Genomic DNA, 113,027 nt, shown 5'->3' with positions numbered 1-113,027 from the left:
CGGCGACGCTGCCGATCCGCATCTATTCGGAGGTGCGGCTGGGCGTGAAACCCGAGATCAACGCGATCTGCACGCTGGTGATCGCCCTGATCGCGGTCGTCATTGTCATCGCCTCGCTCGCTTCGAAGCTGTCGAGCTCGCAGGGCGAGAGCGCGGCGCCGCTGTAAACAGGGATACTGGCCGGGATGTTCGCCTATCAGGTGCTGATCCACACGCCGCCCTGGGTTTGGGTGCTGCTGGCCTATCTCGTCTGGCAGGGCGTTCAAGCGCTGCAGCCACGCACGACGCCGATCTGGCGTGCGCTGGTCCTGCCGGTCGTGTTCATCGTTTGGGGGATGTCGAGGATCGGCTTCGGGCTCTCCAAGGCAGTACCTGGCCTCTGGTCGCATGGATGACGGCCGCGCTGGTATTTCTGGGTGTGCTGACGCCACGCCCCTTCGATGTCGATCACACGACGGGCGAAATCATCCGCCCAGGCAGCGCCTTCGCGCTGATCCGCAACCTCGTCGTGTTCTCGCTGCAATATGCGGTCGGCGTGATCTCGGCGATCGATGCGGCCGACCGGGCATTGGCGATCATTGTCGGCCGCGCCGTCTCGGGCGCGATCGCCGGCTATTTCATTGGTTCGGCGATCGCGCTTCTTGTCGCCTATCGCCGGAAGCGCGCGGCGATTGCTTAGGACTTCACCGCACCTGCGGTGAGACCGCCCACCATGTAGCGGCGGAAGGCGTAATAGACCGCGGCCGGCGGCAGCGCGTAGATGAAGCCGGTTGTCATCAGCAGCTCCCAGGGCGAATCGTCTGCGGCTAGGAAGTTGCCGAGCGCGACGGGGAGGGTGATCTCGCGGTCGTTCGAGAGCAGCAGGAATGCGTAGAGATATTCGTTCCAGGCCAGCAGCACCGCATAGGTGCCGATCGCGACCAGCGAGGGCATCATCAGCGGCAAATAGACCAGGCGGAAGATCTGCAGCGTCGTCGCGCCGTCCATCACGGCGGCCTCGTCCAGCTCGACCGGCAGCTTGTCGGACGCCTGCTTCAGCACCCAGATCGCGTAGGGGCTCGCGATCGTCACCATGGCCAGGATCAGCGACCAGTGGTTGTTGAGCAGGCCGTAATTGCCCATGGTGCGGTACATCGGCACGGCGAGGAACGCCGCGGGGATGAAATAGGTGAAGAGCGCGAGGTTCAGCACGGTCCGCCCGCCAGGCACCTTCAACCGCGAGATCGCGAACGCCGCGCAGGTCGCGATGACCAGCGTCAGCACGCCGACGGAGACGGCGATCACCGTCGAATTCCAGAACTGGATGTAGAAGTCGCGCAGGAAGTAGTGCTGCTGCTTGAACACGATCGTGAAATTATGCAGCGTCGGATGGTCCGGCCACAACTTGCCCGAGAACGCGTCGTCCTTCGGGGAGATCGCGAACAGGAACATGTGATAGATCGGGATCATCGTCCACAGGAAGACGGGAATGCCGATCAGCAGCAGCCGCGCTTCGGTCGCGACGTCGCGCCAGGAAAATTCGCTTACGCCGGGGAGCTTCATCGCGACAACCGTTTCATCATGAAATACACGAGCGGCAGGACGAACGGCATCGCGCAGACGATCGATGCCATGGCCAGCGAGAGCTGGTCGAGCCGCAGATAGCGAATGCCGAGCGTCGCCAGCACATGGGTGAGGTCGGCAGGTCCGCCGCCGGTGAGCAGATAGACGCTGTTGAAGTCGCCGAGCGTCCAGATCATCGAGAGCAGGGTGCAGGTGACGTAGAGCGTCTGCATCGACGGCCAGGTGATGTAGCGGAATTTTTGCCACCAGCTCGCACCGTCCACTTCGGCAGCCTCGAACAGGTCGTGCGAGATCGCAAGCCGGCCGGTGATCAGGATCAGCGTCCAGAACGGCAGCGACTTCCAGATGTGCACGCCGATCGCCATGCTGAGCGCCACGGTCGGGTCGTTCAGCCAGTTCGGGCCGTCATCGCCGGTGAAGGAGAAGATGAGGTGGTTGATCACGCCCCATTCGGGATTGAGCATGAAGCGCACCGACAGGATGGTTGGGATCGACGGCACCGCCCAGGGCAGGATGAAGATAACCGAAAGCCATTTGATCCAGGGGCGCTGCACGGCGAAGAAGCCGGACAGGAACAGCGCGATCAGCATCTTGATGTTGATGCCGACGACCAGGAAGATCAGCGTGTTGATCGCGGCCCGCGCGAAGATCGGGTCATGGTAGAGCGCGACGTAGTTTTCCGGCGCGCGCGCCAGCCACAGGCCATAGCAGACGGGATAGACGACGAAAGCAAGGAAAACGAGCAAATAGGGCGCAAGCAGCACGATGCCCCAGACCTGCGCCGGGGTCAGCCGGGACGACAGGGGCGGGCCGGGAAGTGCCTGATCGCCTGAGAGCGTGATCGCCATTCTTTTCGGACTCTTCAAAGAGAAGCCGGCCGCGAAACGCGGCCGGTGTTGTTCTTACACCTCTCTCCGCAGCGCGGGGAGAGCAGCGGACGACTTAACCCGCGACCTGCTTGATGCGGGCGATCATCTCGTCGACGGCCTTCTCGACCGGCACCTTCTCGCTGACCACCCGGTTCATAGCCTTGGCCCAGATGTTCTCGTTGTTCAGGATCGTGAACTTCCAGTTCTTGGTGAAGTCGAACTGACTGGTTCCGCCCTTGAACTGCGTGTAGACGGCCTTGCGGTGCTTGTCAGCCTGCCAGAACGGGCTTTCCTGGCTTTCCTTCGTCACCGGGAACCAGCGGCCGAGTGCGCCCTCGATGTAAGGACGGATGTTCTCTTCCTGGAGCAGGAAGCTGATGAACTGCTTGCCCTCGGCCTTGTTCTTGGCCGCGGTGAAGATCAGCCCGGTCTTGACGTCGGAGCGATATTTAATGGTCGATCCGTCAGGAGCCTTCGGGAAGGACGCCGTGACGATGTCCTGCTCATAGGCCTTCTTGCCGGCGTCGCGCTGCTCCTGGGTAAGGGCCTGGTTCTGCGAGTCTTCGAACCACTTCGCCGCGATCGAGATCGTGAAATTGTGGGTCATCACGATCGTCTTGTTGTGGAACGCGACGTTGTTGTCGGGATCCTTCCAGGTCGTCGAGGACGGCGGCGTGCAGCCCTTGATGTAGGTGTCGGTGTAGTCCTTCATCGCCTTGATCAGGTTCTCGCGAACCTTGGGATCGTCGACCAGCAGCTTGCCGTCGTCGTCGACCAGCTTGACGTGATAGGCGTCCATGAAGGTGTAGAACGACTGGAAGGCGTCGGTGGATTCCACGCCCATCGGCTGACCCACACCGTAAACCCGCTGGCCCGTTGCCTTGCGGATCGCCGGTTGCACCTTGTCGCACCAGAACGTCCAATAGCCGGCCCAGTCGGTCGGAATGTCGGCGAGCTTGAAGCCGGCTTTCTCCAGCATGTCGTTCCAGATCTCGACATGCATGCTCTGCTGCTTCAGCGGGAAGCCGTAATAGGCCTTCTTCTTGGCGACGTCGTTGTAGAGGATCGACGCGTCGAGCGTGTTCTGCGCGAACCGGCCCTTGATCGGGTCCATGATGTCCGTGAGGTCCTCGAGCTTGCCCTCATAGGCCCACTTGCCCTGCGCCTGCACGTCATAAGAGTCGGAATAGGCGACATCGGGCACAGTGCCGGCATCGAGCGCGGCGACCGTCTTCGGAATCATGTCCTGGATCGCGTATTGCGACAATTCGACCTTGATGCCGGTCTTGGCTTCGAATTTCTTGATCGTTTCGATCAGGGCGTCGTCTTCGGAGCGATAGAAGCCCTTGCCCCACCAGACCGTAATCGTCTTCTGCTGCGCAAAGGCGGGTGCAGTGGCAGCAAACAGCCCAACCGCAGCGACCGCCAATGATACTGCGCCAATAACCTTGGATTTCACGTTCTTCTCCCTCAAACGGCCGGTGTTTTTAACCGGTCGTATAAAACACTAGCGCATGGCGGGAGGCCGATCTAGCGCCATCTTGTCAGACCAAGGTCGCGGAATGTCGGGCCGGATGGATGCTTAATTCACGCATCGATCCAATCGCCGCATCAATTCGCCCTAATCAATTCGCGTCGCTCGATGGGCTGCAAATCCTCGGGTCGGACTCTCAGTTCGGACTCTCAGTTCGACTTGGCGCCCTCTTTGGCATTCTCGGCCGTCGGCGATCCGTCCTGGGCCGGGCGCTTGCCGCCCCCGGTGATACGCTGCTTCAGGAGATCGAGGAAGGGAGACGCCGCAGGCGATTGCCGGATCAGGCTTTCGGGATCGGGAAAGACCAGAGGATCGTCCCAGGGACCCTGCACCATGAAGGGCAGTTGAAAGCCGGACGCCGTGTTGAGGCTCGCGACGCCCTTCATGTCGTATTCGCGGGTCGGCACCGAGGCGGTGCCGGTCAGCGTGATCTTCGCCGTGGGCCCTTCGATGCGGATGTCCTCGGCGGTGGCGATCCCATCCGAAAACTTCACCGCGATGGTGAGGCTGTCGTAGGGCGTGGAGCCGCTGCGGAAATTGCCGCCGCCCGACAGCGGTCGCCGTTCCAGGCGCTTGAGGAGTTGCTCGGCATTGAAGCCCGAGATCGCGCCGTTATGCCCCTTGACCGTTGCGCTGCCGTCGAGCGACTGCACGAGGCCGAACGGGCTCGAGCCGGAAGCGAAGAGGGAGACGTTGATGTTGCCGCGGCCGGACAGCTTGTTGAGGCCGAACAGTTCGGATGCGCAGGCCTGGAGGTCGACGTCTGTGAACTGGAATTGCGCCTTGATGTCGGCGACGTTCTCGGCGCGCGCGATGCCGAACGAGCCTTTGGCGATGCCGCCATAGATCTGGGCCTCGCCCACCGAGAGCGCCAGCGTGCCGTTGCGCAAATTGGCGCCGATCGCGGTGCGGCCGAGCTTCGTCGGGCCGACCGTCAGCTTTGCTGCCGAAAGGCGCATGTCGAGGTCGGTGGTCGACAATCCGTTGAGGTCGAACAGCTGCCTGTTCCAATCGCGCGCTCCGCTCGCGAGCAGGCGAAAGGTCGAGATATAGGGCGTGAAGTCGAGCGCGTCGGCGGCGAGGGTTGCTTGCAGCGCCTGGCGACCGTTGTTGGCGTAGGTCATGACGCCTTCGGCGGTGTTGCCGTCGAGCTCGACATTGACGTTGGTGAGCGCGATCGAGGCGCCGACGACGTTGGCGCGCGCCTTCAGCGCGAAGCGGCCGAAGCCGCCGCTTGCTGGCTGCGGCTGTCCGGTCCAGCGCAGCGCGTTGCGCAAGGACGGGCTGTCGATGGTGAGCGTGCCCTCCATCATCGGGCTGGTGCGGTTGGCGACGCTGCCATCGAAGGCGAGCTTGAGCGGCGCGCTCGCGATCCGCGCCTTCAACCCCGAGCGCTCGCCGGAGAGGGCGGCCACGAAATCGGAAAAGCTGATCGTGCCGTCGACGCGTTCGCCGCGCCAGTCGAACTGCCCGGTCGCGGCGAAGGAGCGCGAGATCGACGGCCAGGCCAGCGACAGGTCGATGTCCTCGAGCTTCTCGGTGCCGTGCGTGGCGACGTCCTCGTAATTGAGGACGCCGTCCTGGATCCTGATTTCGGAGAACGAGACCTGGTTTTCGGCGCCGGGCTTCATGGTGCGCGCGATGGTCTGGATGAAGGGTGTCCAGTTGCTCTCGCCGTCCGGCTTCAGGCTGACATGGATGCGCGGTCGCAGCAGCGTCAGGTCGGCGATCTCGAAGCGTTGCAACAGCAACGGCAGCAGCCGCAGATTGGCGGTGAGCACGTCGATATGGAGCGCGGGATCGCTGGCGCCGCCGCCCTTGAGACCGACGTCGTGGAAGGAGATGTAGCTTGCCGGCAGCACCGAAATGTCGATGGCACCCGCGACATTGAGCTCGAGCCCGGTCACGTCGCGGATCTGCGCTTCCACCGCCTTGCGCAGCGCGTCGCGGTTGATGAGCCAGGACGTCGCGATCAGGGCGATCAGCGCCACGCCGAGCAGCGCCACGATCGGCGTCCCGAGGCGCTTCATTCCTTGAGCCATGGTCAATGGCATGTCCTGATCGGGTTGGTTGTTGGAGCCAGAAGGGCGGGTCGGGAAACCTGCGTGCCCACGCCCAACCCCCGCAACTTGATGGGTTTTCTTGTCGCTTTCAAGGCCGCGGACGATTCTGCCCATGGCGTGAGCAGCTTCTATCACCCGGCGGCGGAACGGAGAACCCCCGTATCATTGACGGCTTCGGAGGATTTCGCCTAATAATCGCCGCCAATAAGGCGCGACGCCCGCAAGCCGAAAGTTCAGTCGAAGGTCATTTGCATGAACAAGGTCTATCCCGACGCCAAGTCGGCTCTGTCAGGCATTCTGAAAGACAACATGATGATCATGTCGGGCGGCTTCGGCCTCTGCGGCATCGCCGAGGAGCTGTCGGACGCGATCCGCGAGTCCGGCGTCAAGGGGCTCACCGTTGTCTCCAACAATGCCGGTGTTGACGGCATCGGGCTCAGCCGCCTGCTGGAGACCCGGCAGATCAAGAAGATGATCTCGTCCTATGTCGGCGAGAACAAGCTGTTCGCCCAGCAATTCCTCGCCGGCGAGCTGGAACTCGAATTCAATCCGCAGGGCACGCTGGCCGAGCGCATCCGCGCCGGCGGCGCCGGCATTCCGGCCTTCTACACCAAGACCGGCGTCGGCACGCTGATCGCCGAAGGCAAGGAAGTGAAGGAGTTCGACGGCGAGAAATACCTGATGGAGCGGGGCCTGTTCGCCGACCTCGCCATCGTGCACGCCTGGAAGGGCGACACCGCCGGCAACCTCATCTACCGCAAGACCGCGCGCAACTTTAACCCGATGATGGCGACCGCCGCCAAGATCACGGTGGCCGAGGTCGAGCATCTGGTTCCCGCCGGTGAACTCAATCCCGACCACATCCACACGCCCGGCATCTTCGTGAAGCGCATCGTCGAGGTCGGCACGGCCAAGAAGCGCATCGAATTCCGCAACACCCGCCCGCGGCCTGCGGCTTAAGCGCGAAACAGGAGAACTGATATGGCCTGGACCCGTGAACAAATGGCCGCGCGCGCCGCGAAGGAACTGCGCGACGGCTACTACGTCAATCTCGGCATCGGCATCCCGACGCTGGTCTCGAACTACATCCCCGACGGCATCGACGTCAGCCTGCAGAGCGAGAACGGCATGCTCGGCATGGGACCGTTCCCCTATGAAGACGAGGTGGATGCGGACCTGATCAACGCCGGCAAGCAGACCGTGAGCGAGCTGCCCTCGACGTCCTATTTCTCGAGCGCGGATTCGTTCGGCATGATCCGCGGCGGCCACATGGACCTGTCGATCCTCGGCGCGATGCAGGTGGCCCAGAACGGCGATCTCGCCAACTGGATGATCCCCGGCAAGATGGTCAAGGGCATGGGTGGCGCGATGGACCTCGTCGCCGGCGTCAAGCGCGTCGTCGTGGTGATGGAGCATTCCGCCAAGGACGGCCCGAAGCTGTTGAAGCAGTGCAACCTGCCGCTGACCGGTGAGCGGGTGGTCGACATGGTCGTCACCGATCTCGCCGTCTTCACCATCGACAAGCACGGCGACGGCGGCATGGCCCTGATTGAGCTCGCCGACGGCGTCACGCTCGACGAGGTCAAGTCCAAGACCGAAGCCGAATTCCGCGTCGCGCTGAAGAATACGTAAGCGGGAAACGTCGGGGCGGCTTCAAGCGGGGCCGCTCGGCACATCGGAGAACCGGGTCAGCCACGCGACCGGGCCGATGCTGGCGGCGACGATCAGGAGGGCCGCGAGCGCGCCGTCCTCGAAATTGCCACGGCTTGCGAACTGGTAGATCGACGTCGACAGTGTTTCGACGTTGAGGGGACGCAAGAGCAGCGTTGCCGGGAGCTCCTTCAGGCAGTCGACGAACATGACGATGACGGCGCCGAGCATCGCGGGCCTGAGCAACGGCAGATAGATCTGCCTCAACATGACTGCCTGGCCGGCGCCGACCGTGCGTGCGCTCTCGTCATAGTCGCGCGGAATGCTGTCGAACCCGGCCTTGATCATGCCGACCGGCACGGCAAGAAAACGGATCGTATAGGCGATGACGACGGCCATCCCGGAGCCGACCAGGATCAGCCCGGGCTGCGAACGTCCGATCCAGGCGGCAACCACGCTCATCGCGTTGTCGACCGCCAGGACCGGGGTCAGCAGGCCGAGGGCAATCACGAGGCCCGGCAGCGCGTATCCGGTCTGCGCGACGCTCATCGCCAGATATCGCAGAGGATCGGGCCGAAAGCGGTGCGCAATCGTCGTGGCGAGCGCAAGCATCAGCGCCAGAAGCGTCGCGAGCGCTGCGAAGGCAAACGAATGGAAGGTGTGGCGCCACAGCAGCGGGTCGAAATTCGTAAGCAGTCCGCGACCAAGAGCCTGATGCGCCAGGTAGGACAGCGGCACGACGAAGCCGATCAGCACCGGCAGCGCGCAGACCGCGAACGCGATCCACGCTCTTGCGCCCGAAAGCGGGGTCCGCTGCCTCACATGCGGGCTTTCGGCCGAGAATGCGATGTTGGCGTTGCGACGGCCGTAACGCTCCATCGCGATCAGGCCGGCGACGATCGCAAGCATCAGGCATGCGAGTTGCGCCGCACCGGCAAGGCTGCCGCGGTTGAGCCAGGTGGTGAAGATCGAGACCGTCAGCGTGCGGATGCCGAGATATTCGCTGGCGCCGATGTCGTTGAGCGTTTCCAGCGCGACCAGCGCCACGCCGACCGCAAGCGCCGGCCGCGCCATCGGCAGTGAAACGCGCCAGAAAATGGTCCATCGGCCGGCGCCCAGCGTCTTGGCCGCTTCAGCGAATTCGGCAGACTGAACCTGGAACGTCGCGCGCGCCGCCAGATAGACGTAAGGGTAGAGCACGAGCCCGATCACGAAGATGGCGCCCGGCAGCGAGCGCACGTTTGGCAGATGGCCGAGGGCATCGCCCAGCGGCAGCCAGATCGCCAACGTGCGATGCATCAGGCCGAGCGGTTCGAACAGGTCGGCATAAACGTAAGCCGCAAGATAGGTCGGAATCGCCAGCGGCAGCGGCATCAGCCACAGCAGCATGCCGCGGCCGGGAAAATCGTGGCGCGACATCACCCACGCAGTGCCGGCGCCGATCAGAAGCGTGAGCGCGCCGACCCCGGCGAGCAGGAGTGCGGTATCCAGCAGGGCGGCCGGCAGCACGTAGTTGATCAGATCGTGCCACACATCGCCCGCCGGCTGCAGAGCCAGCGAAACGATCGAGAGCACGGGCGCCGCGACCAGGATCGCAGTTGCGATCGCGATGGCGGTTGCGGCGCGTCCGGCGTGGGCACGACCTTTCGAACGAGGCCGTGCGCCCTTGGCTTCTTCTAATTTTAGGGAAGACGGCCGCCAGAGATCAGTTGTCAAAGCCGACCTTGTCCACCAGCGAGGCCGCAGCCTTGCGATTGGCGGCGATCTTCGCGATCGGCAACGGATCCGGGCCGAGTTTGCCGTAGCCCGCGATGGTCGAGTTGATGGCGACACCGGCGCGAACCGGATATTCGTAGTTCTGGTCGGCATACATCTGCTGCGCCTGCTCGCTGACGAGCCACTCGATCAGCTTGATGCCGTTGGCCTTGTTGGGTGCGTGCTTGGCGAGCAGCACGCCGGAGAGGTTGACGTGGGTGCCGCCGCCTTCGAAGGTCGGCAGGATGACGCGGGTCGCTTCCGCCCATGGCTTCTTGTCGGGATCGTTGTTCATCATCAGCGCCCAATAGTAGGTGTTGCCGATGCCGATGTCGCACTTGCCGGCCGCAACGTCGCGCGCGGCTTCGCGATCGCCGCCGGACGGCTTCTGCGCGAGATTGGCCTTCACGCCGCGCAGCCACTCCTCAGCCTTTGCCTCGCCGTACTTGGCGGTATAAGCCGCGAACAGCGCGTTGTTGTAAATGTGCTGGCCCGAGCGAATGCAGATCTTGCCTTTCCACTTGGGATCGGCGAGCTCCTCATAGGTGATCTTGTCCTGCTTGACGCGATCCTTCGAGGCATAGATCACGCGCGCGCGCATGGAGATGCCGGCCCATTGCCCGTCCGGATCGCGATACTGCGCGGGCACGACCTTGTCGACCGCCTCCGACTTGATCGGCTGGGTGACGCCGGCCTGCACGGCCTCGTCGATACGGCCGATGTCCACCGTCAGCAGCACGTCGGCCGGACTGTTGGCGCCTTCCGCCTTCATGCGCTGCTCCAGACCGGAGCTTGCGGACACGACATTGACCTTGATGCCGGTATCCTTGCTGAAGGCGTCGAACAGCGGCTGGATCAGCTTGGTCTCACGATAGGTATAGACATTGACTTCGCCATTGGCGGCTGCTTCCGACACGAAGGATAGGGTCAGGCTCAACACCGCCGCGGAGGCGGCGAGGACGCGAAGATTGATCATAAGGGCAGCTCCCACGCGGGCGATTGAACGCCCGATTGAGTAGCGCAGCCAATGCCACAACGTCAGCGACGCGATGTCGCGAGAGACATGACTTAGAGCAATTCCAATCTTAGTTTAGACTCATTCTAATTACTAAGCCGAGACGCTGATGGAAAAGCGATGGCCGCCGCTATGATCTCGCTGGCCGCGTCTTGCTCATCCGCTGCGATACGCTGGCCAGCCACGAGGTCTCCTCGCGGACCAGGCGGAAGCCGAGATTGGCGGGCGGCACGCCTTGTGCGCAGCCGCCAGCGCGCGCATCGCGGATGAAATCGGTGACATAGGCGCGGTGCGCGCCTTCCGCGACGCGCACGCCGCAATTCACGGTCGGGCGGATCGGGGTGCCGGCCTCGTCGACCCGCGAGCGGACGAAGCAGGTCGACGTCCACTCCCAGACGTTGCCGGAGACGTCCTCGAGGCCGTGCTCGTTCAGGCCGTATTTGCCGAACGGATAGGCTGTGGTGTCGGAGGAATCGCGCTCGGATTCGCGCTCGTAGCGGCTGATCCAGCGCTTCGACGGATTGCTTGCGTCGACCGGCGCGCCGTCGTCCTTGAAGCGGCTGCCGGCGGCAAATGCCCATTCCTCGTCGCTCGGCAGGCGATAATGCTTGCCGGTCTTGCGCGACAGCCAGCCTGCATAGGCTTCGGCGTCATACCAGCTCACCTGCACCGCGGGGCGATCCGGCGCGATGACGACCTCGCGGCCCAGCGCGCGGCATGCGCCATCCTGCACGCAGAGCTGGAAGTTCGCGGAGGAGACCTGCTGACGCATGATGTGGAGCGGTCTGTTGAACCGCAGCGTCCGTAGCGGCGCTTCGGCCTGCTGCCCGGCGCGCGTGAAATCTCCGGCCTCGCGATACACAGAGCTTCCGGCAGCGATTTCGACGATCGCCGGCTCGCGTGCTTTGTGCGTCGCCATCTCGGAGATGAGAGGTGCAACCGCCAAGGGTCCTGCGAGTCCGGCCGCACAGGCCAGTGCCAATTTCAGCTTGAATGCGATCAGCATGATGATCCCCGAAAGAAAAAGGGGCCGGCTGTCTTGCCGGCCCCTCTCCGTTCGTCAGTTGACCTTGCGACCGGTCTGCAGGGCGCCTTGTGTCTGCGGCGGGATGTCCGCCGGTGCCTTCACCTGGGTCATCAGGTCGTCGTTCCACTTGCCTTCGACCTTGAAGTGCGCGGTGGCACCGAGATTTGCGGCCTCGATCAAGTTGTGCGTGACATAGGCGTAGATGCCGGGCTGCAGGAATTTGTAGAGCGCAGCTCCTGCAGAGCCGCCGCGGATGAACCAGGTCTCGAGATCCGTCTCGGGCGCGTTCGAGAACTTGCCGGTCTCCCAGACATAGTCGCCATGGCCGCCTATCAGATGCGGACGGCTGTCGCGATTGGCCTGCGAATGCACGATCAGCACGTTCTCGCCGACCTTCGCCGTCAGCGCGTTCTTGCCGGTGAGCGCGCCGACCTTGCCGTTGAACACGACGTGCGTGGGGATCAGCTTCTTCATCACCTCTTCGGTCTCGGTGAAGGCTTCGCCCGGCGAGTCGTAGGACTTGAAGTTACCCTTCTCGTCGCGCGGCACATACATGTCCTGCTCGCCGACATAATACACCTTGTCGTATTTCAGCGCGTGGCCCTTGCCGTCGTTCAGCCCCCCGCGCGGCAGCACCATGATCGCGCCGTTCATGCCGGAGACGACGTGCCAGGGGATCATCGGGCCGCCCGGGGCGCAGTGATAGACGAACACGCCGGTCCGCGTCGCCTTCCAGCGCAGCACGACCTGCTCGCCGGGATTGACCAGGGTCAGCTCGCCGCCGCCGAGCGCACCGGTCGCGGAGTGGAAGTCGATATTGTGCGGCATGGTGTTGGTCGCGGGGTTGACCAGCGTCACTTCGACATAGTCGTCCTCATGCACGACCATCATCGGGCCCGGCATCGAGCCGTTGAAGGTCATGGCCTGGAAGGTGGTGCCCTTGTCGTCGATCACGACCTTCTTCTCTTCGATGTTGAGCTTGAACTCGACGATCTTGGGGCCCTGCGTCGTGGCCTGCTCGTGCGCATGCACGAAAGGCGGGGCGACCAGCTCGACCTTCTGCCGCGGCAGCTTCAGATCGCCGGCGGCGAAGGCGGGTGTCGCAAACATCAGCGCGGTCGCAGCGGCGCTGATTAGTGCAGCTCTGCGGGTGAACATCGGAAGCATCCTTCATGTGAAGAGTTTGATGACGGGATGCAGTTTGCTCCGATGGCGGCAAGTTGGTTTGCGCTGCGACAACCTTCTGCCGGATTTGGCTCCGGTGAATTCTTTAAGAGCTGCGCCGGACGATCGGAGGAATCCGATGTCGCGTCATCGAGCGCGCAAGCGCAAATCGCTCGCATGTTCACTCGCATTCGGTGGCCAACGCATGATCGATCAGAGCAGGCGTATTGCCATCCAGACGGTACTCCAGACCGCGAGCGACAAAGCGGCAAAGACGGCCGCCATGATAGCCAGAACGCGCATGAGATAGCCTGCGCCGGTTGCGGGCGCGGCAGGAACAGGGCGGAAATCGTCGAAGCGCGGGATGTGGCCGCGGATGCCGGCGAGCCAGAGAACGAGATCGAGCGCGTACGACGCCATGGCCTATCTCCAGAAGCGATGATCAGACACCATTTTGGGTCACATCCGGTGCGCGGACTTTGAGCGAGCGCAAGGTCGCCGGCCCGGAAGCGGGTAATCTGATGCCATCCGAGATTTGCCGCACCGCGCGGCATCGATTTACGAATGGGTAAGACATGAGATTCGATCTCGCGGCCCGCTACGGCGACGAACGGTTGCCGCGCTACACGAGCTATCCGACCGCACCGCATTTTTCCCCCGCGATCGGTGGGGACACCTACGCCGGGTGGCTCGCCGAACTCCCCGCGGGCGCCAGCGCATCGCTTTATCTGCACGTGCCGTTCTGCCGCGAGATGTGCTGGTATTGCGGCTGCCATACCCAGATCGTCCGCCGCGACGATCTGATCGCGGCCTATCAACGCACGTTGCGCAGCGAGATCGAGCAGGTGGCCGACACCATCGGCCATCGCATGAAGGTCGAGCACATTCATTTCGGCGGCGGCACGCCGACGATCATGGCGCCGGAGGCTTTCGCCGAGTTGATGGCCGTGATGCGTCAGGCGTTCTTCGTGTTGCCGACGGCCGAGATCGCAGTCGAGATCGATCCGCGAACGCTGACCGCCGACATGGTGGAGGCGATGCAGCTCTCGGGCGTCAACCGCGCCAGCCTCGGGGTTCAGAGCTTCGACCCGGTCGTGCAGCGCGCGATCAACCGCGTGCAGAGTTTCGAGCAGACGGCGTCCGTCGTCGACATGCTCCGGCGTGCCGGTATCGCGGGCGTCAATTTCGACCTGATCTACGGGCTGCCGCACCAGACCGTCGCCTCGTGCCTCGACACCGTCCGGCGCGCGCTCGCGCTGGCGCCCGACCGCTTCTCGGTGTTCGGCTATGCCCACGTGCCTGACTTCAAGAAGCACCAGCGCATGATCAACGAGGACGTCCTGCCCGACGGTCCTGCGCGCCACGACCAGGCTTGCGCGATCGCGAATGCGCTGAAGGAGGCCGGCTACGTGCAGATCGGCCTCGATCACTTCGCGCGACCCGAGGATTCCATGGCCGTGGCCTTCGAGGACGGAACGCTACGGCGTAACTTCCAGGGCTACACCACGGACAAGGGTAACGTCCTGCTCGGCTTCGGTGCGAGCGCGATCGGACATTTGCCGCAGGGCTACGTCCAGAACGAGGTGCAGATCGGCGCCTATGCGCAGAGCATCAAAGCCGGCCATCTCGCCACCGCGAAAGGCTACGGGCTCACCGACGACGACCGGCTGCGCGCCGACATCATCGAGCGCATCATGTGCGAGTTCAGCGCCGATCTCGGCGACATCTGCGCCCGTCATGGCGCAGAGCCCGAGGCGATGTTGAAGTCGGCCTCGCGTCTGAAGCCGCTGATCTCCGATGGCGTTGTCAGGCTTGATGGCGCCCGGCTCGCGGTCGCAAGGGATTCGCGCTTCCTCGTCCGCAGCGTCGCGGCGGCATTCGACGCGCATCTGGATCCCGGCAAGCAAATGCACAGCCGGGCGGTGTGAGCCACGCCTCAGAATGACAATCAGCTTGCGCTCCGACAAAGAAACACGGGTCACCTCCGCTATCGTCGCTTCGGAACGGAGTTGTCCATGTCTTTCCGATCCGACGATCTGGTCGATGACATCATGCGCACGGCGCCGCACACGATCCGCGTGTTTCTCGCCTTCAAGATGGCCTGTGTCGGCTGTCCGATCGCGACCTTCCACACGGTGGACGACGCCTGCCGCGAGCACGGCATCGATCGCGAGACATTCCTCGCCGCGCTGTGCGACTGCGTGCCAGCGTAACAGGTTTCGGAATTCGCACGGGCGCGTGCGGATTCCCGGGTGAGGGCGCGCGTCCGCCGTAAGTGGAGCGCCCTCGCCCCTATCTTCGCAGGAATCGTTCTGGAGGCGCTCTCACGCCGCGCCGCTGTCGGGACTGCGCTCGGCGAGCACCACGATCCTGTGCGGCTCGCGCAGGATGATTCGCTGACGGCCGCTCTCGACCAAGCCCTGGCTCTCCCAGCCGCTCAGGATTCGGCTGACGGTGTGCAGCGTGGTGCCGGTCATCTGCGCGATGTCCTGGCGGCTGATCGGGAAGTCGATCTCAATGCCGTGCTCGAGCTTCTTGCCGGACTGCTTGGCGAGGCGCAGCAGCACATGCGCGACGCGCTGCTCGACCTGCTGGGTCGACATCTCCACGATGCGGGTGTGGCTTTCCTGCAGGCGCGTGCCGACGGTCTGGAGCGTGTTGGCGGCGAGCGAGGGAAACCGCTCGATCAGCCGCGGCCAGGCCGAGGTCGGCCAGATCAGCACCACGCTGTCGTCGACCGCCATGGCCGTCGCCGGATAGCGCGCGGCTCCGATCGCCATGGCGAGGCCGAACGTCTCGCCGGGCGCGACGTAACGCACCACGATCTGCTCGCCGGTGGGCGTCGTCTTGGCGGCGCGGACGTGGCCGTGCAGCAGCAGGAAGAACGACTGCGCGTCCGCTCCCTGCTCGAAGATGGTGCTGTTCCTGGGGTAACGTGCCGAGCGGGCCTCGCGCAGGATCTCCTCGAGATCCTCCGGCTTGACGCCCCCAAACAGCGGCAAATGCGCAACCAGCGATGTGTCGACCTTGGCCATTACGTCTCCTTGGCGCTGGGGAGTGTGATGGCACCTGCAATCGTCGAGCAGTTTGCGATAGCGCAAAACGGACCGGCCGGACGGCAGTATTTTTCCAGACGCAGTGTGAACTTCCAGGAGTTGATCCCATGGCTGGTACCCGATCCCGCACCTTCGAGGGCTGGCCGCTGTTTGCGAACAGTTTTCGGCCCTTTTTCCTGTTCGCCGCGATCCAGGCCGCCGTGTCGATCCTGGCCTGGCTGCCGATGTTTTACGGCGAGCTGTCAGTGACGTCAGCCTTTGACCCGCGCGACTGGCATGTCCACGAGATGCTCTACGGCTTCCTGCCGGCGGTGATCACCGGATTCCTGTTCACGGCCATCCCCAACTGGACCGGGCGGCTTCCGATCCAGGGCACCTCGCTCGGAGCGCTACTGGTGGTCTGGTTTGCCGGGCGTGTCGCGGTGACGCTGTCGGCCGATATCGGCTGGCTGTTCGCGCTCCTCGTCGATGCCGCCTTCCTGGCGCTGGTCGTCGCCGCCGCGGCGCGTGAGATCATGGCAGGCGGCAGCTGGCGCAACCTGCCCGTGGTGGCGCTCGTGCTGGTGCTGCTCGCCGGCAACGTCGCCTTTCATCTCGAAGCCCATGTCGAAGGCGCGGCCGATGTCAGCATCCGCGTCGGCATCGGCGTGGTCGTGCTGCTGATCGCGCTGATCGGCGGCCGCATCATCCCGAGCTTTACCCGCAACTGGCTGGTCAAGTTCAACCCCGGCCGCCTGCCGGTGCCGTTCGGACGCTTCGACGGCGTGGTGATCGGATGTAGCGCGCTCGCGCTCATCGCGTGGATCGTGGCGCCGTTGAATGCCGTCACCGGTGTTGTGATGGGGCTCGTGGGCGTGCTGCATCTGTTGCGGCTGACGCGCTGGGCCGGCGACCGCACCTGGCGCGAGCGCCTGCTGCTGATCCTCCATGTCGGCTACGTCTTCGTGCCGCTCGGCTTCCTCCTGAATGCGTTGGCGGGCTTCGGCGTGCTGGCGCCGAGCGCGGGCATTCATGCCTGGATGACAGGCGCGGCCGGAATCATGACGCTCGCGGTGATGACCCGCGCAAGCCTGGGCCATACCGGACAGGCGCTGACCGCGTCACCCGCGACACAAGGGATTTATCTTGCGATCATCGTCGCAGCGCTCGCGCGCGTTGCCGCGGTGGCGTTGCCCGCTCATGGCGATGCGTTGTTGCACGTTGCCGCTTGCGGCTGGGTGGTCGCATTCCTCGGATTTGCGATCGCATTCGGTCCGCTGCTGGCGGGCAGTCGTCGGCGCGCGCTCGCCATCATGGGAATGCCCGCACCGGCGCGCTGAACTCACGCAGGCACGATCTCACGTTCCGCAGCCACCGTGCCGCCGCATCGGTGCCCCAGGGAAACCTTAATCGAACCAGTTTCTTCCCTGCCGCGTCCAACCACGATGGCGAGGCATTTGATCGCGCGTCCGGCTGGCGACGTGGCGATCCCGGCAGGAGGGACTTTATGCGCATCACCGCAAGCTATCTGGCAACGACGAGCCTGGTTCTGGTAACCATGGCAATGGCATCGCCGTCATGGGCAGCCAATGTGGACGCGACGTCGGCGATCGACACCGTCACCGTCTATCCCGATGGCGCCACCGTCACGCGTATCATCAATGTTGACCTGCCGTCCGGAGAATCGACCCTCGTCGCCAAGGACTTTCCACTGACCCTCGATACGTCCTCCATCCGGGTCGAGGGAGAAGGCGGCGCAAAGCTCACCATCGGCACGATCGATGCGCGGTCGCCGCGCGCGGCACCGGTCAACCTGCCCGAGCTGGAAAAACGCATCGAAGCTCTGAACGACCAGCGCGCCGATTTGCAAGGCGCGATCGACTCGGCCAACGCGCGGCGCAAGTTCGCGGAGCACTTTGCCGAAGCGTCCCCCGCGGGCATCGGCGAGAAGGGTGAGGCGCGTCCGATCGCCGAATGGCGCACGGCCTTTGCGGCGGTCGGTGAGGAAATTGCGAACGCCGATGCCGCCATTCGTGATGCGACGCGCAAGCAGCGCGAGATCGATCGTCAGATCGTCCAGCTCGAAGCCGAGCGCAAGGCCAAGCCGCCGAGCAAGCTCGAGGTCCGCATGGACGTTGCCGCGCCGGCGGCGACCAAGGCGACGCTGAGGGTCACTTACAATGTGCGTAATGCGCGTTGGTTGCCGCTCTACGACGCCCGGCTCGACACCGGCGCCAAGGACCGCAAGCCGCAACTGGAACTGGTCCGTCGTGCCGAGATCACGCAATCGACCGGCGAGGACTGGTCCAACGTCACGCTCGGCGTCTCCACAGTCCGCATCAGCCGCGGCGGCAGCGCGCCGGAGCTGGGCTCGCTCGTGGCGCAATATCCGCAGGTGCCGAAGCCGCTGGCGGCGGGCACGGTCTCCGATATGGCACGGCCCGCTCCGGTCGCACGTCAGATGCAACCGCACCTTTCGAAGATGGCCGAGTCGGCCGAGCCGCGTGAGCGCGCCGAGGAGCAGCAGGCGGTCGCCGAGATCGGCGACTTCCAAGCCACCTTCAGGATTCCCGGCCGCGTCAGTCTCGGCGCCGCCGAGGGGGCCAAGAGCCTGAAGATCGCGGCGACGACGGCGCCCGCCGATCTCTCGGTGCGCGCCGCGCCCGTGATGGACCCGACTGCCTTCCTCGAAGCCAGCTTCAAACAGACCGACGACACGACCTTGCTGCCCGGCAAGGTTGCGATCTACCGCGACGGCGTCTTCGTTGGCCGCGGCAAGATCACGGCGTCGGCCAAGGACGACATCGTGCGGCTCGGCTTCGGCGCCGACGACAAGGTTCGAATCGAGCGCGCAGTGCTCAAGCGCAACGAGGGCTCGGCCGGCCTGCTGGTTACGACCTCGAAGACCGACGAGCGTTCGTTCAAGACGACGATCCGCAATGGCCACGATTTCCCGATCAAGGTTGCGATCGAGGACCAATTGCCGGTCAGCGAGAACGAAGAGATCGTGGTCGAGATGCTGCCGGCGACCACGCCGCCGACCGCGAGCAACATCCGCGACAAGCGCGGCGTGCTGGAATGGTCGTTCGACGCCAAGCCCGGCGAGGCCCGCGATATCAACTTCGCCTGGCGCATCCGCTGGCCGAAGGATAAGGGCATGGTGATCGTGCCGTCGGGCTAGGTTTGCCAGGCAGGAGCGAGGTGCGCTCCCTCTCCCGCTTGCGGGAGAGGGCTGGGGTGAGGGCTCTCTCCTCTGGGGGATTGCTCCCTTGTGGAGATACCCTCTCCCCAACCTGCCGTCGCAGGCGAGGGAGGAAGCGCACCGTTTTTGCAGAAACAGGATCGGCTAAATTCCAGTCCCAATTGCCCGCATCGACTGCGGCAGCACATACGGTACGCCGTCAGCCTGATGCACGACCGCGTCGATCTCGAAAATATTCCGGATGATCTCACGCGTCACGACCTCGATGCGCGGGCCGTCGGCGGCGAGCCGGCCGCCGTTCAGCACGACCAGCCGGTCAGCGAAACGGATCGCGAGATTGAGATCGTGCAGGATCGCGACCACGGCCGTGCCGCGGCCAGCGCGGCGGCGCGCCGCTTCGACGAGCTCGATCTGGTGGCGCAGGTCGAGGCTCGAGGTCGGCTCGTCCAGCAGCAGAAGTCCCGGACCATGCTCGGCCTCGCCGCAAGCGAGCTGCACCAGCACGCGGGCGAAATGGGCGCGCTGCTGCTCGCCGCCGGACAGGGTCGGCAATTGCCGGTCCCTGAAATGGGAGAGGCCGACCTCGTCCAGCGCGGCATCGACCAGCGCGCCCGCCTCGTGCAAGCTGCGATCGCCCGCGCCCATCAGCACGATCTCCTCGACCGTGAAGGGGAAGGTGACGTTGATGTGCTGGGACAGCATGGCGCGGTGCGCGGCGAGCTCGCGCGGCCTGTAGCTGCCGAGGGCGCGCTGCTTCAGCCGGACCTCGCCCGCGTTTGGGCGGAGATCGCCGGAGAGCAGCCGCAGCAGCGTCGACTTGCCGGCCCCGTTCGGACCGATAATGGCGACCATCTCACCGGCTTCAACCGTCAGGCCGACACCGTCGAGCAGCGTCGCGCGGGCGGCGCGTTTGCTCAAGGAGCGCGCCTCGATCACGATGCTCATAGTGAGGCGAGCCCGCGCTGCCGTAGCAGGATGACGAGGAAAACCGGCGCGCCCACGACCGCGGTCAGGATGCCGATCGGCATTTCCGCCGGCGCCACGATGGTGCGCGCCAGCGTGTCGGCGCCCACCATCAGGATCGCGCCTGACAGCACCGAGGCCGGCAGCAGCAGGCGATGCGCCGGCCCGATGACGAGACGGAGCAGATGCGGCACGACGATGCCGACGAAGCCGATGACGCCGCTGATCGACACCGCGACCCCGGTCATGGCGGACACCATGACGATCGAGATCCGCTTCAGCCGCTCGACGTCGACGCCGCCGTGAAACGCGTCGGCCTCGCCGAGCACCAAAAGATCGAGCCCGCGCGCGATGAAGGCGCAGGCGACGAGCCCAATGATCAGGATCGGCGCAAGCACGGCGGCCTTGGTCCAGGTCGCGCCGCTCATCGAGCCCAGCAGCCAGAACGTGATGTCACGGAGCTGGCGGTCGTCGGCGATGAACACCAGAAGCCCGATGCCGGCATTGGCGATGGCGGTGATGGCGACACCGGCGAGCAGGAAGACCGCGATCGAGGTTCGCCCGGAGCGGCTGGAGATGCCGTAGAGGACCGCGGTGGTGACGAGCGAGCCTGCAAAGGCCGCGAGCGGCAACAGCTCGGTCTGGAGGAAGCGTAGCGCTTCGCCGAAGCGGGAATCCGTGAACACGATCGCGCTCGCCGCCGCGAGTGCGCCGCCGCTGGAGACGCCGACCAGCGCGGGATCGGCGAGCGGATTGCGAAACAGTCCTTGCATGATCGCGCCGGCGGCCGCGAGCAGGCCGCCCACCATCGCGGTGGCCACGATCCGGGGAATGCGGATCGACCACAGCACGAGCTGGTCGCGGGCGGCCATGCCCTCGCCCGCCGTGTTGCCGGCAAGGCCAAGCGCGGCGGGCAGCCGCGAGAGAGGAATGCCGGCCGCGCCAACCGTCAACGCAACGATGGCGGTGAGCGCGAGCAGCACGAGCAGCAGGGAAAGCGCGAAGGAGGCCGAACGTCGTCCTACAGCGGCGCGTCGCCGCGGGCTTTGCGCGTCCGTCCCGAGCGCCACGCTCATTGCCGGCAATTCGCCGCCGACAGGGCCGACGTGAAGGTGCTGCCCTGGTCGGCCAGCGCCGGATAGAGCTTGACCGAGAGATCACGCGCCGCAGCCGCCGTGCGCGGCCCGAAGCCGAGCAGATAGAGCCCATCCATGGTGATGAAGCTCTTGTTGGCCGCGACCAGCGTCAGCGCAAAGCCGGGATGGGCATAGACTGCGTCGGCCTGGAGGGAATCCTTGCCGCGCTCGATCGACAGCACGACATCCGGCTTGGCGGCCACGATCGCTTCGTCGCCGATGATCTTGTAGCCGTCGTATTCGTCGATGGCATTGGCGGCGCCGGCGAGCTGGATGATCTCGTCGGCCGCGGTCTTGTGGCCGGCGACCATGGCGCGCCCGTTCTGCAGCGACATCACGAACATCACGCGCACCGGCTTCGTCACCTTGGCACGCAGCGAGCGAAGCTGCGCCAGGTCGGCGTTGACCGCAGCGCTCAGGCATGCGGCGCGCGCGTCGACACCCATGGCATGGCCGACCAGCTTGATCTTCTCGACCAGGCCGTCTTCCGAGAACGTCTCGGGCACCAGCACCAGCGGCACCTTCGCCGTCTCGAGGATGTCCATGGTCTCGGGCGGGCCGGATCCCTGGATCGCCAGGATCAGCGAGGGGTTGAGGCCGAGCACGCCTTCGGCCGAAATTTTGCGCATGTAGCCGACATTGGGCTTGTCGTGCAGCGCCGCCGGCGGATAGAGGCTCGTCGTGTCGACGCCGACCAGGCGGCTCTCCAATCCGAGCGCATAGAGGATTTCGGTGATCGCGCCGCCGATCGAGACCGTGCGCGCGACGTCGATGACGGCGACGTCGCGATTGCGCGCATCATGCACGATGATACCGGCAGCATGCGCGCCTGATACGAGCGCGAATGTGCCGGAGATCAGGAGACTTGCGATGCTGCGACGAAATGTCATTGCGGTTTACTTGGTCAGGATCAGCTTGTTCTGCGAGGTCAGGCGCAAGCGATAGCTGTCCTCGCCATGCGCGATGATGATCTCACGCTCGGCCGCAAACAGCTCGCGGCTGTCGATCCGGCTCCCTCGTATGGTGAGGGTTCTCGTTGTCGCAGAAGGGCTTCCCGCCGGCCCTGCCGCGACGCTGCCGCTGTCTCCGGACGTTGCTGACATTGTGCTGTGATGCGCTTTCGAAATTTCAGATGCGTCCTGCTTTGTATAAGCGGCGCACGGCGCATTCCAACGGCGGCAGTTTACAATCGATATAAACTGCAACGTGGTGTCATTGACCGTCAGAGTGTTGCCACGTAACCAATTGTGGCAGCGGGGTGACGTCCCCGCGTTAAGAAAACAAGCCAGCCAGTCGTTCGCGTTGCGAACGCACGCCAGCCAAAGACGCCAACATCAAAGTGAAGTGCAGGCTGGGGCTGATATGGCTGACGGGGCTAGGTATTCGCGCGCGCTGATTTTGGGCGCGTCGGTGGTGACAATCGCGGCAATGACGGCGGAGCGCGGTGTTGCGCAGACCGCATCGCCGCAAGCCGAAAGTGCATCGTCGGAAAGGGCGTCGTCGCAAAGAGCGAAGCAGGCCAAGCGCAAGCCGGCGACCGCGCAAGTCGCGCAGCAGGAGGCCAGCGCCGGCGTGCGCGATGCGCACGCGCAGGTGGTTGTCGGCGTCCAGGCACTCGATACCATCACGGCTGCCGCCACGAAGATCAAGGAGCGCGCGATCGACTCGCTCGCGCCCGTCAGCTCCATTTCGCTCGACCAGATCCAGGGGCTTCAGCCGAACCGGCTGTCCGGCATCTTCTATGCCGTGCCCGGCGTCTCGTTTCAGGAGCGCGGCGACGATCCCGCGACGGTCATCAACATCCGCGGCTTGCAGGATTTCGGTCGCGTCGCGGTCGTCGTCGACGGTGCGCGGCAGAACTACCAGCGCACCGGCCACAACGCCAACGGCTCCTTCTTCCTCGATCCTGAACTGATCGGCGGCGTCGACGTGGTGCGCGGCCCCACCGCCAACATCTACGGCTCCGGTGCAATCGGCGGCCTGGTCTCGTTCCGTACCAAGGACATCAATGACGTGCTGCGTCCCGGCGAGCGTTGGGGCGTCGATCTCTCGGGCTCCTACGGGTCCAACAACAATCGCGGCCTCGGCTCCGTATTCGGCGGCGTCCGCGCCACGCCTGACGTCGACATCTTCGGCGGCGCGGTCTATCGCACGCAGGGCAACTACAAGGACGGCAACGGCACCGAGATCGGTAACACGGGCAACCAGGTCGAGGCCGGGTTGATGAAGGTCACGGTGCGTCCTGCTCTCGGTCACGAGGTCAAGTTCGGCGCCGTGTTCCAGGACTATCAGTACGACATCGGCCAGTTCAACCGAGGCCCGGTGGCAACTGCGGCGCAGCGCGCGCTCTATCAGGGCTCGTCGGTCTATGCGTCCGACGTCAAGAACTACACCGGCACCGTCACCTGGAAATATTCGCTGCCGAGCGACAATCTGTTCGACTGGCAGATGTCGGTCTACGGCAACCGCGTCGATAGCGACCAGACCAAGACCTATCACTATTCGACCGCAGGCGGGGCCCTTTGTGGAGCGGGCAATTTCGGCAACAACATCTCCGGCTGCGTCGGCGATAGGCGCGGCTATGTTCTCAATACCTACGGCATCGACGTCAACAACACCACGCGCTTCAATGTCGGCGACTGGCGCAATGCCGTCACCTGGGGCGTCGACGCGTTCCAGGACGACGTGATTACCACCGACAGCCGCGGCAATTCCAACATCACGACGCCGAGCGGCATTCGTACCGTGTCGGGCGGTTTCGTTCAGCTCAAGCAGAATTACAGCACCTGGTTCGAGGCAGTGAGCGCGATCCGCTATGACCGCTATGACCTCGATTCCGGCAGGACCAGCGCTGGCGGCGATCGCTTCTCGCCGAAGATCACCCTCGGCGTCACGCCGGTCCCTGGCTTTCAGCCGTATGTTAGCTATGCCGAAGGCTATCGTGCGCCGTCGATCACCGAGACCGTGATTTCGGGTGCGCACGCGACTGGTGGTGGACCGGCCTTCTTCCCCTGTCCCAATGGCACGGTGGGCCTGTTCTGCTTCCTGCCCAATCCGAATCTTCGTCCTGAGGTCGGCAAGAACAAGGAAGTCGGCTTCAACCTGAAATATGACAGCATCTTCAGCGCCAACGATTCGTTCCGCGGCAAGATCAACCTGTTCCGCAACGACGTCAGCGACTATATCGACCTGGTCGCCTCGGCGCCCGTCCCGGTGCCGCCGTTCGGCTCGTTCAGCCAATTCTATCAGTATCAGAACATCGCTAATGCCCGCATTCAGGGCTTCGAGGCGGAGACGATGTACGACGCTGGCGATTGGTTCATCGGCGTCGCCGGCCACTACATCCAGGGCAAGAACGTCCAGACCAATATCGGGCTGGCGACCATCACGCCGACCAAGGTCGTCACGACCGGTGGTGTCCGCCTGCTCGATCGCACGCTGATCCTGTCGGCGCAGTGGGCCTCGTTCGGTCCCAACAATGACGTGCCTGCCAACTATGTCCGGTCGACCGGCTACGATCTGGTCAACCTCTATATGACCTACAACGCGACCAGGGACATCGTGTTCACGGCCTCGATCGACAATCTCTTGAACCAGTACTACCGGCCTTACGCCATTCCCGGCAGTTCGACCGACGGCACCTCGCAGAACGACGTGCTGTGGACGAGCCCAGGGCCGGGCAGGGTCTACAAGGCCGGCATGAAGATCCACTTCGGAGGTGCGTAAGCCGAGAGGGCCCGCAACGCCAGTAATCTCCGCCGGCCGCGCTGATGCTCCAGCGCGGCTTCGGCGCGTTTTCATCCAGATCAGAAGGAGAGACTTTCATGTTCATCGCAATGAATCGTTTTCAAGTGAAGCTCGGCTCGGAAGCTGCGTTCGAGACCGTCTGGCGCACCCGGGAGTCCTATCTCGGCAGCATGGCCGGCTTCGTCGAATTCCATTTGCTCAAGGGACCGGTGCTGGAGGACCATACGTTGTATTCCTCGCACACGGTTTGGGTCGATAAGGCCGCCTTCGAAGCCTGGACGCGCTCGGAGGAATTCCGCCGCGCGCACGCGCGCGCCGACAACAAGACCGGTGAGAGCCTCTATCTCGGCCATCCCAAGTTCGAGGGCTTCGAGGTCATACTGACCGAGCGCAAGACGAACGCAGCCGCCTAGATCGCGGCCAGCTAGGGAGCCGGACATGCTGAGCACCGATCTTGCCGATCTCAAGGCGTACATGGCCGACAATGCCGGCGCGGTGATCGAGGACGTCGCGCGCGTGCGCAAGGTCACCCCGCGTGCTGTGATCGAGGCACTGCCGTCGTCCATGGTGCGCGTGGGAGGTGGCGAGCATTTCGCCGCCGCCATGCAGGACATCGCACAATGGGGCGAGGTCACGTTGATCGTGCATACGGACGATGCGATCTTCGAGTTCACAGGTAGCATTCCCGCGGGCGAGATCGGCCGCGGCTATTTCAATCTGATGCAGCCGAAGGGGCTGCACGGCCATCTCCGCCACGAGCGCTGCGCGGCCATTGCGTTCGTCGAGCGTCCCTTCATGGGCAAGACGTCGGCCTTCGTCGCGTTCGTCAATGCCGACGGCGGCATCATGTTCAAGGTGTTCGTCGGCCGCGACGAGGCGCGGGCGCTGCGCGCGGATCAGCTGGCGCGGTTCCGGCAGCTTGCGGACCGGATCGCGATGCAGCCCACATAGCTTCTTTCTGTCTGCCGGGAGGTCAAGATGCAGAGCAATTGCAGGCTTCGGCATGTGATCCTAACCATTGCGCTGGCGTTGGCGCCGGCACCTGCCTTGGCGATCGACGAGGCATTGTTGCCGCGCAATCTGTCGCCCTGGGGCATGTTCCAGGGCGCCGACATCGTTGTGAAGACGGTGATGGTGGGACTGGCCATCGCCTCGCTGGTGACGTGGACGGTATGGCTGGCCAAGTCCATCGAGCTGCGCCGCAAGGGCGCACTTGCCCTGCAGCGCACGCGTGCGCTCGAAGGCAACATCAGGCTGGCCGAAGCCGCCGATCGTGCTGGCGATGCGCGTGACGCGGTCGCTCAGCTCATCCAGTCCTGCGCCAGGGAGGCCGAGCTCTCCGGCGGCATCCTCGACGACGGACTGCAGGAACGGGTGGCGCTGCGGCTGGAGCGGGTCGAGGCGGCGATGTCGAGGCAGATCGCGCGCGGCACCGGCGTGCTCGCGACCATCGGCGCCACGGCGCCGTTCGTCGGCCTGTTCGGCACGGTCTGGGGCATCATGAACGCGTTCATCGGCATCTCCGAGAGCCACACCACCAGCCTCGCCGTGGTCGCGCCCGGCATCGCGGAGGCGCTGCTCGCCACCGCGCTCGGCCTCGTCGCCGCGATCCCGGCGGTCGTAATATACAATCACCTCGTCCGCGGCATCGCCAATTATCGCGCACTGCTCGGCGATGCCTCGGCGCAGCTCATGCTGCTGGTCAGCCGTCAGCGCGACCACAGGACGTTCAGCCTGGCGCGGGCGGCGGAGTAGGTCATGGCCGCGAAGCTTGGCGCACGTTCGGGATCACCGCTCAGGCCGCGCGGCGATCCTGGCGACCTCGACGTCACCCATGAGATCAACGTCACGCCGTTCATCGACGTGATGCTGGTGCTGCTGATCATCTTCATGGTGGCCGCGCCGCTCGCCACGGTCGACATCGGCGTCGATCTGCCGGCGACCGCCGCCGAACCTGCGCCACGACCGGACAAGCCGACCTTCGTGACGGTAAAGCCGGATCTCACTGTTGCCGTCGGCGAGGACACCATGACCCGCGACGGTCTTGTCAACGCGCTCACCGCCGCCACCAAGGGCCGCAAGGACGAGCGCATCTATCTGCGCGCCGACAAGTCCGTCTCCTATGGCGACTTGATGGAGGTGATGAACAGCCTGCGCAATGCGGGCTATCTCAAGGTCGCCCTGGTCGGCCTCGACGGACGCAGCTGATGGCTGCCACTAACGCGTTTGCGCTGCACGAGCCGCTCGGTGAGCGCGATACCGCGCGCTGGGGCGTATCGGCTGCAGTGATCGTTGCATTGCATGTCGCCGCGGCGTTACTGGCGATGAACTGGCTCAGATCGCAACCGGAGCAGGGCGTCAGCCTGCCGGCGATCATGGTCGACATGACGCCCGTGACGTCGGCACCGCAGTCCACGCCGGTTGATACGGCGCCGGGCCCCGTGATGCAGGAGGCCGACGCCTCTCCGCCGGAGCCCATGCAACGGCAGACGGTCGAGGAGACCATTGCGCCCACGCCGCCGCAGGAAAAGCCGGACGTGGTTGCGCCGCCGGAGCAGAAATTGGAGCCGGCGCCCGCCAAACCCGAGCCCGCGAAGATCGTGCCGCAGGAAAAACCTGCGCCTGAAAAGCCGAAGGTGGTTCGTCGCGAGGCCAGAAAGCCGTCGGAGGCGCCGCCTGCGCCGCGCACCAGCGCACCGCCACGCGCCGAGCGCGAGGCGCCCGCGGCGTCAGCCATGAGCGCGGGCGCTCTCGCGTCTCTGGTTGCGACCTATAACCAGCGCGTGCGAGCGCACTTGATGCGCTTCCATTCCTATCCGTCGGGCGGTAATGACCAGCGGGGACTGGTCCGGGTGAGTTTCACGATCGGACGCAGCGGCCAGATCATGTCCAGCCGTATCAGTTCGTCCGGCGTTGCCGCGTTCGACGCCAAGGCGTTGTCGATGATCCGGCAGGCCGCGCCGTTCCCGCCGATTCCGCCGGAAATCAAGAACAGCTCGATGGACTTCACGATTCCCGTGGACTTTACGGTGCGCTGATGGCTTTCACGTCCTATCCCATCCTTAGGAATGAGAAGCTGTCTCTGCGAGTCCATCGTGAGCGCGGGAATGGAGTGCCATCCACGTCATTGCGAGCGTAGCGAAGCAATCCAGGCTGCTGCCGCGGAAAGATTCTGGATTGCTTCGCTACGCTCGCAATGACGGATGACGAGGAGCCACTGTCGTTCCAACCCTCCTCCCGCAAGAACGGGAGGAGGGAGAAGAGAGCGCTTCCGCTCACTTCGCCTTCAGGAAGTCCGCGACTTCCAGCAGTATGAACTCGTCGTCGTCGGCCTTGTTGGGATCGCGGCTGGACGAGAACGGCAGGTTGTTGTCGTTGCCGACGATGATGTGGGTGTCGTCGACGCGATCGACGTTCTCGATGGTGAAGAACGGGAAGGTGTAGACGCCGTCGTTGAGCGGCTTCCTCGCCTTCTTGTCGGGATCCCTGATCTTCATGAGATCGATATAGCCGATCTTGCGCACGGGCTTGCCGACATTGGCGTCGGTGAGCTCGATCTTGTAGATGCGCTTGAACTTGGCGAGATCAGGGAAGCAATTGTCGCCGCGGGTGCCTTGCGGGCAGGCCTTGTCGGCGGTGCCTTCGCCGTTGTCGCGCTCGATGATGAGGCCGGAGGCCTGATCGATCATGTTGAAGTCGCCGATGGCGTTGCCGTTTTGCTCGAACACATACTGCCAGTAGCGGCCGGTGAACTTCTCGGCGGCGACGTCGAATTCGAGGATACGGGCGGCTTCCTTGCCGTCGACCTTCTCCCAGTCCTTCTTGTCGGCATCCCAGAGCGGCCCTTCGAGCAGGCCGTAGAGGAATTTTCCGTCCTTGGACGCGGCAAAGCCCTCATAGCCCTTGGAGCGGCGGAGGTTGACGTTGGTGTAGGTCGCACCCGGCGCGGCCGGCGTTCCCACCGCCCAATTGTCCGGCGAGCGCATCGGCTTGCCGTCGGCAACCGTATCGAACACGCCGAGGATCTTGCCGGTCTTGTCGGCCTTCAGGATGTAGGGACCGAACTCGTCGCTGATCCAGATGGTGTCGCCGACAATCTGGAAGCCCTCGGTGTCGAAATCCGAGCCGGTCAGGTAACGCTTCTGCGTGTCCTCATGCACGATGCGGAAGGGGACGCGTTTGTCGGGATCGTGCAGGAAGATGGTCTCCAGCCGCTCTATCTTGCCGCCGGCCCAATCCATTTTGTAGCGGTTCAGATACAGCATCGAATCCGGCGAGTTGGCGCGGGCGCCCATGCCGTTGTCGGTGATCACCCAGAACGTGCCGTCGGGCATGGTCTTGATGCCGGAATGGCCCTGCAGCGGCTGGCCCTTGAACGGCAGCGACACGCCGGTCGCCCGTTCGTAGGACTTGCCCATCACGGTGCCGGGCGCATCGACGCGCTTGCCGGTCGTGTATTTGCCGGATGTCTTCAGGTCGGCGGGCGCATCGGCCGGAGCATCGATGAATGATTCGGCCGGCATCACCACGTGGCCGGCGAGCTTGGCCGGGAATTCACCTTCGCTCTGTGCGAGCGCGGAGCTCGCGGTGAGAATGATCGTTGCGACGGTGCTGAGAAAAGTCGCGCGCATGTGCGTCTCCTGTTGGCGGACGACGCCTTATGCGGTTCGCGTGTTGCAGTTTTGTGAAGCCGGGCCAAAGGCCGCAGAACAAACCCCGACGCGATGCCGGGGCTTGTTCGCCTGCCAGCCTCATCCGCCGTAACACGGTTTTCCGGACATCTTCATCGCCCGGCTGCAGCGGGGCAAATTCTTCGTCTGCTGCTGCTGCGGCGGCTGCTTGGCGCTCTTGGTTGCAGTGGTGCTTCCAGTCTGCGCCTGCACACTTGATGCGGCAGGCATGAGAAGCAGGGGAGCGACAACGATCAATGCCAACGTTTTCATGTCAAATGCTCCAGAAACAAAAAAATAACGCTTTGGAGCCTATGCAGGCGGTCGTTGAGTGTAAAGTCCCGACGCGAGCCAGGCGCGTTTCGCGCCGCATCATCGCTGGTGCATGTCTGGTCTCGACTACTCCTTTACCGCGCCCGTCAGCGAGGACACGTAATAGTCCACGAACAGCGAGTAGAAGATCGCAACCGGCAGCGAGCCGAGCAGCGAGCCCGCCATCAGCGCACCCCACTGATAGACGTCGCCGGTGACGAGTTCGGTCAGGATGGCGACCGGCACGGTCTTGTTGGCGCCGCTCTGGATGAAGGCGAGCGCGTAGATGAACTCGTTCCAGGACAGCGTGAAGGAGAAGATGCCGGCCGAGATCAGGCCGGGCACTGCGAGCGGCAGCGTGATCCGCCGCAGGATCTGGAGCCGCGTCGCCCCGTCGACCAGCGCGCATTCCTCGAGCTCGTAGGGGATCGACTTGAAATAGCCGATCAGGAGCCAGGTGCAGAACGGCACCAGGAACGTCGGGTAGACCAGGATCAACGCGATCGGGCTGTCGAACAGGCCGAACTGCACCACGACGGTAGCGAGCGGAATGAACAGGATCGACGGAGGCACGAGATAAGCGAGATAGATGCCGAGGCCGACATAAGGGCTGCCGCGGAAGCGCAGGCGTTCGATCGCATAGGCCGCCAGCGTCGAGGCGATCAGCGACAGCGTGGTCGAACCGATCGCGACCAGCATCGTGGTCTTCAGCCAGTGCGGATAGGCGGTGTTGAACAGGAGGTGCTTGATATGAGCGAGCGTCGGTGAGGAGATCCAGAACGGGTTGTGGTCCTTGTAGTTCATCAGCTCCGCGTTCGGCTTGAACGACGTGATCGCCATCCAGTAGAACGGGAACAGCAGGATCAGCACGAAGCAGCCGAGCGGCAGGTAGATCATCATCAGCCGCCGCAGCCCGGAATCCCAGGCCATGGTGTCGGGCGCGGCTTTGGCGTCCGCGGTCGGTTGCGCGACGGTCTCAGTCATTGGCTTCTCCCTGCTGCCATTTGCGGCGCGCCAGGCCGAAATAGGAAAACAGCGTCGCGAACACCAGGAACGGGATCATCGAGACGGCGATCGCCGCACCCTCGCCGAGCTCGCCGCCGGCGATGCCGCGCTGGAACGCCAGCGTCGCCAAGAGATGAGTCGAGTTCACGGGACCGCCGCGGGTGATGGCATAGACGAGCTGGAAGTCGGTGAAGGTGAAGATGATCGAGAAGGTCATGACGATGGCGAGGATCGGCATCATCATCGGGAAGGTGATGTAGCGGAAGCGCTGCCAGGCGCTGGCCCCGTCCAGCATCGCGGCCTCGTAGAGCGAGGGCGAGATGGTCTGGAGCCCCGCCAGCAGCGAGATCGCAACGAAGGGGATGCCGCGCCAGATGTTGGCGGCGATCAGCGAGAAGCGCGCCGGCCAGGGCGAGCCGAGGAAGTCGATATTGCTCGACTTCCAATGCAGCACGTCGACCAGCAGGTAGGAGATGATCGAGAATTGCGGATCGTAGATCCACCAGAACGCCAGCGCCGAGAGCACGGTCGGCACGATCCAGGGCAGCAGCACGATGGCGCGGAGCAGGCTCTTGAACGGGAAATGGTTGTTGAGCAGCAGCGCGAGCCAGAAGCCGAGCGCGAACTTCCCGAAGGTCGCGATACCCGTGTAGAACACGCTGTAGAAAACCGCGTTCCACCACAAGGGATCGGTGAGCAAATATTGGAAATTCTCCAGCCCGATATAGATGCCGCGACGGCCGATCGTGGTGTCGGTGAAGGCGAGCCAGATGCCGAGGCCGAGCGGGTAGGTCAGGAAGACGGCGAGCAGCCCGAGCGCCGGGGCCAGGCACATCACGATCAGGAACGGCTTGTAGTCGAACAGCCGCACCAGCCAGTTCGGCTGCCGGGCTGCCAGTGCGTGAGAGGAAAGTGTCGTCACGGACATTGGGTCGTTGTCCTGTCTGTGAAAGTCACCACATCCGTCATTGCGAGCGAAGCGAAGCAATCCAGTCTGCTTCCGCGGTTACGGCCTGGATTGCTTCGCCGCAAGTGCTCCTCGCAATGACGGCGTTTCGATCGGGCGCTACCGCTGCCGGCGGAAGTAGCGCTTGCAGCGTTGCTCGGCTTCCGCGGCCGCCGCTTCCGGCGTGGCCGCGCCGGTCGCAACGGACGCGAACATCTGAACCGTGACATAGTCCGCCCGCACCGCACCGGTGGCCGTCGATATCGGACCTTTATAGCCGGCGTAGTAGCCGTTGTTCATGGTGTTCTTGAAGATTGCGACCTTCGGATCACCTGACCACACTGCTGCATCGGCATAGGCTGCGAGCGGCTGCGACCAGTAGCCGCTATTGGCGTTGAGCCAGGGCTCGTACTGATCTTTTTCCAGCATGAATTGCAGAAATGCCTTCGCTGCGTTCGGGTACGGGCTGTGCTTGAACACCATTGCGTTGAGCGTCAGGCCAGACATCGGCGGGGCCGGCGCAAAGAACTTCGGCAACAACTGATGCTCCGAATCTTCGGCGATGGCGGCGGTCGCGGGATCGTTCTTCAACGAGAAGTACAGGGACACCCCGTTCGCCGTCAGCGCGATTTCCTGGGAGGAATAGGCGCGATTGTTGCTGACGTCGTTCCAAGACGGCGTGCCGGCGATGAAGGTCGGGTAAAGCTGCTTCACGAAGTTCAGTGCCGCGATCGTCTCCTTGCTGTTGATTGTGACATTGCCCTCCTCGTCCAGCAGCGCCGCGTTGTGCGCCCACATCATCCAGTCCGCAAAGCCGTTTCCGTCGCCGACCGCGTTGCCCAGTGCGAAGCCGGCTGGCTTGCCCGCCTGCTGAAGCTTCTTGCAGAGATCGAGGAAGCCGGCTGGATCTTCCGGAGCCTTGTCGAACCCGACTGACTTAAGAATGGACTTGCGATAGATCAGGGGGCCAGCTGTGGCGCCGAACGGCAGCCCGATCCACGTATCGCTCTTGGCCTTCTTCCCATAGGTCTTCGCAAGAGTCTGCCAGCCGCCGTACTTCTTGCCGAGATAGTCGGCGACGTCGGTGAGCTCGATCAGCTTGTCGATGTAGATATGCGGCGCGTCGGAGAAGCCGATGATGATATCGGGGCCGGCGCCGGAATTCGAGGTCACCGCGGTCTGCTGGTTGATGTCTTCCCAGCCGACGAAGTCGACCTTGACCTCGACCCCGGTGTCCTTGGTGAACTTTGCCGCATTGGCGCGGAACACGTCCTCGTCGGCCTGGACGAAGCGGACCGGGCGCAGCATGCGCAAGGACGCGCCCTTCTCGATCTCGCGCTTGGGTGCCGGGACGTCGGCAGCCTTGATATTGGATGTTTGCGCTGCAGCACCGGTGGCCGCGAGCGTTGCAGCGGACAGGCCCAGCGCCAAGGCATCACGACGTGTGATGTCGTTCCTCATCAGTTCCTCCCTATGATGTCTCCCTTCCCGGCGTTGATCGCCGGTGAAGGGCCGTTCCTATCGTCCGGCGCGCCGCGCCGGGCCGCCTAGCTGTTCGGTCCGCGGTCCATGCTGACGGGCTGCCAGCGGCGGAGCGCGGTGTTCTGCAGCACCGACGGATTGACGCAGCTTACCGGCCACATGCCCTGAAGCACCAGTGACAATTCGTAGCCCACGCGGCGCTTGCGCGCCTCGTCGAACCGTGCCGAGGCCGAGGCGACATGTGCGGTGAGCGTCACGTTCTCCATGCCGAGCAGCGGATTGTTGTGCGAGGGCGGTTCCTTCTCCAGCACGTCGAGGGCGGCATGCGCGATCCAGCCCTCCTGCAGCGCCTTGATCAGGCTCTCCTCGTCCACCGTAGCACCGCGGCCGGTGTTGATGAAGATCGAGCCCTTCTTCATCTGCCGGAAGTGCTTCTCGGTCAGCATGTGATGCACCTCGGGCCTCGCGGGGGCATGCATCGAGACGAAGTCGGATTGCGACAACACCTCGTTCAGCGTCGCCGGGACCACGCCGTGGTCGTACATCAGCGTTTCCTGGATGAAGGGATCGTAGGCCATCATGCGCAGGCCGAAAGGCGCGGCGCGTTTGGCAACCGCACGCGCGACGCGTCCGAACGAGACGAAGCCGAGCGTCTGGCCCATCAGCCTCGGGATCTTGAGCAGCGCCGGCCGGCCCTCGGCCCAACGTCCGTCGCGCACCATGCGGTCCTGCTCGACCAGGCGGCGGAAGCCCGCGAGCAGCAGCATCATGGCGTGGTCGGCGACCTCCTCGATGAAGGTGTCGGGAATGTTGGTGACAGGAATGCCGCGGGCGGTGGCGGCCTTGACGTCGACGCTGTCGACGCCGACCGAGCCGAGCGTGATGACCTTGCAGCTCTCCAGCGCGTCGATGATGGTCTTGGTGATCGGAATGCCCTTGGCATAGATGGCGTCGGCATTTTTCGCGGCGGCGATGAACCCGGCCTCGTCGGCCGGCGCCTCGACGATCTCGGCATCGATCGGATCGAGCGCTTCCTGCTCGAAGGAATAATCGCTGCCCGCGACCGTGAAGCTCGCGCCCTTCGGCGTCACCACCCTGTATTTCGGCATTTTCGGCTCCCGATTTGGTTTGTCGGTTGTTGTTGCGACCCGCGCTTTGAGGGGCGAGCCTTGCCTCTTTTACGCGAAATCGAGGGCAGGGCGTACAATTCCCGGTTGCTGATGCGGAGATAAATTCGCGATTCGAGGGGCCGTTTCCGGGCTTCTACGGAGGCTCGTAAGTAACTTGCTAAGGCATCGCCCCCTAAAAGTTGATTCGATTCCTATCGATCTGATCGCGCGCCCGTATCCCATTATTGCCGGAGCCCTCCCGTGAAGTTGAGCAATCTGAAGATCGTCCCGAAGCTCGGCATTCTTGTCGGCGTCACCTTGTTCGGCCTGTGCATCTCCGGTGTCCTCGCCGGCTACCTGATGAAGCAGGAGATGGTGAACGCGCGCATCGACCAAGCCAAGGCGATTGTCGAGATGGGCCGCAATTACGCGCTCACACTGAAGAAGCGAGTCGACGCAGGTGAGATGACGAAGGACGCCGCAATGGCCGAGCTTCGTCGCTACGGCAACGCGATGACCTACGACAAGGGCTCCGGCTATCTGTTCGGCACCTCCTATGACGGCATCACGCAGCTCGCGCCCGATCCCAAGCAGGTCGGTATCAACCGAATGGACGTCGAAACCAACGGCCGCAAGCTGAACCGCGAACTAATGGCGGGGGTGAAAGCCAACGGCGACACGATGCTTTACTACGAGTACGTGAAGCCGGGCGAGAACACGTTGATCCGCAAGATCGGCTACGCGATGGCCGTTCCCGGTCTCGACATGTTCATCGGCACCGGCGCCTATCTCGACGACATCGACGCGAAGATGGGACCGGTCTATTGGATGCTCGGCCTGGCCATGCTCGGCATCATGATCGTTGCAGGCAGCGTCGCCTGGCTGCTTGGGCGCAGCATCAGCCGTCCGCTGGCGCTGCTCGGCGCACGGATGAAGGATCTCGCCGACGGCAAGCTCGAAGGCGACATCCCGGGTGTCGGTCGCGGCGACGAAGTCGGTGCGATGGCTGCCACCGTCCAGACCTTCAAGGACAACGCCGTTCGCATCCGCGACCTCGAGAAGACCGAGGCCGATGCCAAGGACCGTGCCGCGGCGGAACGTCGCAGTGCGATGGAGGGCATCGCCAGCGACTTCGAGCGCAGCGTCAACGGCATCGTCCGCTCGGTGTCCTCGGCCGCCGCCGGCATGCAGAGCACGGCGCAGTCGATGACCGCGACTGCGAGCGACGCCTCCTCGCGCGCCGCGACGGTCGGTGCGGCCTCGCAAAAGGCCTCCGGCAATGTCGGGACGGTTGCGGCTGCCGCCGAAGAGCTGTCGAGCTCGGTTGCGGAGATCTCCCGCCAAGTCACCCGCTCGACCGAAGTGGCGAGCCGCGCCGTCAGCGACGCCGAGCGCACCAACGCCACCGTGCAGGTGCTCTCCACCGGCGCCGAGAAGATCGGCGAGGTCGTCAAGCTGATCCATTCGATCGCCGCGCAGACCAATCTGCTCGCGCTCAATGCCACCATCGAGGCGGCCCGCGCCGGTGAATCCGGCCGCGGTTTCGCCGTCGTAGCTTCCGAGGTCAAGGCGCTCGCCAACCAGACCGCGAAGGCAACCGAGGAGATCTCCGCGCAGGTCGCGGCGATGCAGACCTCGACCAGCGACGCGGTCACGGCCATCTCCGGCATCACCCAGACCATCGCCGAGATGAGCGAGATCACCGCCGGCATTTCCGCATCGATCGAGCAGCAGGGCGAGGCCACCCGCGAGATCGCCCGCAACATCCAGTCGGTCGCGGCCGGTTCGAGCGAGATCAACGCCCATATCGGCAGCGTCACCTCGGCGGCGGAGGCGACCGGAAGTGCGGCCACCGACGTGCTCACCAACGCTCGCGAGCTGGACAACCAGTCCGGCGCGCTGCGCAGCGCCGTCGACAGCTTCCTCGCTAAGGTGCGCGCGGCGTAAGGCCTTGCGCTGAATTCGTCGGGTGGGCAAAGACGCGCAAGCGCGTTGTGCCCACCTTTTTCCATCCTCTCGCCGTCATGCCCCGCGCAGGCGGGGCATCCAGTACGCCGTAGCTTCTCGGTTCTAGCCGCGCCGTCTCGAAGTACTGGATCGCCCGCCTGCGCGGGCGATGACAGTAGCAGTGGCGGACCCTACTGCTTCTCGATCTTCGCGTTCGTGATCAGCTTCTCCCACAGCACGAGCTGCTCGTTCACGAAGGTGCCGAGCTGCTCCGGCGTGCCCGAGAAGGCGTCCATGCCGAGGGTGGCGAGCTTGGCCTTGATCTCGGGATTCTCGACGATCTTCCTGATCTCGGCGTTGAGCCGCGTCACGATCTCCTTCGGCATGCCGGCCGGGCCGAAATAGCCCTGCCACGACGAGATGTCGAAATCGGGCACGCCGGCCTCCTGCATCGACGGCAGATGCGGCACCAGCGGCGTGCGCTCCTTGGTGGTGACTGCGAGCGCACGCAGAGCGTTGCCCTGGACGTGGGGCAGGCCGGTGAGGATGTCCACGAACATCATCGAGACGCGGCCGCCCATGACGTCGTTGAGCGCCGGCGGCGAGCTCTTGTAGGGCACGTGCAGGAGGTCGAGCCCGGCATTGTGCGCAAAGGTCGCGCCCGACACGATCGCTGAGGACGAACCGGAGGCGTAGCTCAGCTTGCCTGGATTGGCCTTGCCATAGGCAACGAGCTCGCCGACGGTCTTGGCCGGAACTTCGGGATTGACGACCAGCATGAAGGGCAGATCGCCGGTGCGCGCGATCGGGGTGAAATCCTTGACCGGATCGTAAGTGAGGCTCTTGAGCAGATAGGGATTGGCCGAATGCGTGGTGTTGGTGGTCACCAGCAGCGTGTAGCCGTCGGGCGCGGCCTTGGCGACATAGGTTGCGGCCAGCATGCCGTTGGCGCCGGCCTTGTTCTCGATCACGATGCCGACGCCGAGTGCCTGCGACAGATGCTGCGAGATCAGCCGCGTGGTGGTGTCGGTGCCGCTGCCGGCCGCAAACGGCAGCACCAGCGTGATGTTGCGGCTGGGATAATTGTCGGCCTGCGCCGTGGATGCGGCGGTAAGGCACAAGGCGACTGCGCCGATGGTGCGCAGGTGTCGAATCAATGCTGAAATCATCTTTGGACGTTCCCTCTTTTTGGTTGGCCGGAACGTAGCTTCTCTTCGTCAAAATCGGAAGACGGGAGTTTGTCTCGTGCCCCGGGCGCAGTGCAGCGCGCCGCTTTTCGCGGCGTGATGCACTGCTGAACCGGGGCCCATGCTTGCGGCAGACTGGGTCCCGGCTCTGCGTCGCACCGCTTCGCGCTGCGCCGCGTCCGGGACACGATAGTGCATCGTCCGCGGCGCGGAATTACTTCACCGCAGAGCCCTGGCGCGAGGCGATCACGACGCCGGCGAGCACCAGCGCGTAGCCGATCAGGTGGAACGCCTGCAGCTTTTCGCCGAGCAGGACGATCGCCATCGCCGAGCCGAACACCGGCACCAGATGAAAGAACGGCGCGGCGCGGTTCGGCCCGATCAGCGCCACGCCGCGGTTGAAGAAGAGATAGGCCAGCGTCGAGGGAAATATCAGGATATAGCCCAGCGTCGCCAGCGTGATCCCATCAAAATGCAGCACGTAGCCGCTGGCCGCCTCCCAGATCGCAGCGGGCAGCAGCATCGTGGCGCCGCAGCAGGTGGTGAAGGACAGAAAGGAGAGCTGGTGGATCTTCGGCCGCCGCGGGATGAAGGCCGAGTAGAGCCCGAACGCCACCAGCGAGGAGGCGAACATGAGGTCACCCCGGTTGAAGCTGATGCCGGCGAGCGCGGCAAGATCGCCGCGCAGGATGATGATCAGCACGCCGACCAGCGAGATCGCGATGCCGGCGAGCTGCGCGCCGGTCAGCCGCACGCCGAACAGCACCAGCGACCACAGCGCCACGAACAGGGGGCCTGCCGACTGGATCAGGAGCGCGTTCAACGCCTCCGTATATTGCATCGCCCAGTACGAGATCGCGTTGTTGAAGGCGAAGCCCACCAGCGACAGGAACAGCATCAGACGCAGGCTGCCCCGCAAGGCGGGCCAGTCGCGCTTCAGGTGCGGCCAGGCGAACGGCAACAGGATCAGGAACACGCCGAACCAGCGGATCGTGGTGATGGTCAACGGCGGCACATGTGCACCGACATGGCGCGCGAGCACGATGTTGCCGGCCCAGAACAGCGAGGTCAGGCTGAGCAGCAGATATGGTTGGTTGTTGAGCCAACTGGCCGGATTCGAGGCCGGTGGCGCGGGCGAAGCGATCGTCATTGGCGTCGGATGCGAGCTTGCGCCGGATTGCCGGCATGACACAAGTCACGGCGCCGCAATGCTACAATGCAGCCAAGCCCTGAGGAGGTGCCATTGGCGGTCAATATGTTGAACATCGAGGGCCTCGAGCGGCTCGACCCGAACGCACCGGTGGTGATGCTGAACCTGATGCGCTTCCACGCGCGTTCGCGCGATGGCGATGGATCGGGCTGGGATGCCTATCTGCGCTACAGCGCCATCACCGTGCCCATGATCAAGGCGCGCGGCGGCACGCTGCTCTGGACCGGTGATGCGAAGGCCATCGCACTCGGTCCTCACGCTGGCAACGACTGGGACTTCGTCGCGCTGGTCTATTACCCGACTGTCTCGGCTTTTCTCGATATGATGACGTCGGAAGCCTACGAGCGAGAAGCCGATCCGCATCGCGTCAATGGCTGCGCCGAGCATGTGATCATCGCGACCAGCGAGGCCTACAGCAAGTTCAGGATGAAGTAGCGAGTGCCCTTTCTCACCCCTGGAGAGTAGAGCAATCGCCTATGGGAGCGATTTCGCCTGTGGCCATCCTTCGAGACGCCCGCCCTTGGCGGGCCCTCAGGATGAGGATCGAGTTCGCAGCTGTCGTCTCCATGCGCACCGATGCTGCTTAGCCTCATCCTGAGGAGACCGCGAAGCGGTCGTCTCGAAGGACGAGACGCGCGCCAGGTCGCGCAAAATGCGCCCTGTGCTTAACCCTTACGTCGCCTGCTTTCGCGAAGCCACGAACACGCCCGACAGCACCAAGGCAAAGCCGATGAAATGGAAGATCTGCGGGTGCTCGCCGAGGAATGCGATCGCCATGATCGAACCGAACACCGGCACGACGTGGAAGAACGGGGCGGCGCGGTTGGCGCCGATCAGGCGGACACCGCGATTGAAGCAGAGATAGGCCAGCGTCGAGGGGAACACCGCGACGTAGAACAGCGTCAACAGGTTCGGTCCGTCGAGCTTCATCACGGGGCGCGCGAGCAGCTCCCAGATCTCCAGCGGAATGAGACAGGCGGCGCCGCAGCCGAAGGTGAAGGCGAGGAACGACAGGCCGTGCATCGGCGGCCGCTTCAACGTCAGCACCGAATAGAGCCCGAAGATCACGAGCGCGACGATGAAAATGAGGTCACCCTTGTTGAACTCGATGTTCGAAAGCGTGGTGAAATCGCCATGCAGCAGGATCGTCAGTACGCCGCACATCGACAGCAGCACGCCGAAGGCCTGCGCCGCGGTGAGTCGGACGCCGAGGATGGCCAGCGACCACAGCGCCACGATCAACGGCGCGGCCGACTGCAGCAGCAGCGTGTTCAGCGCCTGGGTGTGCTCCAGCGCCCAATATTGCAGCGTGTTGAAGGCGCCGATGCCGGTGATCGAGAGCGTCACCATCAGGCCGAGCCGCCCGCGGATCGCGGGCCAGTCCTGCGCAAGATGCTTCCAGGCGAACGGCAGCACCAGGAGGAAGGCGAAGAACCAGCGCAGGAAGGAGAGGGTAACCGGCGGGATGTGGCCGGCGGCGAGACGGCCGACGATGGCGTTGCCGGCCCAGCACAGCGCGGTGATGCTGAGCAGCAGGTATGGCTGGTTGGCGATCCAGCCGTGACCGGAGGTGTCGGCGGCGGTGGTCTGGCCGGTGGCGGACATTGTGATCGTTATGGCCCCGCGGATGCGCCGAGGCCTCCGGCCCGGCGAGGTCCGGGCCGGTCGATCACCCGGCCCTGCTCAAAGACACGGAAATCGAGATGGCATCAACGGGGGCGGACGCATCGCGACCATGCAGCGGCGGACACGGCCTCTCAGGCTTTGGTCGAAGCCGTCGCGCCGATCTGGAAGATTTCTGGATTTTCAGGGGATATCAAAGGCTTGGGTCGGGCTTTGGTCCCCGAAAAAGCCCCGTTCTTGCTTGCCTAGAGGGGCTGCTTCCTTTATCCGGTTGGCTGCCTTGCGTGCGGGCGGCTCCGGCCGCCGCTTGGGCTGGGCGCAGGCATGATCCCGGAAGAGTGGGCACCGGTTTTCCGCGAGGATCATGCCTTCTAGAGACAGATTGATAGGGATTACCCGCGAATGGCCAATGTTGTCGTCGTCGGCGCCCAGTGGGGCGACGAAGGGAAGGGCAAGATCGTCGACTGGTTGTCGGAGCAGGCGGATATCGTCGTCCGCTTCCAGGGCGGCCATAACGCCGGCCACACGCTGGTGATCAACGGCAAGACCTACAAGCTCGCGCTGCTGCCCTCCGGCGTGCTGCGCGAGGGCAAGCTGTCGGTGATCGGCAACGGCGTGGTGTTCGATCCCGCGGCCTTCCTCGACGAGGTCGCCAGGCTCCGGTCGCAGGGCGTCGATGTCAGCCCCGACAACCTGCGTGTCGCGGAAAACGTCACCTTGATCCTGCCGCTGCATCGCGAGCTCGATGCGCACCGCGAATCCGCCAGTGCGGCGACCGCGATCGGCACCACGCGGCGCGGCATTGGGCCAGCCTATGAAGACAAGGTCGGCCGCCGCGCCATCCGCCTGATGGACCTTGCCGATCATCAGACGCTGCCGCACAAGATCGACCGCCTGCTGGCGCATCACAACGCGCTGCGCCGCGGCCTCAATCTGCCGGAATTCGACGGCGCGGTGATCCTGAAGGAGCTGATGGCCATGGCGCCGCAGCTGTTGCCCTATGCCGAGACGGTCTGGCGGCTGCTCGACATCAAGCGGCGCGAGGGCAAGCGCATGCTGTTCGAGGGCGCGCAGGGCGCGCTGCTCGACGTCGACCATGGCACCTATCCTTACGTCACCTCGTCCAACACGGTGGCGGCGCAGGCCGCGACCGGCGCCGGCCTCGGGCCGGGCGCGGTCGGCTACGTGCTCGGCCTGTGCAAGGCCTACACGACCCGCGTCGGCCAGGGCCCGTTCCCGACCGAGCAGGACAACGAGACCGGCCGCAAGATCGGCGAGCGCGGCCGCGAGTTCGGCACCAACACCGGGCGGCCCCGCCGCTGTGGCTGGTTCGATGCCGTGCTGGTCCGCCAGGCGGTCCGTACCTGCGGCATCAACGGCCTGGCGCTGACCAAGCTCGACATCCTCGACGGCTTCGACACCATCGAGGTCTGCACCGGCTACAAGCTCGACGGCAAGGAGATCGATCATTTCCCGGCCGGCGAGGGCGCGCAAAGCCGGGTCGAGCCGATCTACGAGACCATCGAGGGCTGGAAGGAGCCGACCGCCAGCGCGCGGTCCTGGGCCGACCTGCCGGCCCAGGCCATCAAATATGTCCGCCGGATCGAGGAATTGGTGGGGTGCCCGGTCGCACTGCTTTCCACCAGCCCCGAACGCGAGGATACTATCCTGGTGCAAAACCCGTTTGAGGCTTAACGATATCTTACCAGGACGCGCGTATAGTTGAGTTGAAATGGCTGATTACTATCCGCTGATCGCCCGCGCTATTGCCGCCCTGGACCCCAACGCTCCCGGCGAAAGCCGTCGCGCGCTCTATGAGCGGGCGCGCACGGCGCTGATCGCGCAGCTGCGCAGCGTGCAGCCGCCGCTCTCCGAATCCGAGATCACCCGCGAACGGCTGTCGCTGGAAGAGGCCGTCCGCAAGGTCGAATCGGAGGCCGCCCAGCGTGCCCGCGAGGCCTCGCGCCCCGGTGGCGGCACCCGCGCCAGCGGCAGCGGCGATGCCTTCCGCCGGGCCAGCGCCCGCGCCGCCGAGGGCAACGCTTCGGCATCCCAGCCGGCCCCGCCGCGCACGCGTCCGGCTCCGACGCCGCCCCGGGCCGACCGGCCGTCCTTCAACGTCGATGACCAGGGCGAGGCGCCGCGGCCGCCGCGCGCGCCGCGTTTCGACGCCCCGCGCCAGCCTGGCCCATCCGCGCCGCCACCAATGCCCGAGCCGCCCGCGGGCGGACGCGATCGCGGGGGTGCGCGCCGTCCGCCGGACATGGGCCCGCCGCCCCCGCCACCATCGGCGCCGGGCGTGCGCGGCTTCCGCGACATCACGGCCGATGCCAACGATCTCGGCGGCGCCGCCGCGCAGGCCAGCCGCGCTGCGCGCCGCACCTACGCCAACGTGCCTTCACCCACGCCGGAGTTCGACCGGCTGGAGCCGAGCCTGGAAAATCGCTCCGGCGAGGCCGAGGCGCCCTATTCCTACGACGAGTCGATCGAGGAGGCCGAGCGCTACACGCCGCAGCCGCCCTCGCCCCGTCCGCGCGTCGCCGCCGAGCGCGACGTCAAGAAGCGCGTCCGCACCGGCTCCGCCTTCCCGTTCAAGAGCGCGATCGCCGTCGGCATCGTGCTGATCCTCGTCGGCGCCGGCATCCTCTGGGGCAAGCAACTGGTCCAGATCGTCAACGGCTTCCTCAAGCCGTCCGCGACGCAAGTGACGGACACGCCGACCCCGGCGCAGCCGCAGAGCAAGCCCAAGATTCCGGATCGGGTTGGCCAGCCTTCGGCGGACCAGCCGGTCGCGCCGGTGGCGCAGAAGGTCGTGCTCTATGACGAGGATCCGTCCGATCCGAAGGGCAAGCAATATGTCGGCTCGGTGGTGTGGCGGCTGGAGCCGATCAAGGCGTCCGGCAACCAGAAGGCCGACCTCGCCGTGCGCGCCGACATCGAGATTCCCGACCGCAAGTTCAAGATGACGATGTCGTTCCGTCGCAACACCGATTCGTCGCTGCCGGCGAGCCATACCGCAGAATTGACCTTCATCCTGCCGCAGGACTTTCCGGGTGGCAGCGTCTCCAACGTGCCGGGCATCCTGATGAAGTCGAACGAGCAGGCGCGCGGCACGCCGCTCGCCGGCCTCGCGGTCAAGGTCACTGACGGCTTCTTCCTGGTCGGCCTGTCCAATGTCGACGCCGACCGCTCTCGCAACGTCCAGCTCCTGAAGGAGCGCTCGTGGTTCGACGTGCCGCTGGTCTACGCCAACCAGCGCCGCGCCATCATCGCCATCGAGAAGGGCGCCCCCGGCGAGCGCGCTTTCAACGACGCCTTCGCGCAGTGGGGCGATTGAGGTCTTTCTTCCGACTTAGCGACAATCGTCATGCCCGGGCTTGTCCCGGGCATCCACGTTCTCTGTACGCTGAGGTAAGCCATGGATGGCCGGGACAAGCCCGGCCATGACGCTGCTGATGATCCGACCCCTACTGCGCGGCCGCTTCCCGCTTGCGCGATGCGGTGGCCTCGCGGTCCATCACGGCGCGGCAGCCGGGGCTGACATTCGCCTTGTTCCGCACCATGCAGGCCCTGACCCGCGGGATGTCGGGAATTTCACTGGAGCACAGCCGCATCGCATCGCCCGTGCACATCTGCTGCGCTTCGGACGAGAAGGCGAGGCCGGGTGATGTCTGCAGTGCGAGGGCGCTGGCGACGACGGCCAACAGCGAAGCGGTGGACTTAAACAGAGTTGCCATGGTCTGATTGCGTGTCATGCGGAATGGGTCCCCGATTTCCCTTGGGCTTGAGCCACTTGGTTTTTGGGGCGCCGCACGCGGCTTGATCTGCCGCATGTCACAGCCTTCACGCCGGGAACTTAAGTCCCGCATGTGGTCGCTCGATTTCTTGATGTTCGAATCGAAAAGTGCTGCGCCGCCCGAGCGAAGTATGCGCCATTGCCCGGCGGCTGCAATGGTCAGCGCGAAGGAATTCGCAATTGTTGCACGCGAGTCACGTCGCGCGTGCTCACATCAGCCGATCCGAGGATGCACCCGCTTGCTCCGCATCGCTCGCGCCGAGTGATGCGGCATGTTCCTCGACCGCGGTGACGCCCTTGGCCGTGAGTTCGAACAGGTCGCCGTCCTTCATCACGTAACCGTCGGCGATCAATTGGCCTACCTTGCCTTGGCGGTCGTCGGCGAAGGCAACGGATTGGCTGATATCCCGGAGGATGGAGAGTTGTTCATCGCGTAACATGGCTTCACGCTCCATTCGCCGGGATGGTGCCGGTCTTCACATGCCGTGGCTCTTGAATACATTGCTGCAGGACTTCGACAGCTTGGCGCGATTGGCTTGCAGGCAACCTTGTACCGCCATGTCGTTGCCGAGGTCCTTGCGGCAGAAGCGCTGTGCGTCTCGCGTGCAGGCCTTCTGTTCCTGCGGCGTGCCCATGTGGCCTTGCGCGAAAGCAGGCCCCTCCGAAACACCGGTCAAGGCTGCCAGCATGATCGTCGCCAGGAGAATTTTGCGGGCCATCGGCGCTCCAATCGGACAGAGGTAAATTCAGGTCATGCATGAACTCGTCGCCCTGCCACTTGTTCCCCCTTCAGGGGCCGGCGCCCGCTGTTCAAGGTTCCCGCGGCGCTGCTATAAAGCTGTGGAAGTCCAAGAGGTGGCTCGATGAAACGCTATCTGGTGTTTGCGCTGGTCGGTCCGTTCGTCGGCGGGTTCCTGCTGCTGCTGACGACGACCTATCAGTCCGGCTATTGGGCCCAGACCAGCCTCGGCGAGGTCGGAAAGCTGTTCGCGGTGTTCTTCAAGACGCTGCAATACAGCTATCTGTTCGGCTTCCTGCCCGCGCTGATGATCGGCGCGGTCGACGACATCCTGGTCCATATAAGGCGGATCGGCCCGGGCGTGCGAATGCTGCTGGTCGGCCTGTTCGCCTTCATCCTGGCCTCGATGACCTACTCCTCCCGCGGGCCGGATTCGGGTGCGGTGCAGTTCATCCTGTACGGCCTGGTCGGCTTCGTGCCGGCGGTGATTTCGTCCTGGCTCGTGCATAGATATGTCGAGGAGCCGCCGGCGGTGGCGGCGCCGACCTGAGCGCGCGACTTTCGGGCGCGGCGCAGCAACCTCCGCCGCGGCGGCGCGTTCCCTAGAGACCATGACCATGTCCGACGACGATATCATTGCCCCGCGCCGATCCCGTTCGGGAGGCGGCTCGCGCGCAACCTTCTCCGGCAAGGAGACGCGCGGGCCGATCATCGATCAGGAGGGACACGAGATCCGCCCCGAAACGCTGGAGCAGAGATTTCGCGAGTTTCGCTTTGAGTTCGGCAGGGACAATCCGTTTGCTGGCAATCCGTTCGGCAATCTGACGCGCGAGCAGCGGATTGCGCGGCTCGAGGCGATCGCGAAACTGCTCGACGTCGCCTTCATCCTGCCCGGCACCAATATCCGTTACGGCATCGACGGGCTGATCGGTCTGATCCCGGTCGTCGGCGACATCATCACCACCGCGATCTCGCTGTGGCTGGTGCGCGAGGCGCGAGCGCTCGGCGCGCCCTGGTACATCACCGCGCGCATGCTCGGCAATGTCGCAGTCGACGGCGTGGTCGGCCTGGTCCCCTTCGCGGGCGACGCCTTCGACGTCATGTTCCGCGCCAATATGCGCAATGTGCGCCTGCTCCAGCGCTGGCTGGAGAAGCAGCCGCGGATGTAGAAGCGTTCCTCTTCGCAATTGATGAGTAGGCATGACGGGTCGTCATGCCCGGGCTTGTTCCGGGCATCCACGTTCGTCGTGCTGCGGCGCAAGGCGCGGATGGCCGGGACAAGCCGGGCCATGACGTTGTGGAAGCACGAAAGCCGAAAACACAAAAGGCGCGACAGCCTTTCAGCCATCGCGCCTTTTGCGCACATCGAACGGTGTTGGGAAAAGTTACGCCGCGTCGGCGTCGGTCTCGGTGTCCAGCTTGCGGCGGCGGGGTAGCGGGAAGGCCTCGCTCTCATAGAGCGAGCGGATGCCGTTCTGGTCGAAGCGCGCTTCCTCGACCTGCAGATAGGCGCCGTTCAACGAATCCGTCGGCAATTGCTCCATCGCGAACTGCACGGCCTCGGCGGCGGTGCCGAACCGGCGATAGGTGAAGCCCGCGCGCTTCTTCTTGCGGATCGCGGCGGGGAAGAGTTCGGCGGAGGTGTTGAAGTTAAACGGACGCAGTGGACGCATGGTCAAAGACCTCGTGATCTTCTCTGGGGCTTTAAGCGCGTGGGGTTTGGGAGGGGAGGGGCCGCAATCGAGCGGGCCCGCCGCACATGTCATTTTCGTCCTCTAATATAGCCCGATTTGACAAAAATGCGACCCCCGCGATGCGAGATGATGAATCCACGCATGGCAGCCCCGCGCGGGCGATAACTTCAGCAATTTCAATAAGTTGTACGGCTTACAGTTTGCCGAGAAGCAGCAGCACGACCAACACCACCAGCACGACGCCGCCGATTCCCATGCCGGAATGGCCAAGGCCATAGCCATAGCCGCCGATCCGGCCGGACAGGCCCCCCAGCAGATAGATGATCACCAGGATGATCAGGATGGTCCCGAGTGACATGGCATCCTCCCTGGCGGCCGCCAAATGCGAGGACGGCCGCGCCGCCGGGAGAGAAAAGCACATCGCCACAGCGGGTTCCAACTCGGAACCCGCCGTGGCCTTGGGTTTATTTCGGCTCCAGCTTGAGTGCCGCCGAATTGATGCAATAGCGCAGGCCGGTCGGCCCGGGACCGTCGGGGAAGACATGGCCGAGATGGCCGCTGCACTTGGAGCACAGCACCTCGGTGCGGATCATGCCGTGGCTAACGTCGCGCTCCTCGTCGATATGGCTCTCGACCGCCGGCTGAGTGAAGCTCGGCCAGCCGCAGCCGGAATCGAACTTGGCATCCGACTCGAACAGCACGTTGCCGCAGCCGGCGCACACGTAAGTGCCGGCACGGTGGTCGTGCTCATACTCGCCGGAGAAGGGCCGCTCGGTCGCCTTCTCGCGCAGCACCGCGTACTGCATCGGCGTCAGCTCGCGCCGCCACTGCTCGTCGCTCTTGATGACCTTGTCTTCGGTGGTTTTCGTCCTGGTGTCGGGCATGGGTCTCCCGTTCTTTGATGGATCTCGCGATCAGTTGGTGGCCTTGCTGGCATTCACCAGCGTCGGCTTTTCAATGTAGTTATCCGCGAACAGCTTTTTCAGGTTCTCGACCTTCGGGATGTCGTTATAGGCGATGTAGGGCTGGTTCGGGTGCAGCGTCAGATAATCCTGGTGGTAGGCTTCCGCCGGATAGAACGCCTCCAGCGCGCCGACCTTGGTCACGATCGGCTTCTTGAAGACCTTCGCGCCGTTGAGCTGGGCGATATAGGCCTCTGCCACCTTCTTCTGCTCGTCGGAGGTGGTGAAGATCGCCGAGCGATATTGCGGGCCGACGTCAGGGCCCTGGCGGTTCAGCTGGGTCGGGTCGTGCACCACCGAGAAATAGATCTGGAGGATCTTGCCGTAAGAGATCTTCTGCGGATCGTATTTGATCTCGACGGCCTCGGCATGGCCGGTGCGGCCGCTCGAGACGCTCTGGTAGTCGGCGGTCGCCTTGGTGCCGCCGGCGTAGCCGGACACGGCGTTGACCACGCCCGCAGTGTGCTGGAAGACGCCTTGGACGCCCCAGAAGCAGCCGCCGGCGATGACGGCAGTCTGGATTCCGCTCGCGGACGCTGTATCGGTGGCGGGGGCGGGGATCACGACCGCATCCTCGGCAGCCCGGGACGGCATGGCAAAGGCCAGCGAGAGCGCGGCGGTTGCGGCGAGCAGGGACAGGACGGCAGGTCGGCGCATGGCGATCCTCTTTCCGAAGGTCTGACAGTCTAAGGCGGCCGGGCCCGGGCGAACAGCCTGCCCGGCGGCATTTGCATCATTCGAGATACGGACATCGCTTGCGATTGTTACGCTGGGGCGGACACGAGACCGTGAGGACGCTTAGCGGGGCGGGACGGGCCGGCTTGGCGGGACGTGGAACTCCGCGCTAGATGAACCCGCGCGATCGACGATCGACTATAGGAATGGTGACTGGAGCTGACCTGACAACATGCTGCGCGTCGTTTCCCTGACCCTCGCCGCTCTGGCCGCCTTTGTCTCCACTGCCGCAGCCGATCAAGCCGGCGACGATCTCGCCATTTGCCGCGACCGCCAGGCGGAGCTGCCGGCCCGCGCCGCCGCCTGCGACAATCTGCTCAGCGCCGACCGGGTCGCCGGCAAGGACAAGGCGATCGCGCTCTCCGTGCGCGGCAGCACGCTGCTCAACAAGCGCGACTACGTGCGCGCGATCGAGGTCTTGTCCACCGCGCTCGACCTCGATCCCGACTATGTAGTGACCCTCAACCTGCGCGGCCTCGCCTATGAGCGCAGCGGGAAGGAGGATCTCGCGATGGCCGACTACAACCTCGCGCTCCAGAAGCGGCCGGCCTACGGCGTCCCCTACAACAATCGCGGGGTCATCCACCTGCGCCGGGGCGCGCTGCAAAGCGCGCTCGACGATTTCAGCCTGTCGATCAAATACACGCCGAAATTCCTGCTCGCCTGGACCAACCGCGCCCGCGTGCGCACGCTGATGAAGGATTTCGACGGCGCCCTCGCCGATTTCGCCGAGGCCGAGAAGATCGATGCGGCCGCGCCGCAGATCGCCGGCAGCCGCTGCATCACCTACGGCATGATGGGGAAGTACGCGCAGGCCCTTGCCGACTGCAGCGGCCTGATCGAGAAGCAGCCGAAGAACGTGTTCGTGATCAACAATCGCGCCGACGTCAACATGATGAAGGGCGACCTCGATGCGGCGCTCAAGGACTACAACGCGGCCCTCCAGATCAATCCCAACAATGTCCGCGCCCATTCCGGCCGTGGCCAGATCTACGAGCGGAGGAAGGATCTCGCCCAGGCCCGCGCCGATTACCGCGCCGCGGCCTATTCGCTGACCAGGTTGGACGAGATCGACGTCGCGCGCGCCCGCGCCATCGCCCAGGAGCGGCTCGCCGCGTTGACGCCGCAAACGCCGGGCGGCGCACCCGCCGGGCGCCGCGTCGCGCTGGTGATCGGCAATGGCGCCTACAAGAACGTCCATGCCCTGCCCAATCCACTGCGCGACTCCAAACTGATCGCCGGCGTGCTGCGCGATGTCGGCTTCCAGACCGTGATATCCGTCAGCGATCTCACCCGCGACAAGTTCTTCGAGGCGTTGCAGACCTTTGCCAATGAGGCGGAAAAGGCCGATTGGGCCGTGGTCTATTATGCCGGCCACGGTTTCGAGATCGGCGGGGTGAACTATCTCGTTCCTGTTGATGCCAAGCTCGCCGCCGACAAGGACGCCGAGACCCAGGCGGTTGCCCTGGAGCAGGTGATCGCCGCGGTCGGCGCCGCACGAAAGATGCGGCTCGTGGTCCTGGATGCCTGCCGCGACAATCCGTTCGCGCCGACCATGCAGCGCACGCTGGCGCTGAAGCTCGTCGACAAGGGTTTTTCCAACATCGAGCCCGGCGACGGATTCATGGTGGTCTATGCCGCCAAGCACGGCGAGACCGCGATGGACGGCGATGGTGCCGCCAACAGCCCGTTCGCCACCGCGCTCGCCCGCGAGATCAAGCAGCCGCGCGTCGAGATCCGAAAGCTGTTCGACATCGTCCGCGACGATGTCTGGGCCGCGACCAAGCACGAGCAGCAGCCGTTCACCTACGGCTCACCGCCGGGAAGAGAGGACTTTTATTTTGTCGCGGGGAAATGACGAGCAATCAGGTCTCGTAGGGTGGGCAAAGCGAAGCGTGCCCACCATTTCTAGTGCGTGTGGAGAGATGGTGGGCACGGCGCGTTGCGCCTTTGCCCACCCTACGGGAGCGGAGTCTTAAACGACAATACTCAACCGCTTCGCCGCGCGCGTAATCCCCGTATACAGCCACCGCGCCCGGGATTCCCCGAACGCGAAGCTCTCGTCGAACAGCACGACGTCGTCCCATTGCGAGCCCTGCGACTTGTGCACGGTCAGCACATAGCCGTAGTCGAACTCGTCATAAGGCTTGCGCTGCTCCCAGGCGATCTGCTCGATGCCGCCCTCGAAGCAGTCGGCGCGCACCGAGACCTTGGTCACCTTGTGCCCGAAATCCTCGTCCGGCATCAGGCGCATCGAGAGGATGCGCGACTTCGAGCGCGACGTGTTGCGCGACTTGACGCGCCACAGCCCGCCGTTGAACAAGCCCTTCTTGCGGTTGTTGCGCAGGCACACCAGCTTGTCGCCGGCGACGGGAAACTGGTCCTCGATGTTCTGGCGCTGGCGCACCCGCATGTTGTAGGCGCGGCGCGTGTTGTTGCGGCCGACCAGCACCTGGTCGGCGCCCATGACGCGGTCGGGATCGAGCTCCTTGCGCGAGACCACCTCGCTCTCGCCATAGCGGCCGATGTCGAGCTCGCGGCCCTCGCGGACGTCCATCGACATCCGCACGATCGGATCGTCCTGGGCCTGGCGATGCACCTCGGTCAGCATTGCGTCCGGCTCCGAATTGGTGAAGAAGCCGCCGCCCTGGATCGGCGGCAGCTGCGCGGGGTCGCCGAGCACCAGCAGCGGACAGTCGAACGACATCAGGTCGCGCCCCAGCTCGGCGTCGACCATCGAGCATTCGTCGATCACGATCAGCTTGGCCTTGGAGGCCGGCGCGTCATCCCACAACTCGAAGCTCGGCTGCTCCTCACCGGATTCCCGGGCACGGTAGATCAGGGAATGGATGGTGGAGGCCTCGTCGCAACCCTTGTTGCGCATGACGAGGGCCGCCTTGCCGGTGAAGGCGGCGAACTTCACCTCGCCATCGACGCCCTCGGCGATGTGCCGCGCCAGCGTGGTCTTGCCGGTGCCGGCAAAGCCGAACAGGCGGAACACCGGCGGCGTGCCGTTCCGGCCGGGCTTTGCTTTGAGCCAGTCGCCGACGGCCTTGAGCGCGGCATCCTGATGCGGGGTGAAGGTGGCCATGTCTGTCTTGAGGGAAGGCGAATGAGGCGATTCGCTACCCGCCAAAACTAACCATTCGTACCGCCCATTCAAGCCGCCGGGATAGTCCTACTGCCAGCCGGGAACGCCGCGCATGTCGGGCAATTGGTGGGCGATGCCCTTGTGGCAGTCGATGCAGGTCTTTTCCTTCGTGAACAGGAAGCGCTGGTGCGCCACTGAGGCCCGCGGCGACTGCTTGGTGATGTCCATGGAATCGGCGCTGTGGCAGTTGCGGCATTCCAGTGAATCGTTGGCCTTGAAGCGCGCCCATTCATGCGCCGCGAGCTCGAGGCGGTGCTCTTGGAATTTCTCCCTCGTGTCGATGGTGCCGAAGATCTTGCCCCAGACCTCCTTGGAGGCCTGCATCTTGCGCGCGATCTTGTCGGTCCAGTTGTGCGGCACGTGGCAATCCGGGCAGGTCGCGCGCACGCCCGAGCGGTTGGAGAAGTGGATGGTCGACTTCAGCTCGGCGTAGACGTTGTCCTTCATCTCGTGGCAGCTGGTGCAGAATTTTTCTGTGTTGGTGATTTCCAGCGCGGTGTTGAAGCCGCCCCAGAAGATCACGCCGGCAACGAAGCCGGCCAGCACCAGGGTGCCGAGGGCGAACACCGAGCTCGGCCGGGTCAGCACCTGCCAGAGCTCGAGCGCGAAGGCCCAGCTCCGCGCGATGAAGCCGCGCTTGGCTTTCAGCTCTGCGTTGGGCTCGTCAGCGGTCGTCGTCATCGCCGGCCACCCGGACTTGCGCGCGACAGCAGCGTGTCGATGTCGGTGAAATCGTTGCTGACGGGCGGATTGGCGGTGTTCTGCGGCACGTGGCATTCGGTGCAGAAGAAGCGCCGCGGTGAGACCGAGCCGAGAAACTGGCCGTCACGGTCCATGAAATGCGTGATCGAGACCATCGGCGCCTGCGATTCCGCCGTGCGCGCACGCGCGTGGCAGGACAGGCACTTGTTGCCGTTGAGGTCGACCTGATAGCCGTCGATATTGTGCGGGATCACCGGCGGCTGCTCCGGATAGTTGCGCACCTCCTTCTCGGAGGTGTTGCGGTTCGGCAGCATCGGTGGCGCGGGCCCCTCGTCGTTGAGCGGGGTCGGGCCGCGCAGGCCCGAGCTGACGGTCTGCGCCGTCAGCGAGCTCGTGCCCATGGCGATCGCGATCGCCAGCAGGGCGATACCAAATCGTTTCATCATGACAGGTTCACCCGCTCGATGCGCACGGCGCATTTCTTGAAGTCGGTCTGCAGCGAGATCGGATCGGTGGCGTCGAGCGTCACCTTGTTGATCAGCTTGGATTCGTCGAACCACGGCACGAACACGAGGCCCTTCGGCGGCCGGTCGCGGCCGCGCGTCTCGACGCGGGCGCGGATGAAGCCGCGGCGGGAGACCACCTTCACTTCATCCCCGCGGCGGAGCTTGGCTTCCTGCGCGTCGTCCGGATGCATGAAGCACACCGCTTCGGGGAAGGCCTTGTAGAGCTCGGGCACACGGCGCGTCATGGTGCCGGAATGCCAGTGCTCCAGCACGCGGCCGGTCGACAGCCAGAACGGGTAGTCCTTGTCGGGCGATTCAGCCGGCGGCTCGTAGGGCAGGGCGAACACGCGCGCCTTGCCGTCCGGGAAGCCGTAGAATTGCACGTCGGCGCCCTGCTTGACGTAGGGATCGCTGCCCTCGCGAAAGCGCCACTTCGTTTCCTGCCCGTTGACGACCGGCCAGCGCAGGCCGCGCTCGCGGTGGTAAGTGTCGAACGGCGCGAGGTCGTGGCCGTGGCCGCGGCCGAACTGCGCGTATTCCTCGAACAGGCCCTTCTGCACGTAGAAGCCGAACGCCTTCGCTTCCTCGTTGGCGTAGCCGGCCTCGATCTCCGAGGTCGGATACTTGTCGATCTGGCCGTTCTTGTAGAGCACGTCGAACAGCGTCTTGCCACGCACGTCCGGCTTCTTGGCAATCAGCTCCGCGGGCCACACTTCCTCGATCTTGAAGCGCTTGGAGAATTCCATCAGCTGCCAGAGATCGGATTTGGCCTCGCCCGGCGCGGTGACGAGCTGGTGCCAGAACTGCGTGCGCCGCTCGGCATTGCCGTAAGCGCCTTCCTTCTCGACCCACATCGCGGTCGGCAGGATGAGGTCGGCGGCAAGCGCCGTCACCGTCGGATAGGCATCCGACACCACGATGAAATTGTCGGGGTTGCGGAAGCCGGGATAGGTCTCTTCGTTGATGTTGGGACCGGCCTGCAGGTTGTTGTTGACCTGCACCCAATAGGCGTTGATCAGGCCGTCCTTCAGCATCCGGCTTTGCAGCACGGCATGCGCCCCGTTCTTGTCGGGGATGGTGCCCTCGGGCAGCTGCCAGATGTGCTCGGCGTGATCGCGATGCGCCTTGTTGGTCACGACCATGTCGGCGGGCAGGCGATGCGAGAAGGTGCCGACCTCGCGCGCGGTGCCGCAGGCGGAGGGCTGGCCGGTCAGCGAGAACGGGCTGTTGCCGGGCGAGGAGATCTTCCCGGTCAGAAGATGGATGTTGTAGACGAGGTTGTTGCACCAGACGCCGCGGGTGTGCTGGTTGAAGCCCATGGTCCAGAACGAGACCACTTTTGTCTTGGGATCGGCGTAGAGCTCGGCGAGCGCCGTGAGGCGGTTGAGCGGCACGCCCGACATTTCGGCTGCCTTCTCCAGCGTGTACTCCGACACGAACTTGACGAACTCGTCATAGCTCATGTCGGTGGCGTCGTTGGGCTTCGCCGCACCCGTCGCCGCCTTCTGCAGCGGATGCTCGGGCCGCAGGCCGTAACCGATGTCGGTCTGGCCGCGCTTGAACACGGTATGCTTGGCGACGAAGTCCTTGTTGACCCGTCCGGTCTTGATGATGTGGTTGGCGATGGCGTTGAGGATGTAGAGGTCGGTGTGCGGCGCAAACACTATGCCGATGTCGGCGAGGTCGAACGAGCGGTGCTCGAAGGTCGAGAGCACCGCGACGCGAACATGCGGCGCTGAGAGCCGGCGGTCGGCGATGCGCGTCCACAGAATGGGGTGCATTTCCGCCATGTTGGAGCCCCACAGCACGAAGGCGTCGGTGGCCTCGATGTCGTCATAGCAGCCGGACGGCTCGTCGATGCCGAAAGTGCGCATCATGCCGGCCACGGCCGAGGCCATGCAGTGCCGCGCATTGGGATCGATGTTGTTCGTGCGGAAGCCGGCCTTGAACAGCTTCGAGGCGGCATAGCCCTCCCAGATCGTCCACTGGCCGGAGCCGAACATGGCGACGCCGTTCGGCCCGCGCTTCTTGATCGCCTCCTTCCACTTCAGTTCCATGATGTCGAAGGCTTCGGTCCACGACACGGGCGTGAACTCGCCGTTCTTGTCGTATTTGCCGCCGGTTTTGCGCAACATCGGCTGGGTCAGGCGGTCATGGCCGTACATGATCTTGGAGAGGAAGTAGCCCTTGACGCAGTTGAGGCCGCGATTGACCTCGGCCTTGATGTCGCCATGGGTGGCGACGACGCGATTGTCCTTGGTCGCGACCATCACCGAGCAGCCGGTGCCGCAGAAGCGGCAGGCAGCCTTGTCCCACTTCATCTCGCTGTTGTTGCGCTCGGTGACGAGATTGGCGGCGAGCGCCGGAGCCGGCATGCCCGCGGCGGCGGCCGCGATGGCGGCGGCCTCGAGCTTGAGCATCTGGCGGCGGTCGAGCTTGGGCGATGACATGACGGCTCTTCCTGACTTAGGCGGTTTCGATGGCGTGGAAGACGAGTGCTGCGGAATAGACGTTCGGCAGCGACTGGATGGTGTTGAGCAGGGTGCCGAGGCTGCCGCTATCTGGCGCTTCGGTCACGACGACGAGCTTGCCGCGCGGATCGCGGCCGTGGATCTCGCAGCCCGGCAGCGCGGTGATCTCGGCTTCGAGCTCGGCGAGACGTTCGGGACGTGCCTGGACGATGATGCTGGCGATTTCGGCGCCTGGCGGCGCGATGATGCAATCGGCACTGAGCACGCGGCCGGTGATCAAGGCGCGGCGATTGAGTGTGGCGTGAGCCATGATGCCTGTCCTTCGCTGGTGAGGAATCAATGCTGGGGCGGCGGGCCGGGCGGTCCGGCAAACATCTGGTAGATCCAGACGCCGAGCCCATAAGAGCCGACGGTTCCGACCGCGAGCACGGGCATCACGACCGCGGTCAGGAACAGGAAGGCGAAAATCTCCATGCGCTTACGGCGCACGCGCGAAGTCGTGTCGTCAGGGGCCGACATATTCGGTCTCTCTGAAATGATACTGGGAATAGGGACGGCATCCGGGCCGTTGCCTTGCCGCACTTTAGATCCGTTCGAGCCGCTAACGCGTTGATCTGAATCAATCTGTCCAGTTGGCAGTACCCTGTAGTGCGTGCCGGTATCGGGCTTTCATTGCCACACGCGCGGCGGAAGAAGCGATCTGCCGCGCGACGGAATTGCGTTCGCGTAGACAGCGCCGCCTCACGCACTAAGATGTTCTTAACAACAACAAGTGCGGGAGAGCGACGCCATGAAGTTCGGCATCTTCTATGAGCTGCAATTGCCCCGGCCCTGGGTGGCCGGTGACGAGCTCGCCCTCTACCAGAACGCGCTGTCGCAGATGGAGCTTGCCGACAAGCTCGGCTACGACCATGCCTGGGTCGTCGAGCATCATTTCCTGGAAGAATATTCGCACTCGCCTTCGCCGGAATCTTTCCTCGCCGCGGCCAGCCAGCGCACGAAGAATATCCGGCTCGGTCACGGCATCCTCCAGCTCACCACCAATCATCCGGCGCGCGTCGCCGAGCGCGTCGCGGTGCTGGATCTGCTCTCGAACGGCCGCTGCGAATTCGGCATGGGCGAGAGCGCCTCGATCACGGAGCTCACCCCGTTCGGCCGCGACATGGAGACCAAGAAGGAGGTGTTCGAGGAGGCCGTCGCTGCGATCTTCCCGATGTTCAAGGACGCCGGCAGCGAGCATCACGGCAAGTATTTCGACATCCCCTTGCGCAACGTGGTGCCGAAGCCGGTGCAGAAGCCGCATCCGCCGCTGTGGATGGCCTGCTCGCAGCTGCCGACCATCGAGCGCGCCGGCCGCCACGGCTTTGGCGCGCTCGGCTTCCAGTTCGTCAGCGCCGATGCCGCGCATGCATGGGTGCACGCCTATTACAACGCGATGACGAAGCGGCTGCACAAGCTCGCGGATTACCAGATCAATCCGAACATGGCGCTGGTCTCGTTCTTCATGTGCGCCAAGACCGACGAGGAGGCGCGTGCGCGTGCCGACGGCGCCACCTTCTTCCAGTTCGCGCTGCGCTTCTACGGCGCCTCGCAGAACCGCCAGCGTCCCGCGCCCTACACCGTCAACATGTGGGACGAGTACAACAAATGGAAGCGCGACAATCCGGAAGCGCAGGAGGCGGCGCTGCGCGGGGGCCTGATCGGCTCGCCCGAGACCATCCGCAGGAAGCTGAAGCGCTTCCAGTCCTCGCATATCGATCAGGTCATCCTGCTCAACCAGGCCGGCAAGAACAGCCACGAGCACATCTGCGAATCGCTGGAACTGTTCGGCCGCGAGGTGATGCCGGAATTTCAGAACGACCCGGCGCAAGCGGCCTGGAAGCAGGGCGTGATGAGCGGCGAGATCAAGCTGGAGGAGATCGACACCGAGGCCTTCACCGACCGCTACGGCAAGCTCGCGATCAATGTGGCGCCAGTGAAGGTGGCGGGATAGAAGTCCGAACCTAATCCCAGTATGGAATGGCCGGACGGGCGATCATCAGCCAGAAGATCATCAGCACGGCCGCGAACGCCGGAAAGCCGAAGGCGAACCACCATCGGAACAGTTGGTGATACCGGACGGGCAATTTGGTGTTGCTCGCAACCGCTGCGACGGCGAGATCGCGCATCTGCATCTGCATCCATACCACCGGCAGCCAGAAGGCGCCGGTCACGAGATACAGTGCGATGGACGCCGCCACCCAGCCGTCGCCGAGGGAATAGCCGCTCGACCAGGCCAGCCATGTCCCGGTGATCGGCTGCAGGATCACGGCACTCGCCGTAAACAGGAAGTCGGCCAGCACAACGGTCCGCGCAACGCCGGCGATCTCGCGCGGGTCGCCGCGCAGATGCGCTACCAGCATGAAGAAGGCGATGCCGGCCCCGGTGCCGAGCAGCACTGCGGCACCGATGATGTGCGCCATCTTAACCAGGAAATAGAGCATCAGCGATCCTCCCGGATCGCCATGGCGACCAGGTTGAGCATGATCACCGGCCAGATCTTCAGCATCGGCCCCAGCGGATCAGCCCACAGCCGCGGCACCAGGGCGGTGCCGATCACGGCATAGGTGAGCGAGATGATCAATGCGGCCCACAGGCCGTAGCGGCTTAGAGGCCGGTAAAGGATGGCGAGGCCGATGGCGATGTCGGCGAGCGCGCCTGCGGTCACGGTGAGCGCCGCGACGTTTTCCTGTAGCCCGCCTTCCCGCAGCAACGACATGCCGATGTTCCAGCCGGCGGTCAGCGAAATGATGCCCGTGGCGATCCAGAACGCGCCGAAGACGCCGAAGATCAGCGGCTTGAGCGCATAGAGCTGTGCAAACCAGCGCTCCTGCACCGAGGCAGGCTCGCGTGCGAGCGCCGCTTCGAGATCGCGCGGTGGAATGCCGGTCGTGTTGCGCCAAGGCTCGGGGTCGCCGGTTGCGCCGCGCCGCATTTCCGCCTGTGCCGTCGCGTTGATGGGCGTTCGCCATCCCAGCATCTGCGCAACGTCGCCCGCGCGGTACGCGATCGAAGCCGCCCAGGATGGCAGCTGCAGGCGGTAAGCCGGCCTCCAGCGCAGCCAGGCGCGAAACAGCGCGACCGCGTCGCTGAAGGCGATCCGCCGCGGACCGGCCAGATCCAGCGCGACCCGTGAAGGCGCGCCGGGTTGCAGGAAGAACAGCACCGTTTCGACGACGTCGTCGAGATGCACCGGCTGGATTGCCGCCGTGTCTGGCATCACCGGCATCACCGGCAGTGCCGCCAGCCCGCGCAGCAGCGCGCTGCCGCCATAGGCTGGCCGGCCGACCACGACGGAAGGCCGCAGCACGACCCAGTCGAGCTCCCGCGCCGTCAAGGCGGCTTCGCCCGCGCGCTTGGTGCGAGAAAACTCGCTGAGTGCATCGACATTGCTGCCGATCGCCGAGAACAGGATGACCCGGCGCACGCCCGCGCTTTCGCAGGCCGCATAGAGCGCCGCGCTGCCGGCGACATGGACGCCTTGCATATCCTGTCCCTGCAACGCACCCGCCGCATTGATCACGGCATCTACGCCGCCAAGGAGGCCCTTCCATTTCGACGCATCGGTGGTCCGGGCGACGTCGAGCGTGACGTGGCGAGGATCGTGCGCCGCCGCGGCGTGGCGCGACACCAGGACGCAGTCATGTCCTTCGGCGGACAGCCTGGCGTGGATCGCCGATCCGATGAGTCCAGTGCCCCCGACGAGAAGGATGCGCATTGACTGATCCTTCCATAGCGGCCCGAGCAGACATGACGGATGGAAGACAAGGCAACGCAGACGCAATCGTTCCTCGGCATGGAACAGAGCGCTCTTTTCTTAACACAGGTAATAGCCGCGAACGGTCGATCTACAAAAGCAGGGCAAGAGTCTCAAATGATACAGCTCACTTTCCAGTCTTGTGATGGGTGTGGGAGATCGCACGGGAAGAGTGGAAAACATCGTGATGCTCGGACCAAACGTTCTTGCGCCTGAAGATCTGTCGCTGCTCGGGGCGATCTACGATCTGGTCGTCGACTCCCTGCCGGGCCGGATGCGCACGCCTCGCAACAGGCGCCAGGTTGCTCTCAACCTGCTCTGTCTCAGCCTGCGTGGCGAGCGCGATCCGCTGGAACTGGAGCTTGGCGCGGCCGCCGGTCTGACCTGTTGATGCAAGATCTCGCGCACATGACCGTGCCTGCACGCGGAGCGCCAAGGCGACCAATCCAATCGATCGTCCTCTTTGACAATCTAAATGTCTGGGCTGGTTCTTACCGCTACAGCGGGACATGCGGCGCCGTACCTGACGACTATTTTCCAAGGTGAAGGCGATCATGCAAGACCGCACCAAGAAACGCCGCCGCGTCAAGCAAACGCAGAGCCTGACCGAGCGCCTGCTTGCGACCGCTACCCTCGCCAAAGCCAAGGCGCAAGCGATGTCGCCGGGACATGACCGCGACCTCCTGCTGCGCAAGGCCCGCGAGGCCGAAGCTGCTGTCGCACTCGAGAGCTGGATTCGCGGGCGAGGCTCGCCGCGCTGATCTCTATCGATGACTACGCAACTCTTGCTGCTGTTGAGTCAGCCAGAATTGCGGCCACGGCCTTCCTGAGCTCCAGCATACCGTAAGGCTTGCGCAGGAGAAGGAAGCCTTCATCGGAGGCAGACTGCGCCTGCCCGCTGTAGCCGGTCGCGAGAATGATCGGCAGGCTCTTGTTTGCGAATCCTCGCACTCTGCGCGCGAGCTCGAGCCCGTTCATGTGGCCGGGCATCACGATGTCGGAAAGGAGGAATCGATAGGCCTGATCCGACGTCTGCAGATGCCGAAGCGCGCTCTCCGCGTCACTGATCAAGTCGACGTTGAACCCCAAGTCTTCGAGCAAACCGCGGGTGACTTCCGAAACATCGCGATTGTCTTCAACCAGCAAGACCTTTCCCGAGAACCGCAGCTCTTCCGCTGTCTCGGCGAGGCTCACTGACGTGCCTTCGTCGAGGGTCTTCGGAAGATAGATGGTCACGCGCGTGCCCTGGCCTTGCGCGCTTTCGACTGTCGCGGTCCCGCCGGACTGCCGGGCAAATCCATAAACTTGGGAAAGCCCCAGCCCGGTTCCCTTTCCCACCTCCTTGGTCGTGAAGAAGGGCTCAAATACGCGATCCAGAAGCTGTTCCGGGATGCCACAGCCGGTGTCCTGAACGGCAATTGCGACGTACTCGCCGGACAGGTCAGAGGGAGCTTGAGCAGCATCGACGTTGCTGGCCGACACCACAAGTTGGCCACCGGCGGACATCGCGTCGCGCGCGTTGACCGCCAGGTTGAGCAGTGCCAGTTCGAGTTCATTGACGTCAATCTTGACCCGTCCCAGATCGGGAGCGATTTCGGTTCGCACGACGATATCGCCACGAAGGCTTGCCTGAAGCATCTCCTGAATTTGCGGAAGCCGAAATTTGAGGTCGACGACAACGGCGTCTTGAGGCTGCCGGCGCGAGAAGGACAGCAACTGCCTCGTCAGCGTGCTGCCGCGATTCACTGCCTCTTCGATCGCCTGCAGGGATCGTGTCAGCCGCGTGTCTTCTACGAGCGTGCGCTTGATTCTCTGCGCGCTGCCCTGAATGACCATGAGCAGGTTGTTGAAGTCGTGCGCAACCCCTCCCGTCAGCTGCCCCAGCGCCTCCAGGCGCTGCCCCTGCTTCAGCGCAGCTTCCGCAGCTTCCCGGCGCACGACCTCGTCCCGATAGCTCTCGGCACGTCGCAGCGCATACATCGACAATGCGAAAAGACTGAGCGCAATCGGAATGCCGATCGCGAGCTGAAGCAGCGTCGTGCGCCAGAATTCCTCGGTGATGGCGACTTTCTCGATCCCGGCGACTACATAAACGTCATAGCCGCGGACCTTCTGATAGCCGATGACACGATCCAGTCCATCCAGTGGTGATTGCGTCTCCAGGAAGCCGCCGGCCGGGTCTCTTTCCATGGCACGGGACATATCGTTTGGTCCGCGGATGTCTTCGAAACGGCCCTCCGGGTAGCGGGCGAGCACCGTGCCGTCGGAGCGGACCAGGCCGAACGCATCTCGTCCCCGGGACAGCTTTCTGTAGAACTCTGAAAAGCTCTCGGGAGAAACGGTTATGCCGATCACGCCATGGAAGCCGGCGGCCGGCTCCCCCGTTCGTCGTCCGCTGACGACGAAGAAGCGCTGCGTTCCTACGCGCGCGCGAAGAATCTCGCTGACATAGGTATCGAAGGAGTTCAACTGGGCACGGAAGTAGCTGCGGTCCGAGTTGTTCAGATTGCGTGGAACAGGCAGGATCGTGCTCGACACCAAGGGTGAGCCATTCCGATCGAAGGCCCAGATTGACTCGATCTGTGGCAAGGCTTGCTGCGTGCGCTTGAGTCGGAGATATAGCGCCGATTCCGAGGCGCGGATCGCATCGTCGGACATGCCTCGGAGCACTTCATTGGTTTCCGAGATTGATCGCTCGACCGTTTGCAGCGACTTCTGCGTCTGCTCATGGAGCACGTCGAGAGAGCTTTGGATGCGTTCGCGGGCTTGGACATGTATTGACCGCCAGGTCTGCCAACCTGAAAATGCCAGAGTCCCCGCGGGTAACGCGAGGCTCAGGAAGGCGATCAGCCGCAGCGGCCAAAAAAGGCTCTGTTTGGATGGACTCACACGTGCCCCGGCACCTTTTGAGGAACATGGAACCCTGCTATCGTCGGTTGGTTCCATATTGCCGCGATTTCCTTGCACGGAGCGGGTCGGTGGGTAAGGGGGGAGGGCTTTGGCGGGTCGCCGCGGTGATCGCTTTCATTCTGTGGGGCTGCCGGGCGAACATCGCCCAGGAGGGGCCGATTGGACCGCTGCCACTTTCGGCGAGAGGACAGCCGGTCGTCGGATTTCCCGAGGGCGCCCCCGCAATCGCGCCCGTGCCGCCGGTTTTCACGACGGAGGAATTGACACGGCTGCGTAACGGAAATTATCGCGCGGCCATCTCCATGCAGGCCCTCGATTCCCCCTGGAATTCGCTCCAGGTCCAGGGCATCTCCGAAACATTGGGCAAATACGGCGTCGAGCTCGTGGCCGTGACCGATGCGGCTCAAGATCCTGGGCGGCAGGCAGCGCAGTTGCGCGCATTGGCCGACCAGAAAATCCAAGTCCTGTTTTCTGTCCCGATTGATCCGGCAACTCAGACGCTGGCTTACAGGCGCGTCAGCGAAGCCGGTATCAAGCTCATCTTGATGGACAACGTGCCTCACGGCCTTCAGCCCGGCAAGGACTATGTCACCGTCGTCGGCTCCGACAATGAGCAGAACGCGGTATTTGCGACCGAGGAATTGCTGAAGGCAATCGGCGGCCGGGGGGAGGTCGCGCTCATCACCTATAGCTACGAGTCCTATTACTCGATTGCGGCGCGGCGCCGCGGTTTCGAGCAGACATTGGCCGGCCACCCCGACGTCCGTCTGGCGGCAGTTGTCAAGTTCACCCAGCCGAGCGAGGTGTATCAGAAAACGATTGCGATGCTGACAGCGCACCCGAACATCAAGGGTATCTTCGCTGTCTGGAGTGATCCCGCCATGCAAGCAATCGCGGGTGCGCAGGCGGTGGGACGAGAGGACATCGTCGTGACGACGAACGATCTGGGACCCGACAGCGCGCTCTATGTCGCCCGCGGCCAGATAAAGGCTATCGGCGCCCAATTGCCTTACGATTTGGGCGTCGCAGAAGCCAATGCGGCGTTGTATGCCCTTCTGGGCAAGCCGGTCGCCCCTTACATATCGATTGCGGCACTCGGCGTCAGGCAAAGCAATCTGCTATCTGCCCTGGAGATGGTGACGAAGCGCAGCCCTCCTCCTGAAATCAGTGCTGCTTGTGGTGATAAATGCAAGGCTGAAACGGGCAGGTGACCTGCGCAAAACAACGCTCGAGACGTTGATGAGAGTGGAGGAAGCGATGCAAACCCACCGGATAGTCCTCGATCCGCCGGCTGGCGACGTTACGCCCGCGGTGCTCGCGATCGGCCGCTCGGATTTCCCCACGGTGCTGATAGACACACTGCGCCGGCAGGCCGATGTCGGCCATTGCATGGTATTTGCGCTGTCGCGCGCCGGTGCTGCGCGCTGCCTGCTCGATGCCGGCAACATCCCGATCGGTGGGGACCTCGGCGCGGCCTATGCCGGCCAGTTCCACGAATCCGATCCGAACCGCGATGCGCTGTTCGAAGGCGAGGGCAGTGCGCCGATCATGCTGCCGTCCTTCGCGCCGCGCATGTACGGCGCGCGCTATCGGAAGATCTTCTTCCAGGATTCCGGCATCGTCGACAAATGCGCGACCGCGATCTGGACCGAGGACACTTGCTTCTACGTCAATTTCTACCGCATCGCCGCGCAGGGCCGCTTCAGCGCCGCGCAGCGCGAGCGGCTCGGGACGATCGCACCGGCGATCGCGGCGAGTGTCGCGCGGCACTTCCAGGAGAAGCCGACGCCCGATCTCGCAACGCTGTTCGCAACGCGCGCGCCGCTGGCATCGCTGACGCCGCGCGAACAGGAGGTCTGCCGCCGCATCCTCGCAGGCTTCAGCTCCGAGGCGATCTCGCAAGACCTCGGCATCAGCCTGCATTCGACGCTGACCTACCGCAAGCGCGCCTATGAGCGGCTCGGCATCTCCTCGCAGAGCGAGCTGTTCGCGATCGTGCTGCGCCTGCTCGCAGGGCCGCGCGGCCTGAACTGAGGCACCCTAAGTCCGCGATATCTGCACTCCGCGAGCAAGGCGGATGTGTGATCCTGTCGGAGCTGTCGCCCTGTCTGACGCACATCCCTGAGGAGTGGACCGCCGCTGCACAACGGGTATGATTGGTTTGCTGACGGTTCAACCAAAAAGGGAGGGCGTGATGTACGCCAATATTCTCTTGAGCACGGATGGATCAGAGCTCGCGAACAAGGGCGTGAAGCATGGCATTGCCCTGGCAAAGGCCGTTGGCGCTAGAGCGACAATCATCACCGTCACTGAAGGGATGTACATCGACTATGGGAGCGGACACGCCGGAGGGTACATTCCTACGCAGGAGGAAATGGATCGATTCAATACCGCTCAGAGAGAAGGCGCGAGCAAAGTTCTCCATGAGGCTCGAACTGTCGCGGAGCAGTCCGGTGTATCTGCCGAACTGTTGCACGTTCCAGACGCCCATCCAGCCACCGCGATCGTCGAAACTGCCAAGTCCAGAGGGTGCGATTTGATCGTGATGTCGTCTCACGGGCGACGCGGACTCAAAAGGCTCTTTCTGGGAAGTCAGACATCTGAGGTCCTGGCTAACGGAAGCGTGCCGGTGCTGGTGGTGGTATAGTCAAACAGGCAGTCCTGATGGAGCGGATCGGCCTGGTCATCTCTGTCCCCCTTAACTGACCTGCGGCCAGCAAGAACTCGGCATCAGCCTGCATTCGACGCTAACCTACCGCAAGCGCGCCTATGAGCGGCTCGGCATCTCCTCGCAGAGCGAGCTGTTCGCGATCGTGCTGCGCCTGCTCGCAGGGCCCCGAGGCCTGAACTGAACCCACTCTCAGGCCGCGATATCTGCCTCCCAACGCAAAGCGGACATGCAATCAGTCCGCTGAGCCGCCGCGTTGTGACCCGCTGCGGATTAAAAAGGGCGATCCGATCCAAGATCACAGTTCGATGGGGCGTTGGCGCCGATCGGGGGAAGCCGGGAGGCATTTTGTGTCATTCGAGTAGCCGTCAATCGCAGGAAGTACAACGATAAGCCAGGATTGCGCTCGCAGAGCTTTTTCAATGCTTCGTCGCTGATGCAAAGCAGATCCACATTGGTTGCTGCAACCGCGGTCTGCGTGCGTCGTCTTTCTAAAGAGAACAATCCAATCTCACCGAAGAGATCACCTGCCGAGAGTCGCTGGTCAATCTCCGGAAGCCCAACTTCGCCCGATACGACCATATAAAGCAAATCGGCATGCTGGCCCTTTCTGAAGATCGTCTCCCCAGCCTTGAAATGCTTTGGCCACATGAATGGCTGCATCCACAATGGTGATAGATCCGTGGCCGCCGCGAGCTTCGCTTTCCGGAGCAAAATCACCATGCGAACGAGCAATACGATGTTCAAAGGAAGCAGCACGACGTGCAGAACAAGAACAGGGTACAGCCCGGCCCCGAAACCGTAGCTGATGAACGCGAAGTTACTGCAAATTGCCACCGCACGCAGGCTCAACATGGTGCTCATGCAGAACGTGAGCAGGACGAGAGCCGATGCCAAATAGCCGATAGCCTCAATCAAGGTCATGTCAGTACCCGACCGGCGCAATCAATATCAGAAAGAATGCTGCTAGAATCGCTTGCGATATCGGGCGGAAGTGAGGCTGGCGGAGAGCTTCGAGGTCTGCTCCCGAATTTCATCAGTCACTCTGAACGCCGGCATCTGAGCCCGTGCAAACCTCAGCTCAGAGCGCCCCGAGGGTTCGCTTACTGCAGGTGACCCGAACAAGCGGAGCGTGTGCTCTCCGGCGGGCGATTGAGACCTCGGCCCGTTTCCGCGATGAGACGCGCGTCTCTACATCGCGACCTGAAATGATGTCGTCGAGCACGAATCCCGCGTTAACCATCGCAGACGGTTCCAGCCCCAGCCACATCGCTTCGAAGTTTCTTAAATTTTGCTGGGTACCTCTCTTGGGCGTGGTGACCTGGGAGAAGACATGAGCAAGCGTGCCAAGCGTGGAAAGGCGGAGCCGCTCGCCCTGCCGATGGCCGCGCGAGTTGCAATTGGCGCGGTGGCCGTCGCCGCTTTGGGATACGGTTTGTTGTCTCGCCCTTGGAGCGCGCAACCGGTGCGGAAGCCGACCGCGCAGGAAGCCCGGGCATCGTCGAGCCCGGTGTACGTGGCACCTCCGGTCCATGCAGCGGCGCCGGCTCCTGCTCCGGCTCCGGCTCCGATTCCAGCCCCGGCGCCTCTGGCCGAGCCACCAAAAGCCGACGCTGATGCTCCCGGGGCATTGGTCCGGCAGGTGGTCGACTATGCCAGCCGCCAGACGCCGGGCACCGTGATCATCGATACCGGGAACACATTCCTTTATCTCGTCCTGAACGACAGGCAGGCGATGCGCTACGGCATCGGTGTCGGCCGCGAAGGATTCACATGGTCCGGCGAGCAGACCGTGGCCCGCAAGGCCGAATGGCCGGATTGGCATCCGCCGACCGAGATGATCGGGCGTCAGCCTTATCTGCCGCGGTTCATGGCAGGCGGCCCCGGCAATCCGCTCGGCGCGCGCGCGATGTATCTGGGCGAGACCGAATATCGCATTCACGGCACCAACAAGCCCGATACGATCGGCAAGCGGGTGTCGTCCGGCTGCATCCGGCTGACCAATGACGACGTCACGGACCTCTATGAGCGGGTGAAGGTCGGCGCGAAAGTGATCGTGCTTCCGGGAAATGCTGCCCGCCGGCCATCCCAGGGAGCGCCGTCCGACGCCGCGTCCCGCTTCCCGGAGCCGGCTTCGCCCTCGAACCGGCCCTTGGCAGCCAACGCTCAGATGGTGTCACCTGAGCCGAGGATCGCCGCGGCCCGGTAACGGCAGTCCTCGGTTCTCGGTCTGCGTTCCAATTCCGTCCGTCCCTATCGCTGGGGACAGACGCCCGCGGCGGAGTCCGCTAGTCTCCCTGAAGCACGAGAAACCGGGAGACACCGCCTTTGAGCACGGCGCCGCGCATCGACATCGACCCGGCCGCGTTCTGGGCCGACCCCTATCCGATGCTCGCGAAAATGCGCAAGGAAGCGCCGATCGCTTTCGTGCCGCAGCTCGGCTCGACGCTGCTGACGAGCCGCGATGACATCTCGATCTCCGAGAAACAGATCGACGTGTTCTCTTCGCACCAGCCCGCAGGCCTGATGAACCGGCTGATGGGCCACAACATGATGCGCAAGGACGGCGAGGCGCATCAGGTCGAGCGCCGCGCCATGTTCCCGACGGTGTCGCCGAGGACGGTGAAGGCGCACTGGACCGCGCAGTTCCAGGCTCATGCCGACCGCATTCTCGATGCCATCGAGCCCGGCCGGATCGATTTCATGCGCGACTTCGCGCTGCCGTTCTCCGGCGAATGCCTGAAGTCGATCACCGGCCTCACCAATATCGGCTTTCAGGACATGGATGCGTGGTCGCAAGGCATGATCGAGGGCATTGCCAATTATGGCGGTGACCCCGCGGTCGAGGCGCGCTGTCATGCGGCGACCTCAGGCATTGATGCTGCGATCGACGACATCCTGCCGGTGAAGCGCAAACATCCCGACCAGAGCATCCTCGGCGTGCTCCTCGCATCGGGCATGGCGATGGAAAGCGTGCGCGCAAATGTCAAACTCGCGATCTCCGGCGGCCAGAACGAGCCGCGCAAGGCGATCGCCGGCACGGTGTGGGCGCTGCTCACCCATCCCGACCAGCTCGATCTTATCAGGCGCGGTGAGGTGTCCTGGCTCCAGGCCTTCGAAGAATATGCCCGCTGGATCTCGCCGATCGGCATGTCGCCGCGCCGCATCGCCAAGCCCTGGACTATCCGCGACGTGGCGTTCGAGCTCGATGAGCGCGTGTTCCTGATGTTCGGCTCGGCCAATCGCGACGAGAAACATTTCCAACGCGCTGACCATTTCGACGTGCGGCGCGATACGTCGAAGAGCGTTGCCTTCGGCGCAGGACCGCATTTCTGCGCCGGCGCCTCGGCTTCGCGCGCGATGATCGCCGACGTCGCGCTGCCCACGGTGTTCGCGCGCGCCAAACAGCTCGAGATCGCCGATGACGAGGAGGTGCGGATCGGCGGCTGGGCCTTCCGCGGGCTGCAGAATTTGCCGGTGAGATGGCGGCACTAGCCGGCGAGGAGCCCCCAATCCTTCCGCGGCATGATGACCTTCTGCCACTGTTTTGCCCGACGGGTCAAAGTCAAATTCGTAAAATACGAAACGCGTTTCAGAACAAGACCTTGCCTACTGTGCATGGGGTTGTTTTCGCAGTTTGGGTTTGAGCCCCGCGATTGTCACATTCGCGTGCGGAAAAAATTCGCCCTGCATCAGCTCCGCCGATTGAAATATTAATCATGCCCTTTGCCTCACGCGCAGTGCGCGCATCGCTATTTTTCCGCATGTCTCGACACCTCCACTGACCCGCCCCATCATCCCCTCATCGCAGGGAATGACGGCCGCACGCGGCCGGGAGTGTGGAATGCAGCGTCGCGACTTTCTGAAATTGTCCGTTGGAACCGCCGCTTCCGCAGCGTTCGTCTCGCGCGCCAACGCGCAGAGCGCGGTGAAGGAAATTCGTGTCGGCTACCAGAAGACCGGCGTGCTGGTCATCACGCGCCAGCAGGCCGCCTTGGAAAAACATTTCACGCCCCTCGGCATCGACGTGAAATGGATCGAGTTCTCCTCGGGGCCGCCGATGATGGAGGCGATGAATGTCGGCAGCGTCGATTTCGGCGCGGTCGGCGATTCCCCGCCGGTGTTCGCGCAGGCCGCGGGCGCCGCGATCGTCTATGCCGCCGGTCAGCCCATCACCAACGGCCAGGGCATCCTGGTGCCGAAGGATTCGCCGATCCGCACCATCGCCGATCTCAAGGGCAAGCGCATCGGCTTCACCAAGGGCTCCAGCGCCCACAACATGGTGGTGCAGACCCTGGAGAAGGCGGGCCTCACCTATGCCGACATCACGCCGGTCTATCTAACGCCGCCGGACGCCGGCCCCGCCTTCGCCAATGGTAGCATCGAGGCTTGGGCGATCTGGGACCCGTATTTCGCGATCGGCGAGACCAAGCAGAACGGCCGCATCCTGATCAATTCGCGCGAGGTCACCAAGACGAACTCCTTCTACATCGCCAATCGCGAGTTCGCGAAGAATCATGGCGCGATCCTTCAGCAGATCGTCGACGTGACGACCGCGGCAGGCAAATGGGCTGAGCAGCACCGCGACGAGGTCGCCAAATCGCTCGCTGCCATCACCGGCGTCCCACTTGATATCCAGACCTTGGCCGCCAACCGCGCGAACTTCGTGGTCGGCCCCGTCACCGACGAGATCGTCGCGACCCAGCAGGGCGTCGCCGACCGCTTCTACAAGCTCGGCCTGATCCCGAAGCCGATCGTCATTCGCGACATCGTCTGGCGCTATCAGGCAGCCTGACCGTGCCGATCACTCTTCCCATCCACAAGGGTTTGAACATGAGGCGTATCATCCAGCGTCTGATCGCGGCCATCGTGCTGTCGATCGGCATCGTCGCCGCCGCGGTCGGCACCTCCTATGGCCAGGACAAGGTGGTCCGCATCGGCTACCAGAAATACGGCAAGCTGGTGCTGCTCAAGAGCAAGGGCACGCTGGAGCCGAAGCTCGCCGCAGACGGCTACAAGGTGGTGTGGACCGAATTCCCGTCGGGCCCGCCGCTGCTCGAGGCGCTCAATGTCGGCGCCATCGATTTTGGCAACACCGGCGAAGCCCCGCCGATCTTCGCGCAGGCCGCGGGCGCGCCGATCCAGTACGTCGCCTATGAGCCGCCGGCGCCGAAGGGCGAGGCGATCCTGGTGCCGAAGGACAGCCCGCTGAAATCGGTCGCCGACCTCAAGGGCAAGAAGGTCGCGCTCAACAAGGGCTCCAACGTCCACTATCTCCTGGTCAAGGCGTTGGAGAAGGCGGGCGTCAAATATAACGAGATCGAGCCCGTGTTCCTGGCGCCCGCCGATGCCCGCGCCGCCTTCGAGCGTGGCGCGGTCGATGCCTGGGTGATCTGGGATCCGTTCCAGGCCGCGGCGGAGGCCGCCACCGGCGCGCGGACGCTCTCGGACGGCACCGGCATCGTCGCCAACTACCAGTTCTATTTCTCCTCGAAGAAATTCCTCGACGCCAACCCGAAGATCGTCGACGCCGTGCTCGCTGAGTTGAGCGCAGTCGACGACTGGGCCAAGGGCGACATCCATGCTGTGGCGGAACAGCTGGCGCCGTCAATCGGCCTCCCGGTCCCCGTGGTCGAGGTCGCCTTGAAGCGGCAGTCCTACGGCATCAAGCCGATCACCGATGCCGTCGTCGCCGACCAGCAGCAGGTGGCCGACGCGTTCTTCGCGCTGGGCCTCATCCCCAAATCCATCAAGATTTCCGACGTCGCCCGGAAGTCAGGATCGTGAGTACGACCATGAGCAAGCAGTCTAGCCCCAACATCCTCTGGTTCCTGCCGACCCACGGCGACGGCCGCTATCTCGGCACCGGCATCGGCGGCCGCGAGGTCAACTTCAATTATCTGCGGCAGATCGCGCAGGCCGCCGACCAGCTCGGCTATTTCGGCGTGCTGTTGCCGACCGGGCGATCCTGCGAGGATTCCTGGATCGTTGCGTCGAGCGTCGCACCGTTCACCGAGCGGCTGCGCTATCTCGTCGCCGTCCGCCCCGGCCTGCAATCGCCGAGCGTGGCCGCGCGCATGACCGCGACGCTCGACCGCATCACGAACGGCCGGCTCCTCGTTAACGTCGTCACCGGCGGCGATCCCGTCGAGAACAAGGGCGACGGCATATTCCTGTCCCATGACGAGCGCTACGAGGTCACCCGCGAGTTCCTGGGCGTCTATGGCGATCTGCTCGCCGGCAAGACGGTGAATGCCGAAGGCAAGCACATCCATGTCGAGGGCAGCAGGCTCCTGTTTCCGCCGGTGCAGTCGCCGCGGCCGCCGCTCTATTTCGGCGGCTCGTCCGATGCCGGCATCGACGTCGCAGTCGACACCGTCGACAAATATCTCACCTGGGGCGAGCCGCCGGCGCTGGTCGCCGAGAAGATCGCGAAGGTGAGGGAGGTCGCCGCAGCGCGCGGCAGAAAGCTCTCCTTCGGCATCCGCCTTCACGTGATCGTCCGCGAGACCAATGAGGCGGCCTGGCGCGATGCGAACGAGCTGATCAAGCATGTCAGCGACGAGACCATTGCGCTGGCGCAGAAGAATTTTGCCCGCATGGACTCCGTCGGCCAGCAGCGCATGGCGCAGCTCCACGGCGGCAAGCGCGACAAGCTCGAGATCGCGCCGAACCTGTGGGCCGGCGTCGGCCTCGTGCGCGGCGGTGCCGGCACCGCGCTGGTCGGCGACGCCGAAACGGTCGCGGCCCGGATCAGGGAATATCAGGATCTCGGCATCGATACGTTCATCATGTCGGGCTATCCGCATCTGGAGGAAGCCTATCGCTTTGCCGAGCTGGTGTTCCCGCTGCTCGCGCTGGAGCAGCCGAGCAACGTCACCAAGCTGCATTTCAACGGCGGTCCGTTCGGCGAGACGGTCGGCAGCGATTTCCGTCCGCAGCATCGGGTGTCGCAGTCATGAGCCTGATCGACAGCATCTCGCTTCCGCGCGGCGTCCGCCTGCCGCGCGTCGACGGCCTGATCCAGTGGATCGTTCCGCTCGCCATCATCGCGATCTGGCAGGTCGCGAGCGTCACCGGCTTCGTGCCGACCCGCGTGCTACCGGCGCCGAGCGACGTCGTGCTCGCGGGTTGGAAGCTTCTGCTCTCGGGCGAGCTCGTCCGCAACATCTGGGTCTCGTTCTGGCGCGCCTCGATCGGCTTCCTGATCGGCGGCAGCATCGGCTTCGCCTTCGGGCTTGCCAACGGCCTGTCGCAGCTCTCGGCCAAGCTCACCGACACCACGCTGCAGATGGTGCGTAACGTGCCGCATCTGGCGCTGATCCCGCTGGTGATCCTGTGGTTCGGCATCGACGAGAGCGCAAAGCTGTTCCTGGTGGCGCTCGGCGTGTTCTTCCCGATCTACCTCAACACGCTGCACGGCATCCGCACCGTCGATCCGCAACTGATCGAGATGGGCCGCACCTACGGCATGACCGATGGCGAGCTGTTCCGACGGGTGATCTTTCCGGGCGCGCTGCCCTCGATCTTCGTCGGCATCCGCTTCGCGCTCGGCATCATGTGGCTGACCCTGATCGTCGCCGAGACCATCGCGGCATCCTCGGGCCTCGGCTACATGGCGATGCAGGCGCGCGAGTTCATGCTGATCGACGTCGTTGTGCTCTCGATCCTGATCTACGCCCTGCTCGGCAAGCTCGCCGACAGCGCCTCACGCGTGCTGGAGCGCCTGACGCTCTCCTGGCATCCCGCCTTTCAGAAACGTTGAGCAGAAATACTGGGAATCACATGCAGACAGCGCTTCGTACCTCCCTTCCCGAGTCCGAGCTCGCCAGCCGCGCCAATTTCGCGCCGCACGCCCGTGTCGTGCGCGAGGAGCGCCCGGTGCAGACCGCCGGCCTCCCGCTCAGCATCCGCAGCTTGCGCAAATCCTACGGCAGCAACGAGGTGCTACGCGGCATCGACCTGCACATCCCGGCCGGCCAGTTCGTCGCCATCGTGGGAAAAAGCGGTTGCGGCAAGAGCACGCTGCTGCGTCTGATCGCGGGACTGGAAAAAGTCGATGCCGGCAGCATTAGCTTCGGCCAAGACATGCAGCCAAAAGACATCCAGCCCGAGGACATCCGCGTGATGTTCCAGGAGCCGCGGCTGTTGCCCTGGGCTCGGGTGCTCGCCAATGTCGAGGTCGGCCTCGGCCGCGAGCGCGCCTCCACCGATGCGCAGGCGCGCGCCGAGAAGGCGCTGAGTGAGGTCGGGCTGACCGACAAGCGCGACCAATGGCCCTCGGTGCTGTCGGGTGGCCAGAAGCAGCGCGTCGCGCTCGGCCGCGCGCTGGTCTCCCGGCCGCGCGTGCTCGCCTTCGACGAGCCGCTCGGCGCGCTGGATGCGCTGACCCGGATCTCGATGCAGCGTCTCCTGGAGCGCGTCTGGCGCGACCAGGGCATTACCGCCATCCTCGTCACCCACGACGTCGCCGAGGCGGTCGCGCTGGCCGACCGCGTGCTCGTGATCGAGGAGGGCCGTATCGCCCATGACGTCACGGTTAACGTGGCCCGGCCCCGCCAGCGCGGGTCGGTCGAGCTGGCCGGCCTCGAAGGCTCGATCCTGAGCCACCTGTTGTCGGCGGACGATCGTACCTAAATAAGGGAACCCCGGTTCGGGGAGCAACGCCATGAATGTAGTCCCCCGCGATCTCATGACTGAAATCCCCGTCTCGTCCGCCGATTTCCGCGGCGCCATGCGCCATCTCACCGGCGGCGTCAGCGTCATCACCGCCGGGCGCGGCAAGGACATTACCGGCATGACGGTCACCTCGGTGACCTCGCTGTCGGTGGAGCCGCCGACGCTGCTGGTCAGCATCAACAGGGATGCCTCGTCGTTTCCGTTGATCCGCCGCTACGGCGCCTTCGGCGTGAACATCCTCAACGCCGACCAGCTCGATGTGGCCGAGCGCTTTGCGGGGAAGGGCGGGCTGAAGGGCGCCGATCGCTTTGCAGGCAGCCAATGGGTGACCTCGGTTTCGGGCGTTCCGCTGCTGGTCGGCGCGTTGTCGGCCGTCGATTGCGAGGTCGAGGAGATCGTCGAGCGTCACTCGCACGGCATCGTCATCGGCCGCGTCAGGGACATCAGGAGCTCGCCGCGCACCGCCGCGCTGGCCTATTGGCACGGCCAGTATGTGGCGGTCGACCAGGACGAGGACGCGGTTAGGCTCGCCGACGTCAGTGTTCCCACGCGCAGCCGCCGCGGGGCTTGACCGCCGCAGGCTGACGCAGAGGCTGGCCTTTTCGGCGTCGTCGCTCTAGAAGCGCGATGAGCCTTCCCGCTGGAAGGCGTGGGGAGCGGAATGATGAAGCGCGTTGCGACCTGGGCCTTCTACGCCATCGGCGCGCTCGCGATCGCCTATCTCGCACTCTACGCCTACGCGATGTTCTCGGGATCGCCGATCGTGCCGGGCGACCCAATCCACATCTTCCGCAAGCCCGACGCGCCGAGTTATTCGTAGGTCAGCCCGCGCGCAGGCCTCGGGGTGGGCAAAGCGAAGCGTGCCCACCCCTTCTAACAGCGAAGAGAAATCGTGGGCACGGCGCAAGCGCGCCTTTGCCCACCCTACGGCACCGGTGCTCTTACGGCTCCCGTTCACCCCCTCAAGATCGCCAGCGCCAGCGCCTGTGCACGCGGCACGATGCTGTCGACCTCGAGATATTCCTCCGGCGTGTGCGCGAGCCCGCCGACCGGGCCGAGGCCGCAGATGGTCGGCGTGCCCACGGCGGCGGTGAAGCCGGAATCGGCGCAGCCGCCGGAGAACTCGCCCTGGAGCGTGGTGAGGCCCGCGTCCCTCGCGGCGGCCTGATAGGTCTCGAACAGCGCCTTCGAGTCGGCGCTCTGCACCACCGGCACGAACTCGCCTTTGATCGACAGCATCGCGCTGGTGCCTGGCACGTAGGACGTCGCGACGATCGTCTCGATCGCAGCCATGATCCGCGCACGATCCGCCGAATCGACGTAACGCAGGTCGATCTGTCCCTCGGCGTAAGGCGCCGTGGTGTTGACGGACTGCCCGCCCGAGACCAGCCCGACATTGAGCGTGATGCCCTTGTCGAGATCGGTCAGCGCATGGATCTGCACGATCTTGTGCGCGAGCTCGCCGATCGCGCTGATGCCGGCGGCGAAATTGGCGCCGGAATGCGCCGCCTTGCCGGTGATGGCGAGATGCATGAAGATGCCGCCCTTGCGTCCGGTGACGACGTTGCCGGTGGGGCGGCCAGGCTCGGAATTGAACACGGCGCGCGCGCCGCGTCCCTCACGCTCGATCACGGGCCGCGAGGACGGCGAGCCGATCTCCTCGTCCGAGGTGATCAGCAGCTTGATCGGATGCGGATGGCCGCCGAATTTGTGGAAGGCGGTGGCCACGAACACGTTCATGACGAGCCCGGACTTCATGTCGGAGACACCCGGCCCATAGGCACGGCCGTCTCGAATGGTGAACGGCCGCCGGCCGGCCTCGCCCTTGCCGAACACGGTGTCGCGATGCCCCATCAACAGCACCGGCTTCTCGTTGCTCCCGGGCTTTGCGACCTCGGCATGGATCGCGTCGCCGAACGTGCCATGGCTTTCGCGCCTGACGGGAATGCCGTGCTCGGCAAAGTGCCGCTCGAACCGCGCCCCGACCGCATCGACACCCTCCTTGTCGTAGGAGCCGGAATCGATGTTCACGACGCCGCGGAGCAGATCGATCATCGCCTGCCGCTGCGACGCCAGCCAGTCCGTAATTTGAGCTTCCGACATGTTCATCCTCGCGTAGGTTGTCAGCCGGGGTTTATAGGGCGTCGTGCTGGCGCGACCTAGTCGGAGAACGCGATGCCGCCATGTCTACTCCTGTCGTCCCTGCGAACGCAGGGACCCATACCGCGGAATCGATCGGTTGAAAGCGGTAGGAGTTACCGGACCATAGTCGTCGTCAAACTCCTCTCTGGGGTTATGGGTCCCTGCGTTCGCAGGGACGACACTGAGGGTGTGGCGCCAACCTTTGTCTCACCCCAAAACAAAATGCCCGAGCCAAGCCCGGGCATTCTGCATTCTCAATCAGCGTATACCGCCTCACGCTCCCATCGGCATCCGGGGATATTCCCCCGGCATGCCCGCCGGCGTGATCGGGATGCCGCCGTCGGCGTATTCGTTGAGCTTGTTGCGCAGCGTGCGGATCGAGATCCCCAGGATGTTGGCGGCGTGGGTGCGGTTGCCGAGGCAGTGCTTCAGTGTCTCCAGGATCAGGTCGCGTTCGACATCGGCGACGGTGCGCCCCACCAGCGCGCGCGTCACCTGCTCGGCGGCCATGGTCGCGTGCGCGACCGCCGGGGGCGTCTTGGCGAGGTCGAGGCGGTCGCCGTCGGGCGTGATGATCGCGTCGGCGCCGATCTCGTCGCCTTGCGCCATCAGCACCGCGCGATGCATGGTGTTCTCGAGCTCGCGGACGTTGCCCTGCCAGCGATTGGTTGAGAGCACGCGGCGCGCCTCCGCCGAGATCGGGCGCAGCGGCACGCCGTTGGCCTCGGCATATTTCTTCGCGAAATGCTGGGCGAGCTCCAGGATGTCGGCAGGCCGCTCGCGCAGCGGCGGAATCTTCAGGTTCACGACATTCAGGCGGAACAGCAGATCCTCGCGGAAGGTGCCTTCGCGCACGGCCTCGGCGAGGTTGCGGTTCGAGGTTGCGATGATGCGGATGTCCACGGCTACAGGCTTGGTGCCGCCGACGCGGTCGATCACGCGCTCCTGGATGGCGCGCAGGAGCTTGGATTGCAGGCGGACATCCATCTCCGAGATTTCGTCGAGCAGCAGCGTGCCGCCGGTTGCCTCCTCGAACTTGCCGATGCGGCGGGCGACCGCGCCGGTGAAGGCGCCCTTCTCGTGGCCGAACAGCTCGGATTCCAGCAGATGCTCGGGGATCGCGGCGCAGTTGATGGAAATGAACGGACGCTTGGCCCGTGCCGAGCGGGTGTGGACGTAGCGCGCCAGCACTTCCTTGCCGGTGCCGGATTCGCCGGTGATCATCACCGAGGCGTCGGAGCCCGCAATCTGCTGGGCGAGCTTGATCACGCGCGCCATGGCGTCGTCGCGATAGACCAGCTCTCGGGAATCGTTGGCGACGGCAGCCAGCACCGCAGCGATCAGCTCCGGCTCCGGCGGCAGCGGGATGTATTCCTTGGCGCCGGCATGGATCGCGGCAACCGCGGCGCGAGCATCGTTGGTGATGCCGCAGGCGACGATCGGAGCATGGATGTGCTCGGCTTCCAGCCGCATCACGAGGTCGCGGATGTCGAGCGCGACGTCGACCAGCAGGAGGTCGGCGCCCTTGCCGCCGCGCAGGACGCGGATGGCCTGCTCGTGATCCTCGGCATGGGTCACGGTGGCGCCGTTCTCCATCGCGATCTTGGTGGCGGTGGTGAGCTGGCCCTTCAGTGTGCCAACGATGAGAAGCCGCATGTCAGTCTCCTGTCCGTCTGTTCGCGCTGCCGCGCGTCATTCCTGTGTTCGCTAGCCGCGATCGGTCTTGATGATTTCGGTCATGGTCACGCCGAGCTTGTCTTCGACCAGCACCACCTCGCCGCGGGCGACGAGACGGTTGTTGACGTAGATGTCGATGGCCTCGCCGACGCGCCGGTCAAGCTCGAGCACGGTGCCGGGCCCGAGCTTCAACAGCTCGCCCACGTCCATCTTGGAACGGCCGAGCACGGCCGAGACCTGCACCGGCACGTCGAACACGGCTTCGAGGTCGGCCGCGACGCGCGCCGCGTATTCGTCCTCGGTATAGCCGACATCGGTGCCGGTGGGCGGCATCGGGCCGTTGAGATCGGGCAGCGGGACCTGTCCGTCGGTGTCGCTCATGGCTTAATTCCCCCTGCGGGACGCGATGTAGCGTCCGACCATTTCGTCGATCTTGGCCGCGATGGCGTTGCGCTCCAGCACGACGCCGCCATCGGCCCATTCGATCCGGCAATCGCCGGTCGCGATCTCCGGCTCGGCCAGGATCACCAGCCGGCCCTCGAAGCCGCTCTGCTTGGCGAGCCGCTCGATCTTGTCGCGCGCCGCATCGTAGAGCGCGTCGTTGATGCGGACGACGAGATGCGGCGTCGCGACCAGATGCGAGAAGCAGTCCTTGACCAGTGCCATGATCTCGCCGAGCGGCTCGGCCGCGACCAGATCGGCGCACAGCTTGCGGGCGACCGCGACCGCGACCTCGACCGCCTCGGTCTCCATCTTGGTCTCGATGCTGCCGATGCCGGAGGCGACACCGCGAATTGCGATGTTGATCTCTTCCATGGCGAGCGCGACGCGGCGGTCGCTCTCCGCCTTGGCCTCGCGCTGGCCGGCGGCAAAGCCGTCCTGATAGGCCCGGGCCTCGGCTTCCGCGACCTTCTGGGCGATCTCGGCCGCGGTCGCGCCCTTCTCGCGCGTCGACCGTTCGGGCGCCGCGAAGTCGGTATCGAACAGGAATTTCGCCGGAGCGGCCATCAGTACACCAGCTCGTCGTCGGCGCGGTTCTTGGTCAGCATGATCTCGCCCTTGGCGGCGAGGTCCTTGGCGAGATTGACGAGCAGCGCCTGGGCCTCGTCGACGTCGCGCAGGCGCACCGGGCCCATCGCTGCCATGTCATCCTGGAGCATCTTGGCAGCGCGCGAGGACATGTTGCCGAAGAAGAAGTTGCGGACGTCCTCGTTGGCGCTCTTGAGCGCGACGCCGAGCTTGTCCTTGTCGACGTTGCGCATCAGGGTCTGGGCCGAGCCTGAATCCAGCTTCACGAGGTCGTCGAAGGTGAACATCAGCGCCTTGATGCGCTCGGCCGATTCCCGGTTGTCCTCTTCCAGCGAGGTGATGAAGCGGGTCTCGGTCTGGCGGTCGAAATTGTTGAAGATCTCCGCCATCACCTCGTGGGCATCGCGGCGGCGGGTCTGCGACAGATTGGACATGAACTCGGTGCGCAGCGTCTTCTCCACGCTCTCGATCACCTCCTTCTGCACCGCCTCCATCTTCAGCATGCGGTTGATGACGTCCAGCGCGAGCTCTTCGGGCAGGATGCCGAGCACGCGGGCGGCATGCTCCGACTTCAGCTTCGAGAGCACCACGGCAATGGTCTGCGGGTATTCGTTCTTGAGGTAGTTGGCGAGGACCTCTTCCTGCACGTTGGAGAGCTTCTCCCACATGTTGCGGCCGGCAGGGCCGCGGATCTCGTCCATGATGCCGTTGACGCGCTCGGGCGGCAGGTACTGCTGGAGCAGGCGCTCGGTGGCGTCGAAATTGCCCATCAGCGCGCCCGAGGCCGACATGCGCGAGACGAATTCGAGCAGCATGTCCTCGACGGTGTCGACCTCGACGGTACCGAGCGTCGACATCTCCAGCGAGAGCTGGCGCACCTCGTCGTCGTCGAGCAGCGACCAGATCTTGCCGCCATATTGCTCACCGAGCGCCAGCATCAGGATCGCGGCACGCTTGGGGCCCGCAAGCGCTTCAGCCTTGGCGCCGCCTGCACGGCTGCCGGCGCGCTGACCGAGCGTGGAGATCACGCTGGTGATGTCGTTGGAGTTGGCGTTCTGCAGATTGGCGGCCATGTCAGATCACTTCTTGATGCACTTGGCAGAGTTGGTTTGGGTTATTTCGCGGGTTCGGTCAGCCATTGGCGGATGATGGCAACGGTTTCGTTGGGGTTGCGTTCGGCGAGCTCGCCGACGCGGTGGACGGATTGAGCGTGGACCTGGCCCTGAATGGTGGCGACGTCGATCGCGCTGGCGGCGCCGCTCGGCAGCAGTGGCTGGCCGGCGGCCGGCGCAGCCTCTTCCGAAGGTGCGGGTCCCGTCAGCACGCCGGAGATGGCGGCGGCGACTTCGTCGGAAGCGAGGATGCGCTTGACCAGCGGGCGGATCACCAGGAACAGCACGACGAGGCCGAGCAGCATCATCACGCCGAGCTCGACGAAGTACATGAGGTCGTCCTTGGTGAACTGGAGCATGCCAAGAAAGCCCGAGGGTTCGCCGATCGGGGCGGTGGAGGGCGCGTCGGCGAAGCGGAGGTTGACGACCTCGACCTGGTCGCCGCGCTTCTGGTCGAAGCCGATCGCCGAGCGCACCAGCGCGGCGATGCGGTCGAGCTGCTCCTTGGTGCGGTCCTGATAAGCGAGCTCGCCCTTGTCGTTCTTTGAATAGATGCCGTCGACGAGCACCGCGACCGAGATGCGATTGACCCGCCCGGCCTCGGTCACCTCGGTCTTGGTGGTGCGGGAAATCTCGTAATTGTTGGTCTCTTCGGTCTTCTTGCTCTGGTCCTTGGCCGCCACGCCGTTGTTCTGCTGGTTGCCGGGCAGCTCGTTGTTGACGGTGACCTGGCCGGTATTGTCGGCGGTCATGCTCTGCTCTTCGCGGGTCTGGCTCGAGCGCAGCACGCGGCCTTCGGGATCGAACTTGTCCGAGGTCTGGGTGACCTTGTTGAAGTCGAAATCGGCGGAGAGTTGCACGCGGGCGCGGCCCGAGCCGACCACGGAGGAAACGATGTCCTCGACCTGCTTGCGTATCCGCTTCTCGAAGGCGATGCGGCGTTCGTCGCCGAGCGCCTGCTCCGGATCGGTCTGGGCGCCATCGGCCAGCAGCTGGCCGGCCTCGTCGACGATCGAGACCCGCTGCGGCTTCAGCCCGTTGACCGCGGAGGCGACGAGGTGGCGGATGGCGCGGATCTGCTGGGCTTCGAGCGCGCCGCGGACGCGGACCACGATCGAGGCCGACGGCTCCGGCGCCTCGCGCGCGAACAGCGGACGCTCCGGCAGCACCAGATGGACGCGGGCGTTCTGGATGCGGTCGATGGCGCGGATGGTGCGGGCGAGCTCGCCCTCCAGCGCGCGCAAATGATTGATGTTCTGGACGAAGGAGGTGGTGCCGAGCGCGTCCGACTTGTCGAACACCTCATAGCCGACGCCGCCGCCCTTGGGCAGGCCGCCCTCGGCCAGCTTCATCCTCAGCCGCGTGACCTTGTCCTTGGGCACCATGATGATGGAGCCCTCATTGCGGATCTCGAATTGGATGCCCTGGCGCTCCAGATCCTTGATGATGCTGGAGGAGTCCTCGACGCTGAGGTCGGTGAACAGCGTCGTCATCTGCGGCGTGGTGACGCGCATGATGACGAACGCGAAGAAGCCGATGAGCGCGGCAGTGACCGCGATCATGGCCCCGAACCGGGCGGCGCCGATACTTTTCAGAAAGTCCGCAAGACCTTGCAAGCAACCGCCCCAACAGATTCGGCCGCTTTCACCGGAAAGGCCGAGTGGGCAATTATTGCCTAGGTGATGGTTTCGATATGGTTAACGAAGGTTAAGAGGTCGGACAAAAGTTAACGCCATGAAAAAATCGGCCTCGCAGGGCGGGGCCGATTTTCGTCAAAAGCCGCAGATTTCCGGATCGCTTACTGGCGATATTGCTGGATGCGGGTGGTGCGAAGACCCGCCAGACCGTGCTGGTCGATGGAAAACTGCCAGGAGAGGAATTCGTCGACCGTCAGGGTATAACGGCTGCAGGCCTCCTCAAGGGAGAGAAGTCCACCGCGGACAGCGGCGACGACTTCAGCCTTGCGGCGGATGACCCAGCGTTTGGTGCCGGGTGCAGGCAGATCCGCGATCGTCAACGGACTGCCGTCCGGCCCGATGACGTATTTTACCCTCGGGCGATGGGGTTCTGTCATGGCGTACTCACAAACTCTCAACCACTGAACTCACGCCGTAACCGTAACCCCCGCGGCTTAAAAATCCGCTAAGCCTAAGGCTTCAATACAATTCTCGTTGAAACTGGCGGGAACACGGGCGGCCCGGGGCGCTGAAAACGCGATTTAGCAGGCCAGGCAGGGGTGTTCGTTAATACTTTACTAACGAATGAGGGCCTGAACGCGATGTTGCAAGGCTCTCTACTGTCGTCCCGGGGCGCGCGGAGCGCCAGCCTGGGATCCATAACCCCAGGGAGTAGTTTGACGACGACTCGGAAGTTACCGCTTCATGCGAAAACGACGTCCTGGGGTTATGGATCCCCGCCCCCCGTGCGCAATTGCGCACTAGGCGGGGATGACACCTCATATGTGGCGCGCGTGCGCGCCCTCAATTGCTGCTGGTCGCGATGATGCTCTTGACCTGGCTCAGGGTGTAGCTGGCGCCGTCGATGGTGAGCAGCGGCGGCGACTGGGTCAGGTCGACCGAGGACACCACGCCCTGCACCTGGGCGGCGATGCCGACATTGTTGTTCGCGATGTCCTTGCCCGTGGCCGAGATCGTGTACTTGCCGTCGGGCCATTGCGTGCCGTCGTTGCCCTGCCCGTTCCAGGTGAAGGGGATGTCGGTGCCGGCGGCGGCGGTATATTTGCCGGTGAACACGGTCTGGCCGCTGGCATTGGCGACGGTGATGTCGACGGTCGAGTCGGTGGGAACGTTGAGGTGCCAGGTCGCAGACGAGTTGGTCATGGTCGCGGTCGTGCCGTCGACGAGAGCGGTCTTGCCGACGAAGCCCAGCGCCTGTGTCGCCTGCGTGGTCTGCTGCAGGGTAACGAGCTGGGCCAGCGCATCGTTGGTCTTGAGCTGTTGCTCGACGCCGGCGAACTGCACCAGCTGCTGCGTGAACTGGTTGGTGTCGAGCGGATCCAGCGGGTTCTGATTCTGGAGCTGCGTCGTCAGCAGCGTCAGGAAGGTCTGGAAATTGCCGGCGAGCGTCGATCCCGTGGTCGAGCTCATCGAGTTCGACGAGGAGGATTTCGGAAGGTCCGTCGTTCCGGAGACGACGGGCGAGGAGGTCGCGGCGTTCGTGGTAGCCATGTCCAATACTCCTTACACTCTGATGTCGACGCCGCTGCTCGATCCGAGCATGCGGCCGTAGCCGCGCCCGACGGGCGCTGCTGCAATGGTTTCGTCCTCACTGATGACCAGCCGGCGGGCATTGCCGCCATTGTCCTGGTTCTGGCCGGAGTTCTGGCCCGACGAATTCTGGTCGCGCAGGCTGAAGGACAGCCCGTTGCTGCCGGTCTTGAAGCCGGCATCGTCGAGCGCGCGCTGCAATTGCGGTGCGTCCTGACGCAGCATCTGCAGCGTTTCCGGCTTCTCGACGGTGAGGTGCGAGGTGACCTGGCCGTTGCGGTCGATATTGATGCGGACATCGATCTTGCCGAGTTCGGCCGGATCGAGGCTGATGTCGAAGCGCGACTTGCCGGAGCGGATCGCAGCCGCGATCTCGATCGGGATGCCGCTGATGGGCACGGCCGTGTGGGTCGCCGCGGTCGCGGTCAGCGTCGCGGTCGAGGCGGTGGCGGCCGAGATCGTATTGGTCAGCGGCGCCTGCACGGCCGAGGCCGCCTGCGCGCTGGTGTCGGTTGCGGGCAGGCTCGCCTGCGCCGTTGCATGAGCGTGGGTATTGGCCGTCGCCGGCCCGGCATCGGCGCTGCGGTCGGCGGCGCCGGCCTTGGCCTCGGCCAGGCCGACGTCGGCCTGCGACTTGGCGGCCTGGGCATGCGCGGCGTTGGTGCCGGCGGCAGTTGCATGCGTCGGCGTCGCAGCGGCGGTGTCGGTCTTGCCGGTGTCCTGGCCGATATTGGAGACGTCGGTCTGGGCCTGCGCTGTGGCCGCATCGCTAAACGAGGTCTTCGGCGTGCCCTGGTTGACGGCGGCGATCAGGCCGCCATTGGCCTTCGCATCGGTCGCGGTTGCCTCAATGGTGCCGGTCGCGGTCTCACCGAGCGTCGTCGTGGTCTCGGCATCGATCACCGCGCCCGCGGTCTTGGCGCTCTTGTCGCCGGCCGTGGCGGTATCGGTCTTGGTGCCGGCAATCTGCGCCGCGGTGGAGGCGCTGGCGGCAAGGCCGGCGGCGGCGATGGTCAGCGGTGAGGCGGTGCTGGGGGCGGTCTGGTTTGCCGCTGCATTCGGATCGGCCGGCACGACCGGCGCGGCAACGACGATCGCGTTGGGATCGGGGATTGCGGTCTGGCCCGCATCGGCCGGCGTGGCGGCAGCCACATCGACGGCAGCGGTCGCGGGGTCGGTGCCGTCGACGGTGTCGGTCTTGTCACCCTTCGCCTCGTCGGATTTATCGGTCGATTTGGTGTCGGAGGCCTCGACCTTATCCTTGTCCTTGGTCTTGCCGGCTTCCTTGCTCGGATCCGCCGCCGTCTCACTCACCTGATCGTCGTCGTCGTTCCTGGCGGGCGCGGACCTATCGGACTCGTCGCTCGCCCGACTCTGCGCGGGCTCATCCCTGGACGCGGTGTCGCGCGCGCGATCCGCGGCGGACGAGGAGGCGGACTCGCTCCGGCGCGGCGCGGTGTCCTGCGCCTGCGCGTTGTTGTCGATCGCCTGGGTGTTGCTGTCGACCAGCGAGCCGAAGGAATCGGTCGCGGAACTCTCTTTCGGCGCCTGCGAGCGGGCAGGCTTTTGCTGCGCGCTCGGGACCTGCACGCTTGCCACAATATCTGACGTCCGACCGACCACAGGCGACCTCATGGAAACATTCTCGGCATAGAAGGGAGCAAGGAGCGGGCCAGCCTCTCGGGTGGTAAATTTAAACAATGAAATCAATGTCTTGTAGAATTTGTACCGCGGCGGCGCCGCCGCTGCGACCCCGGCATTTCTGCCGCCCCGGCAAGAATTGCCCTAAGCAGGCGCCCGCGTGATTGCTTCACTGGAATGCCGCCTATATTAAAGAGGTCACTCTCAGCCGCTTTCGACAGGGCCTTGTGCCTCCCGGGGGAACCAGCATCCCCAAGGGATTGCCGATGTCCCGCCGGAGGCACGCAAATCGCGGATGCGCCGCACGCCGCCGTCAGAACGCCAAGGCGCTGCTCACAAGGCACTGTTCACAAGGCCCATGCTCAACAGTCTGGATCTCGAAGGCCGTCCTGAGGACACCAGGGTCGTCGTCGCCATGTCGGGCGGCGTCGATTCCTCGACGACGGCTGCGCTGCTCAAGGCTGAAGGTTACGACGTCGTCGGCATCACGCTGCAGCTCTACGACCATGGCGCGGCGACTCACCGCAAGGGCGCCTGCTGCGCCGGCCAGGACATCCACGACGCCCGCGACGTCGCGGCCAAGCTCGGCATTCCCCATTACGTGCTCGACTACGAGGACCGCTTTCGCGAGTCCGTCATCGACAACTTTGCCGATAGCTACGCGCTCGGCGAGACGCCGGTGCCCTGCATCGAGTGCAACCGCAGCGTCAAGTTCCGCGATCTCCTGAAGACCGCGCGTGAGCTCGGCGCGCGTGCGCTCGCCACCGGCCATTACGTCGCTTCGCGCCGTCGCGACGACGGCTCGCGCGCGCTTGTCTGCGCCGCCGACAGCGACCGCGACCAGAGCTACTTCCTGTTCGCGACCACGCAAGAGCAGCTCGACTTCCTGCGCTTTCCGCTCGGCGACATGACCAAGCCCGAGACGCGCGAGCTCGCGCGTCGTTTTGGGCTCGCGGTCGCCGACAAGCACGACAGCCAGGACATCTGCTTCGTGCCGACGGGGCGCTACACCGACATCATCACGCGGCTGCGGCCGAACGCGATGGACCCCGGCGAGATCGTCGATCTCGACGGACGCGTGCTCGGCCGGCACAACGGCATTGCCAATTTCACCGTCGGCCAGCGCCGCGGCCTCGGCATCGCCTCCGGCTCGCCGCTGTTCGTGGTGCGCCTCGATGCCGCCGCGCGCCGCGTCGTGGTCGGCCCGCGCGATGCGCTGAAGATGCACCGCATCAGCTTGCGCGACGTCAACTGGATCGGCGGTGGCGACATCGACAGCGCCATCGGCTCCGGCCTCGAGATGTTCGTGCGCGTGCGCTCGACCCGCAGCCCGCAAGCAGCCTGGCTGCGCGGCGGCAATGGCCGTTACGAGGTCGAGCTCGTTGCCGGCGAGGAGGGCGTCTCGCCCGGGCAAGCCTGCGTGTTCTACGATGCGCCTAGTGGCCAGGCCCGCGTGCTCGGCGGCGGATTCATCCAAAGCGCCGCCGCGAAGGCCGGCGCCGCCACGCCGCGCCCGCTCGCGGAAGCCGTGCGCGGCTGAGCGCGATGAGACTGAGCCCCACTGTAACCACCCGAAAGGTGCGCCCCCTCTCCCGCCTGCGGGAGAGGGTAGGGGAGAGGGCTCTCTCCACACGCGATATATCGCGAGAGGATAAAGCCCTCACCCGGCGCTGCGCGCCGACCTCTCCCGCAGGCGGGAGAGGCGCTAGACCGCCCGCGCAGCCGGTCTCGATTTCACCAACACGCATCAAACTCTAGCAGGGCGCAAGGGCAGGGGGCATGGCAGCAGACATCTCGCGGGCCGGGGTCGAGAAGGCCTATGGCCGCTGGGCGCCGGTCTATGATCTCGTGTTCGGCAAGGTGTTCGACGCCGGCCGGCAGTCGACCATCGCGGAGGCCGACCGCATCGGCGGCCGCGTCCTCGACGTCGGCGTGGGCACCGGACTCTCACTATCGGAGTACGCGCGCACCACGAAGATCTGCGGCGTCGACATCTCCGAGCCGATGCTGCGCAAGGCACAGGCGCGCGTGCGAAGCTTGCGGCTCTCCAACGTCGAAGTGCTCTCGGTGATGGATGCGAAGAACCTCGCCTTCCCCGACAACGCCTTCGACGCGGTGGTCGCGCAATATGTCATCACCGCGGTGCCCGATCCCGAAGGCACGCTCGACGAGTTCGTGCGCGTGCTCAAGCCCGGCGGCGAGCTGATCCTGGTCAACCACATCGGCGCGGAAAAGGGTCTTCGCAAGCTCTCCGAGCTCGCCTTCGCCCCCATCGCCCGCCGCCTCGGCTGGCGGCCGGAATTCCCGTGGGCCCGCCTCGAAGGCTGGGCCGAAAAGCACGGCGGCATCACCCTCACCGAGCGCCGCCCTATGCCGCCGATGGGCCATTTCTCGCTGATCCGCTACCGCAAATCGTGATCGTACCGCGGGAACACGCGCCGAGGCCGGCGCGTTTTCCTCCCATGCGCACGACATCGAACATCATCCTGGTAAGCCTCCTGATCGCCGCCTCCGGCAGCGCGATCGCGCAGGCCCCGCCCGCCCCGGCGACGCCGCCACAAGCGACCGCGCCGCCATCCCCGCAACGCGCCGCCGGCTGTGCCCCATCCGATCGGCTAGCCACGACCCCGGACGGCACCACCACCGGCCAGTCCCGGGAACCGCTCGGCGACAAGCTCGCCAAGACCGACGGCGTGCTCTGCCCACCCGCGGGCGTCGACCCCGACATGCACGCCCCCGCGCCCAACACCGGCGGCAACACTCCGGTCATCCCGCCCCCCGGCAGCCCCGGCGGCGACCCGAACGTGCGGCCGAAATAAGGGCCGTTCCGCTTCCAGAGTTCGTCATGCCCGGGCTCGTCCCGGGCATCCACGTTCTTGGGCCCGCAAATCGAGGCGTGGATGGCCGGGACAAGCCCCGGCCATGACGAACCTCATTGAAAAGGGGGGCGTATTCGCAAGGCGGCTTGTCCCGCCACGGCCTTCGTGACCGCGGAAAAAGGCGGCCACTTTGCTTGACTTCCCGCCGCCCCCTTCCTTATATGCCGCGCGTTCGCGAGATCGGCCTTAACAGCCGTTCGCGACCCTGTGGCGGGGTAGCTCAGCTGGTTAGAGCACGGGAATCATAATCCTGGGGTCGGGGGTTCGAGTCCCTCTCCCGCTACCACCTTTCCCCACACTCCTTTGACGTGGTTCGGATAGGCCTTTTCCCCCAGCAAGGCGTTTAGCCGGCCTGCTATGTCTACGGCTACACCACCTGGGCGTCTCGAATCGCGGAACACAGTGACAGTTTCGACCAAGTCTCTGATGGCTTCCGCGGCCTCCCCGTCCCCCGCGCTGACACCTTTACCCAGTGCTTCTTGAAGTCGACCGAGTTGCTCCTCATACCGTTTGAGAATGGCCGGATGCAGCGCGATTTCTTCCGCCGCTGGCGGTTCATTCTGCAACTCCTGCTTTATCCGCGTTCGTTCGGCATCCAAGGTCGTGGATCGGGGACCAAGAACGGATGGATTGCCGTGTCCCTTTGCAATCGCATCCACCAGTCGTTCTATTTCCCGGTTTAGCTCCCCAAGCTGCTGCCGAAGCCGGTGCCGCTTTGCGTTTGATGAAGCTGCGAGAAGCTTCCTCTCCTCCAGATATGTGCGTACGTATTCCGCAATAACTTTCGGGGCGCGCAACTCGGTCTTGAGTCCACTGAGGACGGCACTCTCGACGGTGTCCAAATAGAACGTCTTGGCGTCAGAACATGTACCGCTCTCCGTCGCCGCCGAGCACCGAATGCGAACGCGCCCCGATTTGTCCCGCCCATTGGTTGCCATGCCCGAGCCGCATGAACCGCAACGGAGTAGGCCAGACAGCATCCGGCGAGGCCGACGTTGGTGACTTGGATGTCCGCGACTTCGCTCCCCTTTGCGTTGCTGAGCAGCTGCGAACAATTCTGGACTGATTATAGCAAGATGCGGCACTGCGGTGGCTTGCCGGTCAGACTTGGGATTTGGGCGCGACAGGCGCTTTCCCGATTCGGGATCTTTCACCATTCTGACCTTGTTCCAGACGAGCCGCCCGGCATAAAGCTCGTTCTGGAGAATTCCGGCACCCCTCTCAATGTTGCCGTTGATAGTTGAGGCATTCCACGAGCGCCCTCGCGGAGGCGATACCCGATCCTTGTTTAGTCCGTACGCGATTTCGCGAGGCGTTCGACCGTCCACATATTCCTGAAAGATACGCCGGATCACTTGTGCCTCGGCTTCCACGATGACTCGTTCGCCGCTCTTTCCGGCGACCGCGGCGTATCCGTATGTTAAGCCACCTCCAGCCAAACCTTGCTTGACCCGGCCTGCTTGACCGCGACGCACCTTGTGCGCGTTGTCCTCACGATAGAGCTGTCCGACCAAGCCCCGAAGACCAACCAGCACGGTGTTAACGACGCCTTCGTGAACCGCTCGAATCTCGATTCCAAGAAAAGATAGCCGCTTATGGATGCCGGCGAGATCTTCCATGTCGCGAGAGAGGCGGTCGAGCGCTTCGACGATCACTACGTCGAAGGATTTTTCTCTCGCTTGGTTCAACATCCGCAGAAGGCCTTCGCGTCCCATGACCGAGCCACCAGAACGAGCTCGATCCTCATGGGTGCTGACAACCATTAAGCCCTCGCGTTCTGCATAGCTTCTACAAAGTGTAAGCTGGTCTTCAATCGAACGCTCGTTCTGTAGATCGGTTGAGAATCGAGCATAAATCGTCGCTCTCTTCCTCATCTCTTTGGTTGGCGAGCTCTCTTTCATGATCTTCCCTAGCGGCCTGACGAGCAAGTACGCGCGCGAGGCGTAAGATCGCCTTGTCTGGCTTCCCCTGCAAGGACAATTTTCGATATGTGTCTGGCACGATCGAAACTCCCACGCAGCTGAAGGATGTGCACGCACCTGCGCTAGTGCCAATCTGCACAATATCGGCCTTTGATGATCCCCGACCATCATGCTCGGGCGGTGCCTAACCGGAACGACCGCTATGAGTTGGTCATGCAATTGGATGCCGTGGCGAAGAAAAGAGAAGAAGCGCGACGCCGTCGATCAACGAAGCACTTCCTGCTATAATGCGGTTTATTTATTCTCTGAGTATGAGGGCTAACTATCGATCAGCTTCGTTTTATTGTATCTCGTTCGTTCGCCTTTCGATTGTGCTCGATGTGTGAAGATTTTTCTGCGGCGGTACTTATTTCTTGCCCTAAGACCTGCTTCTCTAAATCAGCGATCCCATGTTCGAGCCCTGGTGCGCTCCTCGGGAAAGTCCGTGAGTGCGCCCTTGGATCGTGACAAACGCAGCCAGCCATCGAGATCGCAATAGGCCAACACTGCACAAGCCTCGGTGACAGCTCAGGTACTTGTTCCCGGGAAGAAGACGACTTCGGGTCAGATCGCTCGGAGACGGGTCGACGCCGATCAACTTCAACGAGGTGTATTCCGCGTTGCAGACCAAGGTCGTCGACGGTCAGGCGAATCCGCTGCCGATTATTGCGACCGCGCGTCTCTACTAGGTGCAAAGCACATGCAGCCTGAACGGCCACGTCTGGGACGGCTACTGGATTCTCGGCAACAAACGCGCATTCGAGCGCCTGCCAAAGGATGTGCAGGAAATCGTGACCCGCGAACTCGACCGCTCTGCCGTCGACCAGCGCGCCGACATTGCGAAGCTCAGCCAGTCACTGCGCACCGATCTGTCCGCCAAGGGGCTCAAGTTCATCGACGTTGATCGCGCCGCCTTCCGACAGGCGCTGTCGAAGACCAGTTTTTACGCAGACTGGAAAGCCAAGTTCGGCGAGGAGGCATGGTCGCAGCTCGAAAAAGCCGCGGGCCAGCTGTCATGACCAGCATGAGCCATACGCCGCACGCTGATGCCGGTATGGCGGCCGGCGCGTCTCAAGCAGGCTCGCGCAGTTGGATACTGAAAGCAAATACGGTGCTCGGTCACGTCGTCGCAATACCGGCGGCGTTGCTCGTGCTGGCCGAGGTCGCGGTGCTGTCCGCGGGCATCGTAGCCAGATACGTGTTCCGTTAGCCGATCGTCTCGTCAGATGAGCTTGCCGGCATCCTCTTCCTCTGGCTCGCCATGTTTGGATCCGTGATTGCGTTCCAGCGGGGCGAGCATATGCGGATCACCGCCGTCGTCGGGATTCTCAGGGCGGAAGTCCGCGCGTTCCTAGATGTCGTGGCTGCTGCGGCTTCGTTGGCATTTCTCGCCCTCGTCGTCTGGCCGGCCTATGAATTCGCAGCCGACGAGGCATTCGTCACCACGCCGGCGCTTGAGATCGTCAACAGCAGGCGTGCAGCGGCGCTGCCGATCGGGCTCGGCCTGATGCTGATTGCCGCGGTCATCCGGCTCATCCGCATCGCAAGCCTGAGCAGCTTGCGTATCCGTGGCGATCGTCGCAGGCATCATTGCAACGTTCGTTCTGCTCGCTCCCGTCTTGAAGCCATTAGGCAATGTGAACCTTTTGATTTTCTTCGTCGTCGTGGTCGGAGCGATGGTCTTTGCAGCGGTGCCGATCGCCTTCGCATTCGGCCTTGCCACCGTCGGTTGTCTCGCCCTGACAACCAGCACTCCGGACGTGGTGATGATCGGGCGGATGGACGAGGGCATGAGTCACCTGATCCTGCTCGCCGTGCCGCTCTTCGTCTTCCTTGGCCTTCTGATCGAGACGACCGGTATGGCCCGCGCGATGGTCGGCTTTCTGGGGAGCCTCTTGGGGCACGTGCGCGGCGGACTGCACTATGTGCTGGTCGGGGCGATGTATCTGGTGTCGGGCATTTCCGGCTCCAAGGCGGCAGATATGGCTGCAGTGGCACCGGTCTTGTTTCCGGAGATGCGGCAGCGCGGGGCCAAACCGGGCGATCTCGTGGCGCTTCTGGCGGCAACCGGTGCGCAGACGGAAACAATCCCGCCGTCACTCGTTTTGATCACGATCGGCTCGGTCACGGGCGTTTCTATCTCGGCCCTGTTCACCGGCGGCCTGCTTCCGGGCGTAGTTCTTGCCATCATGCTCGCGGCCGTGGTGTGGTGGCGATATCGCCGTGAAGACCTGTCTTACGTCAAACGCGCGACAGGGCGGCAGATTGGCCGCGCCTTGTCATGCCGGTCCCAGCCATCGCGTTGCCATTCGTGATCCGGACCGCCGTCGTTGAGGGCGTTGCGACAGCAACGGAGGTCTCGACGATCGGCATCCTGTACTCAGCCTTCGCCGGTCTCTTCATCTACCGTCAATTCGACTGGCGCCGGATCTATCCGATGCTGGTCGAGACGGCTTCGCTGTCGGGAGCGATCCTGCTCATTATCGGCGCCGCGACTGGTATGGCCTGGGCGCTGACCCAGTCGGCATTTTCCGCAGCCCTGGCCAAGCTCATGACCAGCCTTCCGGGGGGAGTGCCGGTGTTCTTGGCCGTCACCATCGTGACCTTCGTGATTCTGGGCAGCGTACTGGAGGGGATTCCGGCCATCGTTTTGTTCGGTCCGCTCCTGTTCCCGATCGCGCGGCAGGTCGGCGTCCACGATGTCCACTACGCTATGGTGGTCGTTCTCGCGATGGGAATTGGCTTGTTCGCGCCGCCGTTCGGCATCGGCTACTACGCGGCTTGTGCCATCAGCCGCATCAACCCGGATGAGGGCATGAAACCGATCGTCGGCTACATGATCGCGCTACTGATAGGCACGCTCATCGTAGCCGCCGTACCCTGGTTCTCGATCGGTTTCCTGTGAGGACTTCATGAATCGTGCCCGCGGCACAAACCGCGAGGCATCTCGTCAGGCGAATTTTGGCAGATGCAGCGGCAGCCCCTCACAGCGTACATCGATCTCCTCGACTTGTCCCTTGCCGACCTCCGTCACGCGTAGCTTCCTGCCTTCTTGGGTGAAGGCACAATTAGTCGGCTGCGGCCCATCGAGGACCAGACGCTCGGAGACTTCACCCTTCTGATCCAGCACCGTGACGTTCTTCTGGTTGTAGACCGTGCAATAAAGCTGGCCGTCGGTGCCAAAGGAGGCCGACATCATCGCGAATGGATTTGTCGGTCGATCGACCAAGTCCGTAGCAAGCGAAGCAGCCAACTGGTTAGCTTTTGCGGATCTCGCTTGTGCCTCCAAAATCTGAAGACGATGAGCCAATGTGAGTAGGCCTTCTGAAGAGGAGCGTGTGGTCTTCGCGAATAACCAAACAATTTTTCCGATGTCATGTGAGTAGGTCAGAAGGTTCAGTTGGAGAAGACCGGAAAACGTCATCATTCCGCTGCCAACGGGCGCCGCTTCGCTGACGGGCGTCGAAAACAAAGCTTCTTGCGGAGTGCGCATGGAATCTTTATGCGGCCCGCGTCCGCAATTGTGATCATCTGCCATGATCTGTTTATCCTGAGAGGATTGGTCGCGGCTGACAGCTTCATTCGCGTTGATCGCAAGCCGGCGACCAGCATTGTGCGAAGAGGTGTATCTCGTGTTTGAACACTTTAAGAGAACGGCGGACCAGAGAAGCTTCTGTTTGTCGCGATCGGCATCTGCCTGCTGCCTTCCTGAGCTGGACCGACTGCTAGGTTCAGGATGCCCCCCGATCTCAGTTCTCTTGTTTCGAGCAGCGTGGTAGGACCTCGAGAGCTCGTTCAAATTTGTGAACGCAGCCGCCCCCATCGGACTGCCACAAAGTTCGTCAGGACGGGAGATCGGCAAGCCTTCGAGGAGCTCAAATCGAGGAGTTTGGCGCTCATCCTAGGACTAATACACCCACGTCCCGCAGGACGGCACTTCAAACTCGGGCATTAGCGCCGCAGCGCCCAGAGGGCGCGGCGGGAGCGGTCTTGTACGGCAAACTGCGAGCAATTCGGCCGACGAGTTGTCTCAGCCACCGGTGCGCGGCGGAATGATAAGTCCGGTTCGTCCACGTCATACCGATCTGAAACGGCTCGGGGAAGGGGCACGATCTCGCCACGACTGATTCAGCTATGTTCGAAGCGATGCGGCTTGGTACCGTCGAAATCAGATCCGTTGCGGGGAGAATGTGCATAAGATCGGAAATGCTGGGTATTGCGACCACCTGGGTGAGCGATAAACCACGTTCATCGAGTTCCCTGAGGTACCCTGATCGCCAAGTGCCGCCGTAGGTGACGACAGCGTGGCTCGCGTCGACATAGTCGTTCACCCGCAGCCTCCTGTCGGCGAGCCGATGGCCGCGATGCATGACGCACACATAGTGGTCGTCCAGAAGATGGCGATGATAAAGGCTCTCCTCATGGACGTCATAAGGGCCGATGAGAAGATCGGCTTCACCGCTTTTCAGATACGCCGTGCCTTTGGAGCGCGCCGCCTTGATTTCCAACACCAGTCGCGGCGCCAGCCGCCTGACTTCCGCGATGGCGCGCGGGAGAATGATCGAGCGTTCGTAATAATTGCAGGCGATCGTGATCCGCCCGGACGCGCTGGCGGGATCGAATTCCATAGGCTGCACGAGGCCCTCGAAGGCTTCGAGCATGCGGCTGGCACATTCGACGATTTCGGCGCATCGCGGCGTTGGCGCGATGCCGCCGCGCTGGCGCACGAATAGTTTGTCGTTGAACGCCGCGCGCAGTCGGTCGATCGTGTAGCTGATCGTCGATTGGTTCGTGCCAAGCGCGTCGGCGGCTTTCGAAAACGAACCCAGTTCCGAGACTAGGCGCAAGGTACGGATCGCGCCAAAATCAATAGCAAATGGATCCCAGCCCTTTGCCATCTCTTCAGGATCCTCTTGGCGGAAAACTGCAACACTCTATCGAAAGAGTAGATAACCGATATCAGCTCTGTCCGATTGTCCGAGAGCTATTGCCAACGCAATCTGCTCGAAAATGGGAGTTTAGAAGGCAAGCCCGTGACGATCGCCACAACCATGGAGTTAACTGCCGCATGAACGCAGCCAAACCCTTTCCGCTCAACGCCTGGTACGCGGCCGCATGGTCCCACGAGGTCGCACGAGAGCTGTCCGCCCGCACCATCTGCGGAAAGAACATCGTGCTCTACCGCCGTGTCGACGGCCTCATCACAGCGCTAGAGGATGCCTGTTGGCACCGGCTGCTCCCATTGTCTCTCGGACACCTAAAGGGTGACGACGTCATGTGCGGCTATCACGGGCTGGTCTTCAATTCGGCCGGGCGCTGCTCCTATATGCCCGCGCAAAAGACGATCAATCCGTCGGCCTGTGTGCGTGCCTATCCGGTCGCCGAGCGGCATCGCCTGGTATGGCTGTGGCCTGGGGATCCAGCCCTCGCGGACCCCACCAAAATTCCGGATTTTCACTGGAACGACGGAAAGCAATGGATCGGCGAGGGCGGCACGTTCTATCAGCTGAAATGCGACTATCGCCTGGTGATCGACAACCTCATGGATCTGACACACGAGACCTACGTGCACGCCGGTAGTATCGGCGACGAGACGATCACGGCCGCGCCCTTCCATGTGACACACACCGATGACACCGCAACGATGACGCGCTGGATGTTGGACATCGAGCCGCCTCCGTTCTGGGCGCGCCAGCTTGCTCGGCCGGGCCGTGTCGATCGCTGGCAGGTCGTGACCTTCCAGACACCGTCGGTAGTCGTTGGTGACGTCGGGGTGGCACTAACAAATACGGGGGCTCCGCAAGGCGATCGCTCGCAGGGCGTCAGTGGCGCGTTTCTGGCGGCGATCACGCCCGAAACCGAGGAATCCTGCCACTATTTCTGGAACTTCGTCCGTGATTATCGGAAGGATGATGCGCAGCTCACGAAAGAGCTTCAGCTTGCCCACGTAAATGGGGGAGCAGGCGTCTACGATCAGGATCACAGAATATTGGAGGCACAGCAGGCCGCCATCGACAAGAACCCGCGCACGCCCTTCTATGACCTCAACATCGATGCCGGCGCCCTATGGGCACGACGATTAATCGACCAGATGATAACCAACGAACAGGCCAATGTCATCGCAAACGTTGCGGCCGAGTGAGCGAAAAATGATGGTCAAGTCGATCGAATGGACTAGCGCGCGCCTTTGTGCCACGCGCGAACTCACGCCTGACGTCAGGCTCTTCGACATCGCTCCAGACCGCCTATTGATGACGGCAACGCCGGGCAGTCATATCGACGTCCTCGTGCCAATCGACGGTCAGCTGCAGGTTCGCAGCTATTCGTTGGTGGGCACTCCGGCGGACGGATTGTATCGCATCGCGGTCAAGCGACTCGCATCGAGCCGCGGCGGATCCGTGGGCATGTGGCGCCTCAAGACAGGTGAGCGGCTCACGGTCTCCCAGCCAAGGAACAACTTCGAATTGAGCTACGGCCGGCCGGAATATTTGCTGTTGGCCGGGGGCATCGGTATCACGCCGATCTACCCTATGGCATTGGCTCTGAAACAAGCGGACGCGAATTTTCGTCTGCTTTATGCGGCGCGCAGCCGTCGCGACCTAGTCCTCGCGGACGACCTTGCCCGTTATATCGGTTCACGCCTTGAGATCTTCATAAGTGAAGACGGACAACGCATCGACATTGCAGACGAAATCGCCCAACTCGGCGCGCTTGGTGAGCTCTATGTGTGTGGCCCGTTCGAGATGTTGCAGACGGTCAAGCGCCTGTGGCGCGAGGCGGCCCGACCCGAAGCGCAACTTCGCTTTGAGACGTTCGGCCATGCGGGCAACATTGCAGACGCGCCGTTCAGGGTCAGGATTCCTCGATTGGGTCTCGAAATTGACGTTCCTGCCAATCGCTCCATGCTCGAGGCGCTCGAAGATGCTGGCGTCGACATGATCTTTGGTTGCCGGCGCGGAGAATGCGGACTCTGCGTGCTGCCGATCCTAGAGGCGTCGGCCGAGGTCAATCATCGTGACGTGTTCTTCAGCAGCGAAGAGCGGGCGACGAACAGCAAGCTCTGCACCTGCGTGTCGCGTGCGGCGAGCGGTAGCCTAACGCTCGATACGCCCACTCGGGCGCGGGTCCCGCGTCATGGCCGGGACGCAAGCATGGTGTAAGTCCGCAACACTGCCGCTAGGCTTTAAGCCACACGATCGCGCCGCCGATCACGGCACGAGGATTCTCTCGGCAGTGGCCTTCCGATCGTAGGACCTCGCCCGCCTGGCAACTGCCTGAAGCAGTATCACTGCTCTGGAGCAGTCCTCGGCAGGCCAAATTGCGGTTGCCCGCCTCCAAAGCTCAGTATGGATCGACAGCTGATGAGCTGTGAGCGCCCTTTGGCTGTCGATTCGTCATCCATTTGCCACCACGTCGTACGCACCTTCTCTCTCTCTCTCTCTCTCTCTCTCTCTCTCTCTCGCGCGCGCGCGCGCCTCGTCGCGACGGGGCTGGAACCGAGGGTTAATCAGACCCGAAAGCTTTCCGGGAAAATCTCTTTCTGGTTGTCCCATCTCGAGACAATCCGGTCTCTGAAGTACGGCGTGTTCGATGAGGTCAAGTTCATGGGCCTTGCCCGCTATGGGTAATTCCGCTCCTCATCGCAAGTTGCTTGAGCAATTCTACGAAGTCTTTGAGAACGGGGGATATAGGCTATACTTCGATCGCATCGGTAAGGCATTAGTCCGCAGTGTTCAGGTTCGGCGTTCACTCAGAAGCATCGAGATGTCAGTGCTTCATTGCGGGATGCAAGCGACAGAAGTCGACAGCACGGACGAAGAGGGGATTTGTCAGTCTGGTCACAAGACCCAACCTGCAACTCATGCCGACCGAGACGGCCGAGCAACAGAGCGTCTGACGCTTCATCGCGCGCGCCATCTCTTCATCCGCCAGCAAACTGTGCTCAAATTCAATCGCGCTTATCTTTCTGAATTCGCCTTCTCCGGTCAGGCGCCTGATGTCGAGTAGCTGCTGGAAGTAGTCGCTGATCCGGCCAACCACCGGCTCCGAAGGTGGCCCGCTCGTATCTTGTAGCTCTCAGCGGTTAGTTGCGGGCCCTGAAGGTTTAAATCCAGGAGATAGGGCGACGCACCATCGTCTGGCATCGATCCAGCACGATGAGCAAACAGCCGGGCGCCTCCAGCCGACGCTGGCGAGAGCGCTGGCCGCAGGCGTTGCAGATGCGGTGGCCCATCCGATCGAGACAAGGTATTGCCGCCTGGGTTGCAGAAGCAGAAATCAAGCGGAGGCCAAGACAAGCTTGGCAGTTTCAGCAAGTAAGGCGATCGCAATTTTCGTACTCTGTTCAAGGCCGGCGCACTCCTGCCAAGTAAGATGTCACGGCCACAGGCTCTGGCTCACGGCTTGTGGGCAAGCAGTCGCCGCGTTGCACTCTCCAATAAGCTCACCAGCTCAGATGGGCGATATGGTCATAAACGAACGCTCAACGGCTCCTGGAAAGTTGATGGCGGATAGGAGCGCAATTGGGACGCCGAATGCCTCCAAATGGAGACCCGCGCCAAAAAAGAAAATTTGGGTAGGGGATGGCGGGTGCTTCGAGAACAATTCGGGAAGTTAATCCAACATCGTGCACAATCCAGCGAAGGCGCTGCAGTGACGCAGTCGCCGTACGAAGCGCGGCGATTTTGAACGCTGGGTCTTGTCAAAGCTTACCGAGTCCATGAGACGGAAGACGCTTGCTCAAAGGAGGTAGAGGAGCAGTCTGCTCACACCCAGATGCGCCGCGACAAAGCGAGCTATCCGCTTGAGTGGCCCCCTTTCAGCAATTCAGCACCACTTCCTGAAGCAGCTGCTCCGGCCCTTTGAACGAAGCAACACATGTTTGTAGGATAGTCCGTCGTGATCGCAATGGATTGTTGTAGGCGTAAGCTTCACAGTCCAGACCAGGAAGCACGCAAGGTTGGCCAGAGACCAAGCGGAGTAAAAGTGACCTGTGCTGTAAGAGGGCGGCCGACGATGGGTTAGAAGACCTGCTGAGCAAGAACCGAGAACCCGCCATAGAAGCATATGGTATGCCCCGCTATATGTATCTGTGACCCACTTCTGCCGGCGCCGGGATAACCGCGCAAGTCTCGCGTGTGGTCCAAAACTTAGTATAGGTTTAGCGATCTATTCTATATCGCCCGCCTACCCTTGTAGAGTTGAGACACCTGTCGAGTTGATTGTACTTTCAACGTCGGAGCGGGGTCGTTGAAGAAATCGGTGTGCGGCACAAAGCCGAAATCTGACTTGATGCGTTGCTGGAGGTTGTTACCTGCCATTGAATCGCGTTGGAGGTCCATCAACGCTCTTTTTCGTGGCTGGTAGCCAGTTGTCGGTGGGCTTGGATAACGGCTGATGCGAGAGAACTGGTTTCCGGGCCTCTTTCTTCGGGTTTGTCAGGCGCTCTGCTTTAGTGTTTCGAGCTGGACCACCGGGCGATTAAACCCAGTGGAGCGAGACGTGCTGCCCCTGAACACGAGCTCTTAGAGCGAGGAATCCTTCTTCCTCATGCGCGGGAGTAACGGCAATCGCCGCATTTGTCACTGTGGCGACGGCCCGGGTCTACTTGCGAACTGAACCTGTCCTTTGAAACTGAGCGTCGCGATGACATTTACCGATCTTTTCATCAAACGTCCCGTGTTATCTATTGTGGTCAGTCTACTGATCCTGCTGATAGGCCTTCGCGCGGCCACCGTTTTGCCGATCCGGGAATATCCCAAGCTATCTAACACGGTCATCGATATCACGACGTCCTATCCTGGCGCCTCCGCTGACATGATTCAGGGGTTCATCACCACCCCCTTGGAGCAGGCGGTCTCTTCAGCCGAGGGCGTCGACTACATCACGTCCTCCTCCGTGCTCGGTAACTCGTCGATCCAAGTCCACATCAAGCTCAATTTCGATCCAAACGAGGCGCTCACCGAAGTCCTCTCGAAGGTCAACTCCGTCAGATATTTAATCCCTAAGGAATCGAACGATCCGGTAATCACCAAATCTTCCGGTCAGACGACGGCTGTCATGTATGTCGGCTTCTCCAGCGAAGAACTGACGGCCAGCGCGATCTCCGACTATCTCTCGCGCGTGGTGCAACCGGTTCTATTAACCGTAGACGGCGTCGGCGCGGCAGACATCCTGGGCGGCCAGAGTTTTGCGATGCGGCTATGGCTCGATCCTGCCAGAATGGCAGGGTACGGCGTATCAGCAGCTGATGTTTCGGCTGCGATTGCCGCCAATAACTTCCAGGCCGCAGCCGGCCAGGCTAAGGGCTATTTCATCGTCTCTGACGTGACGGCCAATACAGATCTGCGGAGTGTGGATGAATTCAAGAACATGGTCGTCAAAGTCAAAGACGACGGCTTTGTTCGCATAGAGGACATTGCGACAGCTGAGCTTGCTGCACAGAACGCAGACGTGAGCGTGGCCATGAACGGCGAGCACGCAATCTTTATCGGCGTGCAGGCGAGCCCGCAAGGCAATCCGCTGAACATAGTGCGAGGCGTTCGGGGAATGCTTCCAGAAATCGAGCGTAATCTGCCGCCATCGGTCAAAATGAAAGTGGCCTACGACTCCACCAAATTCATTCAAGCGTCTATCAATGAGGTGGAGAAAACGCTTATTGAGTCCGTCGCTATCGTTGTGGTAGTGATCTTTCTATTTCTCGCCTCAGTGCGGTCGGTCATCATTCCTGTCGTCACCATTCCGCTGTCGCTCGTTGGTGTCTGCAGCTTGATGCTGGCACTGGGCTTTTCGTTCAATCTCCTGACGCTCCTCGCTATGGTGCTTGCGATCGGTCTCGTGGTCGACGATGCGATCGTCGTGGTGGAGAACATTCATCGCCATTTGCAAGCAGGAGCGACGCCGACGCAGGCCGCTAGGGAAGGGGCGCGCGAGATCGTCGGTCCGGTCGTTTCGATGACGATTACCCTGGCCGCTGTCTACGCGCCGATCGGTTTTCTCGGCGGCCTCACCGGTGCGCTGTTTCATGAATTCGCGTTTACGCTGGCGGGGTCGGTGATTGTGTCGGGCGTGATCGCGTTGACGCTATCACCGATGATGTGCTCGGTTTTGCTGAAGAGTGCCGCGGAGGGGCGGTTTGCAAGATTTGTAAACCGCGTGTTCGGCGCCGTGACACGCTGGTACGGCCGCAGGCTCGACCGCTCGCTCGACTATCGCCCGATTACCGGTTTGTTTGCGCTGACCATGCTAGGCCTCGTCGGATTTCTTTATATGCACACGTCCAAGGAACTCGCCCCAGAGGAGGATCAAGGCATCGTATTTGTACTAGCTAAGGCGCCGAAATACGCCAATATCGACTATCTCGACTATTACGGCGCTAAGCTCGACAAGGCGTTTCAGAAATTTCCCGAGACCGACTTGCGTTTCGTAGTTAACGGCACCAGCGGTGCGCATGGCGGCATGGCTGGCATGTTGCTTAAGCCTTGGGACGAGCGCACACGATCATCGATCGCGCTGAAGCCGTTACTCCAGGCCGAGCTGTCCAAGAATGAAGGTATCAATGCATTTGCCTTTAGCCTGCCGCCACTTCCGGGCGGTTCAGGCGGCTTGCCAGTGCAAATGGTGATCAACTCGACGCAGGGTTTCCAGTCGGTCTATGAGCAAATGTCGAAGTTGAAGGATGCCGCACAGCGGAGCGGCTTGTTTATGGTCAGCGACTCTGACCTTGAGTTTAATCAGCCGGTGGTGCGAATCCGGGTAGATCGATCCAAGGCCAATGGCCTAGGCATCACCATGCAGAACATCGGAAGTGCGGTCGCGACCCTCCTTGGCGGAAACTTCGTCAACCGCTTCAACCTAGAGGGTCGGTCCTATCAGGTGATCCCGCAGGTGCCGCGCGAGAACCGGCTGACCCCGGAATCACTCGGGAATTTCTATGTAAAGGCCGCGACGGGCGCAATGATGCCGCTCTCAACTGTGGTCTCCATTGAGACTGCGACCGATCCCAACGCGCTCACCCGCTACAATCAACTCAACTCTTCAACCTTCCAGGCCGTACCGATGCCCGGCGTCACGATCGGTCAAGCTGTGGAGTTCCTGGACGAGAAGGCGAAGGAACTGCCCGCAGGCTACAACCACGACTTTCTATCCGATGCCCGCCAGTATGTGCGGGAAGGTAACCAACTTGTCTTCACCTTTGTGTTTGCACTCGTCATTATTTTTTTGGTGCTTGCGGCGCAGTTCGAAAGTCTGCGCGATCCTCTCATCATCATGGTAAGCGTGCCCATGGCAATCGTCGGCGCCTTGATTCCGCTATTTCTTGGCGCGGCGACGATGAACATCTACACCCAGGTCGGACTGCTGACGCTGGTTGGGCTGATTTCTAAGCATGGTATCCTAATGGTGGAGTTTGCCAATGAGCTGCAGCTCAAGAAGAGACTTGATCGTCGCTCCGCCATCGAGGTGGCGGCGCGCGTCCGCCTCCGTCCAATCTTGATGACCACTGCGGCCATGGTCACGGGCCTTTTACCCTTATTGACTGCAACGGGTGCTGGCGCCGCGAGCCGCTTCTCGATTGGGCTCGTGGTCGTAGCGGGCATTTCTATCGGCACACTGTTCACGCTGTTCGTGCTGCCGGCGCTCTATGTCGCGATCGCGTCGGATCACCGCCCTGACGTGAGTGCGCGCCACCCCGAGATGGCCGCCGAGCTCGACCTCATAGACAGCTGACCGACCTCGGCGAGCGATTGCCCTGATGATTAACCCACGCTCTGTGATTGCTGCTCTTGATAAGGGTGCTGCTCGTCGATCGCGGATGGTTGACCTTTTTGAGGTGATTGTAATTCGTGGCGCCGGGGACACGAAGGTGATCTGCGGCCACCGCGGTCGTCTCGATCTATCATTAGCTCGAGGAGAACGACTGAGTATGGCAGGAGCTGCGAGCGCGAGGCGTATCAGCAATAGCTTTGGAAGAGACGGCGCGAGCGAATCGCTCGTGTGCAGGCTAACGATGGCGCCGGTGTTCACCGCTCGCCAGAGCCGTGCCGCTCGCTCGGGCAGATAGACTTCGACGCTGACAGGTGGTTCTCAACTTGATCATCTGCGGCGCCGGCGCGCTGAGCGAGGAACGAGTTACCCGAGAGCTGGTAACAGCACGGCCAGATCTGACCGCAATGGTATACTGGTTCGCTTACGAGACACTGGCCCAGGATTGGGGCCGAGCAGTCTTGAGCGGCTGACCAAAGCCTTTACATCATCAAGCGTGCCGGGCATCGGAATGGCAGTCTGCGGTCCGTCATTGAGGGCCCCCGTGAACGGATGTGGGTGAGCGCGGGAGATCCGAGGCGCGGTCTTTCCGGTCATGTCTCCGACGCTCCGGCCGAATTCATCGCACCCAGTTGCGTAGCGTCATGGCCTGCGAATTCCGGTTGCGCATTCGAATGCAAACGTAAGATGAGCCGGAATCGATCGGATGTCGACTACATTGGAGGTCGCCTCGTTTACTCCGATGGCACCATTCGCGCCTCAGCTGAGCAGCGCCAGGGTTTGGCGGCGCCCGTTCACGTGCCGGGCCTGGTTGCGCTCAGATGAGGGTATGCGCACCGGAAACACAAAAGGCCAACGAGGGCGAAATGATCCACCGTGTAGATGCGGCCCATCAACATAATCGATTTTACCAACTTTCCAGGATGTCGCATGGCAATGGCGTGCGAAGAAAACAGCCGACGATCTTATCAGGACCGTTATCGCTCTTCTGCCCCAGGGGGAAAAAACATCATCGGTGTAAGTCGGGCGTCAAACCAGGGGCTCGTGAGGTCCCGCCGCGTTGTCGGTGATCTCTCGCCTAACACTGCGGGTTCGCAGCAGACGGCGGCGGTCCAAAGGGCTGGGCGTCAGTCGCCGCATTCTCGCACCGACGAGTATCGCCCGAGTTTGTCAGCCTTGGTTCAAGGTCAGATCTCATTTGGAGTGGATTTCGGGCTTCTGTGCCTAAGGCTAGCGGCGAATGCCCCCGCCGCAGTTGGACCGTCGGCAAGAGCCCTCCCTCTGCCGATGGAAGCTGGCGCGATGCGGAACAGCGTCGCTCCTTCCGAGACTGACTTCTGCCCGGCCACCAAAAGTGGTCGGGCTTCTTTTGTCGCCGAGTACGAGCGACAGGGAATGCACCCCCCACGATCCAGCTATGCGCTTCGTTTCAGCAGCGGCGCCGCTTCTGTTATCGTCTGGCAGGGGCAATGAATGCAAGTGAACGACCGTGAAGTTCATATTGGTCAATCAGAGGACGCCTAGCAATTCATCCAATTGCTCCGAGTGTCGTCGATCCCTAGGAATGGGTTACCTGCGGGAAATGTCCTCGCGGCGGCCTTACTGCGACTACGATTGTTATCGGCGTGGTCGAGAGAGACTGTGCGTGCCATGGCTCTCGATAAGATACGACATCGGTCGGCTCTCGCATGACTTATTCACTCAAGTGGAAACTATCGCTCTCTTTGCTGCCGTTATGTGTTGGTATTCGATCGCGCTCACCGAAGTCGCGCTACAGCTTGGCGAGATCACACTGAATCGACCTCGCACGTAAGCATCACAGTCGTGAAATAAAAACTATCAAATCAAATGCCGCAGAAGGTGCAGCGGCTTTGAGAATTCGTTTGGGGTCGGGATGATACGAATGTGCGTGATTGATGGCGTTCTAGGGCGCTTGCCGAGGCTAAGGCGCCCTATGACCATGCCAGCTATTTCCCGCACAGTTTGTTGAACGACCTGGGTTGCGGGGACCGTCGCTCAAGCGGCTCGAATATCGCTACGCCTCCACGGGGTGTTGATGCGCTCGAAGAACAATCCCGCCCTGGGGGCGGGACGTGTTGTTGACCTAGCCTCAGACCTTCTCTTTTCGAGATTCGCAAGGACGCGGGCACGGCCACGCCGAACCGCACCCGTCCTAGCGCCTTAAAGAGATCCTGGGTCGGCTTGCCAGATCGCGAAGTCATCGACCTTTAGCGGCCGTTTGCGAATACGATGCAAGCCCCAAACTGAACCAGCCGCTTGATCTTAGCCTTTGGTGACCGCCGAAGATATTGCAGGCGAATATTCCTTCGCGGCGGCGGTGGGCAATGAAACCGCAATCAGAATTCTGAAGCGGCGCGCTGTACGCTGTGCGATCCGTCTCGAAACTGACCAGCGGTTTTGAATTCCGGCCGCATAAATACGAGGGCGGGCGGCGGATGGTGGAGCGCGCTGCGGGAGCATGTGCTGGAGAGCCAATAGGAACCAGCTGGGAGAAAGATACTTAGGTCAGTAAATGCACTTCGAAGGTTTACCAATGACAATCGATGCTTTTAGAGGAACAATGTCGCTATTTCTTCCTGAACGTTTCTTCGTCGGACGAGTAGAAGGATGGGCAGTGTTAGAAAGTTCAGTTGGCGGACTACTGACGCGCGCAACAATTGCTGGACACGGCGAGATGCGGACACTGATACACTGCTGTTCGTCGAGTCACATACGTCTGACGCCATGCGACACTCTGCATTGGACGATCCGAAAGGGTGAAGAAGGCAAGTACACCGGCTTGGAAAACCAACTGGAAGGCGAGGCCATCGGCGAGCAAGCCGGTTGCGCATTCCATTGGAAATACACGCGCGATACTCCGCAAGGGGGGAATCGTTCAAGCTGAACTTCAACGATTGGTTTTATGGAATCGATGAGCGAGTTGTATAGTCCGCAGCCGAGCTGGCCGTGCTGGCATCCCCTTTGCCACGGCGCACGTTACTTACCGTAAGCTTTAGCTTCGCTAGTCTTCTCCACTACCAACGGGCGAGAGCAGGAGAGGGAATTGCAGGTCCCGGTCGCCGCGTGCTTTATGCGGACGTAGCAACCATCGTCTAATGCCCCCGCCGACTCGGGCATGATGTAGCTGTAAGCGCCACCATGGTCGAACAGATGGGCCAGGTAACACCGTCCACTTTAAGTCCGTTCGAGCGAACGATTGAAGCCACCGTCACGAAATGCCCCGACGGGCGCCTTCTTGAAGACGTTTGTCGGAGCCGTCGGAGAGTGTGACTGAGCACCAATGTTCGCCGGGCCTACAAAGTCGTTTCCTGTCACTTATGAACCACCGACGAGGTCTTCATATTTTGGATCTCCGCCGGCCTACTAGCGCGCGCTCGCTGGGCGGATACGTTCATGCCGCTGGACTGCTCCGGCGGGAGTGCTGGACGGCCGAACTGGAGAAGACTGCCTGACCTTTCGATCGGACTTCTTCGAAGGACCGACTTCCTGGAGTGTGGGCATTGGTTGCGCACGTTACCCGAGGGATCTCTGTTGCGGGATCCCCTCCCGCAAAGGGAGCGACAGTCGTGCTGCTAACCAGAGAATAGGTAGGCATGTGATGCGCCGGTCATTGCGCACCCTGCGTGTAAGGCAGTGGTCACAGGTTGCCTTCCCGTTTCAAGCGTCAATCTCATGATATACGCAAAGAATGTCTGCTCCTTCGGTGAACTTCCTGCCGGTCAGTCCACTCCTAGCGCCGAACTTTCTTGGAGCCTACGGCTGAACAGGTGAACGTTCTAAGGAGATGGCCTAAGTTTGCCGAACTGCGGTACCGCGCAGTGGGCCGGCGGCATGCTTGCTATCAACGATATTGCACAGCGGCCTACACACCCGAACATTCATGCGCTGACGTGCACTCATCCAGGCTTTCGGACAGCCGAATCCGCAATCTCCCAGATCCAAAGCCATTACAGCGCTCGCGTTGACAGGCGGGAGGTCTTGATTAACTGATCATGCACGAGAGCTTCCTCCTTGGTGCTCCCCTCGCTGGCAAAGCAAACATACCCTGCTGCCGGCTGTCGACGTCACTGAGATAGGACAGATATGCCGACCTAATGCCCTCCTCCAGCGAGACGCGGGCTTGCCAGCCGGTTTCGGCCAAGCGGCTGACGTCCAGCAGCTTGCGCGGCGTGCCGTCGGGACGCGACGTGTCGAAGCTGATCTCGCCCCGAAAGCCGACGGTAGCCGCGACCGCAAGCGCTAAATCGGCGATGGTGATGTCCTGACCGGTGCCGATATTCACCAGCTCCGGCGACGAATAGGTCTGCATTAGGTGGATGCAGGCATCTGCAAGATCGTCGACATAGAGGAATTCCCGCCGGGGCATGCCGGTGCCCCATACTACAACGTTCGTGGCGCCCGACAATTTGGCCTCGTGGAAACGGCGGATCAGCGCTGGGACCACGTGGCTGTATTCGGGATGATAATTGTCACCGGGACCGTAAAGGTTAGTCGGCATCACGCTGATGAAGTCGGCGCCGTACTGGCTTCGATAAGCTTCCACCATCTTTAAACCGGCTATCTTTGCAATTGCGTAGGGCTCGTTGGTGGGCTCCAGCGGCCCGGTCAGCAGCGAATCCTCTCGCAGCGGCTGCGCCGCCAGCCGTGGATAAATGCAGGAGGAGCCACAAAACATCAGCTTCTCGCACCCGTTCGCATGCGCGGCTTGTATCACATTGATCGATATTGCAAGGTTGTCGTAGAGGAATTCGGCTCGAAGTGTATCGTTGGCGAGGATGCCGCCGACCTTGGCGGCGGCGAGGAACACCACCTGCGGCCGTTTCGCGGCGAACCACGTGTTCACCGCTGCTTGGTCGCGCAGATCGAGCTCACTTCGCGCCGCCGTCAGGAGATTCGCCTGCTCGCTCGCGAGCCGTCGTACCAACGCTGAGCCAACCATGCCGCGGTGGCCCGCGACGAAGACGGACTTGCGCTTCAGCTCAAACGGCGTACTGGCCATTGGCGGCACTCCTGACCTGCTTCGGCTAGATCGCTTACGACCATCTCCCTGACCAGCTGCGCAAAGCTTGTCTTAGGCTTCCAGTCGAGTTTCTGGCGAGCTTTGCCAGCGTCGCCAATCAGCAGATCTACCTCGGTCGGCCGAAAATAAGCCGGATCGATTTGCACCACGGTCTTGCCCGATGCCCGATCGATGCCGATCTCCTCGATGCCGTGGCCACGCCATTCAATGCTTCGGCCGACCTCGGCAAATGCCCGCTCGACGAACTCCCGCACCGACCGCGTTTCGCCGGTCGCCAGCACATAGTCCTCTGCCACGTTTGCCTGCAGAATGCGGTGCATGCCCTCGACATAGTCACGGGCGTGGCCCCAGTCGCGCTTGGCCTCTAGGTTGCCGAGATAGAGACGTTCCTCGAGGCCGACTTCGATGCGAGCGACGCCGCGCGTGATCTTGCGTGTGACGAAGGTCTCGCCACGAGTTGGACTCTCATGGTTGAACAGTATTCCGTTGCAAGAAAAGATGCCGTAAGCCTCACGATAGTTCACTGTGATCCAGTAGGCGTAGAGCTTGGCTACGGCATAAGGCGAACGGGGGTAGAATGGGGTCGTCTCCTTTTGCGGCACTTCCTGGACAAGACCGTAGAGTTCCGAGGTCGAGGCCTGATAGAACCTCGTCTCCCTTTCCATACCCAGGATGCGGATCGCCTCGAGCAGCCGGAGCACGCCGAGTCCGTCCGCATTGGCCGTGTATTCAGGACTGTCGAAGCTGACCCCGACATGACTTTGCGCCGCTAGATTGTAAATTTCGGTCGGCCGGATTTGTTGCATGAGCCGGATCAGGTTGGTGGAATCGGTCATATCGCCGTAGTGCATCAGGAATGGAACGTCGCCGGCATGTCGGTCCTGGTACAGGTGGTCAACGCGCGCAGTGTTGATAGAAGAGGACCGGCGCTTTATTCCGTGCACCGTGTAGCCTAAGCTGAGCAGATGCTGGGCGAGGTAGGCACCATCCTGGCCGGTGACACCGGTGATCAAGGCAACGCGTCGTTTTGAATCTTCAGCTGCCACTGGCTCACCAGCTGTACTCATTAGATCGGCCTTCAAAAGGGAGTAATACGCGCAAAGAAACTCCGTGTTCACACGCAGATGAATAGAAGGATCATTGCTCTATGATTGTACGACGATGTGGATCAAACGCATCATATACATTGATATGCACTGCCAATGGAACGTCGCGGCGCCCGTTCGGCGAAGACAAGCTCATGAACTCACCATAATCTGACTAGCGACCAAGGATACAATTTGGTCGCAAACCATCGTATAGTTCTTCAAAACATTTTCGAGGCTAATGTCTTACCTCCGTACGATTGAACTAGCGATCTTGAGACCTTAGCCTCGCCTTCCAAGCGAGCAGCGGGTGCCGCTCCGCACGGATGCAGCATTGAACTCGATGAGCAAGGAATCATGAAGTTTTATCGTAGCAGCCTATGTACTCCGCCGCGTTGCAAGGATGATCAATCATCAGAGCCGAAGCCATATGACCGCTGCGACGGTCCAACCAACACGAAAGCTGCGTTCGCGCCCCGAATCTCGATCGAGCTACACAACGAGGACGCGCTTTCGAATTCGACTATCGAGGTCGAGGCTCCCGCAGAGTGCGAGGATGCTCGGCCAAGCTAAGGCATGTGGTTTGGGAACATCGGGAGAGGCGGTTCGAGCTCTTGACGTGAAGTTGAGTCCCAGCGGATCCTGAAGCGAGCATTCAATGCCCGCCGGCACGGCGTCGTTTCATCCGGCGCTGCCAGATGGGGGGGCACGGTTTCAAGACCATGAGATTGGTTGGTCACCATGCCGCCGGGCGTTGTCTGGCGGGCCATGCACGGCTCGGGGAAGCCACTTCTTCTGCGAGAAGCCAAGGCCGAAAACGTTCTCTGTTACTTCAGCCAAGTCGATCATGGGCTCCAGCTAAGCGATCCCCTCTGAGCCGCCGTAGCTCGCCTCACCCCAGAAGCGCAGCGGGCGAGCGTCAGCGGTGGAGAGGGGTGGCCCATCCCATTGGTCGCTGAGCATGGTCAGGCCGCCTGGCTCAGGGCCTTCGTCTTTTGTTCCTTGAGCAAATTCGTGTTCAGATATGGTCCTCGAGCCAAGCTGTGTGACGCTCGACGGTGCGTGCACGGACAAGCCGCAATCCGTTCTCGGCTGGTGAAGTCGCACGACACAGGTGCGCCGCCAGATCTCCTCTTGGCGCGCTCCAGCTCGTTGGTCGAATCCATGTGCTTCCTGTGCACCAGCGGGAGGCGGAAATAGATCAAGGTCTCCTCGATGTTCCGCTCCGCTCAGCCGGTGAGCTTGGGGGTACTCGGCGCCGCATTTCGCACCTCGGCCAGATCGCGCCGGCCTTGCGATCCAGCGCAGCTCATGCCCACCCTTGAGACGAGGCGGGCGGGCCCGGATGCTGGCCGACGTCGAGGAGTGGCACCGTGAGCCGTCGCTCACAAGCCTTCCAAGATCGTCGATTTCGCGTTAGGAAACGTGCTGAATTTTCCTCTCGCCTGGCGTGCGCGGTCCACTCGATCCCGGCACAGCTAGTGTTGAGACACTAACAGTTGGTCCGTACGGGCGAGTTTTTCGAGGATTTGATCCGCAGATTTGGTCTGGATGGAGGGTTTTGGCATTTCTATGATCGCCATCTTGAGCGTGGCAACGTTCTCGAAGACACCGCGATGGATCCGGCTTCGGGGTGTTCTCGGCAACAGACGCTCAATCATGTTGGAGCCGGGAAGCTGAGCAAGGCGAGTACGAACGCTGGGCGATTTATCGGCGCGACGATACGTGTGCGTGTGGGCCGATCGCCCCTTCCTGCGGCCCCGCAGGATAGACCACGGCGAGTATGATCGTTCGGACCAGCGCAGCAGTACGGCGCATCCGGATCGGGTAAGGCCACAAGTCACGCAGACCCTTGACGATCACTTGACCAACCTGTGGCTCAATCCGATTTCCGTGAGTCATCACAAGATGCTTGCAAGCGGCTTGAAGCCGCACCGTAACCAGACATTCAAGCTGTCGAGCGGACCCGCTGCTCGTCGACGGCAACGGAGGAATACGACCGAGACGCCGTTTTTTGAACTGCTGCCAGGCTGGTTCGAGTTCATACCGCGGGAGAGAACCGTTTCTTCCAGGTTTGGGACGATCGAGCGCCTCGGCTGAGCCCGTCTACGCGCACTGGGCGCTCGACATCTATTTCGTGCCGCGCCCACTGCGCGTGCCGGAAGAGGGATTCATCGTGGCGACGGCTCCGTTCATATCCTGATGGAGCGCGTGGAAGGCATTGACCGCGAGATCCGCGTTCCATTTGCTGGTTCTTGTTGCGTCAGTTAAGTGGCAGATAGGTCATGTGATCGGGACCGAATACCCCTTCTCTCCCGAAAAGCGGCTGCGCTTTATGCTCTGGTCCTTGTCGTGCCAGAGCGAACTTCAACCTGGATTGAATCCGTGGGCAAGGTCACACCGTTGAGCGATGGTCTAATCCTCAGCCTTCCGGCGATCCCAGCTGACCTGCCCCGCCCTTGCCAGTGAGCGCGGCGCCTGTCGCCAGTTGCACCACGCCAAAGGGCACGATCAAAAGTGATTGCTTTTAGGTACATCGATGCCCGCCGGTAGACGGAGCAGGCTGGTTGGAAAGTCAACGAGGTCCTTACTACTGGAAACGGTAGGGGTGACTGCCCGCGCATTAGGATACTTTGTGAGGCGACGACCTGTTCGCCGCCAAACCGCAAGAGGACCCGTATCCATGGCGAGCTGTGAACCCGTAAGCTCTCGAGTGAACAAATTTTGCGGAGACGATCTGAAAGCGCCATTGGCACACGATAGAGTCGATGATGCCTCGGGCATTCCGCTGAGCAATCTGGATGTAAGCGAAACCAAGCGCTTTCAAGATGATACCATATGGGCGTGCTTCGAGCGCTTGCGAAGGGAAGATCCGGTTCACTACTGCCAAGATAGCGGCTATGGACCCTATTGGGCCGTCACAAAATACCACGATATTGTCGCAGTAGATACAAACCACAAGACATTCTCGTCGGAGCAAGGTGTCACGATCGTCGACGTACCTGACGAGCACTGGACCCCGAGTTTCATCAAGATGGGCCCGCCCAGACATGCTGATCAGCGCAACACCGTAAGTCCGATCGTTGCACCGGAAAACCTGATGAGACTCGAAAGCCTGATCCGCTCTCGGGCCAGGGCAATTTTGCAGGGGTTACCGCGCAATGATGCCTTCAATTGGGTGGATATGGTTTCCATCGAGTTGACGACACAGATGCTCGCCACACTATTTGACTTTCCTTTTGATGACCGGCGGCTCTTGACCTATTGGTCGGACGTAGCTGTCACACCTCCGAGAGCAGGGCATGCGATCGACAGTTGGGATAAGCGCAGCGCAATCTTGTCGGAGTGCCGGGAGTATTTCGCCCGACTTTGGAGCGAGCGCATTAATCTCGAGCCGCGCCTCGACCTGATTTCCTTGATGGCGCACTCGCCCGCCACACGCCATATGAAGCCGGATGAGTTCCTCGGGAACCTGATTCTGCTGATCGTGGGAGGCAATGACACGACACGTAACTCAATTACCGGCGGCGTTCTGTTCATGAACCAGAACCCCTGCGAGCTGCGGAAACTACACGATAACCCGGGGCTGATGTCGAGCGCCGTGTCCGAGATTATTCGATACCAGACGCCGATCGTACACATGCGCCGCAACGCCTCGGCAGATTGCGTTGTAGGTGGGAAACAAATCAGGAGGGGCGATAAGGTCGTCATGTGGTACATATCTGGCAACCGGGACGAAGAAGTGATCGATAATGCCGACAGCTTCCTCATCGACCGTAAGAACGTACGGCAGCATCTCTCGTTTGGATTCGGCATCCATCGGTGCGTTGGCCGACATCTTGCACAACTGCAGTTGAAAGTACTGTGGGAAGAGATTTTGAATGCGCGTCTGGAGATCAAGGTTGTCGGTGAGCCTGAGCGAATTGCTTCAAACTTCGTGCACGGCTATTCCGCACTCCCTGTGCAGATTGCAGGCTAGGTCCTGATTGCTCGAAGCCTCACAACCAGCACGCATTTGGCTTGGCTTGCTTCATCTTAGTTTCCCACTTCCGACTTAGAGGCAGGCGGGGAGTAGATCGGCCTGGGGCCACCTTGAGGGCCGCAGTCTCTCGGCGGAGATCCTTCACCTCACTAAGCGTCGCCGCGTTCGCGGCGTCGCCCGCCACGCGGCGCTTGCGGGCTCGAGGGCTCCTTAGAAGGGGTAAGTCAAGGCTGGGCATATCTGGCCCGCCTTGCCCGCAATAGCTTGCAGGTCGCCCACCATGCCGACGTAGACTCGATCACCGGCTAACATGAGGCCGGAAAAGCAAAATCTGATCGGCAAGCGACTAAGGGGAGCGGCTTTCTAGCCGTTGTAGAGGACTTGACGTTTGGAATTCCAACCGTTGTTCGTGCTACCCATGCAGAGGGAAAGCAAATTTCTGGAAGCTGGCCGCCTCCATTAGGAATAGCGGGACTTCTTTCATGATGGTCGCTGCAATTCCGTGAACGCTTGGCAATTCCCACTTTAGGCCGGCGCTCTCGGGCCTAGCTCCATACACGCGAACGCGTAGGGCTGATTGCGAAGTCGCTAAGAGGCGCGAGGGGCCAGCTCGAAGGCCGTTGTGTCAGGCGCCAGCGCCGCCGCGGTGTTCTGCCAGGGCCTTATTGAGGCACTTGATCAACGCGCGCCCGGCGAAAGGCTTAGCCAGGAACCCAATCGCTCCCGCAGTCGAAGCTAAGGTGCGAACAGGGTCATCAGGAAAGGCCGTAATGAGAATGCAGGGCGCATAGTAACCTCGGGCTCGCATCTCTGCCAGGAGTTCCAAGCCGTTCATGACTGGCATCTGCACATCCGTGATTACGCAGGACGTCTTGGACAATTCGGGTGACCGCAGGAATTCCTCGGCAGATGCGAATGGGTGAACGATGTAACCTCGAGACTTCAACAGATTCTCTATTGCGGTACGCACTGACGCGTCGTCGTCAATGACGGAAATCAAAGGCAAAAGACGAGCCCTCCTGACCAGGGAAGGCGCTTGCCGAAGCATTAGCCTACCGAGACAAATTGGGCTTCACGGGCGGGATTGTAAAATCATACTTAGGTTTGCTCAGAGCGGTTCGCACGAAATCCCAGCGTCGCAGCCATTGTGATCAACTCGGCGAGCGAACGTGCCCGCATCTTCTTCATTACGTGTCCCCGATAGATCTTGACGGTAATCTCGGCCAGGCCGAGCTCGGCGGCTATTTGTTTGTTCATCAGGCCGGTAGCGACCAATTTCATCACCTCCTGCTCTCGTGGGCTTAGTGCTTCGAATAAGGACCGCAGCTGCGTGACAATCTGCTCGGCGGCGCGCCTCTTTCGATCCTGTTCGGTTGCAGCAACCACAGCATCAAGCAGCTCTTGATCGCGAAAAGGCTTAGTTAGAAAATCGACCGCTCCACCTTTCATGGCCTTGACGCTCATCG

General features: G+C 63.0%; 100 protein-coding genes, 1 tRNA gene and 7 pseudogenes (2 of these 108 running past the window's edge). 51 read left to right on the top strand and 57 right to left on the bottom strand.

Going from position 1 to position 113,027, the window contains the following annotated elements; genetic code table 11:
- The 3 genes in view from BCCGELA001_RS31935 to BCCGELA001_RS39200 are tightly spaced (at most 18 nt apart) and all read left to right on the top strand, a layout consistent with a single transcriptional unit that may run on beyond the window.
- Positions 1-167: the final stretch of an ABC transporter permease gene (locus tag BCCGELA001_RS31935; RefSeq protein ID WP_008546168.1), read on the top strand. 646 nt of this gene lie to the left of the window's left edge; the window shows 167 of its 813 coding nt (coding positions 647-813); its start codon lies beyond the left edge, outside the window; the stop codon is at positions 165-167.
- Between the two features lie 18 nt (positions 168-185).
- Positions 186-395: a DUF6622 family protein gene (locus BCCGELA001_RS39205; RefSeq protein ID WP_008546167.1), complete on the top strand. Its 210-nt coding sequence runs from the start codon at positions 186-188 to the stop codon at positions 393-395.
- On the top strand, positions 392-679 hold the full coding sequence (locus BCCGELA001_RS39200; RefSeq protein ID WP_008546166.1) for a hypothetical protein: 288 nt from the start codon (positions 392-394) through the stop codon (positions 677-679). Before BCCGELA001_RS39205 ends, BCCGELA001_RS39200 begins: the two co-directional genes overlap by 4 nt.
- Here the strand turns inward: BCCGELA001_RS39200 and BCCGELA001_RS31925 are convergent.
- The 4 genes from BCCGELA001_RS31925 to BCCGELA001_RS31910 form a co-directional block, all read right to left on the bottom strand.
- On the bottom strand, positions 676-1,542 hold the full coding sequence (locus BCCGELA001_RS31925; protein WP_008546165.1) for a carbohydrate ABC transporter permease: 867 nt from the start codon (positions 1,540-1,542) through the stop codon (positions 676-678). The two genes, BCCGELA001_RS39200 and BCCGELA001_RS31925, sit on opposite strands and share 4 nt — an antisense overlap.
- A complete protein-coding gene (locus BCCGELA001_RS31920) occupies positions 1,539-2,411 on the bottom strand; it encodes a carbohydrate ABC transporter permease (RefSeq protein ID WP_008546164.1) in 873 nt (290 codons plus the stop codon). The genes BCCGELA001_RS31925 and BCCGELA001_RS31920 overlap by 4 nt, the downstream gene beginning before the upstream one ends.
- A gap of 94 nt (positions 2,412-2,505) precedes the next feature.
- Positions 2,506-3,891: an ABC transporter substrate-binding protein gene (locus tag BCCGELA001_RS31915; protein WP_060737972.1), complete on the bottom strand. Its 1,386-nt coding sequence runs from the start codon at positions 3,889-3,891 to the stop codon at positions 2,506-2,508.
- 224 nt (positions 3,892-4,115) lie between these two features.
- Entirely contained in the window at positions 4,116-6,008 is a 1,893-nt protein-coding gene (locus tag BCCGELA001_RS31910) for an AsmA family protein (RefSeq protein WP_060737096.1), read from the bottom strand.
- Positions 6,009-6,281: 273 nt separating this feature from the next.
- On the opposite strand from BCCGELA001_RS31910, the gene BCCGELA001_RS31905 reads away from it, so the two are divergent.
- The gene (locus BCCGELA001_RS31905) at positions 6,282-6,989 is read left to right on the top strand and encodes a CoA transferase subunit A (protein ID WP_008546160.1); all 708 of its coding nucleotides are present in this window, start codon (positions 6,282-6,284) and stop codon (positions 6,987-6,989) included.
- A 21-nt stretch (positions 6,990-7,010) separates the two neighbouring features.
- Complete coding sequence (locus BCCGELA001_RS31900; RefSeq protein WP_008546159.1) at positions 7,011-7,661, top strand: 3-oxoacid CoA-transferase subunit B; 651 nt, start codon at positions 7,011-7,013, stop codon at positions 7,659-7,661.
- 21 nt (positions 7,662-7,682) lie between these two features.
- Here the strand turns inward: BCCGELA001_RS31900 and BCCGELA001_RS31895 are convergent, their stop codons facing one another.
- From BCCGELA001_RS31895 to BCCGELA001_RS31875, 5 genes are all read right to left on the bottom strand, one after another.
- On the bottom strand, positions 7,683-9,290 hold the full coding sequence (locus BCCGELA001_RS31895; protein ID WP_060737971.1) for an ABC transporter permease: 1,608 nt from the start codon (positions 9,288-9,290) through the stop codon (positions 7,683-7,685).
- A 94-nt stretch (positions 9,291-9,384) separates the two neighbouring features.
- Entirely contained in the window at positions 9,385-10,410 is a 1,026-nt protein-coding gene (locus tag BCCGELA001_RS31890) for a Fe(3+) ABC transporter substrate-binding protein (RefSeq protein ID WP_008546157.1), read from the bottom strand.
- Positions 10,411-10,579: 169 nt separating this feature from the next.
- A complete protein-coding gene (locus tag BCCGELA001_RS31885; RefSeq protein ID WP_060737095.1) occupies positions 10,580-11,455 on the bottom strand; it encodes an SUMF1/EgtB/PvdO family nonheme iron enzyme in 876 nt (291 codons plus the stop codon).
- Between the two features lie 54 nt (positions 11,456-11,509).
- Positions 11,510-12,634, bottom strand: a complete 1,125-nt coding sequence (nirK, locus tag BCCGELA001_RS31880) for a copper-containing nitrite reductase (RefSeq protein WP_060737970.1) — start codon at positions 12,632-12,634, stop codon at positions 11,510-11,512.
- Between the two features lie 219 nt (positions 12,635-12,853).
- Positions 12,854-13,060 (bottom strand): hypothetical protein, encoded by a 207-nt coding sequence (locus tag BCCGELA001_RS31875; protein ID WP_008546153.1) that lies wholly within the window; start codon positions 13,058-13,060, stop codon positions 12,854-12,856.
- 155 nt (positions 13,061-13,215) lie between these two features.
- On the opposite strand from BCCGELA001_RS31875, the gene hemN reads away from it, so the two are divergent.
- Both hemN and BCCGELA001_RS31865 read left to right on the top strand, forming a co-directional pair.
- Positions 13,216-14,568 carry an oxygen-independent coproporphyrinogen III oxidase gene (gene hemN / locus BCCGELA001_RS31870; RefSeq protein WP_060737094.1) on the top strand — a complete coding sequence of 451 codons (1,353 nt, stop codon included), beginning with the start codon at positions 13,216-13,218 and terminating at the stop codon, positions 14,566-14,568.
- An 87-nt stretch (positions 14,569-14,655) separates the two neighbouring features.
- On the top strand, positions 14,656-14,853 hold the full coding sequence (locus tag BCCGELA001_RS31865; RefSeq protein WP_008568751.1) for a DUF1858 domain-containing protein: 198 nt from the start codon (positions 14,656-14,658) through the stop codon (positions 14,851-14,853).
- A gap of 111 nt (positions 14,854-14,964) precedes the next feature.
- Here the strand turns inward: BCCGELA001_RS31865 and BCCGELA001_RS31860 are convergent, their stop codons facing one another.
- Positions 14,965-15,675 (bottom strand): Crp/Fnr family transcriptional regulator, encoded by a 711-nt coding sequence (locus BCCGELA001_RS31860; RefSeq protein WP_060737093.1) that lies wholly within the window; start codon positions 15,673-15,675, stop codon positions 14,965-14,967.
- A gap of 128 nt (positions 15,676-15,803) precedes the next feature.
- Between BCCGELA001_RS31860 and BCCGELA001_RS31855 the strand changes: the two genes are divergently transcribed.
- Together BCCGELA001_RS31855 and BCCGELA001_RS31850 are read left to right on the top strand one after the other, a co-directional pair.
- Positions 15,804-17,015, top strand: coding sequence for an NnrS family protein (locus BCCGELA001_RS31855; RefSeq protein ID WP_060737092.1), 1,212 nt, complete (start codon positions 15,804-15,806; stop codon positions 17,013-17,015).
- Positions 17,016-17,182: 167 nt separating this feature from the next.
- Positions 17,183-18,856, top strand: coding sequence for a mucoidy inhibitor MuiA family protein (locus tag BCCGELA001_RS31850; RefSeq protein ID WP_008546149.1), 1,674 nt, complete (start codon positions 17,183-17,185; stop codon positions 18,854-18,856).
- 165 nt (positions 18,857-19,021) lie between these two features.
- Here the strand turns inward: BCCGELA001_RS31850 and BCCGELA001_RS31845 are convergent, their stop codons facing one another.
- From BCCGELA001_RS31845 to BCCGELA001_RS39195, 4 genes are read right to left on the bottom strand one after another with little or no spacing between them, the layout of a single operon-like run.
- Complete coding sequence (locus BCCGELA001_RS31845) at positions 19,022-19,822, bottom strand: heme ABC transporter ATP-binding protein (RefSeq protein WP_008546148.1); 801 nt, start codon at positions 19,820-19,822, stop codon at positions 19,022-19,024.
- Complete coding sequence (locus BCCGELA001_RS31840) at positions 19,819-20,916, bottom strand: FecCD family ABC transporter permease (protein ID WP_008546145.1); 1,098 nt, start codon at positions 20,914-20,916, stop codon at positions 19,819-19,821. The genes BCCGELA001_RS31845 and BCCGELA001_RS31840 overlap by 4 nt, the downstream gene beginning before the upstream one ends.
- Positions 20,913-21,866 (bottom strand): heme/hemin ABC transporter substrate-binding protein, encoded by a 954-nt coding sequence (locus tag BCCGELA001_RS31835; RefSeq protein ID WP_008546143.1) that lies wholly within the window; start codon positions 21,864-21,866, stop codon positions 20,913-20,915. The genes BCCGELA001_RS31840 and BCCGELA001_RS31835 overlap by 4 nt, the downstream gene beginning before the upstream one ends.
- Positions 21,867-21,872: 6 nt before the next feature.
- On the bottom strand, positions 21,873-22,079 hold the full coding sequence (locus tag BCCGELA001_RS39195; protein ID WP_008546142.1) for a hemin uptake protein HemP: 207 nt from the start codon (positions 22,077-22,079) through the stop codon (positions 21,873-21,875).
- A 259-nt stretch (positions 22,080-22,338) separates the two neighbouring features.
- On the opposite strand from BCCGELA001_RS39195, the gene BCCGELA001_RS31825 reads away from it, so the two are divergent.
- The 6 genes from BCCGELA001_RS31825 to BCCGELA001_RS31800 all read left to right on the top strand — a co-directional run bounded on the left by BCCGELA001_RS31825 (position 22,339) and on the right by BCCGELA001_RS31800 (position 27,761).
- Positions 22,339-24,702: a TonB-dependent hemoglobin/transferrin/lactoferrin family receptor gene (locus BCCGELA001_RS31825; protein WP_060737091.1), complete on the top strand. Its 2,364-nt coding sequence runs from the start codon at positions 22,339-22,341 to the stop codon at positions 24,700-24,702.
- A gap of 98 nt (positions 24,703-24,800) precedes the next feature.
- Positions 24,801-25,136, top strand: a complete 336-nt coding sequence (locus BCCGELA001_RS31820) for an antibiotic biosynthesis monooxygenase family protein (RefSeq protein ID WP_008546138.1) — start codon at positions 24,801-24,803, stop codon at positions 25,134-25,136.
- A gap of 25 nt (positions 25,137-25,161) precedes the next feature.
- Positions 25,162-25,674, top strand: a complete 513-nt coding sequence (hutX, locus tag BCCGELA001_RS31815; RefSeq protein ID WP_008546136.1) for a heme utilization cystosolic carrier protein HutX — start codon at positions 25,162-25,164, stop codon at positions 25,672-25,674.
- Positions 25,675-25,701: 27 nt separating this feature from the next.
- Positions 25,702-26,478 (top strand): tonB-system energizer ExbB, encoded by a 777-nt coding sequence (exbB, locus tag BCCGELA001_RS31810; RefSeq protein WP_060737090.1) that lies wholly within the window; start codon positions 25,702-25,704, stop codon positions 26,476-26,478.
- A gap of 3 nt (positions 26,479-26,481) precedes the next feature.
- Positions 26,482-26,931, top strand: a complete 450-nt coding sequence (gene exbD / locus BCCGELA001_RS31805) for a TonB system transport protein ExbD (protein WP_008546131.1) — start codon at positions 26,482-26,484, stop codon at positions 26,929-26,931.
- Positions 26,931-27,761, top strand: coding sequence for an energy transducer TonB family protein (locus BCCGELA001_RS31800; protein ID WP_008546130.1), 831 nt, complete (start codon positions 26,931-26,933; stop codon positions 27,759-27,761). The genes exbD and BCCGELA001_RS31800 overlap by 1 nt, the downstream gene beginning before the upstream one ends.
- Before the next feature lie 237 nt (positions 27,762-27,998).
- Here the strand turns inward: BCCGELA001_RS31800 and BCCGELA001_RS31795 are convergent, their stop codons facing one another.
- The 6 genes from BCCGELA001_RS31795 to BCCGELA001_RS31770 form a co-directional block, all read right to left on the bottom strand.
- Positions 27,999-29,354, bottom strand: coding sequence for an esterase-like activity of phytase family protein (locus BCCGELA001_RS31795; protein WP_060737089.1), 1,356 nt, complete (start codon positions 29,352-29,354; stop codon positions 27,999-28,001).
- Positions 29,355-29,474: 120 nt separating this feature from the next.
- On the bottom strand, positions 29,475-29,666 hold the full coding sequence (locus BCCGELA001_RS31790) for a hypothetical protein (protein ID WP_008546119.1): 192 nt from the start codon (positions 29,664-29,666) through the stop codon (positions 29,475-29,477).
- A gap of 126 nt (positions 29,667-29,792) precedes the next feature.
- A complete protein-coding gene (locus BCCGELA001_RS31785; RefSeq protein WP_008546118.1) occupies positions 29,793-30,689 on the bottom strand; it encodes a carbohydrate ABC transporter permease in 897 nt (298 codons plus the stop codon).
- Positions 30,682-31,638, bottom strand: coding sequence for a carbohydrate ABC transporter permease (locus tag BCCGELA001_RS31780; protein WP_060737088.1), 957 nt, complete (start codon positions 31,636-31,638; stop codon positions 30,682-30,684). Before BCCGELA001_RS31780 ends, BCCGELA001_RS31785 begins: the two co-directional genes overlap by 8 nt.
- A 138-nt stretch (positions 31,639-31,776) precedes the next feature.
- Positions 31,777-33,117 carry an ABC transporter substrate-binding protein gene (locus BCCGELA001_RS31775; RefSeq protein ID WP_060737087.1) on the bottom strand — a complete coding sequence of 447 codons (1,341 nt, stop codon included), beginning with the start codon at positions 33,115-33,117 and terminating at the stop codon, positions 31,777-31,779.
- 86 nt (positions 33,118-33,203) lie between these two features.
- Positions 33,204-34,247 carry a C-terminal binding protein gene (locus BCCGELA001_RS31770; protein WP_060737086.1) on the bottom strand — a complete coding sequence of 348 codons (1,044 nt, stop codon included), beginning with the start codon at positions 34,245-34,247 and terminating at the stop codon, positions 33,204-33,206.
- Positions 34,248-34,508: 261 nt separating this feature from the next.
- On the opposite strand from BCCGELA001_RS31770, the gene BCCGELA001_RS31765 reads away from it, so the two are divergent.
- A complete protein-coding gene (locus BCCGELA001_RS31765) occupies positions 34,509-36,194 on the top strand; it encodes a methyl-accepting chemotaxis protein (protein ID WP_060737085.1) in 1,686 nt (561 codons plus the stop codon).
- A gap of 191 nt (positions 36,195-36,385) precedes the next feature.
- Here BCCGELA001_RS31765 and BCCGELA001_RS31760 read toward each other — a convergent pair whose 3' ends face one another.
- Positions 36,386-37,363 carry a Bug family tripartite tricarboxylate transporter substrate binding protein gene (locus tag BCCGELA001_RS31760; RefSeq protein ID WP_060737084.1) on the bottom strand — a complete coding sequence of 326 codons (978 nt, stop codon included), beginning with the start codon at positions 37,361-37,363 and terminating at the stop codon, positions 36,386-36,388.
- 232 nt (positions 37,364-37,595) lie between these two features.
- Complete coding sequence (locus BCCGELA001_RS31755; RefSeq protein ID WP_060737083.1) at positions 37,596-38,531, bottom strand: DMT family transporter; 936 nt, start codon at positions 38,529-38,531, stop codon at positions 37,596-37,598.
- Between the two features lie 105 nt (positions 38,532-38,636).
- Between BCCGELA001_RS31755 and BCCGELA001_RS31750 the strand changes: the two genes are divergently transcribed.
- Complete coding sequence (locus BCCGELA001_RS31750; RefSeq protein ID WP_008546078.1) at positions 38,637-39,026, top strand: hypothetical protein; 390 nt, start codon at positions 38,637-38,639, stop codon at positions 39,024-39,026.
- A gap of 237 nt (positions 39,027-39,263) precedes the next feature.
- Here the strand turns inward: BCCGELA001_RS31750 and BCCGELA001_RS31745 are convergent, their stop codons facing one another.
- A complete protein-coding gene (locus BCCGELA001_RS31745) occupies positions 39,264-40,196 on the bottom strand; it encodes a DMT family transporter (protein WP_008546077.1) in 933 nt (310 codons plus the stop codon).
- Positions 40,197-40,616: 420 nt separating this feature from the next.
- Here BCCGELA001_RS31745 and BCCGELA001_RS31740 point away from each other — a divergent pair, with 420 nt between their 5' ends.
- Together BCCGELA001_RS31740 and BCCGELA001_RS31735 are read left to right on the top strand one after the other, a co-directional pair.
- Positions 40,617-41,909 carry an adenylosuccinate synthase gene (locus BCCGELA001_RS31740; RefSeq protein ID WP_008546076.1) on the top strand — a complete coding sequence of 431 codons (1,293 nt, stop codon included), beginning with the start codon at positions 40,617-40,619 and terminating at the stop codon, positions 41,907-41,909.
- 37 nt (positions 41,910-41,946) lie between these two features.
- Positions 41,947-43,551 (top strand): hypothetical protein, encoded by a 1,605-nt coding sequence (locus BCCGELA001_RS31735; protein WP_060737081.1) that lies wholly within the window; start codon positions 41,947-41,949, stop codon positions 43,549-43,551.
- 130 nt (positions 43,552-43,681) lie between these two features.
- On the opposite strand, the gene BCCGELA001_RS38215 is transcribed toward BCCGELA001_RS31735, so the two are convergent.
- The 3 genes from BCCGELA001_RS38215 to BCCGELA001_RS31720 all read right to left on the bottom strand — a co-directional run bounded on the left by BCCGELA001_RS38215 (position 43,682) and on the right by BCCGELA001_RS31720 (position 44,699).
- The gene (locus BCCGELA001_RS38215) at positions 43,682-43,969 is read right to left on the bottom strand and encodes a hypothetical protein (RefSeq protein ID WP_008546074.1); all 288 of its coding nucleotides are present in this window, start codon (positions 43,967-43,969) and stop codon (positions 43,682-43,684) included.
- Between the two features lie 250 nt (positions 43,970-44,219).
- A complete protein-coding gene (locus BCCGELA001_RS31725) occupies positions 44,220-44,465 on the bottom strand; it encodes a hypothetical protein (protein WP_008546073.1) in 246 nt (81 codons plus the stop codon).
- Positions 44,466-44,486: 21 nt separating this feature from the next.
- Complete coding sequence (locus BCCGELA001_RS31720) at positions 44,487-44,699, bottom strand: hypothetical protein (RefSeq protein WP_442855186.1); 213 nt, start codon at positions 44,697-44,699, stop codon at positions 44,487-44,489.
- A 174-nt stretch (positions 44,700-44,873) separates the two neighbouring features.
- Between BCCGELA001_RS31720 and BCCGELA001_RS31715 the strand changes: the two genes are divergently transcribed.
- Both BCCGELA001_RS31715 and BCCGELA001_RS31710 read left to right on the top strand, forming a co-directional pair.
- Positions 44,874-45,299: a DUF5413 family protein gene (locus BCCGELA001_RS31715; protein WP_060737079.1), complete on the top strand. Its 426-nt coding sequence runs from the start codon at positions 44,874-44,876 to the stop codon at positions 45,297-45,299.
- Between the two features lie 61 nt (positions 45,300-45,360).
- Positions 45,361-45,918, top strand: coding sequence for a DUF4112 domain-containing protein (locus BCCGELA001_RS31710; RefSeq protein ID WP_144441598.1), 558 nt, complete (start codon positions 45,361-45,363; stop codon positions 45,916-45,918).
- A gap of 216 nt (positions 45,919-46,134) precedes the next feature.
- Here BCCGELA001_RS31710 and BCCGELA001_RS31705 read toward each other — a convergent pair whose 3' ends face one another.
- From BCCGELA001_RS31705 to msrA, 4 genes are all read right to left on the bottom strand, one after another.
- A complete protein-coding gene (locus tag BCCGELA001_RS31705) occupies positions 46,135-46,422 on the bottom strand; it encodes a hypothetical protein (RefSeq protein WP_008546070.1) in 288 nt (95 codons plus the stop codon).
- Between the two features lie 214 nt (positions 46,423-46,636).
- Complete coding sequence (locus BCCGELA001_RS31700; RefSeq protein WP_060737078.1) at positions 46,637-46,801, bottom strand: DUF3309 family protein; 165 nt, start codon at positions 46,799-46,801, stop codon at positions 46,637-46,639.
- A gap of 106 nt (positions 46,802-46,907) precedes the next feature.
- Positions 46,908-47,327: a peptide-methionine (R)-S-oxide reductase MsrB gene (gene msrB, locus BCCGELA001_RS31695; protein WP_008546069.1), complete on the bottom strand. Its 420-nt coding sequence runs from the start codon at positions 47,325-47,327 to the stop codon at positions 46,908-46,910.
- Between the two features lie 30 nt (positions 47,328-47,357).
- Entirely contained in the window at positions 47,358-48,062 is a 705-nt protein-coding gene (msrA, locus tag BCCGELA001_RS31690) for a peptide-methionine (S)-S-oxide reductase MsrA (protein ID WP_008546068.1), read from the bottom strand.
- 250 nt (positions 48,063-48,312) lie between these two features.
- On the opposite strand from msrA, the gene BCCGELA001_RS31685 reads away from it, so the two are divergent.
- Complete coding sequence (locus BCCGELA001_RS31685; RefSeq protein ID WP_060737077.1) at positions 48,313-49,998, top strand: caspase family protein; 1,686 nt, start codon at positions 48,313-48,315, stop codon at positions 49,996-49,998.
- Between the two features lie 117 nt (positions 49,999-50,115).
- On the opposite strand, the gene BCCGELA001_RS31680 is transcribed toward BCCGELA001_RS31685, so the two are convergent.
- The 6 genes from BCCGELA001_RS31680 to napE form a co-directional block, all read right to left on the bottom strand.
- Complete coding sequence (locus BCCGELA001_RS31680; protein WP_008546058.1) at positions 50,116-51,231, bottom strand: ATP-dependent DNA helicase; 1,116 nt, start codon at positions 51,229-51,231, stop codon at positions 50,116-50,118.
- Positions 51,232-51,318: 87 nt separating this feature from the next.
- Positions 51,319-51,972, bottom strand: coding sequence for a NapC/NirT family cytochrome c (locus tag BCCGELA001_RS31675; RefSeq protein ID WP_008546057.1), 654 nt, complete (start codon positions 51,970-51,972; stop codon positions 51,319-51,321).
- Positions 51,969-52,439: a nitrate reductase cytochrome c-type subunit gene (locus BCCGELA001_RS31670; protein WP_060737076.1), complete on the bottom strand. Its 471-nt coding sequence runs from the start codon at positions 52,437-52,439 to the stop codon at positions 51,969-51,971. Before BCCGELA001_RS31670 ends, BCCGELA001_RS31675 begins: the two co-directional genes overlap by 4 nt.
- Entirely contained in the window at positions 52,436-54,949 is a 2,514-nt protein-coding gene (gene napA, locus BCCGELA001_RS31665) for a nitrate reductase catalytic subunit NapA (RefSeq protein ID WP_008546055.1), read from the bottom strand. Before napA ends, BCCGELA001_RS31670 begins: the two co-directional genes overlap by 4 nt.
- A gap of 16 nt (positions 54,950-54,965) precedes the next feature.
- Positions 54,966-55,280 carry a chaperone NapD gene (locus tag BCCGELA001_RS31660; RefSeq protein ID WP_060737075.1) on the bottom strand — a complete coding sequence of 105 codons (315 nt, stop codon included), beginning with the start codon at positions 55,278-55,280 and terminating at the stop codon, positions 54,966-54,968.
- A gap of 26 nt (positions 55,281-55,306) precedes the next feature.
- Positions 55,307-55,489 carry a periplasmic nitrate reductase, NapE protein gene (napE, locus tag BCCGELA001_RS31655; RefSeq protein ID WP_060737074.1) on the bottom strand — a complete coding sequence of 61 codons (183 nt, stop codon included), beginning with the start codon at positions 55,487-55,489 and terminating at the stop codon, positions 55,307-55,309.
- A 271-nt stretch (positions 55,490-55,760) separates the two neighbouring features.
- Here napE and BCCGELA001_RS31650 point away from each other — a divergent pair, with 271 nt between their 5' ends.
- On the top strand, positions 55,761-56,963 hold the full coding sequence (locus tag BCCGELA001_RS31650) for an LLM class flavin-dependent oxidoreductase (RefSeq protein ID WP_060737073.1): 1,203 nt from the start codon (positions 55,761-55,763) through the stop codon (positions 56,961-56,963).
- A 10-nt stretch (positions 56,964-56,973) separates the two neighbouring features.
- Here the strand turns inward: BCCGELA001_RS31650 and BCCGELA001_RS31645 are convergent, their stop codons facing one another.
- Together BCCGELA001_RS31645 and BCCGELA001_RS31640 are read right to left on the bottom strand one after the other, a co-directional pair.
- Complete coding sequence (locus tag BCCGELA001_RS31645) at positions 56,974-57,453, bottom strand: DUF2269 family protein (RefSeq protein ID WP_060737072.1); 480 nt, start codon at positions 57,451-57,453, stop codon at positions 56,974-56,976.
- Positions 57,453-58,727, bottom strand: coding sequence for an SDR family oxidoreductase (locus BCCGELA001_RS31640; RefSeq protein ID WP_060737071.1), 1,275 nt, complete (start codon positions 58,725-58,727; stop codon positions 57,453-57,455). Before BCCGELA001_RS31640 ends, BCCGELA001_RS31645 begins: the two co-directional genes overlap by 1 nt.
- A 211-nt stretch (positions 58,728-58,938) precedes the next feature.
- Between BCCGELA001_RS31640 and BCCGELA001_RS31635 the strand changes: the two genes are divergently transcribed.
- Positions 58,939-59,157 carry a hypothetical protein gene (locus tag BCCGELA001_RS31635; RefSeq protein WP_008546050.1) on the top strand — a complete coding sequence of 73 codons (219 nt, stop codon included), beginning with the start codon at positions 58,939-58,941 and terminating at the stop codon, positions 59,155-59,157.
- 163 nt (positions 59,158-59,320) lie between these two features.
- Complete coding sequence (locus BCCGELA001_RS31630) at positions 59,321-59,527, top strand: hypothetical protein (RefSeq protein ID WP_060737967.1); 207 nt, start codon at positions 59,321-59,323, stop codon at positions 59,525-59,527.
- A 13-nt stretch (positions 59,528-59,540) separates the two neighbouring features.
- Here the strand turns inward: BCCGELA001_RS31630 and BCCGELA001_RS31625 are convergent, their stop codons facing one another.
- Positions 59,541-61,655, bottom strand: a complete 2,115-nt coding sequence (locus tag BCCGELA001_RS31625; protein ID WP_158511666.1) for a hybrid sensor histidine kinase/response regulator — start codon at positions 61,653-61,655, stop codon at positions 59,541-59,543.
- A 125-nt stretch (positions 61,656-61,780) separates the two neighbouring features.
- Here BCCGELA001_RS31625 and BCCGELA001_RS31620 point away from each other — a divergent pair, with 125 nt between their 5' ends.
- The 4 genes and pseudogenes from BCCGELA001_RS31620 to BCCGELA001_RS39190 form a co-directional block, all read left to right on the top strand.
- Positions 61,781-62,887 (top strand): substrate-binding domain-containing protein, encoded by a 1,107-nt coding sequence (locus tag BCCGELA001_RS31620; RefSeq protein ID WP_158511665.1) that lies wholly within the window; start codon positions 61,781-61,783, stop codon positions 62,885-62,887.
- 46 nt (positions 62,888-62,933) lie between these two features.
- Positions 62,934-63,710, top strand: coding sequence for a helix-turn-helix transcriptional regulator (locus BCCGELA001_RS31615; protein ID WP_060737966.1), 777 nt, complete (start codon positions 62,934-62,936; stop codon positions 63,708-63,710).
- A gap of 160 nt (positions 63,711-63,870) precedes the next feature.
- Positions 63,871-64,323, top strand: coding sequence for a universal stress protein (locus BCCGELA001_RS31610; protein WP_060737965.1), 453 nt, complete (start codon positions 63,871-63,873; stop codon positions 64,321-64,323).
- Between the two features lie 70 nt (positions 64,324-64,393).
- Positions 64,394-64,528: pseudogene (locus BCCGELA001_RS39190) on the top strand (LuxR family transcriptional regulator); the annotation flags it as partial.
- 89 nt (positions 64,529-64,617) lie between these two features.
- Here the strand turns inward: BCCGELA001_RS39190 and BCCGELA001_RS31605 are convergent.
- Positions 64,618-65,268 carry a Crp/Fnr family transcriptional regulator gene (locus tag BCCGELA001_RS31605; protein ID WP_008546043.1) on the bottom strand — a complete coding sequence of 217 codons (651 nt, stop codon included), beginning with the start codon at positions 65,266-65,268 and terminating at the stop codon, positions 64,618-64,620.
- A gap of 409 nt (positions 65,269-65,677) precedes the next feature.
- Here BCCGELA001_RS31605 and BCCGELA001_RS31600 point away from each other — a divergent pair, with 409 nt between their 5' ends.
- The 9 genes from BCCGELA001_RS31600 (at position 65,678) to BCCGELA001_RS38075 (ending at position 73,843) form a co-directional block, all read left to right on the top strand.
- The gene (locus BCCGELA001_RS31600; protein ID WP_060737068.1) at positions 65,678-66,553 is read left to right on the top strand and encodes a L,D-transpeptidase; all 876 of its coding nucleotides are present in this window, start codon (positions 65,678-65,680) and stop codon (positions 66,551-66,553) included.
- A 119-nt stretch (positions 66,554-66,672) separates the two neighbouring features.
- Positions 66,673-67,839: a cytochrome P450 gene (locus BCCGELA001_RS31595; protein ID WP_008546040.1), complete on the top strand. Its 1,167-nt coding sequence runs from the start codon at positions 66,673-66,675 to the stop codon at positions 67,837-67,839.
- Positions 67,840-68,188: 349 nt separating this feature from the next.
- Positions 68,189-69,139 (top strand): sulfonate ABC transporter substrate-binding protein, encoded by a 951-nt coding sequence (locus BCCGELA001_RS31590; protein ID WP_060737067.1) that lies wholly within the window; start codon positions 68,189-68,191, stop codon positions 69,137-69,139.
- Positions 69,140-69,177: 38 nt separating this feature from the next.
- Entirely contained in the window at positions 69,178-70,131 is a 954-nt protein-coding gene (locus tag BCCGELA001_RS31585; RefSeq protein WP_060737964.1) for a sulfonate ABC transporter substrate-binding protein, read from the top strand.
- A gap of 8 nt (positions 70,132-70,139) precedes the next feature.
- The gene (ssuD, locus tag BCCGELA001_RS31580; protein ID WP_008546035.1) at positions 70,140-71,306 is read left to right on the top strand and encodes an FMNH2-dependent alkanesulfonate monooxygenase; all 1,167 of its coding nucleotides are present in this window, start codon (positions 70,140-70,142) and stop codon (positions 71,304-71,306) included.
- Positions 71,303-72,109, top strand: a complete 807-nt coding sequence (gene ssuC / locus BCCGELA001_RS31575; protein WP_060737066.1) for an aliphatic sulfonate ABC transporter permease SsuC — start codon at positions 71,303-71,305, stop codon at positions 72,107-72,109. The genes ssuD and ssuC overlap by 4 nt, the downstream gene beginning before the upstream one ends.
- A gap of 20 nt (positions 72,110-72,129) precedes the next feature.
- Positions 72,130-72,981 carry an ATP-binding cassette domain-containing protein gene (locus BCCGELA001_RS31570; RefSeq protein ID WP_060737065.1) on the top strand — a complete coding sequence of 284 codons (852 nt, stop codon included), beginning with the start codon at positions 72,130-72,132 and terminating at the stop codon, positions 72,979-72,981.
- Between the two features lie 31 nt (positions 72,982-73,012).
- Entirely contained in the window at positions 73,013-73,594 is a 582-nt protein-coding gene (locus tag BCCGELA001_RS31565; RefSeq protein WP_060737064.1) for a flavin reductase family protein, read from the top strand.
- Between the two features lie 90 nt (positions 73,595-73,684).
- The gene (locus BCCGELA001_RS38075) at positions 73,685-73,843 is read left to right on the top strand and encodes a hypothetical protein (RefSeq protein WP_156489411.1); all 159 of its coding nucleotides are present in this window, start codon (positions 73,685-73,687) and stop codon (positions 73,841-73,843) included.
- Between the two features lie 134 nt (positions 73,844-73,977).
- On the opposite strand, the gene BCCGELA001_RS31560 is transcribed toward BCCGELA001_RS38075, so the two are convergent.
- From BCCGELA001_RS31560 to BCCGELA001_RS31520, 9 genes are all read right to left on the bottom strand, one after another.
- Complete coding sequence (locus BCCGELA001_RS31560) at positions 73,978-75,126, bottom strand: M20 family metallopeptidase (RefSeq protein WP_060737063.1); 1,149 nt, start codon at positions 75,124-75,126, stop codon at positions 73,978-73,980.
- 312 nt (positions 75,127-75,438) lie between these two features.
- Positions 75,439-76,821 (bottom strand): sigma-54-dependent transcriptional regulator FlbD, encoded by a 1,383-nt coding sequence (flbD, locus tag BCCGELA001_RS31555; protein WP_060737062.1) that lies wholly within the window; start codon positions 76,819-76,821, stop codon positions 75,439-75,441.
- A gap of 51 nt (positions 76,822-76,872) precedes the next feature.
- Entirely contained in the window at positions 76,873-77,223 is a 351-nt protein-coding gene (gene fliN / locus BCCGELA001_RS31550) for a flagellar motor switch protein FliN (protein ID WP_008566047.1), read from the bottom strand.
- Positions 77,224-77,226: 3 nt separating this feature from the next.
- A complete protein-coding gene (locus BCCGELA001_RS31545; RefSeq protein WP_060737061.1) occupies positions 77,227-77,850 on the bottom strand; it encodes a FliH/SctL family protein in 624 nt (207 codons plus the stop codon).
- Positions 77,850-78,944, bottom strand: coding sequence for a flagellar motor switch protein FliG (fliG, locus tag BCCGELA001_RS31540; RefSeq protein WP_008546004.1), 1,095 nt, complete (start codon positions 78,942-78,944; stop codon positions 77,850-77,852). The genes BCCGELA001_RS31545 and fliG overlap by 1 nt, the downstream gene beginning before the upstream one ends.
- Before the next feature lie 41 nt (positions 78,945-78,985).
- Positions 78,986-80,599 (bottom strand): flagellar basal-body MS-ring/collar protein FliF, encoded by a 1,614-nt coding sequence (gene fliF, locus BCCGELA001_RS31535; protein WP_060737060.1) that lies wholly within the window; start codon positions 80,597-80,599, stop codon positions 78,986-78,988.
- 182 nt (positions 80,600-80,781) lie between these two features.
- Positions 80,782-81,057 (bottom strand): CtrA inhibitor SciP, encoded by a 276-nt coding sequence (sciP, locus tag BCCGELA001_RS31530; RefSeq protein WP_002714638.1) that lies wholly within the window; start codon positions 81,055-81,057, stop codon positions 80,782-80,784.
- A gap of 406 nt (positions 81,058-81,463) precedes the next feature.
- A complete protein-coding gene (locus BCCGELA001_RS31525; RefSeq protein WP_008565727.1) occupies positions 81,464-82,171 on the bottom strand; it encodes a flagellar hook assembly protein FlgD in 708 nt (235 codons plus the stop codon).
- A gap of 12 nt (positions 82,172-82,183) precedes the next feature.
- Complete coding sequence (locus BCCGELA001_RS31520) at positions 82,184-83,833, bottom strand: flagellar hook-length control protein FliK (protein WP_060737059.1); 1,650 nt, start codon at positions 83,831-83,833, stop codon at positions 82,184-82,186.
- 376 nt (positions 83,834-84,209) lie between these two features.
- On the opposite strand from BCCGELA001_RS31520, the gene mnmA reads away from it, so the two are divergent.
- The 5 genes from mnmA to BCCGELA001_RS39580 all read left to right on the top strand — a co-directional run bounded on the left by mnmA (position 84,210) and on the right by BCCGELA001_RS39580 (position 87,413).
- Positions 84,210-85,391, top strand: coding sequence for a tRNA 2-thiouridine(34) synthase MnmA (mnmA, locus tag BCCGELA001_RS31515; protein WP_060737963.1), 1,182 nt, complete (start codon positions 84,210-84,212; stop codon positions 85,389-85,391).
- Between the two features lie 239 nt (positions 85,392-85,630).
- Positions 85,631-86,269: a class I SAM-dependent methyltransferase gene (locus tag BCCGELA001_RS31510; RefSeq protein WP_008545980.1), complete on the top strand. Its 639-nt coding sequence runs from the start codon at positions 85,631-85,633 to the stop codon at positions 86,267-86,269.
- A gap of 44 nt (positions 86,270-86,313) precedes the next feature.
- The gene (locus BCCGELA001_RS31505; RefSeq protein ID WP_008545979.1) at positions 86,314-86,670 is read left to right on the top strand and encodes a hypothetical protein; all 357 of its coding nucleotides are present in this window, start codon (positions 86,314-86,316) and stop codon (positions 86,668-86,670) included.
- A 269-nt stretch (positions 86,671-86,939) separates the two neighbouring features.
- Positions 86,940-87,016, top strand: a tRNA-Met gene (locus tag BCCGELA001_RS31500).
- Between the two features lie 238 nt (positions 87,017-87,254).
- On the top strand, positions 87,255-87,413 hold the full coding sequence (locus tag BCCGELA001_RS39580; RefSeq protein ID WP_442855161.1) for a hypothetical protein: 159 nt from the start codon (positions 87,255-87,257) through the stop codon (positions 87,411-87,413).
- Between the two features lie 183 nt (positions 87,414-87,596).
- Here BCCGELA001_RS39580 and BCCGELA001_RS39575 read toward each other — a convergent pair.
- Positions 87,597-88,604: pseudogene (locus BCCGELA001_RS39575) on the bottom strand (recombinase family protein); the annotation flags it as partial.
- 653 nt (positions 88,605-89,257) lie between these two features.
- Here BCCGELA001_RS39575 and BCCGELA001_RS31490 point away from each other — a divergent pair.
- Positions 89,258-89,710: pseudogene (locus tag BCCGELA001_RS31490) on the top strand (TRAP transporter substrate-binding protein); the annotation flags it as partial.
- A gap of 5 nt (positions 89,711-89,715) precedes the next feature.
- Positions 89,716-91,596: pseudogene (locus BCCGELA001_RS31485) on the top strand (TRAP transporter large permease).
- Positions 91,597-91,641: 45 nt separating this feature from the next.
- On the opposite strand, the gene BCCGELA001_RS39185 reads toward BCCGELA001_RS31485, so the two are convergent.
- Positions 91,642-92,229, bottom strand: a complete 588-nt coding sequence (locus tag BCCGELA001_RS39185) for a hypothetical protein (RefSeq protein WP_236840798.1) — start codon at positions 92,227-92,229, stop codon at positions 91,642-91,644.
- 400 nt (positions 92,230-92,629) lie between these two features.
- Complete coding sequence (locus BCCGELA001_RS31475; RefSeq protein ID WP_008545975.1) at positions 92,630-93,589, bottom strand: LysR family transcriptional regulator; 960 nt, start codon at positions 93,587-93,589, stop codon at positions 92,630-92,632.
- 170 nt (positions 93,590-93,759) lie between these two features.
- Between BCCGELA001_RS31475 and BCCGELA001_RS31470 the strand changes: the two genes are divergently transcribed.
- From BCCGELA001_RS31470 to BCCGELA001_RS36615, 5 genes and pseudogenes are all read left to right on the top strand, one after another.
- The gene (locus tag BCCGELA001_RS31470; RefSeq protein ID WP_008545974.1) at positions 93,760-94,833 is read left to right on the top strand and encodes an aromatic ring-hydroxylating dioxygenase subunit alpha; all 1,074 of its coding nucleotides are present in this window, start codon (positions 93,760-93,762) and stop codon (positions 94,831-94,833) included.
- Between the two features lie 7 nt (positions 94,834-94,840).
- Complete coding sequence (locus BCCGELA001_RS31465; protein ID WP_008545973.1) at positions 94,841-95,851, top strand: PDR/VanB family oxidoreductase; 1,011 nt, start codon at positions 94,841-94,843, stop codon at positions 95,849-95,851.
- Positions 95,852-96,455: 604 nt separating this feature from the next.
- Positions 96,456-96,698 carry a hypothetical protein gene (locus tag BCCGELA001_RS37690; protein ID WP_144441593.1) on the top strand — a complete coding sequence of 81 codons (243 nt, stop codon included), beginning with the start codon at positions 96,456-96,458 and terminating at the stop codon, positions 96,696-96,698.
- Between the two features lie 1,638 nt (positions 96,699-98,336).
- Positions 98,337-101,417: an efflux RND transporter permease subunit gene (locus BCCGELA001_RS31450; protein ID WP_060737057.1), complete on the top strand. Its 3,081-nt coding sequence runs from the start codon at positions 98,337-98,339 to the stop codon at positions 101,415-101,417.
- Between the two features lie 2,590 nt (positions 101,418-104,007).
- A pseudogene (locus BCCGELA001_RS36615) lies at positions 104,008-104,470 on the top strand (DUF3833 family protein).
- Between the two features lie 986 nt (positions 104,471-105,456).
- On the opposite strand, the gene fcl reads toward BCCGELA001_RS36615, so the two are convergent.
- The 3 genes and pseudogenes from fcl to BCCGELA001_RS39570 form a co-directional block, all read right to left on the bottom strand.
- Positions 105,457-106,473: a GDP-L-fucose synthase gene (fcl, locus tag BCCGELA001_RS31445; RefSeq protein ID WP_060737056.1), complete on the bottom strand. Its 1,017-nt coding sequence runs from the start codon at positions 106,471-106,473 to the stop codon at positions 105,457-105,459.
- Positions 106,454-107,561: pseudogene (gmd, locus tag BCCGELA001_RS31440) on the bottom strand (GDP-mannose 4,6-dehydratase). The gene fcl and the pseudogene gmd overlap by 20 nt, the downstream one beginning before the upstream one ends.
- 983 nt (positions 107,562-108,544) lie before the next feature.
- Positions 108,545-108,890, bottom strand: a pseudogene (locus BCCGELA001_RS39570) (transposase); the annotation flags it as partial.
- Positions 108,891-110,262: 1,372 nt separating this feature from the next.
- Between BCCGELA001_RS39570 and BCCGELA001_RS31430 the strand changes: the two are divergent.
- Positions 110,263-111,558 (top strand): cytochrome P450, encoded by a 1,296-nt coding sequence (locus BCCGELA001_RS31430; protein WP_083543475.1) that lies wholly within the window; start codon positions 110,263-110,265, stop codon positions 111,556-111,558.
- A gap of 628 nt (positions 111,559-112,186) precedes the next feature.
- Here the strand turns inward: BCCGELA001_RS31430 and BCCGELA001_RS31425 are convergent.
- Together BCCGELA001_RS31425 and BCCGELA001_RS31420 are read right to left on the bottom strand one after the other, a co-directional pair.
- On the bottom strand, positions 112,187-112,609 hold the full coding sequence (locus BCCGELA001_RS31425; RefSeq protein WP_008545937.1) for a response regulator transcription factor: 423 nt from the start codon (positions 112,607-112,609) through the stop codon (positions 112,187-112,189).
- A 50-nt stretch (positions 112,610-112,659) separates the two neighbouring features.
- Positions 112,660-113,027, bottom strand: partial view of a response regulator transcription factor gene (locus BCCGELA001_RS31420; RefSeq protein ID WP_060737960.1) — the 3' portion only. 250 nt of this gene lie beyond the right edge of the window; 368 of the gene's 618 nt are visible here — the last part of the coding sequence; its start codon lies off the right edge, out of view; the stop codon is at positions 112,660-112,662.

Origin of the sequence: Bradyrhizobium sp. CCGE-LA001, assembly GCF_000296215.2 — a bacterium.
Classification (GTDB): Bacteria; Pseudomonadota; Alphaproteobacteria; order Rhizobiales; family Xanthobacteraceae; genus Bradyrhizobium.
This window is presented reverse-complemented; position numbering and strand designations above follow the sequence as displayed.

Excerpts from the sequence above, each read along its gene's own strand:
- BCCGELA001_RS31905 (WP_008546160.1), top strand. The coding sequence starts at position 6,282 with ATGAACAAGGTCTATCCCGACGCCAAGTCGGCTCTGTCAGGCATTCTG.
- BCCGELA001_RS31925 (WP_008546165.1), bottom strand. The coding sequence starts at position 1,542 with ATGAAGCTCCCCGGCGTAAGCGAATTTTCCTGGCGCGACGTCGCGACC.
- BCCGELA001_RS31875 (WP_008546153.1), bottom strand. The coding sequence starts at position 13,060 with ATGGCGTCGTACGCGCTCGATCTCGTTCTCTGGCTCGCCGGCATCCGC.
- BCCGELA001_RS31705 (WP_008546070.1), bottom strand. The coding sequence starts at position 46,422 with ATGCGTCCACTGCGTCCGTTTAACTTCAACACCTCCGCCGAACTCTTC.
- BCCGELA001_RS31670 (WP_060737076.1), bottom strand. The coding sequence starts at position 52,439 with ATGATGAAACGATTTGGTATCGCCCTGCTGGCGATCGCGATCGCCATG.
- BCCGELA001_RS31890 (WP_008546157.1), bottom strand. The coding sequence starts at position 10,410 with ATGATCAATCTTCGCGTCCTCGCCGCCTCCGCGGCGGTGTTGAGCCTG.
- BCCGELA001_RS31820 (WP_008546138.1), top strand. The coding sequence starts at position 24,801 with ATGTTCATCGCAATGAATCGTTTTCAAGTGAAGCTCGGCTCGGAAGCT.
- BCCGELA001_RS31840 (WP_008546145.1), bottom strand. The coding sequence starts at position 20,916 with ATGAGCGTGGCGCTCGGGACGGACGCGCAAAGCCCGCGGCGACGCGCC.
- BCCGELA001_RS31775 (WP_060737087.1), bottom strand. The coding sequence starts at position 33,117 with ATGAGGAACGACATCACACGTCGTGATGCCTTGGCGCTGGGCCTGTCC.
- BCCGELA001_RS31640 (WP_060737071.1), bottom strand. The coding sequence starts at position 58,727 with ATGCGCATCCTTCTCGTCGGGGGCACTGGACTCATCGGATCGGCGATC.
- BCCGELA001_RS31920 (WP_008546164.1), bottom strand. The coding sequence starts at position 2,411 with ATGGCGATCACGCTCTCAGGCGATCAGGCACTTCCCGGCCCGCCCCTG.
- fliG (WP_008546004.1), bottom strand. The coding sequence starts at position 78,944 with ATGGCCGCCAATCTGCAGAACGCCAACTCCAACGACATCACCAGCGTG.
- msrA (WP_008546068.1), bottom strand. The coding sequence starts at position 48,062 with ATGCGCCGACCTGCCGTCCTGTCCCTGCTCGCCGCAACCGCCGCGCTC.
- BCCGELA001_RS31645 (WP_060737072.1), bottom strand. The coding sequence starts at position 57,453 with ATGCTCTATTTCCTGGTTAAGATGGCGCACATCATCGGTGCCGCAGTG.
- BCCGELA001_RS31735 (WP_060737081.1), top strand. The coding sequence starts at position 41,947 with ATGGCTGATTACTATCCGCTGATCGCCCGCGCTATTGCCGCCCTGGAC.
- BCCGELA001_RS31565 (WP_060737064.1), top strand. The coding sequence starts at position 73,013 with ATGAATGTAGTCCCCCGCGATCTCATGACTGAAATCCCCGTCTCGTCC.
- BCCGELA001_RS31835 (WP_008546143.1), bottom strand. The coding sequence starts at position 21,866 with ATGACATTTCGTCGCAGCATCGCAAGTCTCCTGATCTCCGGCACATTC.
- BCCGELA001_RS31465 (WP_008545973.1), top strand. The coding sequence starts at position 94,841 with ATGATGGTCAAGTCGATCGAATGGACTAGCGCGCGCCTTTGTGCCACG.
- BCCGELA001_RS31745 (WP_008546077.1), bottom strand. The coding sequence starts at position 40,196 with ATGTCCGCCACCGGCCAGACCACCGCCGCCGACACCTCCGGTCACGGC.
- mnmA (WP_060737963.1), top strand. The coding sequence starts at position 84,210 with ATGCTCAACAGTCTGGATCTCGAAGGCCGTCCTGAGGACACCAGGGTC.
- BCCGELA001_RS31585 (WP_060737964.1), top strand. The coding sequence starts at position 69,178 with ATGAGGCGTATCATCCAGCGTCTGATCGCGGCCATCGTGCTGTCGATC.
- BCCGELA001_RS31760 (WP_060737084.1), bottom strand. The coding sequence starts at position 37,363 with ATGATTTCAGCATTGATTCGACACCTGCGCACCATCGGCGCAGTCGCC.
- BCCGELA001_RS31675 (WP_008546057.1), bottom strand. The coding sequence starts at position 51,972 with ATGACGACGACCGCTGACGAGCCCAACGCAGAGCTGAAAGCCAAGCGC.
- BCCGELA001_RS38075 (WP_156489411.1), top strand. The coding sequence starts at position 73,685 with ATGATGAAGCGCGTTGCGACCTGGGCCTTCTACGCCATCGGCGCGCTC.
- BCCGELA001_RS31855 (WP_060737092.1), top strand. The coding sequence starts at position 15,804 with ATGGCTGGTACCCGATCCCGCACCTTCGAGGGCTGGCCGCTGTTTGCG.
- BCCGELA001_RS31570 (WP_060737065.1), top strand. The coding sequence starts at position 72,130 with ATGCAGACAGCGCTTCGTACCTCCCTTCCCGAGTCCGAGCTCGCCAGC.
- BCCGELA001_RS31525 (WP_008565727.1), bottom strand. The coding sequence starts at position 82,171 with ATGGCTACCACGAACGCCGCGACCTCCTCGCCCGTCGTCTCCGGAACG.
- BCCGELA001_RS39195 (WP_008546142.1), bottom strand. The coding sequence starts at position 22,079 with ATGTCAGCAACGTCCGGAGACAGCGGCAGCGTCGCGGCAGGGCCGGCG.
- BCCGELA001_RS31715 (WP_060737079.1), top strand. The coding sequence starts at position 44,874 with ATGAAACGCTATCTGGTGTTTGCGCTGGTCGGTCCGTTCGTCGGCGGG.
- exbB (WP_060737090.1), top strand. The coding sequence starts at position 25,702 with ATGCAGAGCAATTGCAGGCTTCGGCATGTGATCCTAACCATTGCGCTG.
- BCCGELA001_RS31770 (WP_060737086.1), bottom strand. The coding sequence starts at position 34,247 with ATGCCGAAATACAGGGTGGTGACGCCGAAGGGCGCGAGCTTCACGGTC.
- BCCGELA001_RS31725 (WP_008546073.1), bottom strand. The coding sequence starts at position 44,465 with ATGGAGCGTGAAGCCATGTTACGCGATGAACAACTCTCCATCCTCCGG.
- BCCGELA001_RS31790 (WP_008546119.1), bottom strand. The coding sequence starts at position 29,666 with ATGAAAACGTTGGCATTGATCGTTGTCGCTCCCCTGCTTCTCATGCCT.
- BCCGELA001_RS31800 (WP_008546130.1), top strand. The coding sequence starts at position 26,931 with ATGGCTGCCACTAACGCGTTTGCGCTGCACGAGCCGCTCGGTGAGCGC.
- BCCGELA001_RS31590 (WP_060737067.1), top strand. The coding sequence starts at position 68,189 with ATGCAGCGTCGCGACTTTCTGAAATTGTCCGTTGGAACCGCCGCTTCC.
- BCCGELA001_RS31755 (WP_060737083.1), bottom strand. The coding sequence starts at position 38,531 with ATGACGATCGCTTCGCCCGCGCCACCGGCCTCGAATCCGGCCAGTTGG.
- BCCGELA001_RS31610 (WP_060737965.1), top strand. The coding sequence starts at position 63,871 with ATGTACGCCAATATTCTCTTGAGCACGGATGGATCAGAGCTCGCGAAC.
- fliN (WP_008566047.1), bottom strand. The coding sequence starts at position 77,223 with ATGAGCGACACCGACGGACAGGTCCCGCTGCCCGATCTCAACGGCCCG.
- napA (WP_008546055.1), bottom strand. The coding sequence starts at position 54,949 with ATGTCATCGCCCAAGCTCGACCGCCGCCAGATGCTCAAGCTCGAGGCC.
- BCCGELA001_RS31630 (WP_060737967.1), top strand. The coding sequence starts at position 59,321 with ATGCAAGACCGCACCAAGAAACGCCGCCGCGTCAAGCAAACGCAGAGC.
- BCCGELA001_RS31425 (WP_008545937.1), bottom strand. The coding sequence starts at position 112,609 with ATGCTTCGGCAAGCGCCTTCCCTGGTCAGGAGGGCTCGTCTTTTGCCT.
- BCCGELA001_RS31650 (WP_060737073.1), top strand. The coding sequence starts at position 55,761 with ATGAAGTTCGGCATCTTCTATGAGCTGCAATTGCCCCGGCCCTGGGTG.
- BCCGELA001_RS31900 (WP_008546159.1), top strand. The coding sequence starts at position 7,011 with ATGGCCTGGACCCGTGAACAAATGGCCGCGCGCGCCGCGAAGGAACTG.
- BCCGELA001_RS31700 (WP_060737078.1), bottom strand. The coding sequence starts at position 46,801 with ATGTCACTCGGGACCATCCTGATCATCCTGGTGATCATCTATCTGCTG.
- BCCGELA001_RS31740 (WP_008546076.1), top strand. The coding sequence starts at position 40,617 with ATGGCCAATGTTGTCGTCGTCGGCGCCCAGTGGGGCGACGAAGGGAAG.
- BCCGELA001_RS31430 (WP_083543475.1), top strand. The coding sequence starts at position 110,263 with ATGGCGAGCTGTGAACCCGTAAGCTCTCGAGTGAACAAATTTTGCGGA.
- BCCGELA001_RS31865 (WP_008568751.1), top strand. The coding sequence starts at position 14,656 with ATGTCTTTCCGATCCGACGATCTGGTCGATGACATCATGCGCACGGCG.
- BCCGELA001_RS31710 (WP_144441598.1), top strand. The coding sequence starts at position 45,361 with ATGACCATGTCCGACGACGATATCATTGCCCCGCGCCGATCCCGTTCG.
- BCCGELA001_RS31785 (WP_008546118.1), bottom strand. The coding sequence starts at position 30,689 with ATGACTGAGACCGTCGCGCAACCGACCGCGGACGCCAAAGCCGCGCCC.
- ssuD (WP_008546035.1), top strand. The coding sequence starts at position 70,140 with ATGAGCAAGCAGTCTAGCCCCAACATCCTCTGGTTCCTGCCGACCCAC.
- flbD (WP_060737062.1), bottom strand. The coding sequence starts at position 76,821 with ATGCGGCTTCTCATCGTTGGCACACTGAAGGGCCAGCTCACCACCGCC.
- BCCGELA001_RS31845 (WP_008546148.1), bottom strand. The coding sequence starts at position 19,822 with ATGAGCATCGTGATCGAGGCGCGCTCCTTGAGCAAACGCGCCGCCCGC.
- BCCGELA001_RS31560 (WP_060737063.1), bottom strand. The coding sequence starts at position 75,126 with ATGTCGGAAGCTCAAATTACGGACTGGCTGGCGTCGCAGCGGCAGGCG.
- BCCGELA001_RS31505 (WP_008545979.1), top strand. The coding sequence starts at position 86,314 with ATGCGCACGACATCGAACATCATCCTGGTAAGCCTCCTGATCGCCGCC.
- BCCGELA001_RS31680 (WP_008546058.1), bottom strand. The coding sequence starts at position 51,231 with ATGGCCACCTTCACCCCGCATCAGGATGCCGCGCTCAAGGCCGTCGGC.
- BCCGELA001_RS31605 (WP_008546043.1), bottom strand. The coding sequence starts at position 65,268 with ATGACCTTGATTGAGGCTATCGGCTATTTGGCATCGGCTCTCGTCCTG.
- BCCGELA001_RS31475 (WP_008545975.1), bottom strand. The coding sequence starts at position 93,589 with ATGGCAAAGGGCTGGGATCCATTTGCTATTGATTTTGGCGCGATCCGT.
- BCCGELA001_RS31615 (WP_060737966.1), top strand. The coding sequence starts at position 62,934 with ATGCAAACCCACCGGATAGTCCTCGATCCGCCGGCTGGCGACGTTACG.
- BCCGELA001_RS39580 (WP_442855161.1), top strand. The coding sequence starts at position 87,255 with ATGCAGCGCGATTTCTTCCGCCGCTGGCGGTTCATTCTGCAACTCCTG.
- BCCGELA001_RS31470 (WP_008545974.1), top strand. The coding sequence starts at position 93,760 with ATGAACGCAGCCAAACCCTTTCCGCTCAACGCCTGGTACGCGGCCGCA.
- ssuC (WP_060737066.1), top strand. The coding sequence starts at position 71,303 with ATGAGCCTGATCGACAGCATCTCGCTTCCGCGCGGCGTCCGCCTGCCG.
- BCCGELA001_RS31660 (WP_060737075.1), bottom strand. The coding sequence starts at position 55,280 with ATGGCTCACGCCACACTCAATCGCCGCGCCTTGATCACCGGCCGCGTG.
- BCCGELA001_RS31510 (WP_008545980.1), top strand. The coding sequence starts at position 85,631 with ATGGCAGCAGACATCTCGCGGGCCGGGGTCGAGAAGGCCTATGGCCGC.
- sciP (WP_002714638.1), bottom strand. The coding sequence starts at position 81,057 with ATGACAGAACCCCATCGCCCGAGGGTAAAATACGTCATCGGGCCGGAC.
- fcl (WP_060737056.1), bottom strand. The coding sequence starts at position 106,473 with ATGGCCAGTACGCCGTTTGAGCTGAAGCGCAAGTCCGTCTTCGTCGCG.
- hemN (WP_060737094.1), top strand. The coding sequence starts at position 13,216 with ATGAGATTCGATCTCGCGGCCCGCTACGGCGACGAACGGTTGCCGCGC.
- BCCGELA001_RS31795 (WP_060737089.1), bottom strand. The coding sequence starts at position 29,354 with ATGCGCGCGACTTTTCTCAGCACCGTCGCAACGATCATTCTCACCGCG.
- hutX (WP_008546136.1), top strand. The coding sequence starts at position 25,162 with ATGCTGAGCACCGATCTTGCCGATCTCAAGGCGTACATGGCCGACAAT.
- BCCGELA001_RS31850 (WP_008546149.1), top strand. The coding sequence starts at position 17,183 with ATGCGCATCACCGCAAGCTATCTGGCAACGACGAGCCTGGTTCTGGTA.
- BCCGELA001_RS31825 (WP_060737091.1), top strand. The coding sequence starts at position 22,339 with ATGGCTGACGGGGCTAGGTATTCGCGCGCGCTGATTTTGGGCGCGTCG.
- BCCGELA001_RS31885 (WP_060737095.1), bottom strand. The coding sequence starts at position 11,455 with ATGCTGATCGCATTCAAGCTGAAATTGGCACTGGCCTGTGCGGCCGGA.
- BCCGELA001_RS31720 (WP_442855186.1), bottom strand. The coding sequence starts at position 44,699 with ATGCTGGCAGCCTTGACCGGTGTTTCGGAGGGGCCTGCTTTCGCGCAA.
- BCCGELA001_RS38215 (WP_008546074.1), bottom strand. The coding sequence starts at position 43,969 with ATGACACGCAATCAGACCATGGCAACTCTGTTTAAGTCCACCGCTTCG.
- exbD (WP_008546131.1), top strand. The coding sequence starts at position 26,482 with ATGGCCGCGAAGCTTGGCGCACGTTCGGGATCACCGCTCAGGCCGCGC.
- BCCGELA001_RS31750 (WP_008546078.1), top strand. The coding sequence starts at position 38,637 with ATGTTGAACATCGAGGGCCTCGAGCGGCTCGACCCGAACGCACCGGTG.
- BCCGELA001_RS31860 (WP_060737093.1), bottom strand. The coding sequence starts at position 15,675 with ATGGCCAAGGTCGACACATCGCTGGTTGCGCATTTGCCGCTGTTTGGG.
- BCCGELA001_RS37690 (WP_144441593.1), top strand. The coding sequence starts at position 96,456 with ATGTCAGTGCTTCATTGCGGGATGCAAGCGACAGAAGTCGACAGCACG.
- BCCGELA001_RS31780 (WP_060737088.1), bottom strand. The coding sequence starts at position 31,638 with ATGTCCGTGACGACACTTTCCTCTCACGCACTGGCAGCCCGGCAGCCG.
- napE (WP_060737074.1), bottom strand. The coding sequence starts at position 55,489 with ATGTCGGCCCCTGACGACACGACTTCGCGCGTGCGCCGTAAGCGCATG.
- msrB (WP_008546069.1), bottom strand. The coding sequence starts at position 47,327 with ATGCCCGACACCAGGACGAAAACCACCGAAGACAAGGTCATCAAGAGC.
- nirK (WP_060737970.1), bottom strand. The coding sequence starts at position 12,634 with ATGTTCACCCGCAGAGCTGCACTAATCAGCGCCGCTGCGACCGCGCTG.
- BCCGELA001_RS39185 (WP_236840798.1), bottom strand. The coding sequence starts at position 92,229 with ATGGCAGATGATCACAATTGCGGACGCGGGCCGCATAAAGATTCCATG.
- BCCGELA001_RS31910 (WP_060737096.1), bottom strand. The coding sequence starts at position 6,008 with ATGGCTCAAGGAATGAAGCGCCTCGGGACGCCGATCGTGGCGCTGCTC.
- BCCGELA001_RS39200 (WP_008546166.1), top strand. The coding sequence starts at position 392 with ATGACGGCCGCGCTGGTATTTCTGGGTGTGCTGACGCCACGCCCCTTC.
- BCCGELA001_RS31450 (WP_060737057.1), top strand. The coding sequence starts at position 98,337 with ATGACATTTACCGATCTTTTCATCAAACGTCCCGTGTTATCTATTGTG.
- BCCGELA001_RS31600 (WP_060737068.1), top strand. The coding sequence starts at position 65,678 with ATGAGCAAGCGTGCCAAGCGTGGAAAGGCGGAGCCGCTCGCCCTGCCG.
- BCCGELA001_RS31685 (WP_060737077.1), top strand. The coding sequence starts at position 48,313 with ATGCTGCGCGTCGTTTCCCTGACCCTCGCCGCTCTGGCCGCCTTTGTC.
- BCCGELA001_RS31545 (WP_060737061.1), bottom strand. The coding sequence starts at position 77,850 with ATGGCCGCTCCGGCGAAATTCCTGTTCGATACCGACTTCGCGGCGCCC.
- BCCGELA001_RS39205 (WP_008546167.1), top strand. The coding sequence starts at position 186 with ATGTTCGCCTATCAGGTGCTGATCCACACGCCGCCCTGGGTTTGGGTG.